The sequence below is a fragment of the Pseudomonas sp. PF05 genome (assembly GCF_056521845.1).
In genome coordinates this window covers 1-86824 of record NZ_JBWLPW010000022.1, presented here as the reverse complement: position 1 = coordinate 86824, position 86824 = coordinate 1, and the positions used below count along the sequence as shown (strand labels likewise).

Sequence of the window (86824 nt, the reverse complement as noted above, 5' to 3'; positions counted from 1 at the left end):
TCGAACAGGTCCATCAGGTCTTCGTCAGGGAAAACCGTGTTGCCCACCACGTTGATGTGCTGGATGGCCGCCACGGTGCCTTCGTTGATGTTGACCTTCAGGCCGACGCGGTTGCGCGGCTGCGGCACCACTTCGGTGTCGACGGTGGCCGAGTAGCGGCCCTGGGCAACGTACTGGCGTTGCAGTTCGTTACGCACACCCTCGAGGGTGGCGCGCTGGAAGATCTCGCCTTCGGCCAGGCCGGATTGCTTGAGGCCCTTCATCAGGTCTTCGGTGGAGATCGCCTTGTTGCCTTCGATCTCGATACTGGCGACCGACGGGCGCTCGACCACGGTGATGACCAGGACATTGCCGTCACGGCCCAGTTGGATATCTTGAAAGAAGCCGGTCTTGAACAGCGCACGCGTGGATTCCACCAGGCGCCGATCATCCGCCTGCTCGCCGACGTTCAACGGCAAGGCACCAAAGACGCTACCCGCGGAGACCCGCTGGAGGCCATTGACGCGAATATCAGAGATAGTGAAGGACTCGGCGTGAACTTCGGCGATCATCAATACGGTGAGAACCGCAGTTAGCAGCAGACGTTTCATGAAGTCCTTTCTTATTCCAACTGGCAATAAACAAACTGCCGCAAAATGCGGCAGATTCGCAATTCAGCGAAGCGTTACAGACGACCCAGATCGTTGACGAGGGCAAGCAACATGACCCCGACCACCAAGCTGATACCGATCTGTATCCCCCAACCCTGCACCCGATCCGACAAGGGACGACCACGCGCCCACTCGATCAGATAAAACAGCAGATGCCCCCCATCCAGTACCGGGATGGGCAGCAAATTCAGAACCCCCAGGCTAATGCTCAGATAAGCAAGGAAATTCAGGAAATCAGCGACGCCCGACTGGGCAGAAGCGCCCGCCACTTTAGCAATGGTTATCGGTCCACTCAAGTTTTTTACCGAGAGCTCGCCGAACAACATTTTCTTGAGCGAGTCCAGCGTCAGGACACTCATGGTCCAGGTACGACGCGCACCCTCGCCAATCGCCGCCACGGGGCCGAAACTGACCTCGCGAATCATTTCCGGCGGCCAGTCCACTGCCTTGACGCCCGCCCCCAGGTAACCGGTCGGCGCCTTGCTCTCGCCACGGGCGGCCAGGGTCACCGGGACATCGATTGGAGCACCGTCGCGCTCGACGCGCAGCACAATCTTGCTATCGGGACGTACGCGAACTGAATCGACCACCTGTTGCCAGTCACCGACCGGCTGGCCGTCGAGTGCCAGCAACCGATCGCCGGTCTTCAGGCCGGCAGCCTGGGCCGGGCCTTTCGGATCGAGCTCGGCAAGTATTGGCGGCATCGCCGGACGCCATGGCCGGATCCCCAGGGACCGGATCGGATCCGGCTCGTCGGCGCCCTTGAGCCAGTTGTCCAAGGCCAGTTCGCGAGGTGAATCCACCGTGGAGCCCTGCTCGCGCACCATCAATTGCAACGAGCCGCTCTCACCCAGGCGACGCACCAGTTGCAGATTGACCGCCGCCCAGCCCGTCGTCGGCTCTCCATCGATCGCCACGATTTCCTGCCCGGCACCCAGCCCGGCACGGGCGGCAATGCTACCCGATTCCACCGCACCGATGACCGGACGCACCTGCTCGCTGCCCAGCATCGCCAGGCCCCAGAAAAACACCATGGCCAGCAGGAAGTTGGCGATTGGCCCCGCCGCGACGATGGCGATACGCTGACGGACGGTCTTGCGATTGAAGGATTGATCGAGCTGATCGGCCGGGACTTCGCCTTCGCGCTCGTCGAGCATCTTGACGTAGCCGCCCAGCGGGATGGCCGCTACGACGAACTCGGTGCCTTTCTTGTCGTGCCAGCGCAGCAATGGCATGCCAAAGCCCACGGAAAAACGCAGGACCTTGACGCCACAGCGACGCGCGACCCAGAAATGACCGAATTCGTGAAATGTGACCAACACCCCCAAGGCAACCAGGGTGCCGACAATCATATAGAGCGCGCTCATCTGTTTTCTCCGCAATCCTGTCCAGGGCAACCCTGGCTAACGTATCGCAGCTTCAACGCCCGTGGCGCTGCAGCCATTGGCCCGCCAACTCACGAGCCCTGGCATCGGCCGTAAACACCGTATCGAGGTCATTGACCGAAACCACGGCCTCGAGATTCAAGACTTCCTCGATGATACTCGCGATCTCGAGGTAACGGACACGTCCATCGAGAAACGCTGCAACCGCCACTTCGTTGGCGGCGTTAAGCATGGCCGGGGCACTGTTGCCCGCCTCGGCCGCCTGGCGCGCCAGGCGCAGGCAGGGGAAGCGCTGCTCATCGGGCGCCTGGAAATCCAGGCGAGCGATGGCGAACAGGTCCAGCGGCGCAACGCCCGAATCGATGCGCTCCGGCCAGGCCAGGGCATTGGCGATCGGCGTGCGCATGTCCGGATTGCCCAACTGGGCCAGCACCGAACCGTCGACGTAGTCCACCAGGGAGTGAATCACGCTCTGGGGATGAATCACCACCTCGACCTGGGATGGCTTGGCATCGAACAGCCAGCAGGCCTCGATCAGCTCCAACCCCTTGTTCATCATGCTGGCCGAATCCACGGAAATCTTGCGCCCCATGGACCAGTTCGGGTGCGCACAGGCCTGCTCGGGTGAAACATGCACCAATTCTTCCAGCGGTGTCTGCCGGAACGGACCACCGGAGGCTGTCAGCAAAATCCGCCGAACCCCTACCGCGCCGAGGCCTCGGGAAAAATCCTGCGGCATGCATTGAAAAATCGCATTGTGCTCGCTGTCGATGGGCAGCAACACCGAGCCACTTTTACGCACAGCCTGCATGAAGAGCGCGCCGGACATCACCAGCGCTTCTTTGTTGGCCAGCAGGATCTTCTTGCCGGCCTCCACCGCCGCCAGCGTCGGACGCAAGCCTGCCGCACCGACAATTGCCGCCATCACGGCGTCGACCTCAGGGTCGGACGCCACTTGGCAGAGCCCCTCCTCCCCCACCAGCACACGGGTTTGCAGGCCAGCGGCGCGCAGATCGTCCTGCAATGCCCGCGCCGCATCGGCCTCAGGCACCACGGCAAACCTCGGCGTGTGGCGTATGCACAATGCCAGCAATTCACTCAAGCGCGTGAAGCCACTGAGGGCGAACACCTGGTACCGCTCCGGGTGCCGGCCGATGACATCGAGCGTACTCAGGCCGATCGAACCGGTCGCGCCAAGGACTGTAATCTGCTGGGGGCGACTCACGATGCCGCCACCCACAACAGCACGGCAAAGACTGGAATCGCGGCGGTAAGGCTGTCGATGCGATCGAGCACGCCACCGTGACCGGGCAGCAGGTTACTGCTGTCCTTGATCCCCGATTGACGCTTGAACATGCTTTCGGTCAGGTCGCCGACCACGGACACAAATACGATCAGGGCTGCACCAATAAGGCCCATCAACAGCTGCGCGACGGTCCAGTCCCGCACGAAGCCGACCACAGTGGTGATCACCAGGCTCAAGGCCAGGCCACCATAGACCCCTTCCCAGCTCTTGCCCGGGCTGACCTTCGGCGCCAGCTTGCGCTTGCCGAAGGCCTTGCCGGAAAAATAGGCGCCGACGTCGGCGCCCCAGACCAGCACCATCACGGCCATGATCTGCCAGTTGCCCAGCGGGCCTTGCTTGATCCAGATCAGCCCCTGCCAGGCCGGCAGCAGGATCAACAGGCCGATCACCAGCTTGGTCGCCGCGTTGGCCCAATGATGGGTAGTCTGCGGATAGGTCAGGACCAGGAAGGTCGCTGTCGCCCACCACAGCACCGCGGCACCCAGCACCCAAGGCGCGAGGCCGGGTACCACGTACATGATCAACAGCATGGCCGCCACGGCCGCTGCGTAGGCCACCCGCGCCGACTGCGCAGGAAAACCCGCCAGCCGCGCCCACTCCCACGCCCCCAAGGTCACGACCAGCCCAATGAACAGCGCAAAACTGGCGCCTTCGAGCAGGAAGAAACCACCCAGGGCGATGGGCAACAGGATCAAGGCGGTGATGATTCGTTGTTTAAGCATTAAACCCGGGCTCCAGCTTCGATCTGCTCGCTCGTTTTACCGAAGCGACGCTGACGGGAAGCGAAATCGGCCAGTGCGGTGCGCATGGCTTCGTGTTTGAAGTCCGGCCAGAACAGGTCGGAGAAGTACAACTCGGCATAAGCCAACTGCCAGAGCAGGAAGTTGCTGATGCGATGTTCGCCACCGGTACGGATGCACAGGTCCGGCAACGGCAGGTCGCCGGTCGCCAGGCAGGTCTGCAGCAGTTCCGGCGTGATGTCTTCCGGGCGCAAATGACCGGCCTGGACTTCTCGCGCTAGCCGCTGGGCAGCCTGGGCGATGTCCCACTGGCCGCCATAGTTGGCGGCGATCTGCAGGACAAACCGATCGGCGCCCGTCGTCGCGGCCTCGGCCTCGCGCATCGCAGCCTGCAACTCAGGATGGAAACGCGAGCGATCACCGATGATCCGCAGGCTGATCCTGTTTTCGTTGAGGCGCTTGGCCTCGCGACGCAGGGCCTTGAGGAACAAGTCCATCAAGGCGCTGACTTCATCGGCCGGACGCTGCCAGTTCTCGCTGGAGAAGGCGAACAGGGTCAGCACTTCGACCCCGGCCTCGGCGCACACCTCGATAACCGCACGAACCGCATCAACCCCCGCCTTGTGCCCGGCGACGCCAGGCATAAAGCGTTTCTTGGCCCAGCGGTTGTTGCCGTCCATGATGATCGCCACGTGGCGCGGCACCGCGAACGGCACAGCCTGCTTGGTCTTTTCCATGAAAACGAGACCCTTATACGGCCATCAGGTCTTTTTCTTTCTGCGCCAGATTCGCGTCGATCTGTGCCACGTACTTCTTGGTCAGCTCGTCGATCTCGCCAGTGGCACGACGCTCTTCGTCTTCGCTGATTTCCTTTTCCTTGACCAAGTCCTTGAGCTGGCTGTTGGCATCGCGACGGATGTTGCGCACGGCAACACGGGCGTCTTCAGCCACATCACGGGCCTGCTTGGTGAAGCCCTTGCGGGTTTCCTCGGTCAGGGCCGGCATGGAGATCAGCAGCAGCTCCCCCAGGTTGGTCGGGTTCAGGTTCAGACCGGCACTGCCGATAGCCTTGTCGACCGCGGCCAGCATGTTGCGCTCGAAGGCCACGACCTGCAGGGTACGCGCGTCCTTGACGGTGATGTTGGCCACTTGCTTGATCGGGGTATCGGAGCCGTAGTACGGCACCATCACACCTTCGAGGATGCTTGGGTGCGCCTGGCCGGTACGGATGCGACCGAAGTTGTGCGCCAGCGATTCCACGGATTTCTGCATGCGCTGTTCGGCGTCTTTCTTGATTTCGTTGATCATTGTTGAACTTCCTCGATCAGTGTTCCTTCGGCGCCGCCATGGACGATATTGAGCAGGGCACCGGGCTTGTTCATGTTAAAGACGCGCAGCGGCATCTTGTGGTCGCGGCACAGGCAGATAGCCGTCAGGTCCATGACACCCAGCTTGCGATCCAGCACTTCATCGTAGGTCAGATGATCGAACTTCTCGGCATGCGGGTCCTTGAACGGGTCAGCGGTATACACGCCATCGACCTTGGTTGCCTTGAGCACGACATCGGCATCGATCTCGATCGCTCGCAGGCAGGCGGCCGAATCCGTGGTGAAGAACGGATTACCGGTACCGGCGGCAAAAATCACAACTTCCTTGGAATTGAGGTGGCGCATGGCTTTGCGGCGGTCGTAGTGATCGGTTACGCCAACCATGGAAATGGCCGACATCACGATGGCCGAGATATTGGCACGCTCCAGCGCGTCACGCATAGCCAGGGCGTTCATCACAGTGGCCAGCATGCCCATGTGGTCGCCCGTGACCCGATCCATGCCGGCCGCGCTCAGCGCTGCGCCGCGGAACAGGTTGCCGCCGCCTATGACCAGGCCGACCTGAACGCCGATCCCGACCAACTGGCCGACTTCCAGGGCCATTCGATCCAGCACTTTCGGATCGATCCCGAACTCTTCCGAGCCCATCAGGGCCTCGCCGCTAAGCTTGAGTAGAATGCGTTTATAGCGAGCCTGATAACCACTGCCCTGCTGAGCCATTGCGAATCTCTCCTGCGGCGTATTTGTCAAAAAATTCTCTGCAGCTGTTTGCAGCCTGCGTTCACTCTAGCTTGACGCTGACACAGCGTCATCGGAACACGGCTTTGTAAGCCAGTTCCGACAGGAAACCAATATAAATCGGCATCCCCATCCAAAAAGAGGCTGCGCGCGTTAAGCGGGCAGCCTCTTCTGGGCGACAGTCGTGAAACCGTCTTATTGCTTGCTGGCAGCAGCTACCTGGGCAGCAACTTCTTCAGCGAAGTTGTCGACCGGCTTCTCGATACCTTCGCCCACTTTGAAGTAGGTGAAAGAAACGATTTCAGCACCGGCTTTCTTCGCCAGGTCGCCAACTTTGACTTCCGGGTTCTTGACGAAAGCCTGCTCAACCAGGCTGGCTTCGGCCAGGAACTTGGCGATACGGCCGCTGACCATTTTTTCTGCGATTTCAGCAGGCTTGCCTTTGAGCTTCTCTTCGTTCAACTGCAGGAAGACGCCCTTCTCGCGCTCGATCGCTTCAGCCGAAACGTCCGAAGGCAGCAGGAACTCAGGGTTGGTTGCAGCCACGTGCATGGCGATGTCTTTCGCCAGGTCGGTATCGCCGCCCTTCAGGACAACCGCAACACCGATCTTGTTGCCGTGCAGGTAAGTACCGACCACGTCGCCTTCAACGCGAACCAGACGGCGGATGTTGACGTTCTCGCCGGTCTTGCCAACCAGGACCAGGCGCGCTTCTTCCTGAGCTTCGATCAGCGGAGCTGCGTCGGTCAGTTTGTCAGCGAAGGCTTTGTCGACGCTGGCAGCGACGAATGCCTTGAAGTCATCCTGCAGAGCCAGGAAGTCGGTCTGGGAGTTAACTTCCAGCAGGACGGCAGCCTTGCCGTCGTCCTTGATGGCGATGGCGCCTTCAGCGGCGACGTTGCCCGCTTTCTTGGCAGCCTTGATGGCGCCCGAAGCACGCATGTCATCAATGGCTTTTTCGATGTCGCCGCCAGCCTTGGTCAAGGCTTTCTTGCAGTCCATCATGCCTTCGCCGGTACGCTCGCGCAGTTCTTTGACCAACGCTGCAGTAATCTCTGCCATTTCAAAATCCTCTTGGATAGGTTTTCAACCATTCCACCCGATCGAACGGGCGATCAATTCTTCCTGGAAAACCACTGCTTATAGGCCGCGGCAGGTTACAAACAAATCACTGCGCTGGCGGCAAATGGTTTTCGAGGTGGCAAAAAGGGGGCCAAGCCCCCTTTTTGCTTACTGAGTCAACGCCAGGGCGTCAATTACTCAGCGGCTGCTGCCGGAGCTTCTTCAGCGAAGACTTCGGTGCCGCCATTCACGTTGTTGCGACCACGGATAACAGCGTCAGCCATCGACCCCATGTACAGCTGGATGGCGCGGATGGCGTCATCGTTGCCTGGGATGATGTAGTCAACGCCTTCCGGGCTGCTGTTGGTATCGACAACGCCGATGACCGGGATACCCAGCTTGTTGGCTTCGGTGATCGCGATGCGCTCGTGGTCAACGTCGATCACGAACAGTGCGTCAGGCAGACCGCCCATGTCCTTGATACCGCCCAGGGAGCGGTCCAGCTTCTCAAGATCGCGAGTGCGCATCAGCGCTTCTTTCTTGGTCAGCTTGGCGAAAGTACCGTCTTCGGACTGGACTTCAAGGTCACGCAGACGCTTGATGGAAGCGCGAATGGTCTTGAAGTTGGTCAGCATGCCGCCCAACCAGCGGTGATCGACGTACGGCGAACCGCAACGTGCTGCTTCTTCAGCAACGATCTTGCCAGCGGAACGCTTGGTGCCGACGAACAGAATCTTGTTTTTGCCCTGGGCCAGGCGTTCTACGAAGGTCAGTGCTTCGTTGAACATCGGCAGGGTTTTTTCAAGGTTGATGATGTGGATCTTGTTACGCGCGCCGAAAATGTACTTGCCCATTTTCGGGTTCCAGTAACGGGTCTGGTGACCGAAGTGCACACCGGCCTTCAGCATATCGCGCATATTGACTTGGGACATGATAGTTCCTTGATAAGTCGGGTTTGGCCTCCACGTATCCCAATGACCAACCAGCGGCTATATAGCCAAAGGCACCCAGGTCATCGTGTCGACACGTGTGTGGATTTAAGCTTACGGGGTCATCCCCGGAAAGCGGCGCATTTTATACCACAGCAAGGGCGAAAACGGAACACGGATTCTGAAATCCTCTGTGGCGAGGGGGTTTAGCGAAACGTCGCACCGCCCGCTGGACTTTGTAGGAGCTGGCGAAGCCTGCGATCTTTTGATCTTTTGATCTTTCGCTTGAGACTCAAGTGCCTGGGGAAAGATCGCAGCCTCGTTGCACTCGACAGCTCCTACACAGCTCCTACACAGCTCTTACGGGGATCTACGGGCGCGTGCCAGCGGGGTTCCCCTCGCCACAGAGTTCGGGCCGGGGAGCTCTTTGTGCCGATCGTCTGTTAGAATCGGCTCTTTACAGGGCCACGTGAATCATCATCCGCCGCCCATTTCGCTTTGAACAGCGCCGTCGGGCGCAGAGAGAGCCTGTATGACCGTTACCCTCAAGACCCCCGAGGACATCGCCAAAATGCGTGTCGCCGGCAAACTCGCCGCCGATGTGCTGGAGATGATCGCCGACTACGTCAAGCCTGGCGTGACCACCGAAGAGCTGGACCGCATCTGCCACGACTACATCGTCAACGAGCAGAAGGCCATCCCGGCCCCGCTCAACTACAAAGGCTTCCCGAAGTCGATCTGCACCTCGATCAACCACGTGGTCTGCCACGGTATCCCCAACGAAAAACCGTTGAAGGATGGCGACACCCTGAACATCGACGTCACCGTCATCAAGGACGGCTTTCACGGCGACACCAGCCGCATGTTCCATGTCGGCAACGTACCGGAGTGGGCCCAGCGCCTGTCCAAGGTCACCCAGGAATGCATGTACATGGCCATCGAACTGGTGAAGCCCGGCTGCCGCCTGGGAGACATCGGCGAGGTGATCCAGAAGCACGCGCAAAAGAACGGCTTCTCGGTGGTGCGTGAGTTCTGCGGCCATGGCATCGGCAAGGTGTTCCACGAAGAACCGCAGATCCTGCACTACGGTCGTGCCGGCACGGGCATGGAGCTGCAGGCGGGCATGACCTTCACCATCGAGCCGATGATCAACCAGGGCCGCGCCGACACCAAGGTGCTGGGCGACGGCTGGACTGCCATCACCAAGGATCGCAAGCTGTCGGCCCAGTGGGAACATACCTTGCTGGTCACCGAGACCGGATACGAGATCTTCACCCTGCGCAGCGATGACACCATCCCTCGCGTTTCCGCCTGATCCGAACCCAGCCTATAGCTATAGATAGAAAGGAAAGCCATTCAATGCCGCAGGTGGATCCCGAACTCTTCGACCGCGGCCAGTTCCAGGCTGAACTGGCCTTGAAGGCAAGCCCCATCTCGGCGTTCAAGAAGGCGATCCGCCAGGCCCACGAAGTGCTCGACCAGCGTTTTCGCAATGGCCGGGACATTCGGCGGCTGATCGAGGACCGTGCCTGGTTCGTCGATAACATCCTGCAAAAGGCCTGGGAGCAGTTCGACTGGAGCGAAGATGCCGACATCGCCCTGGTGGCGGTGGGCGGTTATGGGCGCGGCGAGCTGCACCCCTACTCCGACATCGACCTGTTGATCCTGCTGGACAGCGCCGATCACGAGGTTTTTCGCGACTCCATCGAGCGGTTCCTGACGCTGTTGTGGGACATTGGCCTGGAAGTCGGCCAGAGCGTGCGCTCGGTGCAGGAATGCGCCGACGAGGCCCGCGCCGACCTGACGGTGATCACCAACATGATGGAAAGCCGTACCATCGCCGGCCCCGAGCACCTGCGCCAGCGCATGCTCGATGTCACCAGCACAGAGCACATGTGGCCCAGCAAGGACTTTTTCCTGGCCAAGCGCGCCGAGCAGAAGGCCCGCCACCACAAGTACAACGACACCGAATACAACCTGGAGCCCAACGTCAAGGGCTCGCCCGGCGGGCTGCGGGACATCCAGACGATCCTCTGGGTCGCCCGGCGCCAGTACGGCACGCTGAACCTGCGCGCCCTGGCCGGCGAAGGTTTCCTGGTGGAAAGCGAAAACGCCTTGCTGGCCTCGTCCCAGGAATTCCTGTGGAAGGTCCGCTACGCCCTGCACATGCTGGCCGGGCGCGCCGAGGACCGCCTGCTGTTCGATCACCAGCGCTCCATTGCGAGCCTGTTGGGTTTCGAGGGCCAGGACGCCAAGCAATCCATCGAAAACTTCATGCAGCAGTACTACCGCGTGGTGATGAGCATCGCCCAGCTCAGCGAACTGATCATCCAGCACTTCGAGGAAGTCATCCTCGCCCCCGAAGACGAAGAACCGCCGCAGCCGATCAACTCTCGTTTCCAACTGCACGATGGCTACATCGAGGCGCGCAACGCCAATGTGTTCCGCCGCACGCCCTTCGCCATGCTGGAAATCTTCGTACTCATGGCCCAGCAGCCGGAAATCAAGGGTGTACGTGCCGATACCATTCGCCTGCTGCGGGAAAACCGTCACCTGATCGATGACGATTTCCGCCACGACATCCGCAACACCAGCCTGTTCATCGAGTTGTTCAAGTGCAAGATCGGCGTGCACCGCAACCTGCGGCGCATGAACCGCTACGGGATCCTCGGGCGCTATCTGCCGGAGTTCGGTTTCATCGTCGGGCAAATGCAGCACGACCTGTTCCACATCTATACGGTCGATGCCCACACCCTGAACCTGATCAAGCACCTGCGTAAGCTCCAGTACACCCAGGTGTCGGAGAAATTCCCGCTGGCCAGCAAGCTCATGGGCAAGTTGCCCAAGCCTGAACTGATCTACATGGCCGGGCTGTATCACGACATCGGCAAGGGCCGCCAGGGCGACCACTCCGAGATCGGCGCGGTGGATGCCGAGGCATTCTGCCAGCGCCATCAACTGCCCCTGTGGGACAGCCGGCTGATCGTCTGGCTGGTGCAGAACCACCTAGTCATGTCCACCACCGCCCAGCGCAAGGACTTGTCCGACCCGCAGGTGATCCACGACTTCGCCCAGATCGTCGGCGATGAAACGCGCCTGGATTACCTCTACGTGCTGACCGTGGCCGACATCAACGCGACCAACCCGACCCTGTGGAACTCCTGGCGCGCCAGCCTGTTGCGCCAGCTCTACACCGAGACCAAGCGCGCCTTGCGCCGTGGCCTGGAAAACCCGGTGGACCGCGAAGAGCAGATCCGTCGCACTCAAAGTGCCGCCCTGGACATCCTGGTGCGCGGTGGTACCGACCCGGACGACGTCGAGCAGCTCTGGTCGCAATTGGGCGATGACTATTTCCTACGGCACACCGCCGGCGACGTGGCCTGGCACAGCGATGCGATCCTGCAGCAACCGGCCGATGGCGGGCCGTTGGTGCTGATCAAGGAAACCACCCAGCGCGAGTTCGAGGGTGGCACGCAGATCTTCATCTACGCCCCGGACCAGCACGACTTCTTCGCCGTGACCGTGGCAGCGATGGACCAGCTCAACCTCAACATCCATGACGCACGGGTCATTACCTCCAGCAGCCAGTTCACCCTCGACACCTACATCGTGCTCGACACCGATGGCGACTCGATTGGCGACAACCCGGCGCGGGTCAAGCAGATTCGCGACGGCCTGACCGAAGCCCTGCGCAACCCGGCGGACTACCCGACCATCATCCAGCGCCGGGTGCCGCGCCAGCTCAAGCATTTCGCCTTCGCGCCCCAGGTGACGATCCACAACGACGCCCAGCGCCAGGTCACCGTACTGGAACTCAGCGCCCCGGACCGCCCGGGCCTGCTGGCGCGGATCGGTCATATCTTCCTGGAGTTCGACCTGTCGCTGCAAAACGCCAAGATCGCCACCCTCGGCGAACGGGTGGAAGACGTCTTCTTCATCACCGACGCGCATAACCAGCCGCTGTCCGATCCGCAGCTGTGCAGCCGCCTGCAGGAAGCGATCGTGCAGCACTTGAGCGTCAACCAGGAACCCGATGCTCACCTGACACGTATCAGCATCTGAACGAACAATCCCCCTCTGTGGGAGCGAGCTTGCTCGCGATAGCGACGGAACATCCAGCATTGATGTTGCCTGACTCACCGCCATCGCGAGCAAGCTCGGCTCCCACAAGGACCGCGCCCACATTGACGAGGCCCTCGATGAACAACGCTCTGAACCAGCTCCAGCCCTACCCGTTCGAAAAGCTCCGCGCCTTGCTTGGCAGCGTCACACCCAACCCGGACAAACGCCCGATCGCCCTGTCCATCGGCGAACCCAAGCATCGCTCGCCCAGCTTCGTGGCTGAAGCCCTGGCCAGCAATCTGGAAAAGATGGCGGTGTACCCGACCACTCTCGGCATTCCGGAGTTGCGTGAAGCCATTACCGGCTGGTGCGAGCGCCGTTTCAACGTGCCGAACGGCTGGTTGGACCCAGCGCGCCATGTGCTGCCGGTCAATGGCACCCGCGAAGCCCTGTTCGCCTTCACCCAGACGGTGGTCAACCGTGGCGACGACGCCCTGGTGGTCAGCCCGAACCCGTTCTATCAGATCTACGAAGGCGCGGCGTTCCTGGCCGGGGCCAAGCCGCACTACCTGCCGTGCCTGGACGCGAACGGCTTCAACCCGGATTTCGATGCCGTCTCGCCGGACATCTGGAAACGCTGCCAGATCCTGTTCCTGTGCTCCCCTGGCAACCCGACCGGCGCACTGATCCCGGTGGACGTGCTGAAGAAACTCATCGCGCTGGCTGACGAATATGACTTCGTCATCGCCGCCGACGAGTGCTACAGCGAACTGTACTTCGACGAACAAACCCCGCCGCCGGGGCTGCTCAGCGCCTGCGTCGAACTCGGTCGCAAGGATTTCAAGCGCTGCGTAGTGTTCCACAGCCTGTCCAAACGCTCCAACCTGCCCGGCCTGCGCTCCGGTTTCGTCGCTGGCGACGCGGACATCCTCAAGGGTTTCCTGCTGTACCGCACCTACCACGGCTGCGCGATGCCGGTTCAGACCCAACTGGCGAGCATCGCGGCGTGGAACGACGAAGTGCACGTACGCGCCAACCGCGCGTTGTACCGGGAGAAATTCGACGCGGTGCTGGAGATCCTCAGCCCGGTGCTGGATGTACAGCGCCCCGATGGCAGCTTCTACCTGTGGCCGAACGTAGCGGGCGATGACGCGGCGTTCTGCCGGGACCTGTTCGAACAGGAACACGTGACGGTCGTCCCAGGCTCGTACCTGTCCCGCGATGTGGATGGCGTCAACCCGGGCGCCGGGCGCGTGCGCATGGCCCTGGTTGCGCCATTGGCCGAATGCGTGGAAGCGGCGGAGCGGATTCGCGCGTTCATCCAGCGTCGGGGTTAATTGGCTGTATCGCGCTGAAGCGGACCGCTGTTGTGGCGAGGGAGCTTGCTCCCGCTGGGCTGCGCAGCGGCCCCAAAGCAGTCAACTCAATCTGCCTGACGTATCGCGTTGTCCGGTTTCAGGGCCGCTTCGCGCCCTGCGGGGATAAATCCCCTCGCCACAGGTTCAGTGCTTCACAGGTATTTGTGTATTTGCCTTTCGATTTATCGCGAGCAAGCTTTGCTCCCACAGTGGATTTGTGTGGCTCACAAAACCTGTGATCGACACCAGATCTTGTGGGAGCAAAGCTTGCTCGCGATGAGGCCAGCACTTATTACCTCACACCCGAAGCTCTACCCGATCCAGGCACTTGTTCGCCAACAACATCCCCAACTCAATCATCTGGGCCACTCCCAACGCTACATGTCGTCGCGAGCCGTCCTGATCGAAGGCAAGGTCGTTGAGCATTGCATTGGCCGAAGCCAGGGTTTCACTGAGGTTGGCCAGCAACACTTCGGTGTCGATACCGTCAGCCACAGTGAATAACTGCACTGAGGGCTTGGGTTTTGACTTGCTGTCGTCAGGTTTGAGGTATTGATCCAGCACACGGTCAGCGGCTTCTTGTAGCTTTTCGGGTGCGTAATCGCCGTAGGGGAAAGTGGAGGCAGGTTTTGGTGGATTTTGGGGTTCTTTAATCATCGAATTGCTTGCTCCCTAGAGCTGAAGATGTAAACCCTGCACTTGGATTGTGCAGAAGCCCGTGCTCCTAGAGATGTTCGGATTCTCACGTCCGGTCGCTGAATTGGCAGCGACACCCAGAGGCTAGAGCCCTCGCTTCCGACGGACAACCTTAAAAACTTGTCGGAAACTTCGGTGCGTCTGACAGACCACGATCTGTCTACTCAGACAAGAAAAGACATAAAACATACCGCGAACGCCAAACCATTGATTTCGCTTACTTTGTACACCGACATATCTCATTCAACCCTGTTACGAGGGTTCAAGCTGGCTTGAATTCGCTATCGCCGGTAGCCATAATCGACCCTGTCACCAGCGAAAGCTGGCAGGAGTCTGGGTCCCTCTCGGGGTTGACCCAGCGGCGCAGAAAGGGCGAAGCAAGCTCAACTGCGTGTCGATTGAAGCCGCCTTCGGGCGGCTTTGCTTTTTTATGAGGATAAGGAATGCCTCTTTATTACCATCCCAAGCAAGGCGATGTTCTTCTTTGTGACTTCACGCGGGGCTTTGTTGCGCCTGAAATGCTGAAGATCCGCAAGGTGGTGGTGATCTCCCCTACTGCCACACACAGTCGCAAGCTCTGTACCGTGGTGCCGATTTCCTCCACAACGCCACAGACTCAGCAGGACTGGCACCACCTGCTCCGCACCAATCCCCTCCAGTCCGATGGCTACAAAGAACTGTGGGTAAAGTGCGACATGATCTATACCGTGAGTTTTGAACGTCTGGACAAGCTGCACAGAAAGACTCGATCCAAGGGTCGAGAGTACTTCGTTCCTCGCCTGGGCTCTGAAGACATGCAAGGCGTGATCGCCGGTGTGAAGGCCTACCTTCCGCTCTGACCCTGCCGTTATTTACCCAACCCCAAATTAGCCTCCGCCAAATCCAACTCCCCCAGCACCTCACGCAACACGTCATCGCCAATCTGGTGATGGCGGCTGAGGCGATACAACTCCAACCGCTGCGCCCGGTAGGCCTTCAAGCGCAGCCGGCGTTCCAACAGGTCCATCTCGAACGCCAGCGCCTGGGCTTCGGCGGAGTCGTTGAACACCTCCAACTGATGGCGATACTCAGACATCAGCCGCGCCTTGACCTCGGTCGCCAGTGCCGCCTGGGCCGCATCCGGCGTACTGGTCGTTTCAGCCGGCTCCTCCACTTCCAGCGCATGAATCGCCGCTTCAGCGGTTTTGCGCCAGGCATCACGCACTTCGGTACGACGTTTGTCGTCGGGGCTCCTCTCGATGCCCCGCAGCAGCAATGGCAAGGCGATGCAGGCCGCTATCAACGACAACAGAATCACCCCAGCAGCAATGAAGATCAGCAGATCTCGCTCGGGAAACGGCTCGCCTGCGGCCAACAACAATGGCACCGACAGTACGCCCGCCAGTGTTACCGCCCCGCGCACGCCGCCAAAGGTGAGCAGCCAGCAGGAGCGCGCGTCCGGCACCAAGGTCAACTCGCCCTTGCCGCGCCAGCGCCGCAGCAGCCCGGACAAGCGCCAGATGCTTTGCACCCAGACAAACCGCAGCACCAGCAACACCAGGAAAATCGCCACCAAATCCAGGCAACGGTAGAGCAACGTCGGCCACAGCGTGGCTTCGTGGCTGGTCACCGCCTTGATGATGTCCGGCAATTGCAGGCCCAGCAGCAGGAAGATCAAGCCGTTGAAGGCGAATTCCAACAGCGACCAGACACTGCGATTGAGCAGCCGCGTGCCGGTCTGGCGCGGCAGCAGGTCAAGCCAGCTCTGCATCATCCCCGCCGCCACCGCCGAGAGAATGCCCGAGGCGCCCAAGCGTTCGGCCAACACATAGGCCGCGAACGGCAGCAGCAACATGAACACCACGTGGGTGGCCGGATCGTCCCAGCCCCGGGCAATCATCCAGGCCCGCAGACGCCCCACCAGCCAACTCAAGCCCACGCCCACCAACAGGCCGCCAACCGCCACCAGGACGAAGGTCAGGCTGGCATTCGCCAGGGAAAACACGCCGGTGATCGCCGCTGCCAAGGCGAACTTGAAGGTCACCAGACCCGACGCATCATTCATCAGCGCCTCGCCCTGGAGCATGTGCATCAACGGCGCCGGCAGGCGGTCACGGGCTATCGCCGACACCGCCACCGCGTCGGTCGGCGACAACACTGCTGCCAAGGCGAAAGCCACAGCCAGTGGGATGCTCGGCAAGAGCCAGTGAATGAAATAGCCGGCGCCCACCACCGTGAACAACACCAAACCCACCGCCAGCGTCAGGATCGGTCCGCGCAGGCGCCACAATTCGCGCTTGGGCATGCGCCAGCCATCGGAGAACAGCAAAGGTGGCAAGAAGAGAAACAGGAACAACTCGGGATTGAGCACCACATGCAGGCCCAGGGACGGCCAGGCCAGCAAGGCACCGGCGCCGATCTGCACCAGGGGCAACGGCAGCGGGATCAACCGCCCGATCAGGCGCGAAACGCCCACCAGCATCAACAGGATCAGGACGGTATAGGCGCTTTGCATGACGGTTTTCCAACTACAGCGATACACATCCGGCAACAGCTTGCCGTTGAAGTGCCATATTAGCCGCTTAGCATGGGTCTGGCCGTTGTACCAATGTCGCAGTCCGCCCTGTGGAATGAGCCTGTGGGAACTTAGCTTGCTCGCAATGAACGATGGCGCAGTCTTGCAGTTGAACCGTGTCGCCTGTATCGCGAGCAAGCTAAGCTCCCACAGGCTCGCCCACGGGTTTGGAGGCATGCCGATCTGGGCCGCCGCGAAACCGTCCGGTCATGGCATAATCCTTCACCTTTTACTTTCAGCACCTGCAAAGGGGGCAGTTCCTTGACCGATTCAAGCAAAACGTTGCACCTTTTCGGCATCAAAGCCTGCGATACGATGAAAAAAGCGCGTACCTGGCTCGATGATCACGCTGTGCACTACGACTTTCACGATTACAAAACTGCCGGCATCGACCGTGAGCACCTGACCCAATGGTGCAACGAGCATGGCTGGCAAGTGGTGTTGAACCGTGCGGGTACGACCTTTCGCAAACTCGACGACGAACGCAAAGCCGATCTCGACCAGACGAAAGCCATCGAACTGATGCTCGCCCAACCCTCGATGATCAAGCGCCCGGTGCTCGATCTCGGTGACCGAACCCTGATTGGCTTCAAGCCAGATATTTATGCGGCAGCGATCAAGTAATCCTGCCCAGTCCATTTTGTAGAGGTAATTCCATGTCCACTACCCTGTTCAGCCTGGCCTTTGGTGTCGGCACTCAAAACCGTGAAGGCGCCTGGCTGGAAGTGTTCTACGCCCAACCGCTGCTCAAGCCGTCGGCTGAGATCGTTGCTGCCATCGCGCCGATTCTCGGCTACAGCGAGGGCAACCAGGCCATCACCTTCACCACCGCCCAGGCTTCGCAACTGGCAGACGCACTCCGTGGCGTCGATAGCGCCCAAGCCGCGCTGCTGACCCGCCTGGCCGAAAGCCACAAGCCGCTGGTCGCCACGCTGCTGGCCGAAGACGCCCAACTGAGCTCCACCCCTGAGGCTTACCTCAAGCTGCACCTGCTGTCCCATCGCCTGGTCAAGCCCCACGGCCTGAACCTGGCCGGCATCTTCCCCCTGCTGCCGAACGTGGCCTGGACCAGCCAGGGCGCGATCGACCTGGCCGAACTGGCCGAGCACCAGCTCGAAGCCCGCCTGCGTGGCGAGCTGCTGGAAGTGTTCTCGGTGGACAAGTTCCCGAAAATGACCGACTACGTGGTCCCGGCCGGTGTGCGTATCGCCGATGCCGCGCGGATCCGCCTGGGCGCCTATGTGGGCGAAGGCACCACCGTGATGCACGAAGGTTTCGTCAACTTCAACGCCGGCACCGAAGGCCCAGGCATGATCGAAGGCCGTGTCTCGGCGGGCGTATTCGTCGGCAAGGGTTCGGACCTGGGCGGCGGTTGCTCGACCATGGGCACCCTGTCGGGCGGCGGCAACATCGTGATCAAGGTCGGCGAAGGCTGCCTGATCGGCGCCAACGCCGGCATCGGTATCCCGCTGGGCGACCGCAACACCGTGGAGTCGGGCCTGTACGTGACCGCCGGTACCAAAGTGAAGCTGCTGGACGAAAACAACCAACTGGTCAAAGTGGTCAAGGCCCGCGACCTGGCCGGCCAGCCCGACCTGTTGTTCCGTCGCAATTCCGAGACCGGCGCGGTGGAATGCAAGACGCATAAGTCGGCCATCGAGCTGAACGAAGCACTGCACGCTCACAACTAAGCTTCACACCATCACCTGTGGGAGCGCCCTTGCTCCCACAGGGTCCGGCGTCATTCCAGCAGGGCCCGAAAGCATGTTGATTCCCTCCCCCTGGCGCACCGACTTCCCGGCCATCGCCGCCCTGCAACGGCAAGGCCAGACCTACCTGGACAGCGCCGCCACCACGCAAAAACCCCAAGCACTGCTGGACGCCCTGGCGCATTACTACGCCAATGGCGCGGCCAACGTACACCGTGCGCAGCATTTGCCGGGGGCCCATGCCACCCAGGCGTTCGAGGACAGCCGCCTCAAGGTCTCGCAATGGCTCAATGCCGGAAACTGCGGGCAAGTCGTCTTCACCCACGGCGCCACTTCGGCGCTGAACCTACTGGCCTATGGGCTGGAACATTTATTCAACCCGGGCGACGAGATCGTCATCAGCGCCCTGGAACACCACGCCAACCTGCTGCCGTGGCAGCAACTGGCCGAGCGTCGTTCGTTGACACTGGTGGTGTTGCCGCTGGATGTCGACGGGGTGATCGATTCTGGCGCAGCCGCTGAACTGATCGGCCCGCGTACGCGCTTGCTGGCGGTGAGCCAGTTATCCAATGTGCTGGGGGCCTGGCAGCCGGTGCCGGCGCTGCTGGCGCTGGCCAAGGCCCAAGGCGCGTTGACGGTGATCGACGGCGCCCAAGGCGTGGTCCATGGTCGCCATGACGTGGAGGCGCTGGGCTGCGACTTTTATGTATTTTCCAGCCACAAACTCTACGGCCCCGACGGGCTGGGCGTGCTGTTTGGCCGTACCGAGGCCCTTGGCAACCTGCGTCATTGGCAGTTCGGCGGCGAAATGGTGCAACAGGCCGATTACCACAGCGCCACCTTCCGCCCGGCGCCGCTGGGCTTCGAAGCCGGCACGCCGCCGATTGCCAGCGTGATCGGCCTGGGGGCAACCCTGGATTACCTGTCCGACCTCGATCCGCAGGCGATCATCGACCACGAGGCGGCGCTGCACGACTACCTGCTCCATGGCCTGCGGGCCCGCAACGGCGTGCACCTGGTGGGCAACCCGCGCCTGGCCTTGGTCAGCTTCGTGGTCGAAGGCATCCACAACGCCGACCTGGCCCACCTGCTGACCGAGCAAGGCATCGCCGTGCGCGCCGGGCATCACTGCGCGATGCCGTTGTTCAAGCATTTGCAGCTGTCCGGGGCGATCCGGGTGTCGCTGGCGCTGTACAACGACTCCGCCGACATCGAACGCTTCTTCGAAGCCCTGGACCAGGCCCTGGAGATGCTGCGATGAACCTGCCCGCCGAGGCCGCCGCAGCGCTGCAGATTTTCCAGGACGCGTCAGGTTGGGAGCAACGCGCCCGACTGCTGATGCAATGGGGCGAGCGCCTACCGCCGCTGAGCGACGAGGACAAGTGCGAGGCCAATCTGGTCCACGGTTGTGAAAGTCAGGTGTGGCTGGTGGGACAGTTGCACGATGGGCACTGGCAGTTTTGCGCCAGCAGCGATGCGCGGTTGATCCGTGGGCTGGTGGCGTTGTTGTTGGCGCGGGTCAATGGGCTGTCCGCCGTTGAGCTACAACAGGTGGACTTGCCGGACTGGTTCAATCAGTTGGGATTGTCGCGGCAGTTGTCGCCGTCGCGTAGCAATGGGTTGAGTGCGGTGCTACAGCGGATGCGCGAATTGACGCAGTAACCGTGGCGAGGGAGCTTGCTCCCGCTGGACTTCGCCCGCAGGAGCTGTGTAGGAGCTGTCGAGTGCAACGAGGCTGCGATCTTTTCCCCTGACACTTGAATCTCAAGCCAAAGATCAAAATCAAAAGATCGCAGCCTTCGGCAGCTCCTACAGAGCCCAGCGCGAGCAAGCGCCCTCACCACAAGAGCGGTCACTGTCCGGGCTTGACCCTGTCTGCCGGCCGCCGCACACCCGCCACGATCTTATCCACAGCCTTGGTCGCCGCGACCATGCCGAACGTCGCCGTCACCATCATCACCGCGCCGAACCCACCGGCGCAGTCGAGCTTGACGCCGTCGCCGACAAAACTCTTCTGCAAGCAAATGCTGCCGTCCGGTTTCGGATAGCGCAGTTGTTCGGTGGAGAACACGCAAGGCACGCTGTAGTGGCGGGTCACGGTGCGGGAAAAACCGTAGTCGCGGCGCAAGGTGGAGCGCACCTTGGAGGCCAGTGGGTCGTTGAACGTGCGGTTCAAGTCGCAGACCTGGATCAGCGTCGGGTCGATCTGCCCGCCTGCGCCGCCGGTGGTGATGATCTGGATCTTGCGGCGCTTGCACCAGGCGATCAGCGCAGCCTTGGCGTTTACGCTGTCAATGCAGTCGATCACGCAGTCGATGTTCGGCGTGATGTATTCGGCCATGGTGTCGCGGGTGACGAAGTCGGCCACCGCGTGCACGGTGCAGTCGGGGTTGATCCCACGCAGCCGCTCGGCCATCACCTCGACCTTGGGTTTGCCGACGGTGCTGTCCAGGGCGTGCAACTGACGGTTGGCGTTGCTGACGCAAACATCGTCCAGGTCGAACAACGAGATTTCGCCCACGCCGCAACGGGCGATGGCTTCCGCCGCCCAGGAACCGACACCACCGACGCCGACAATCGCCACATGGGCCGCCCGCAGGCGCTCCAGGCCGTCGATGCCATACAAACGGGCGATGCTGGCAAACCGTGGATCTTCTGTACTCATGACCATTACCCCAAAAACCGGCGCGCATTATAGGGCTTTGCCGTGGCAATTCGAGCCGTTCGCGAATTGAATCCCACCAAATCCTCCTTGTGGGAGCGAGCCTGCTCGCGATAGCGATGCCTCAGTCAACATTGATGCGGCAGATACGACGCCATCGCGAGCAGGCTCGCTCCCACAGGTTTTGTGTTCCACCTGTCCCGCACCAGGGGCCCATGATGGTCGTTTTGCTATAAGATAACCGCCATTTTGCGCGAGCCAGCCCGCGCCTGCACAAGCCTTGCGTTCACACTATATTCCCGGAGCTTTCATGACGGCCCACGCCGACCTCTCGCCGACCCTGCAACTCGCCTGCGACCTGATCCGCCGTCCGTCCGTGACGCCAGTGGATGCCGATTGCCAGAAACTGATGATGCAGCGCCTGGGCAACGCAGGCTTTACGCTCGAGCCGATGCGCATCGAGGATGTGGATAACTTCTGGGCCAGCCATGGCAAGCATGACGGTCCGGTGCTGTGCTTCGCCGGGCACACCGATGTGGTGCCGACCGGTCCGGTGCAGGCCTGGCAGCTCGACCCGTTCGATGCGGTCATCGATGAACAGGGCATGCTCTGCGGCCGTGGCGCGGCGGACATGAAAGGCAGCCTGGCGGCGATGGTCGTGGCGGCCGAACGGTTCGTTGCCGACTACCCGGACCACAAGGGCTCGCTGACCTTCCTGATCACCAGCGATGAAGAAGGCCCGGCCCACCACGGCACCAAAGCCGTGGTCGAACGCCTCAAGGCCCGCCAGGAACGACTGGACTGGTGCATCGTCGGCGAGCCGTCGAGCACCACCTTGGTGGGCGATGTGGTCAAGAATGGCCGGCGCGGTTCCCTCGGCGCGAAGTTGACCGTGCGCGGCAAGCAAGGCCACGTGGCTTATCCACACCTGGCGAAGAACCCGATCCACCTGGCTGCCCCGGCGTTGGCCGAATTGGCCGCCGAGCATTGGGACCACGGCAATGACTTCTTCCCGCCGACCAGTTTCCAGATCTCCAACCTCAACGCCGGCACCGGCGCGACCAATGTGATTCCGGGTGACCTGGTGGCGGTGTTCAACTTCCGCTTCTCCACCGAATCCACCGTCGAAGGCCTGCAACAGCGCGTCGCCGACATTCTCGACAAGCATCAACTGGACTGGCACATCGACTGGGCGCTGTCCGGCCTGCCGTTCCTCACCGAACCAGGCGCGCTGCTCGACGCGGTCTCATCGAGCATCAAGGACGTCACCGGGCGCGAAACCCAGGCGTCCACCAGCGGCGGCACGTCCGACGGTCGCTTCATCGCCACCATGGGTACGCAAGTGGTGGAACTGGGGCCGGTCAACGCGACCATCCACCAGGTCAACGAACGCGTGCTGGCGGCCGATCTCGATGTGCTGACCGAGATCTACTACAAGACGCTGATCAGGTTGCTCGCCTGATGCTCGCCTGCCCGATCTGCAGTGAACCGCTGAACGCGGTTGACAACGGTGTGGTGTGCCCGGCCGGCCACCGCTTCGACCGCGCGCGGCAGGGTTACCTGAACCTGTTGCCGGTGCAGCACAAGAACAGCCGCGACCCCGGTGACAACCAGGCAATGGTCGAAGCCCGGCGCGACTTCCTCAACGCCGGGCATTACGCCCCGGTCGCCCGGCGCCTGGCGGAACTGGCTGCCGAACGCACGCCCGGGCGCTGGCTGGACATCGGCTGTGGCGAGGGTTACTACACCGCGCAGATCGCCGAGGCGTTGCCCAACGCTGATGGTTATGCCCTGGACATTTCCCGCGAGGCCGTCAAGCGCGCCTGCAAACGCAACCCGCAGCTGACCTGGTTGATCGCCAGCATGGCCCGGGTGCCGTTGGCGGACGGCTGCTGCCAGTTCCTGGCCAGCGTGTTCAGCCCGCTGGACTGGCAGGAGGCCAAGCGCTTGCTCAGCCCCGGCGGCGGCCTGATGAAAGTCGGCCCCACCGCCGGCCACCTGATGGAGTTGCGCGAGCGCCTGTACGACGAAGTGCGTGAATACACCGACGACAAACACCTGGCCCTGGTGCCGGCGGGCATGGTGCTGGATCACAGCGAAACCCTCGAATTCAAGCTGACCCTGGACAGTGGCCAGGACCGCGCCAACCTGCTGGCCATGACGCCCCACGGCTGGCGCGCCAGTGCCGAACGCCGTGCCAGGGTGATCGAGCAGGCCGAGCCGTTCCAGGTCACGGTGTCGATGCGCTACGATTATTTCGTTCTTCAATAACCTTTTGATTCCGGCCCCGGGCAACCGCTCGGGGCCCGTTAAATCCGCGAATGGATTTTTCAAGACCGCAGCGAGGACATCCATGCGCCAACCCGATATCGAGATTTACCTCAAAGACGCCGACGTCGACCACAAGGCCATCGCCGCCTGGCTTGGCCAGGCCCTGGGCCCGTGCAGCGACTGGGTCCAGAAAGGCCAGACCTACAAGTGCAAGGCCGGCAGCATCCCCGTGACCTGGCTGCCCAAGGCCGTGGGCAAATGGAACAGCCTGTACCTGGAAAGCGACCAGACCCCGTGGGAAGACGACATCGCGTGCGCCCGCGCGGCCTTCGCTGCACTGAACGTCGAAGTGCGCTGCGCGCCTGGTTCATGGGTGGAGGAGGAAGGCGAAGAATCGGCGGACCGCTGGATTCGCATCAGTGCCGATGGGGAAGAAGAGATAACCTGGAAGACGGCGTGAGGCCAGTCTCAAGAGCAGCCTAGGTCCAAATGTGGGAGCACTGTGGGAGCAAAGCTTGCTCGCGATGGCTGAAGTACATTCAACATTGCTGCAAGCTGGCCTGGCGCTATCGCGAGCAAGCTTTGCTCCCACAGGGATCTACCACGGCTTCAAGAGTGGGGTTACAACCCCACCACATCCTCAGCCTGCAAGCCCTTCTGCCCTTCCACGACCGCGTACTCGACCTGCTGGCCTTCGGTCAGTGAACGGTGGCCTTCGCCGCGGATGGCGCGGTAATGCACGAACACATCCGCCCCGCCTTCACGCTGGATGAAGCCGTAGCCCTTCGCGTCGTTGAACCACTTCACACTGCCGGTTTCCCGTACTGCCATGATGCTCACTCCCATTTTTTTTTTGAGTCGGCTTTTCCCGCCCAACCACAAAAGGCAAAGCCGTACGAACTTTAGCCACCATCCGGCTCTCCACAAGGGAGGCCGCGGCAGTCACTGGCCGAGTATATGACACCCGAGAAAACTCTCAACTGACTTTACTTCGGCGCTTTTTTGCCGATTTTCGGCGAATCCGGCACACTGGCGCCCGCTCTATTCCATTCACTCATGCAGAAGCCGTATGACCCGCTCCCCGTTCCGCCGTCTTGTGTTTGGCACCCTGCGCCGACTGTTGTACCTCTGGGTTCGCTCCGAGACGATCAACCAGTCGTCCTTCACCCTCAACCTCGACCGCAGTCGTCCGGTGTTCTACGTCCTGCAAGATCCTTCACTTACTGACCTGGCGGTGCTCGACACCGAATGCACCAAGGCCGGCCTGCCTCGTCCGGTGCTGCCGGTCTCGGTGGGCAACCTTTTGGAGCCGGCGGCGTTTTTCTACCTGACGCCAGCGCCGGACTGGCTCGGCCGCCAGGACAAGCGCGGTGCGCCGCCGACCCTGACGCGACTGGTCGACGCCCTGACCCACGATGCCGCCGAAGACGCCCAGATCATTCCGGTCAGCGTGTTCTGGGGGCAGTCGCCCGACAGCGAATCCAGCCCCTGGAAGCTGTTGTTCGCCGACAGTTGGGCCGTCACCGGGCGCCTGCGCCGCCTGTTGAGCATCATGATCCTGGGGCGCAAGACCCGCGTGCAATTCTCCGCGCCGATCCACCTGCGCGAGCTGATCGAACACGACAAGGGCCACGAACGCACCGTGCGCATGGCCCAGCGGATCCTGCGGGTGCACTTCCGCAATTTGAAAGCAGCGGTCATCGGCCCCGACATCTCCCACCGACGCAACCTGGTCAAGGGCCTGTTGAACCAGCCGCTGGTCAAACAGGCGATTGCCGACGAGGCCGAGCGGGAAAAAATCTCCCCGGAAAAAGCCAAGGCCCAGGCCCTGCGCTACGGCAACGAGATTGCCTCGGACTACACCTACACCGCGATCCGTTTCCTGGAAGTGGTGCTGAGCTGGTTCTGGAACAAGATCTACGACGGCATCAAGGTCAACCATATCGAAGGCGTGCAGAACGTCGCCCAGGGCCACGAAGTCATCTACGTGCCGTGCCACCGCAGCCACATCGACTACCTGCTGCTGTCGTACCTGCTGTTTCGCAACGGCCTGACGCCACCGCACATCGCTGCCGGCATCAACCTCAACATGCCGGTGATCGGCGGGCTGCTGCGCCGTGGCGGGGCGTTCTTCATGCGTCGCACCTTCAAGGGCAACCCGCTCTACACCGCCGTGTTCAACGAATACCTGCATACGCTGTTCACCAAAGGTTTTCCGGTGGAGTACTTCGTCGAAGGCGGACGTTCGCGCACCGGGCGCATGCTGCAACCCAAGACCGGCATGCTCGCCATCACCCTGCGCAGCTTCCTGCGCTCGTCGCGCATGCCCATCGTGTTCGTGCCGGTCTACATCGGTTATGAGCGGGTACTGGAAGGCCGCACCTACTTGGGCGAATTGCGCGGGGCCAGCAAGAAAAAAGAATCGATCTTCGACATCTTCAAAGTCATCGGCGCCCTCAAGCAACGCTTCGGCCAGGTGGCGGTGAATTTCGGCGAACCGATCAAACTGGCGGAATTCCTCGACGGCGAACAGCCAGGCTGGCGCCAACAGGAACTGGGCCCGCAATTCAAACCGGCCTGGCTCAACGCGACCACCCACCGCCTCGGCGAACGCGTGGCCCGTCACCTGAACGAAGCCGCGGCGATCAACCCGGTCAACCTCGTCGCCCTGGCGCTGCTGTCCACCAGCCGCCTGGCCCTGGACGACCGCGCCATGGCCCGGGTGCTCGACCTGTACCTGGCGTTGTTGCGCAAAGTCCCGTACTCGCCCCACACCACGCTGCCCGAAGGCGATGGTCGAGCGCTGATCGAACATGTGAAAGGCATGGACCTGCTGTCGGAACAGAGCGATGCCCTGGGCAAGATTCTGTACCTGGATGAGCAGAACGCGGTACTGATGACCTACTACCGCAACAACGTCCTGCACATCTTCGCCCTGCCGGCGTTGCTGGCGAGCTTCTTCCAGAGCAGCTCGCGCATGAGCCGCGAGCAGATCCTGCGCTACACCCATGCGCTGTACCCGTACCTGCAATCGGAGCTGTTCATTCGCTGGTCGCTGGAAGAGTTGGACGGGGTAGTCGACCAGTGGCTCGAAGCATTCGTCGAACAGGGCCTGCTGCGTTTCGAAAATGACCTGTACCTGCGTCCGGCGCCGAGTTCGCGGCATTTCGTGCTGCTGACCTTGCTGTCAAAAAGCATCGCCCAGACCTTGCAGCGCTTCTACATGACCGTTTCGCTGCTGCTCAACAGCGGCCAGAACACCATCAGCGCCGAAGAACTGGAAGACCTCTGCACCGTCATGGCCCAACGCCTGTCGATCCTGCATGGCCTGAATGCGCCGGAGTTCTTCGACAAAAGCCTGTTCCGCCACTTCATCCAGACCATGCTCGACCTCGACGTACTGCGCCGCGACGAGGCTGGCAAACTCAGCTACCACGAGCTGCTGGGCGAACTGGCCGAAGGCGCGGCCAAGCGGGTGCTGCCGGCGGAAATTCGCCTGTCGATCCGCCAGGTGGCGCTGCATCGCAGTGAAGATGCCGCGGAAGTCGCCATCAGCCCCGACAGTTGAAGGTTGTCGATCACTCACCGAGAAGCATGGAACGCTTGCGGTGAGTTGATGGGACAGTCGACCAGCTTACTCTGACGCTGCGCAGCGGCTAAGGCGGCGTCAAACCAAGAAAAGACCTACAGAGAAACTTGGGCCAGCCCTCTAGGATGAGCCCACGTCAATGTCGACGTATTGAAAAGGAATTCATTCATGAAACACGCAATCAACGTAACACTGCGTCTGCCAGATGATTATCAAGTTCCACAAACAGGCGCAGGTGATTATGCAATTTCCATCGAAAAAACTACCGGCCTGCCAGGCTCCTATCCTGGCATCAGCTCCAACGTACTTCCGGTGGGATCACCCCTGGTCTTTTCCTTCCACATCGTTCCCGATTTCGACCCGGCTGTCGCAGGGGACGAGTTTTCGGTGAAGATGCAAATCAACCATGAAGGCACTGACCTTCTAGCAGATAACGAACACGCCTTCATTTGGAATGGAGGCGATCAAGATGTAGACATTGATCTGAACCTCGCGCCATCGTCGGCCATTGAAACTGATCATCTGATCGCACCCAACGTCTGAGTCGTTACGTTTCGGCTGGATTTTTGGTGCCGAATCCTCCAGATTCTCTTTGGCGCCAGCGTGTTGCTGGCGTCAAAGGAAAGGTACTTCCACATGAAAAAATTTCTTCTGCTTGCATTCACTTCACTGCTGGCCGCGTGCCAATCATCAACGCCACCCGCCGCCTCCGTCGCGAGCCTCGATGGCGAAGTCTTCTATCTGCAACGCATCGCCCTGCCGCCCAACGCTACCTTGAGCGTGAGCCTGCAAGACGTTTCCCTGGCCGACGCCCCTGCCGTGGTACTCGATCAACAGAGCGGCCCGGTCAAAGGCCAGGTCCCGCTGCCGTTCCACCTCAGTTATGATCCGGCCCAGGTCAAGCCCGGCCATCGTTATGCCGTGAGCGCCCGCATCGAAGTGGACGGCCAGTTGATGTTCATCACCACTGAACAACACGCCGTGCAACTCGATGGCAAGGATCCGCAGCCGTTGAAGATCCGCGTCAACGCCGCACGCTGATTGCTTTTTCAAACTTTCTTCAAGGACCCCATCATGCTTCGCTCAACCCTCCGTTTCACCGGCCTGTGCGCAGGCCTGCTGATCTGTGCCAATGCCATGGCCCTGTCCTTGGGCGACCTGTCGCAAAAGGATGCCACGGGCGGTCTCAAGGACGCCTTGATCCAAGGTGCGCAGGTGGCGGTCAAGCAACTGGGCACACCCGGCGGCTTCAGCAACAACCCGGATGTGAAGATCGAACTGCCAGGCAAGCTCGGCAAAGTCGCCAGCAAGATGAAAGCCTTCGGCATGGGTGAGCAGGTCGAACAACTGGAAACCAGCATGAACCAGGCCGCCGAAGCCGCGGTGGTCCAGGCCCAGCCGATCCTGGTCAACGCCGTGAAGAACATGAGCGTGAGTGATGCCAAGGGGATCTTGAGCGGCGGCAACGACTCGGCCACGCAATACCTGAACAAGAGCAGCCGCGAGCAGATCCGCGCCAAGTTCCTGCCCATCGTCAAGCAAGCCACCGACAAGGTCGGCCTGGCGCAGAAATACAACGCTTTCGCCGGCCAGGCCGCGACCTTTGGCGTGCTGGACGCCAAGAGCGCCAACATCGAAAACTACGTGACCGAGCAGGCGCTGGATGGGTTGTTCGAGATGATCGGCAAGCAGGAAGCCACCATTCGCCAGAACCCGGCGGCTGCGGCGACCAGTTTGGCGAAGAAGGTTTTCGGCACTCTCTAGCCCCAATCCAAAACAACTGTGCGAGCTTGCTCGCGATGGCGGTATTGGCTTCAACATCTTCGTTGACTGTTACACCGCTATCGCGAGCAAGCTCGCTCCCACATTGGATCTGTTCTGGTCTCTGAACGGCTCAGGTCTTCTTGACCCTGAACCACGCCGCATACAACGCAGGCAGGAACAACAGTGTCAACGCCGTCGCCACGATCAAGCCGCCCATGATCGCCACGGCCATCGGTCCGAAGAACAGGCTGCGCGACAGCGGGATCATCGCCAGCACCGCCGCCAGTGCAGTGAGCACAATCGGACGGAAGCGGCGTACCGTCGCTTCGATGATCGCCTGCCACGGGGCCAGCCCCGCCTTGATGTCCTGTTCGATCTGGTCCACCAGGATCACCGAGTTGCGCATGATCATCCCCGACAGCGCGATCGTGCCGAGCATGGCGACGAAACCAAACGGCTGGCGGAACACCAGCAAGAACAGGGTGACACCGATCAACCCCAGCGGCGCGGTGAGAAACACCATGACCGTGCGTGAGAAACTGCGCAGTTGCAGCATCAGCAGCGTCAACACCACGACGATGAACAACGGCACACCGGCATTCACCGATTTCTGGCCGCGAGCCGAATCCTCCACCGTACCACCCACCTCCAGCAGGTAACCGTCCGGCAGTTGCGCACGAATGGGCTCCAGGGTCGGGAAGATCTGCTGCACCAGGGTCGCCGGTTGCTCCTTGCCATAGATATCGGCCCGTACGGTCACGCTCGGCAGGCGGTTGCGGTGCCAGATCACGCCCTCTTCGAAGCCGTATTCCAGGGTTGCGATCTGCGACAGGGCAACGCTCCTGCCATTGTCGGTCGGCACCGCCAGGCTCGGCAGCAACGACAACTCGGTGCGCTCATGCACCGTGCCGCGCAGCAGGATTTCGATCAGTTCGTTGTCTTCCCGATACTGGCTGACGCTGGAGCCCGTGAGGGAGCTGCGCAGGAAACTCGCCAGGTTGGCGGTGCTCACGCCCAGGGCTCGAGCACGGTCCTGGTCGACGTTCAGGTACACCACCTTGCTCGGCTCTTCCCAGTCCAGGTGCACATTGGTCACGTAGGGATTTTCGCGAACTTTCGCCGCCACTTTGCGCGCCAGGGCGCGGACCTCTTCGATGTGCTCGCCCGTGACGCGGAACTGCACCGGGTAGCCGACCGGCGGGCCGTTTTCCAGGCGGGTGACCCGCGACCGCAGGGTTGGGAACTGTTCGTTCAGGGTCGCGATCAACCAACTGCGCAAAGGCTCGCGGTCTTCGATGGTCTTGGCCAGCACCACGAACTGGGCGAAGCTGGACGCCGGCAATTGTTGATCCAGCGGCAAGTAGAACCGCGGTGAGCCGGTGCCAACGTAGGCCACGTAATTGTCGATGCCGGCGTGATCCTTGAGCAGCGCTTCAAGGCGCTTGACCTGCTCGGCGGTGTTGCTCAGGGAGGCGCCTTCCTGCAGCTTCAGGTCGACCATCAGTTCCAGCCGCCCCGATGCCGGGAAGAACTGCTGCGGCACGAAACGGAACAACACCACCGAGCCGACGAACAACAGCACGGTCAGGATGATGACGGTTTTGCGGCGACGCACGCACCACTCCACCATCCGCCGGACACGCTGATAAAACGGCGTGCCGTAAGGATCGGTCTGGCCGTCGGCCGTGCCATGTTTGGCCGCGTGAATTTTCGCCAGGTCCGGCAGGAGCTTTTCCCCCAGGTACGGCACAAACACCACGGCAGCCACCCAGGACGCCAGCAACGCCAGGGTCACGACCTGGAAAATCGAACGGGTGTATTCGCCGGTGCCCGATTGCGCGGTGGCGATCGGCAGGAAGCCGGCCGCGGTGATCAACGTACCGGTGAGCATCGGGAACGCCGTGCTGGTCCACGCAAAACTGGCGGCCTTGATCCGGTCGAAGCCCTGCTCCATCTTGATCGCCATCATCTCCACCGCGATGATCGCGTCGTCCACCAGCAACCCCAGCGCCAATACCAGCGCGCCGAGGGAAATCTTGTGCAGGCCGATGCCCAGGTAGTACATCGCGGCGAAGGTCATCGCCAACACCAGCGGGATCGCCAGGGCCACCACCATCCCGGTGCGCAGCCCCAAGGAAAAGAAGCTCACCAGCAACACAATCGTCAGCGCTTCCACCAGCACCTGGACGAACTCACCCACTCCGGTCTTCACCGCCGCCGGCTGGTCCGACACCTTGCGCAATTGCATGCCGGCCGGGAGCGTGTTCTGGATACGGGCAAACTCGATCTCAAGGGCCTTGCCCAGCACCAGGATGTCTCCGCCGTCCTTCATCGCCACAGCCAGGCCGATGGCGTCTTCGCCCATGAAACGCATGCGTGGCGCCGGTGGATCGTTGAAACCACGGCGCACATCCGCCACATCACTGATACGGAACGTACGATCGGCGACCCGGATCGGGAAGTTGCGGATCTCGTCCACGCTCTGGAAATTACCGGACACCCGTAGCTGCACCCGCTCGCTGCCGGTTTCGAAGAAGCCGGCGGTCGATACCGCGTTCTGCTCCTCAAGGGCCTGCTGGACCGCCGCCAAGGGCAAGCCGAGAGTCGCCAGCTTCACGTTGGACAGCTCGATCCAGATCTTCTCGTCTTGTAAACCGAGCAGTTCGACCTTGCCCACGTCCTTGACCCGTTGCAGCTGGATCTGGATGCGGTCGGCGTAGTCCTTGAGCACCGCGTAGTCGAAGCCGTCACCGGTCAGCGCATAAATATTGCCGAAGGTGGTGCCGAATTCATCGTTGAAAAATGGCCCTTGAATACCCGGCGGCAAAGTGTGGCGGATGTCACTGATCTTCTTGCGGATCTGGTACCACAGCTCGGGGATCTGCACCGAATGCAGGGAGTCGCGGGCCACGAAGGTCACCTGGGACTCGCCCGGACGGGAGAACGAGACGATTCTTTCGTAATCGCCGGTTTCCATCAGCTTTTTTTCGATGCGTTCAGTGACCTGTCGCGAGACTTCCTCGGCCGTGGCGCCCGGCCAGTTGGTGCGGATGACCATGGCCTTGAAGGTGAACGGCGGGTCCTCACTCTGGCCAAGCTTGGTGTAGGAAAGTGCGCCGACGATGGCCAGCAACAGCATCAGGAACAGTACGATCTGGCGGTTGCGCAGCGCCCATTCGGAAAGATTGAAACCCATCGGGGATTACTCCTTGGCCGTCAGGTTGACCACGCGGTTGGAGCGATCCACCGGCCGCACTTGCTGGCCGTCGAGGAGCACATGCACGCCGGCCGCCACCACCCAGTCATCGGGGCTGAGGCCTTCGAGCACCGGAACGGTCTTTTCACCGAAGGCGCCGACCCGCACCGGGACTTTTTTCAGGGTGTTGTTGGCGTTGACCACCCAGACGTACGTCGCACCGTTTTCAGCCGTCAGGGCCGACAAGGGCACCGACAGCGGCACCTTTTCGGCGGTCTGGATAAACACCCGGGCGCTCTGGCCCAGTTCGGCCGGCACGCTGCCGGCGGTGAAGGCCACACGGGCGGCAAAGGTGCGGGACTTGGGGTCGGCGGCCGGCGACAGTTCGCGAATGCGTCCACTGAAACGCTGGCCAGGCTGGCTCCACAGTTCGACCGAAACCGGCTGGCCAATCTTGAACCGGCCAAAACCTTGTTCCGGCAGGCTGATCAGCACTTCACGCTCGCCGTCGGTGGCCAGGGTGAAGACGGTCTGCCCGGCTGACACCACCTGCCCGACTTCCACCGATCGCCGGGCAACCACGCCATCCTGGGGCGCACGCAGCACCGAATAGCTGGCCTGGTTGTTGGCGACATCGAACTCGGCCTTGATCTGCTTGAGTCGCGCGGCGCCGGAGCGGTAAAGGTTCTCGGCGTTGTCGTATTGGGAGCGGCTGACCATCTGCCGTTCCATCAAGGTCTTGTAGCGGTCACGCTCGGCGCGTACCAGGTTCAGGTTGGCCTCGGCGGCGGCGACCTGGGCACGGGTCGCTTCCAGTTGCAGGCGCACATCTTCGGGATCGAGTTCGGCCAAGGGTTGATTGGCCTTGACCCGCTGCCCCTCTTCGACCAGTCGTCGGCTCACCTTGCCGCCAATGCGAAAGGCCAGGTCAGGTTCGAACCGTGCTCGCACTTCACCGGGATAACTGTCCATCGCCTGGGCTGAAGGCCGTGGTTTGACCACCATGGCGGGGCGCACGGCGGCGGGCACCGGCTCGTCATGACCGCACGCAGACAATAAAAAAGCCAGGGTGACTGGCACGGCGAGGGGCAAGGCATAGCGGAACATGGCGAGTGACCTTTCGCTAATGGTGCTTGGAATAATTATACTGGCGAGTATGTTATTAATAGCAAACTCACCAGTCCAGTATTAAAGCGAAGAAATGTCGAACAATCCTCCAATCCCCTCCGGCCCCGGCCGTCCCAAGGACTTGGCCAAGCGCCAGGCCATTCTCGACGCGGCGAAGCGCCTGTTCGTGAGCATGGGTTATGCCAGTACCAGCATGGACGCCGTCGCTACCGAGGCTGGGGTCTCCAAGCTGACGGTCTACAGCCACTTCAACGACAAGGAGACGCTGTTCTCCGCGGCGGTGATCGCCAAATGCGAAGAGCAGGTGCCGCCGCTGTTTTTCGAATGGCCGGAGGGCGTTGCGATCGAGCACGTGCTGCTGAACATCGCCCGTGGTTTTCACCAACTCATCAGCAGCGAGGAATCGGTGAACCTGCATCGGGTGATCATGGCCCTGGGCAGTCAGGATCCGAAGCTCTCGTCGATTTTCTTCGAAGCCGGCCCGCAGCGGATGCTCTCAGGCATGGAACGCCTGCTGACCAAGGTCAACCAGAGCGGTGCCCTGAGCATCGACAAACCGCGCAACGCCGCCGAGCATTTCTTCTGCCTGATCAAGGGCGCGGCGAACTTCCGCCTGTTGTACGGCTGCGGCGCGCCACTGGAACCTCAAGCGGCCGAGGCCCATGTGCAGGAAGTGGTGGGGTTGTTCGTGCGGGCTTATCGGCCTTAGGCCTGCCAAAGTTTTTTCTGACTGGGGTGGGCCTGTGGGAGCAAAGGTTTCGCTGACTGAGGTGGACCTGTGGGAGCAAAGCTTGCTCGCGATGGCGGCGGCGCGATCTCTCAGAAGACCGCGTCATCGTTCGTCGCGAGCAAGCTTTGCTCCCACAGATCATTCTTCTGCGACAGAACACCTTTTCCCACAGATCAGGGCTTGAGCGCTTTCTTGGGGTAGATATCGTAGCGACTGGATTTGCCGTCGAGCCCATGGCTCGGCTTCGGCCCTTCGATACACGGTGCCTTGCGCGGGCGCTTGACCACCACTCGGTGAGTCGCCAGGGCCAGGGCGGCGGCGAGCAGCGCCGGGGCGTCCGGGTCATCGCCCACCAGGGGGCGGAACAGGCGCATTTCCTTCTTCACCAGGGCGGTTTTCTCCCGATGGGGAAACATCGGGTCGAGGTAGATCACCTGGGGTGGCTCGCCTTCCCAGCCGCGCATCACCTCGATGGAGTTGCCCTTGAGCAAACGCATGCGCGCCACGATCGGCGCCACCTCGAAGTCCTGCGCCGCGCGAGCCAGGCCATCCTCCAGCAGAGCCCCAATCAGCGGTTGACGCTCGATCAGGCTCATTTCGCAGCCCAGGCTGGCCAACACAAACGCATCCTTGCCCAACCCGGCCGTGGCATCCAGCACCCGCGGACGCACACCTTGGGCAATGCCGACCGCCTTGGCGATCATCTGGCCGCTGCCACCGCCGTACAAGCGCCGATGGGCCGCGCCGCCCTCGACGAAGTCCACCCGCACCGGTCCTGGCGCGTCCGGGCCCAGTTGCTGCAACTGCAACCCCTGCTCGCCGACCTGCAAGGCAAACTCGCCATCGTCCACTTGCAAAGGCAGGCCAAGCCGCTCGGCCCAGTGCTCGGCCTGCGGTTGGAAGGCCGGGGCCAGGGCCTCGACATGGATGCGGCAGGCCGCAGGTTGCTCACTCATGGAAAACACGCCCAAAAAATTAAGGATCGGCAAAAACGGCCGATAACAACGGTGAACGGCATTTTGCCAGAGCTGAGCGTCGACCGAGAAAAATGTCAGACATTCAATCCACATCGATAGGCGTTATCTCCCCTTACGGCGATTACAGCCTGCGTAACACCCAAGCACTGAGCGGCGTCAGTCACCTGTGGCAGGATTTTTTTGCCCGGGCCCTGGCCGATCAACTGGGTGATAACGCACCGGCACCTGGCAGCTACCAGCCAGTGGCCCTCGATGAAGCGGTTGAACCGACCCTCGGCGCCGAGTTGCTGGAGCACATCGTCAGCCAGCGCACCTGCGAAGTGACCGAAACACCGGTCAAGCCGCCTGAACCGTTGTTCCTGCCGATCGCCGAATTCGAACTCGACCTGCTGGACAAGCCCTTCCCGCCCTTCCCAGCCGAAGAAATCGCTGCCCAGCAAAAACAGCAGACCTTCGAAAGCAACTGGGTTCGCCCGCTCGTCCTCACCGCCGGCCAACCGCTGCCGGAGCCCGGCCCGGCACCGCAACCGCGCCCATTGCACCTGCCGATCGCCGAGTTCGAACTCGATTTGCTGGACAAGCCGTTCCCGCCCTTCCCGGAAGAGGAACTGGTGGCGCAGCAGAAACAACTGGATTTCGACGTCCGCTGGGCACGTCCGATCGTGCTGCAGAACCTGCGTATCGCCGCCTGACCCTCTCCGGACCTTAGCGACAGATCCACCAAGGCCCCACGTCCAGATGAAAATGGTTGCGGTGCGCTGCGTTGTAGTCCGGGCTCAAGACCACACTGAACATGTCACAGGAACCGTCGCGCACCTGGCGCAGGAACTGCGCGTCGGCATTGTCCTTGGGCCAGTCCTTGAGCACGCTGACCGTGCGCCCATCGGCCAGGCGAAATCCGGCGATGTCCAGCGCACTGGCAGTGGCGTGCTGACTGCGCGACCCGCTCTCACGACCGTACATGTTGCGACAGGCAAAACTGCCGAGGTGATCGACCCGCGTCACTTTCTGCCCGTAGACCGCCGCTGCCGCCGGCTGCAACGCATGACGCTCGAACAGCGCGAAGGCCACGGCCAGCGGGCAACTGGCGAGGAAACTGCTGCTCAGCGCCACTTCACCGCCCTGCACCCTCAGCACATTGGTCAGCGGGCACGTCGAATTGACACCGCTGTCCGCCTGGCGCGCGGTGCGCAGGCCCGAGGTGGCGAGGGCCTGGTCGCACAGCTGCGGGTCGTTGCGCAGGGCCATGAGCTTGAAGCGGGTCAGCAGGTTGGGCGCACGGTTGACGTCCAGGGGCGCCCAGGGATTCCATTGGGGCGGCAACGCCACCCAGCCACGCCATACCCCCAGCACTGCGACGCCAACGAGCAGTGCCACGACGGCAAGAACTTTCAAAAACCGCACGACGTTGCCTCGGGCATCAACCCTTGAATAATTGGTTGGCCTGCTTGAACGGCATTGAGCGGCGCGTGAAGGTGAACGTGCCCTGCTGCTGGATTTCTTCGGCGGCGCGGAAGAACTCGCCAAGCGCGGCCAGGGCCAACGCCGATCCGACGCTGATGCGCTTGACGCCCAACTCGCTCAACTGCGCGACGGTCAGGTCCAGCGCCCCGGACATCAGCACGTTCACCGGTTTCGGCGCCACGGCCCGCACCACCGCAAGCACTTGCTCGGCGCTGCTCAGCCCCGGGGCGTACAACACGTCGGCACCTGCGTCTGCGAAAGCCTTCAAGCGGCGGATGGTGTCGTCCAGGTCCGGATTGCCGTGCAGGAAGTTCTCCGCCCGGGCCGTCAGCAGGAAGGGATACGGCAGGCTACGCACCGCGTCGGCGGCCGCCTTGACCCGCGCCACGGCATGGTCGAAGCAATAGATGGGGCTGTCTTCACGCCCCGTGGCGTCCTCGATCGAACCACCCACCGCACCGGCCTGCGCCGCACGGAGCAGGTTACGCGCGCACTCGTCGGGGGCGTCGGCAAAACCGTTTTCCAGGTCCACGGCCACGGGCAGGTCGGTGGCCGCCACAATCGCCCGCACATTGGCCAGTGTGTCCTCCAGGCCCAGCGCGCCATCGGGCCGGCCCAAGGAAAAAGCGTGGCCGGCACTGGTGGTCGCCAGGGCTTCAAAGCCGAGGCTGGCCAGCATCTTGGCCGAACCGGCATCCCACGGGTTGGGAATGACAAAAGCCCCTTCACGTTCGTGCAAGGCCTTGAACGCCTGGGCTCGACGAATTTGCGCATCCATGTAGTTCGCTCCTGAGCAGAGAGGGAGTGGGCCTCAGAGCAAACCCAGTTGCTCGGCGGCGGGCTCTCTATATAGCTCAGGCAGGGCCGGCAAGCCAGGCAAACGACTCATCAGGCGAGTGTGGAAACGTTGCGCGAGTTTGGCCGCCAGCAGGTTGTCGGCGGTGTGCAGGAAGATATAGGGCGTGCGCCCCTCTTCGATCCAGCCGGCGATTTTCTCCACCCATGGCGTCAGGAACGGCTCGTTGGCTTCCAGTACCGGGTGACCGATGAAGCGCACTTGCGGACATTGAGTGAACGCCGCAGGCCGGGGTGGCACGCGGGGCTTTTTTGATTGCGCGTGAAGCACGGCAGGATCAAGCGAGGTGCAACTGAACAGCGCCCGAGGATCGAGGCAGATACGTTCGACGCCGCGATCGAGCAACAGGCGATTGAGGCGCCTTTCAGCGTCGCCCTTGGCAAAGAACTCATCGTGACGAACCTCCACGGCCAAGGGGCGCTGCAAGGCGTCGATGAACCCCGCCAGCTCCGGCAACCGATTCGGGGTGAAGGCCTTGGACAGTTGCAGCCAGTACGGCGCGACACGCCCGCCCAGGGGGCTGAGCAATTGCAGGAAGGTTTCGGTGGCCGTCAGGCGCTCGCGCAAGTCGCCATTGTGACTGATGTCACCGGGAAACTTGGCGGTGAAGCGAAAGTGCTCGGGCATGATTTCGGCCCAGCGCTGGACCGTGGCCGCAGAGGGGCTGGCATAGAAGGTCGTATTGCCTTCCACGGCATTGAAGACTTGGGAATAGAGCTTCAGGAAGTCGGTGCTTTTGGCGTCCTGGGGATAAAGGTAATCGCGCCAGGCGTTTTCGCTCCAGGAGGGGCAGCCCAGGTAATAAGGCAAGACCATCAGATGTAGAGATCGAGTCCCAGCACTTCCATATCCCAATCGACGAAACCGGCGGTGCTCAGGTAGCTCGCCAGGGCCGTGGCGACACTGCGGCTCATCGCACGGTGGTAAAGCATGTCTTGCTGACGGGCAGGGAGATTGCTCAGGCGTTGCGCGGAGGCTTTGGCGGCACGGGCAGCCAATTGCTCTTCAGACGGAAATTCCAGGTCGCCATCGATGTCATCGAAGGACTCTTGCTCAGCGATTTTGCCTGGACGAGGCTTGCGCTTGATGGGATAGGACTGGGATGAAACGCCGTCTATACGCATAACAGAATGCTCGGTATCAATGATGGCAATTTAGCGGCACTTTCGCAGCCGCGCAAATGCGCAAGTGATAACTAGAGCACATAAAGTAAAAAAGGTTTAAAAACGGGCCGAAAAAGTGACGACTGGCAATGTCGGGGGTGACTTTTGGGTGGGGGAATGGCTTTGTGCTGTGATTTTGTGGCGAGGGGATTTATCCCCGCTGGGTGTAGGAGCTGGCGAAGCCTGCGATCTTTTGATCTTTGACTTTTTCACTTGGGATTCAAGTGTCGCTGGAAAGATCGCAGCCTTCGGCAGCTCCTACAACGGTGCCCGCTTGAGAATGACGTGATGTTTTTCAGCGCTCGGACTTGGGCGTGGCGACCTTGTCCCGCAAGTACACCGGCTGGGCATCATCGGCTGGAATGGCTTCACCACGGGCCCAGGCGAAGCGTGCCAGGGCCAGCAGGTCTTCGGCGTGAGGCAGCAGGGTGGCGTCCTGGCCGCTCAGGCTGACAGCGATGCGCTCGCCGTAACCCCAACCGGTGCCGGCACCGAACCAATCGCCACTGGCGTCACTTGGCAATGCCGCCGCTTCGGGCGGCAACACCGCTTCAGCACCGACCAGGCGCATCTCGCCGTCGGTTTCGCGATAGCAGCCCCAATACACCTCGTCCATGCGCGCATCGATGGCCGCTGCGACTTGGCGGGCGCCCTGTTCGCGCAAGGCGCGCTGGGCCAGCACCGCCAGGTTCGACACCGGCAACACCGGCCGCTCCAGGGCAAAGGCCAGCCCTTGTACGACGCCGATGGCGATGCGCACCCCCGTAAAAGCCCCCGGCCCACGGCCAAAGGCAATCGCGTCCACTGCCTGCAAGGTCGTCCCGGCATCGCTCAGCAGTTTCTGGATCATCGGCAAGAGTTTCTGCGCATGCAGGCGCGGGATCACCTCGTAATGGCTCGTGACCTTGCCGTCGTGCAGCAAGGCAACGGAGCAAGCTTCAGTCGCGGTGTCCAGGGCCAGCAAGGTGCTCATCGATGTGTCCGTAGATCAGGTGGAAAAAAAGTGCGCCAGTATAAACAACTACGGCCCGCAAGCGGGCCGTAGATGATGCAACTGATCAGACTTTTCAGCTCAAGGCTGCAAGCACCTTGGCAGTGATCGCTTCAACCGAGCCGACGCCTTCGATATGGCTGTACTTCGGCTTGCCATTGGCCGCCGACAGCTTCTGGTAGAAATCCACCAGCGGCTTGGTCTGGGAATGGTAGACCGACAGGCGATGACGCACGGTTTCTTCGGTGTCGTCCTTGCGTTGCACCAGGTCTTCACCCGTCACGTCGTCCTTGCCTTCGGTTTTCGGAGGATTGTAGACGGTATGGTAAACGCGACCGGAAGGCTCATGAACGCGTCGACCGGCAATGCGTTGGACGATTTCCTCGTCCTCGACGGCAATTTCAACGACCGCATCCAGCTCGACACCCGCAGTCACCAAGGCTTCGGCCTGGGGAATGGTGCGTGGGAAGCCGTCGAACAGGAAGCCATTGGCGCAGTCGGCTTGAGCGATACGATCCTTGACCAGGGCGATGATCAGGTCATCCGACACCAGGCCGCCGGCATCCATGATGCTCTTGGCCTTGATGCCCAGCTCGGTGCCCGCCTTGACTGCGGCACGCAGCATGTCGCCAGTGGAAATTTGCGGGATACCGAATTTTTCGGTGATGAACTTTGCCTGAGTACCTTTACCGGCCCCGGGAGCTCCCAGCAGAATGACGCGCATCGATGTGCTCCTCAATTTTTTTATGTAAAACGCTCGGATTCGCCTCGTGGGGCCAATCTTCGAAAAACAGGATCGTGACCGCCCAAACGGCCAAAGGCTGATCAAGATACACAGCAGGCCCGACCCACACAAGCCGCCGAAAGTCGGAGGAACCCGCGCCCGATACGACCTTCGGAGGGGGTGGCGAGCGTCGCAACCGGGCAACGAACTGTCGCCTGGTCGACCTGTTTGCTCCCCCGACGGACAACGCCCGGGAACGCCGGGCGAGCCGTTTCGGTGCGCAGCCTGACTTTAGCCGGTATTGCGCAAACCGGCGGCAATCCCCGCCACAGACACCAGCAACGCCTGTTCCACGGGGCTGCCCTGGGCCACATCCTGCTGCCGCGAGCGCGCCAACAGTTCGGCCTGCAACAAGTGCAGCGGGTCGAGATAAGTGTTGCGCAGGCGAATGAATTCCAGCGTGGCTGGGCTATGTGCCAGTAGTTGCGACTGACCGGTCAAGCCAAGGACCACCGAGCAAGCCTGCGACAATAGGTCGCGTAAATGCGCACCCAAAGGCAGCAGTTCAGGCTCCACCAAGCGCTCGTCATAGGAGCGGGCAATATCGGCGTCGGCCTTGGCCAGCACCATCTCCAGCATATCGATGCGGGTCCGGAAGAACGGCCATTGCTCACGCATCTGTCCCAGCAACTCTCCTTCGCCACGCTCCAGGGCCTTGCTCAGTGCGGTTTCCCAGCCGAGCCAGGCCGGCAGCATCAGGCGGGTCTGGGTCCAGCCGAAGATCCATGGGATCGCCCGCAGGCTTTCGATGCCGCCGGCCCGACGCTTGGCCGGCCGGCTGCCCAGGGGCAGGCGCCCCAATTCCTGTTCGGGGGTGGACTGGCGAAAGTACTCGACGAATTGCGGGTTTTCCCGCACCACGGCGCGGTAGGCCCTGACGCCATCGGCCGCCAGTTCGTCCATCAGGTGTCGCCACTGCGGCGTGGGCGGCGGCGGTGGCAGCAGCGTCGCTTCAAGCACTGCGGCGAGATAAAGGTTGAGGTTCTGTTCGGCGATGTCCGGCAGGCCGAATTTGAAACGAATCATTTCGCCTTGCTCTGTGGTGCGGAAACGCCCGGCCACCGAACCTGGCGGCTGGGACAGGATCGCCGCGTGCGCCGGACCACCACCACGGCCCACGGTGCCGCCGCGACCGTGGAACAACAGCAATTCGACTTGCTGCTCGCGGCAGATGTCCACCAGCCGTTCCTGGGCCCGATACTGCGCCCAGGCCGCCGCCGTGGTCCCGGCGTCCTTGGCCGAATCGGAATAGCCGATCATCACTTCCTGGGGACCTTGCAACCGCGAGCGATAACCGGGCAACAGCAACAGCCGCTCGATCACCGGCCCGGCGTTGTCCAGGTCGGCCAGGGTCTCGAACAGCGGCACCACGCGCATCGGTCGCAACACGCCAGCGTCCTTCAATAACAGCTGCACGGCGAGGACATCGGACGCCGCCCCGGCCATGGAGATGACGTAGGAACCCAGGGACGCCGCCGGTGCCGCGGCCACTTCCCGGCACGTCGCCAACACCTCCGCCGTGTCGGCCGACGGTTTGAAATGGGCCGGCAGCAGCGGACGCCGGTTGCTCAGTTCCGCCAGCAAGAAGCTGATGCGTTGCTCCTCGTTCCAGTCTTCGTAGCGACCCAGGCCCAGGTAGTCGGTTATCTCCGTCATGGCGGCGGTATGGCGCGTCGAGTCCTGGCGTACATCGAGGCGCACCAGGAACAGGCCGAAGGTCACCGCCCGGCGCAGGCAATCGAGCAGCGGCCCGTCGGCAATCACGCCCATGCCGCACTCATGCAGGGAGTGATAGCACAGCTCCAAGGGGTCCAGCAGCTCGCGGTTGTGCTGCAACACCTCGGCGCTTGGCGGCGTGGCGGCGCTCAGGGAGGCGTGGGCCCAGTTGCGGGTGGCGCGCAAGCGTTCGCGCAGTTGCTTGAGCACGGCGCGATAAGGTTCGGCGCTCTCGCCGGCCTGGGCACGCAAAGCCTCGCTGGCGTGTTGCATCGACAGCTCGGCGGCCAGTTGATCGATGTCGCGCAGGTACAGGTCCGCCGCCATCCACCGCGCGAGCAACAGCACCTCGCGGGTCACGGTGGCGGTAACATTCGGGTTGCCGTCACGGTCGCCGCCCATCCACGAGGCAAAACGGATTGGCGCCGCCTCCAGCGGCAGGCGCAAGCCGGTGGCGGCATGCAGGGCCTGGTCGGCCTTGCGCAGGTAATTGGGAATGGCCTGCCACAACGAGTGCTCGATCACCGCAAAACCCCACTTGGCCTCGTCCACTGGGGTCGGCCGGGTGCGGCGGATTTCTTCGGTGTGCCAGGCTTCGGCGATCAACCGTTGCAGGCGTTCGTGAATCTGTGCGCGCTCGGCGCGGGTCAGGTCGCGGTGATCCTGGGCGGCCAGTTGCGCGGCGATGGCGTCGTATTTCTGGATCAGGGTACGGCGAGCCACTTCCGTGGGGTGAGCGGTGAGGACCAGTTCGATCTCCAACCGCCCCAATTGCCGGGCCAGGGACTCGGCGCCATGGCCCTCGGCCCGCAGCCGGGCGAGCAGCTCGGGCAATACCCGCGCCTCGAAGGGTTCCGGCTCCGACTCTTCGCGGCGGTGGATAAGTTGGTATTGCTCGGCGATGTTGGCCAGGTTGAGGAACTGGTTGAACGCCCGCGCCACTGGCAGCAGTTCGTCCTCGCTCAATTGATTGAGGCTGGCGCTGAGTTCGGCGTCCACGGAGCCGCGTCGGTCAGCCTTGGCGCCCTTGCGGATCTGCTCGATCTTGTCGAGAAACGTGTCCCCGTATTGTTCGCGGATGGTGTTGCCCAATAGCTCACCGAGCAGGTGAACGTCTTCGCGCAAGCGTGCATCGATATCGGTCATCAGCATTTCTCCAGCAAAAAAGTCCGGACAGCTCTTGGATTAGAGAGTGCCGATGCCCACCGTTTCTGACAAGCGACGAAGGGACTTTAAACCTTGTGGGACAAAGCTAGTCTCATGATTAAGCCACACAACGGCTTGTCACTCACCGCGCCTGCCACGAGCAGGCTTATTGAGGTCATCATGAAAATTCGTGAGCTTGCCCAGCATTGGGAAGAAAACGCCAAGGGCCGTCTGACCCAGACTGGCTACACGATTCATCTGGACGTGGAAGCCGCCGCCCGGCTGGCAGCGATCTGCGACATGTACCCCAAGCGCCATCCCGAGGAGCTGCTGGGCGAACTGATCGGGGCGGCACTGGAGGAGCTGGAAGCAAGCTTCCCCTACATCAAGGGCACGCAAGTCGTCGCCACCGATGAAGAAGGCGACCCGCTTTATGAAGACGTAGGCCCGACCCCGCGATTTCTCGCGTTGTCCCGTCGGCATCTGCACGAACTTTCCTCGCAGAACGATAAATCCAAGCACTGACTCCTGTAGGAGCTGACGAGCGAAGCGAGGCTGCGATCTTTCCCCTGACGCTTGAGTCCCAAGCGAAAGATCAAAAGATCAAAAGATCGCAGCCTTCGGCAGCTCCTACACGCGCGCCCGCCACAAAAAACACACGCTCCCTACACCGGGAATACCGCTGCGCGCCTTGAAAGTTCAGCTTTTCTACCACTGACCGATCAGTCAGCAATTCTTTTGGCGAATGGCCATCTTCGCTGAACTTTTGAAAAACGCCTCGGGTCACACCGAGTAACCATACTGGAACGGTCGTTTAAATAACCGCGCCTTGGCGCTAGCGCCAAATCAGACGTCACGGCCTCGGTTCCAGCATGGATTTGTAGTTTTTTCAGGAGTTTTCCAATGGAGTTGAAGCCTATGAATACCTGCACTGCCAAACCCTCATCCACTGGCCTGCGCGGCTTGAAGTTGGCTGCCCTGGCGATCGGTAGCAGCTTCATTCTCGCCGGTTGCGCCGGTAATCCACCTTCGGAGCAGTACGCGGTGACCGAATCGGCGGTCAACAGCGCTGTCAGCGCCGGCGGTACCGAATTCGCTGCTGTGGAAATGAAGTCGGCCCAGGACAAGCTCAAGCAGGCCGAAATCGCCATGCATGACAAGAACTACGAAGAAGCCAAGCGACTGGCCGAACAGGCCGAGTGGGATGCCCGCGTCGCCGAGCGCAAGGCCCAGGCCGCCAAGGCCGAACAAGCACTCAAGGATTCTCAGAAAGGGGTTCAGGAACTGCGTCAGGAAGGCATGAAGAAGGTTCAGTAAGCCGTTCACGCCACGACGTACTTCTCATTGATAAAAGGACGACAGACTATGATGCACAAACACTTGATGATGCCCGCCCTGCTCGCTGCCTGCGTAGCCCTGGCCGCTTGCTCCCACGATCCAAACGCGAACCTGGAACAGGCGCGGACCAACTACAACGGCCTGCAGGCTGACCCGGCGGCGACCAAAGTGGCTGCATTGGAAACCAAGGATGCCGCCGACTTCCTGGCCAAGGCTGACAAGGCCTATATGGACAAGGAAGACGAAGCCAAGGTCGACCAGTTGGCTTACCTGACCAACCAACGCGTTGAAGTGGCCAAGCAGACCATCGCCCTGCGCAAGGCCGAGGCCGAGCTGAAAAATGCCGGTGACGAACGTGCTCGTGCCTTGCTCGAGGCGCGCAACGCACAGATCAAGCAGCTGCAGGACAGCCTCAACGCCAAGCAGACCGAACGCGGTACGCTGGTGACCTTTGGCGACGTGCTGTTCGCCACCAACAAGTCCGACCTGCGCGCCAGCGGCATGACCAATGTGGGCAAACTGGCGCAGTTCCTCCAGGAAAACCCGGACCGCAAGGTGATCATCGAAGGCTACACCGACAGCACCGGCTCAGACTCCTACAACCAGTCGCTCTCCGAACGCCGTGCCAGCTCGGTGCGCACCGCCCTGGTGAAAATGGGCGTGGACCCGGCCCGCATCGTGACCCAAGGCTACGGCAAGGAATTCCCGGTGGCCGATAACAACAGCGTCTCGGGCCGTGCCATGAACCGTCGCGTGGAAGTGACCATTTCCAACGACAACCAGCCAGTGGCCCCGCGTTCGACCATGAGCGCCAATTGATCGGCTGAGTGCAACTGAAAAAGCCCCGCCTGATTTCGTCAGGCGGGGCTTTTTATTGCCAAAGAGGTTTGGCTGTACACAATCCCTGTGGGAGCGAGATTGCTCCCACAGCGGAGTTGTGGTGTCGCTAAGGAGATTACGGCTGAAGCTTCTGCGGCGTGTCCTGGCCCATGCAGCGCACCGCGCGTTTCTTTTCGTTGATCAGCACGCCGGTCAGGCCTTTCTGCTCGGTGTCGAACAGCACCAGTACGCCGTCGATGCATTGGGCGACCTGGGGGGCCGGTTCCAGGGAAACCTTGTAGTCCTCGCCGGGCACGGTCTTGAGCATGGTGAATTGGTTGAGCAGCAACGCGTCCTCAGGCTTGGCGAAGTGCAGGTAGCCGTAATACCAGAGCACCCCGACGGTGCCGAGGATGCTGCAGATACCGGTGATGATCAGGGGGATGGCGTTACGTTCTTCGCTCATTGCGGACTCTCTGGTGATTCAACGGGTGATTTAGGGTAATTCGGGACCTCGCCCAGGCGGCGCAGGCCGTCAAAATGCTGGGGGTCTTCGAGGTAGCGCAGCATCACGGTGCGCCAGGTTGGGTCGGCGAACGTCTGCACATGTCCGCCACGGGTCAGTTGCAAGACCCGGGGCGGCGGCGCAGCTTGATACAGCCGGATGCCGTTGGAAAGGGGCACGATGGGGTCGTCCAGGCTGTGGTAGATCAATTTCGGCACGCCATTCAATTGCGCCACGGAACTGATCGCGCTGTCACCGTCCGGTACCAACCAGGACAACGGCACCTGGAACGGCCAGGTCAGCCAGGACGTACTCAGGGCAAAACGGCCGACGTCGCGGTAACTGGCGGGCACACCATCGAGCACCAGGGCCTTGAGCTGCCGTTGGCGCTGCGGGTGCTCGACCAGGTAATGCACCGCCAGCGCGCCGCCCAGGCTCTGGCCGAGCAGCACCAGCGGCTTGCCCTGCACCTCGGGCGCCTGGTCGAGCCATTGGAACGCCGCATCGATGTCCTGATAGATCGCCGGCAGGCTCGGCTCGCCTTCGGACAGGCCATAACCCCGGTAGTCGACCATCAACACCTGGTAACCCTGCTCCGGCAACCACCAGCTCCCGCCCAGGTGCCAGGCCAGGTTGCCGCCGTTGCCGTGCAAATGCAGCACCGTGCCCTTGACCTGCACACCCGGTTTGACGGGTAGCCACCAGCCGTGGAGCTTGAGACCGTCGGCGGTGGTCAGGGTGACGTCGCGGTATTCGAGCCTGGCTCGCTCCGGGGTGAACGGCAGGCCGTGCTCGGGGTAGAACAACAGGGAACTGCAACCGCTCAGGGCCAGCAACAGGCAAATGATGCCGAGGGTTCGCATCCGGTGAAACCTCGCAAGTCAGAAGTAAACGCAGTCCCCCTGTGCGAGCGAGCTTGCTCGCGATAGCGGCGGGTCAGTCACAGCCGTACTGACTGTGCTGACGCTATCGCGAGCAAGCTCGCTCCCACAGGGATTAGTGGTGCGATTAAAGAATATTGGAATAATCCGCTTCGATCCGGTCCAGGCTCAGGTGGTTCAGGAAGTTGGAGAAACACATCCAGGCCGACAGGGCGTTCATGTCGCGGAACTGCTCGGGCAAGTACTTGGGCGGTACGACCAGGCCTTCGTCCACCAGTTGCCGCAACGTGCGCATGTCCTCGAGGGTGGTCTTGCCGCAGAACAGCAGCGGCACCTGTTCCAGCTTGCCCTTGCGCACGGCCAACTGAATGTAGTTGTAAACCATGATGAAGCCCTTGAGGTAGGACAAGTCTTTGGTGAATGGCAGACCCGTCGGCACCGACCCACGAAAAACCCGACTGGCGTTGCCGTAGCTCTCGGCCATTTCAAAGCCCTGCTCGCGGAAGAACTCGAAGATCTGCAGGAAATCGGCCCCCTCCTCCACCATGTGAATGGCTCGGGTACGGTTGGTCAGTTTGCGCAAGCGACTGGGGTAGGACGCAAAGGTAATGATTTCCATCAGGATCGCCAGGCCTTCCTGGGTCACCGTGGACGAGGGCGGGCCCTTGGACAGGAAGGTGCAGATCGGCTGGTTGAGGCCGTTGAGCGTGGTGCCGACGTGCACCAGGCCTTCGTGGACCTCCAAGGCTCGCACGTCACGCTCGTTGAACATCGCATCGGCGCGGATCTTGATGTAGTCCGCACCCGCCGCCGCGTCGGCCACGATACCATCGGACTCGAACACCCGGATGGTTTCCTCGGCTTCGCCGAACACTCGGTTGAGGCGGTGTTGCAGCAGGCTGACGGCCTCCTTGGCGACCAGCGTCTTGGGCTCGTCCTTGAGGTCGCCACGGCCATCGATGTTGTTCAGGTAATCGGAGAGCATCAGGCCCAGGTCGGCCAGGGTCGGGTCGCCGGCGTGGAAGGCATCGGAGGCGGCGCCATAGAGCTCCTGGGAGATCAGCCCGAAATCCTCGGTGCCACGCGCCTCGAGCATACGCACCACCATGCGGTATTCCTTGCACATGCGGCGCATGATCTGGCCAACCGGGTTGAACTGCCCAAGCTGGCGGGTGATGTCACGCTCGATGTTCTGGAACTCCAGCTTCACCTTGCTCGAATCGAAGGACAGTGGCCGGTTGAGGTAATAGTCGCGATCCACCGCGGGCATTTCCTTGCCCTTGGCCTTGAGAAACCCCTTGCGGATGCTCTCGTCCCACTTCACCGCGTCAAGGATGCGAATCGGCGTTTGCGCCAGCACAATGCGATCGGACAAGGTGCGTATCGTCTGCTGGTAATCGTCCACCCGGAACTCCTGTGAAAAAACGTCCGCTTGTTGCTGTTATTGGGATTTGACCAGCCGTTGGTAGCGCACGGCCTCCGAGAACACATCGGAATTGGCCGGGTCGTCGAGGTAGCGGAAAACCTTGTCCATGTCGCTGTCCACCAGCACCCCGTCACCTTCCTCGCTCTGGTTCGGTTGGCCGCTGAGAATCTGTTGGCCGATGGCCTGGCTGATCTGATCCAGGTCCAGGTTGTAGACCACCAGCTCTTGCTTGTCGGTCAACTCGAAACCGGCGATCAAATAGTGGCCGCCAAACCGCGCCGGCACCTTGGCCGACACGTACCAGCGGCTGCCATGACGGGAAACAGTCAGCGGGATGGCTTCGCGCTCATGGGGCCTGGCCCTGAAGTAGCTGATGGCCTGGTAGCGGTGCTTGCCGACCTTCGTCAGCTCCAGGTTCAACGGTTCGCCCCAGGCATTGGTGCTGGTCCAGTGACCGAGCAGGCCCTTAGGCGCGGCTTCGCTGTCAGGCAACGGCGTCTTGAACGACACCAGGCAGCCACTGAGCAGCAGCAACGACACGGCCAGTACAACGGCACGCCAGGCTTTCATTTGAACTCCCTATGGCACGGCGCCTCGTCCCTACATATGGGAGCAGGTGTGTGTGGGAGCAAAGCTTGCTCCCACATAGCCTACTCCCATAAGGGGTTACACCGACGCCAGTACCAAGTGCATGTAGCGAGTCAGGATGCCGAGCATATCTTCATCGGCTACCGGCTCGGCGCCATTGAGCAAGCCCTGATATTCCATCCGTCCGATAATCGCCGTCAACACTTTGGCATCCTGTTGCGGCTCGCGGGAGCCCAATACCTGGAAAAACTGACAGGTGCCGTGCAGCAAAATCTGCTGGTGGGAACGTACCAACACCGCCAGGCGCGGGTTGAGCAGCGCTTCCTGGCGAAAGGCCTGCTCGGCCATCAGGTATTCGCGGCGACTGTCCAACTGGTGCTGCACGTAGTCGGCGGTCATCCGGGCAATGTCGTCCGCCAGTTGCGAGCGCGATTGGGCGCTGCCGTCACCGTAAGCGACCATTTCCCGCAGCAGGCCTTCGTTGCTGGCCCACAGCTTGGCCATGAACGCCGCGCTGCGTTCCACATACTGGGCGAAGGTATCGGTGAGCAAGTCATCGATGTCCTTGAAATAATACGTGGTGGCCGACAGCGGCACGCCGGCTTCGGCAGCCACGGCGCGATGGCGTACCGCTCGCACGCCATCGCGCACCACAATGCGCATGGCCGCGTCGAGAATCTCCTGGCGACGCTGCTCACTGCCCTGTCGGCTGGCCTTGCGGCCCTGGTACTGAACACTTTCAGCGACAGCCGTGGCGACGCCCGCTGCACCTTCTGAAGCCATTGCACGATTCACGACAGGTCTTCCCTCTTGTTCTCAAAAGTAACCAATTGATACGTTTGTACCAGACAGGCAATAAAAAGCCGCCCTTCCAGGCGGCTTTTTAGTTGAAACACTTACGCTTGAGGCCGCATGTGCGGGAAAAGAATCACGTCCCGGATCGACGGTGAGTTGGTCAGCAACATCACCAGGCGATCGATGCCGATGCCTTCGCCAGCGGTCGGCGGCATGCCGTACTCCAGGGCTCGCACGAAGTCGGCATCGTAGTGCATGGCTTCGTCGTCGCCGGCGTCCTTGTCAGCCACCTGGGCCATGAAACGCTCGGCCTGGTCTTCTGCATCGTTGAGCTCGGAGTAGGCGTTGGCGATTTCACGGCCACCGATGAACAGCTCGAAACGGTCGGTCACGCTTGGGTTCTCGTCGTTGCGACGGGCCAGCGGCGACACTTCGAACGGGTACTGGGTGATGAAGTGCGGCTGTTCCAGCTTGTGCTCGACCAGCTCTTCGAAAATCATCACTTGCAGCTTGCCCAGGCCTTCGAAGCCGAGCACCTTGGCACCGGCCTTCTTGGCGATGGCGCGGGCCTTCTCGATGTCGTTCAGGTCATCGGCCGTCAGTTCAGGGTTGTACTTGAGGATCGAGTCGAACACCGACAGGCGCACGAACGGCTCGCCGAAGTGGAACACCTTGTCGCCGTACGGCACGTCGGTAGTCCCGAGAACAAGCTGCGCCAGTTCGCGGAACAGTTCCTCGGTCAGGTCCATGTTGTCTTCGTAGTCGGCGTAGGCCTGGTAGAACTCGAGCATGGTGAACTCGGGGTTGTGCCGAGTCGAAACGCCTTCGTTACGGAAGTTGCGGTTGATCTCGAACACTTTTTCAAACCCACCCACAACAAGCCGCTTGAGGTACAGTTCCGGCGCAATGCGCAAGAACATTTCCATGTCCAGGGCGTTGTGGTGGGTTTCGAACGGCTTGGCCGCCGCACCGCCGGGGATGGTCTGCAGCATCGGCGTCTCGACTTCCAGGAAGTCACGCTTCATCAGGAAGCTGCGGATGTGGGCGATGACTTGCGAGCGCACGCGGAACGTCTGGCGCACGTCTTCGTTGACGATCAGGTCGACGTAGCGCTGGCGATAGCGTTGCTCGGTGTCGGTCAGGCCGTGGTGCTTGTCCGGCAGCGGGCGCAGGGACTTGGTCAGCAGGCGCACGCTGGTCATCTCGACATACAGGTCGCCCTTGCCGGAACGGGCCAGGGTGCCTTCGGCGGCAATGATGTCGCCCAGGTCCCAGGTCTTGACGGCGGCCAGGGTTTCTTCCGGCAGGGTCTTGCGGTTGACGTAGACCTGGATACGCCCGGTCATGTCCTGGATCACCATGAACGAACCACGATCGAGCATGATACGACCGGCCACCTTGACTGGAATCGCTGCCTCGGCCAGCTCTTCCTTGGTCTTGTCCGCATACTGCTTCTGCAAGACGTCGCAGTAGGCGTCGCGGCGGAAGTCGTTGGGGAAGGCCTGGCCCTTGGCGCGCTCGGCAGCAAGCTTTTCCTTGCGCAGGGCGATCAGGGAGTTTTCTTCCTGTTGCAGGGCTTGCGGGTCGAGTTCTAGGTCGCTCATGTCTTTAAGGATTCCATCACAGGTTCGTTGCCCCCGGCCCCGGGCCGGAGTTTGCGGGCCAGTCGCGCTCCTTGGCGCAAGCGTGGCCGGCCCGCCGCATGGGTGTCGCGTTACAGCCCTTGTTTGAGGCTGGCGATCAGGTATTCATCGATATCGCCATCGAGCACCTTGTCGCAATCGCTGCGTTCGATGCTGGTCCGCAGATCCTTGATCCGCGAGGCGTCGAGCACGTACGAACGGATCTGGTGACCCCAGCCGATATCCGACTTGGTGTCTTCCAGTGCCTGGGACGCCGCGTTGCGCTTCTGCACTTCCTGCTCGTACAGGCGGGCCCGGAGCATCTTCATCGCGGTGTCTTTGTTGGCGTGCTGGGAGCGCTCGTTCTGGCAACTGACCACGGTGTTGGTCGGTACGTGGGTAATCCGTACGGCCGAGTCGGTGGTGTTGACGTGCTGGCCACCGGCCCCGGAGGAACGGTAGGTGTCGATGCGCAAGTCCGCCGGGTTGATCTCGATCTCGATGTTGTCATCGATTTCCGGCGAGACGAACACGGCCGAGAACGAGGTGTGGCGGCGGTTGCCGGAGTCGAACGGGCTCTTGCGCACCAGGCGGTGCACGCCGATTTCGGTCCGCAGCCAGCCGAAGGCGTATTCGCCCTTGATGTGCACGGTGGCGCCCTTGATCCCGGCGACTTCACCGGCCGACAGTTCCATGATGGTGGCGTCGAAACCGCGTTTGTCGGCCCAGCGCAGGTACATGCGCAGCAGGATGTTGGCCCAGTCCTGGGCCTCGGTGCCGCCGGAACCGGCCTGGATGTCCAGGTAGGCGTTGTTCATGTCCATCTCGCCGCTGAACATGCGACGGAATTCCAGCTTGGCGAGGTTCTCGTCCAGGCGTGTCAGCTCGGCGACAACATCGCCGACCGCGCCTTCATCGTTTTCCTCGACAGCCATGTCCAGCAGGTCGCGGCAATCGGCCAGGCCGCTGGACAACTCGTCCAGGGTCTCGACGATCTGCGCCAGCGCAGAACGCTCGCGGCCCAGCTCCTGGGCGTACGAAGGGTTGTTCCAGACATTCGGATCTTCAAGCTCGCGATTGACTTCGGTCAGACGCTCATGCTTTTGATCGTAGTCAAAGATACCCCCGAATAGTTTCGGAGCGCTCGGACAGGTCCTTGATGGTGTTAAGGATCGGGTTGATTTCCATGGCGGGCAGCACTCGTTGGCGAACTTTTGAAAGCCGGCGAGTATAACGTAATCAAGCGCCAGCGGCAGCCCGCCTGGCGGCTTTAGGAACACCAATTCCTTATATGCCAGCTCGCGCTGGCCCTGTAGGAGCTGGCGAAGCCTGCGATCTTTTGATCTTGATCTTTCGCTCAGGGCTCAATTGTCTGGGGAAAGATCGCAGCCTCGTTGCACTCGACAGCTCCTACGCAGCTCCTACGCAGCGCCTACGCAGTTCCTAGATAGCGCCTACAGACACAGTCCGGCGGAAGCAAGCGCCCTGTCCAGGGCCTATTCAACACCCACCCGATTACGCCCATTGTGCTTGGCCATGTACAACCCCTTGTCCGCCGCCGAGATCAGTTGCCGGCTGTCGCTACCCTGCTGGGGGGTGAAGGTCGAGACGCCGATGCTGACGGTCAGGTTCCCGCCACTGTCAGGCATGGTGTGGGGGATTTTCAGGGCGACGACGCCCTGGCGCAGTTTCTCGGCCATCAGCCGGGCACCGCCCGGCGAGGTACCGGGCAGGACCAGGGCGAACTCCTCGCCGCCGTAGCGGGCCGGCAAATCGGACGGACGACTGCACGCCTCGCGGATCGCCGTGGCGACCTTGCGCAGGGCTTCGTCGCCCTCCAGGTGGCCGAAGTTGTCGTTGTAGGCCTTGAAGTAGTCCACATCGATCATCAGCAGCGACAGTTGACTCTGGTCGCGCATCGCCCTGCGCCATTCCAGCTCCAGGTACTCGTCGAAATGCCGGCGATTGGACAGGCCGGTCAGGCCATCGGAGTTCATCAAGCGTTGCAGCACCAGGTTGGTGTCGAGCAGTTGCTGCTGGCTGACCCGCAGTGCCCGATAGGCCGCGTCGCGCTGCAACAGCATCATGTAGGAGCGCGAGTGATAGCGGATGCGCGCCACCAGTTCGATGTTGTCCGGCAACTTGACCAGGTAGTCGTTGGCCCCGGCGGCGAACGCCGCGCTCTTGACCAGCGGGTCCTCCTTGGTGGACAGGACAATGATCGGGATATCGCGGGTGGCGGGATGGTTACGGTACTCGCGCACCAGGCTCAGGCCATCCAGGCCGGGCATCACCAAATCCTGGAGAATGACTGTCGGCTTGATGCGAACAGCCTGGGCGATGGCCTGGTGAGGATCGGAGCAGAAGTGGAAGTCGATGTTGTCTTCGTTCGACAGCCCGCGCCGCACCGCCTCGCCGATCATCGCCTGGTCGTCGATGAGCAAGACCATGGCGGCGTTCTCATCGCGCTTGAAATCGTCGAGTTGCAGATCATTCATGGTGACTTACCTGAGTACGGCCTGGGGTAACGCTGGCGGGGTTGTTCATGGGGTAAAAAGCTCCAACAGCCGTGGCGCGATAGCGTCCAGGGCGAGAATATGGGCGGCCGCGTCGATGGCGGCCGCCGCTTTGGGCATCCCGTACACCGCACTGCTGCGCTGGTCCTGGGCAATGGTCACATAGCCCTGTTGGCGCATGAGTTTAAGCCCTTGTGCACCATCGCGGCCCATGCCGGTGAGCAATACGCCCACCGCGTCGCCGCTCCAGTACTGGGCGACACTTTCAAAAAACACGTCGATGGAGGGCCGGTAGATCTCGTTCACTGGCTCGGCGGTGTAGGCCAGGGTGCCGTCTTTCAACAAACGCAGATGATGGTTGGTCCCGGCCAGCAACACCGTGCCGCTTTGCGGCGTCTCGCCGGCCCGGGCCAGGCGCACCGTGTGGCCCGAGACACTGCCCAGCCACTGGGCCATGCCGGCGGCGAACACCTCGTCCACATGTTGGACCAGCACGATGGCCGGGGTAAAGTTGCGCGGCAGCGCCTTGAGCAGCACCTCCAGCGCCGCCGGCCCGCCCGCCGACGACCCGATGGCCACCAGGCTCTTGGGCGACACCGCCGCACGCTGCGCCGCCGGTGCCGGTCGTTCACGCTTGTTGCGCTCACCAATCAGCCAGCCGATGTTGGTGATCTTGCGCAGCAGCGGCGCCGCCGCATCTGCCGGGTTACCGACGCCCAAGGCCGGGGTATCGACCACATCCAGCGCGCCATGGCCCATGGCCTCGAACACCCGGTGGACGTTCTGCTGGCTGTCACCGGTGACGATCACGATAGCGCAGGGGCTGCCGGCCATGATCCGCCGAGTGGCCTCCACGCCGTCCATGACCGGCATGAGCAAGTCCATGAGGATCAGGTCGGGGGTGTATTCGGCACAACGCTGCACCGCCTCGGCCCCGTTGGCGGCCACCCAGACCAGTTGATGCGCTGGCTCGAACGCCAGGGCACGGCGCAGCGCTTCGACTGCCAGGGGCATGTCATTGACGATGGCGATCTTCAAGCGCGCGCCCCTCCGATCAATTCGACCACGGCATCGAGCAAGGCGTCGTCGTGGAAACTCGCCTTGGCCAGATAATAGTCGGCGCCGGCGTCCAGGCCACGGCGGCGATCCTCTTCGCGGTCCTTGTAGGACACCACCATCACCGGCAGCGATTGCAAGCGGTTGTCGCGCCGCAACAGCGACACCAACTCGATGCCGTCCATGCGCGGCATGTCGATGTCGGTGATCAGCAGGTCGAAATCCTCCGACCGCAGGGCGTTCCAGCCGTCCATCCCGTCCACGGCTACTGCCACGTCGTAGCCGCGATTGAGCAACAACTTGCGTTGCAGCTCCCGCACGGTCAGGGAATCGTCCACCACCAGGATCCGCTTGCGCGGGGCCTGGGCCTGGTTCTGCCGGGCGATACGCTCCAAGCGTCCGGTATCGAGCAACTTGTCCACCGAACGCAGCAGGTCTTCGACATCGACAATCAACACCACTGAGCCATCGTCGAGCAAGGCCCCGGCAGAAATGTCCTGGACCTTGCCCAGGCGTTCGTCCAGGGGCAGCACCACCAGGGTCCGCTCGCCAATGAAGCGCTCCACCGCCACGCCGTAGATCGTCTCGCGCTCGCGGATCACCACGACCTTGAGGGTCTGGCTACTGCCTTGCGGCGCCGGGCGATTGAGCAATTGGCTGGCGGCCACCAGCCCGATATGCCGGCCTTCGTGCCAGAAATGCTGGCGGCCTTCGACCTGGACGATGTCCTCCGGCGCCAGGTCGCACATGCGTTCAATGTGGGCCAGGGGAAAGGCGTAGGCTTCATCGCCGACTTCCACCACCAGGCTGCGCACCACCGACAGCGTCAGCGGCACCTCAAGATGGAAACGACTGCCCTGGCCCGCCGTCTGCTCCAGCACCACCGCGCCGCGCAGTTGCCGGACCATGTGCTGGACCGCGTCCAGGCCGACGCCGCGTCCGGACACTTCGGTGACCTTGTCGCGCAGGCTGAAACCGGGCAGGAACAGGAAGGTCAGCAGCTCCTCTTCGCTCAGGCTGGCGGCGGTTTGCTCAGGGGAAAGGCCGCGCTCGACGATGCTGCGGCGCACCCGTTCCAGGTCCACCCCGGCGCCGTCGTCCGCCAGCTCCAACACCAGCAGACCGGCCTGATGGGAAGCCCGCAGGCGGATCAGGCCTTCGGCGGGCTTGCCGGCCAGTACTCGTTGCTCCGGGGGCTCGATGCCATGGTCCACGGCGTTGCGCAGCAAATGGGTCAACGGCGCTTCGAGCTGTTCCAGCACATCGCGGTCGACCTGGGTTTTCTCGCCTTCAATCTCCAGGCGCACCTGTTTGCCCAGGCTGCGACCCAGGTCACGGACCATTCGCGCCTGGCCCGAAAGCACATCGGCGAACGGCCGCATGCGGCAGGCCAGCGCCGTGTCGTACAGCACCTGCGCCCGCTGACTGGCCTGCCAGGCGAATTCATCCAGCTCGGCGGTTTTCTGCGCCAGCAATTGCTGGGTTTCGGCGAGCAAGCGCCGAGCATCGCCAAGGGCTTCCTGGGCTTGCAGGCTCAGGGCGTGGTCCTTGAGGTGCACATTCAGTTCTTCAAGGGCGCGCAGGCCGGTGCTTTGCTGGCGCTTGAGCCGTTGTAGCGTCGCCAGCCAGGGCTTGAGGCGCTGGGTCTCCACCAGGGACTTGCTCGACAGATCAAGCAAGCTGTTGAGGCGTTCGGCCGTGACCCGCAAGACCCGCTCGCCGCCTTCGGTGACCCGTTTGCGCTTGGGGGCCGGCTCCGCTGCCGCGGCCGGTTGCACTTGCGGCAGCTCGACGCGTAGCGGCTCGATCGGCGTCTCGATGCTCGGCAACACCGCTGCCGGAGCCTGTGGCGCGTTGGGATCAAGCAGCCGCCCCATCAACGCCACATAGGCGTCGATGTCCGGGGCACCGACGCTATTGCCGGGGGTGGCGATGCGCGTCAGCAGGTCTGTGCCTTGCAGCAAGGCATCGATGTGCTCGGCGCCCAGCACCAGGCGCCGCGCCTGGGCGCTGACCAGGCAATCTTCCATCACGTGAGCCACGCTGACGCCAGCGTCCACCCCGACAATGCGCGCCGCGCCCTTGAGCGAATGCGCCGCGCGCATGCACGATTCCAGATAATCGGCCTGGGTCGGATCGCGCTCCAGGGCCAGCAAACCGGCGCTCAGCACCTGGACCTGGGCTTCGGCTTCCAGGCTGAACAGCTCCAGCAACGAGGCGTCGCGCATCTGATCTGGGGTCATGACAGGCTCCGAGCCACGGCGGACAGCAACTGTTCTTCATCCAGCCAGCGCAGGCTGCGGCCCTTAAAGGGCAGAACGCCACGAGTATATTTGCCCGCCGATTGCGAAGCACTCGCCAGGATGCGCTCATCGATGGCATGGATGCCGTCCACTTCATCCACCGGCACCACCACCGGCCCGCCCTTGGCCGCGACAATCAACATGCGCGGCATGACCCGTGCGCCGGAAACCGCCGCCACGCCGGGCTCTAGGTCCAACAGCTCCACCAGCGACAGACAGGCCACCAGCGCCCCGCGTACATTCGCCACGCCCAGCAAGGCCCGTGAGCGCTGGTGGGGCAAGGAATGGATCGGCTGCAACGGCGCCACTTCCACCAGGCTGCGCGTCGTCAGGCCCAGCCATTCCTCGCCGAGGCGGAACATCAGCAGCGAGCGCGTGACCACCTCGGTGTCTGCGGGGGCCAGGGACAGATCCCGCTGATCCTGGGGCAAGGCATAACGGTCGAGCAGCCGGGTGGCGGCCGCCGAATACACCGAGCAATTGCGGCAGTGGATATGCTCGACCAACAACGGACAGGATTTGTCGCCATGCACCCCGATGCGATTCCAGCAGTCGTCGATTGCCTGGGCATCGTCATGGGTAACGGTGTAAGAAGCCGAACCGCTCATCGTTTGTGCTCACTGTCTGCTGCGCGCCCGCTACGGGCGGCGCGTTCCTGCAATCGACGGGCTCCGGCCGCGTCTCCCTGGGAAGCCAGCAGCGCCGCCAGATGCACCAGGGCCTCGGCGTGTTGCGGTTCAAGATAAAGCGCCTTGCGATAAAAACCCTGGGCCTCAAGCGCGCTGCCAGCCATGTCGCTGAGCAGGCCCAACCAATAGAACACCTGGGCGTTTGGCGCGTGGCTGCGCAAGTAGGCTTCGCAAGCCACGCGGGCCTCGGCGCTTTTGCCACCGTTGGCCAGGGCGGCGATATTGGCCAGCAAGGTCGTGGCGTCGCTGCTTTTGGGCTCGACAATCGGCGTCACGTTCGCCGCAAACGGCCGCGGCCGAATCAGCGGCGGGACAACGCGAGGCGCAGGTTGACGAACCGGCAGCGGGGTCGGCATCAAGGCCGGCAGCGGTTGGGGCTCGGCAGCCCCCAGGCGGCTGAAGGCGAACGATTGGGCGATCCCGATCGAGCGCATGCCCAGCCGCCCCAACAAGCTGCCCTCGGCGGGACCGATAAACAGCACACCGTCCTGATGGGTCAGGCGCTTGAGCACCTCGAACACCTGCTGCTGGGTCGGCTGATCGAAATAGATCAACAGGTTGCGACAGAACACAAAGTCGTAAGGAGCCTCGTTTACCAGCAAGGCCGGATCCAGCAGGTTGCCCACCTGCAAGCGCACCTGCTCGCGCACCCGCTCGCTGAGGCGGTAGCCTTCGGCTTCGGCGTCGAAGTGCCGCTCGCGAAAACCCAACTCTGCGCCACGGAAGGAATTCCTGCCGTAGCGCGCCTCCTTGGCCCGCGCCACCGACAGCGGGCTGACGTCCAGGCCGTCCACCTTGAACTGATGTGGCCCCAGGCCTGCGTCGAGCAAGGCCATGGCAATGGAATAAGGTTCTTCGCCGGTGGAACACGGCAAGCTGAGGATGCGCAGCGCGCGCAGGTGCTTGATCTCGGCCAGGCGCTTGACGGCCAGCCTGGCGAGGGTCGCGAAGGATTCGGGGTAGCGGAAGAACCAGGTCTCCGGAACGATCACCGCTTCGATCAGCGCCTGCTGCTCCGGGGACGAATGCTGCAGGCCCTGCCAATATTCATCGGCGGTTCGCCCGGGCACGGCACCGATGCGCTGGCGCACGGCCCGCTCGATGATCGCGGTGCCGACGGAGGTCACATCCAGGCCGATGCGCTCCTTGAGGAAATCGAAAAAACGCTGGTCGTTATTCATGGCGTTGTCTCGAGGTCGTCGAGGTTCAGCGGCGGCGCAGGAAACAGCAGCGCCCGAACGGATTCATCGAGCAGGTCATTGACCCGCACCCATTGCAGTAACCCCTGGGCATCTTCGCGCACCGGGCCGAGGTACGGCGCCTGCCGGTTGTCCAGCCCATAGGGTTTGAAATCGGCCGGGTCACAGCGCACGGTGTCGGTCGCCTGTTCCAGGATCAGGCCCAGCACCTGTCCCGTTTGTTGCGTGTCGCCCTGATAGCGCACCAGCACCAGTCGCGTACTGGTCCGGGCCTTGGCGCTGTGGCCAAAGGTCAGGGCGCACAGGTCGATCACCGGCACTACCGTGCCACGCCAGGCAAACACCCCCGCCACCCAGGACGGCGCCTGGGCGATCGGCTTGAGGGGCAGGCGCGGCAGCACTTCCACCACATCGATGGCCTGCAGGGCGTAGCGTTCGTGGCCGATGCAGAACACCAGGAACAACATCTGGCGGGCCGTCGGCGCGGTGCCACGCCGGGTCTCGAGTTCGCCCATCAGACTTTGAAACGCGAGACGCCGCTGCGCAGCCCTACGGCTACCTGGCTCAGTTCGTCGATGGCGGAACTGGCCTGGCGCAGGGACTCCACCGTCTGGCTGCTGGCATCGCCCAGTTGCACCAGGGCGTGGTTGATCTGCTCGGCACCGGTGGCCTGGGCCTGCATGCCTTCGTTGACCATCAACACCCGCGGCGCCAGGGCCTGGACCTGATGAATGATCTGCGACAGTTGCTCACCGACCTGCTGCACCTCGGCCATGCCCCGGCGCACCTCTTCGGAGAACTTGTCCATGCCCATCACCCCGGCCGACACCGCGGACTGGATCTCGCGCACCATCTGCTCGATGTCATAGGTCGCCACGGCAGTCTGGTCAGCCAGGCGTCGTACTTCAGTGGCAACCACGGCAAACCCGCGACCGTACTCGCCAGCCTTTTCGGCCTCGATGGCCGCGTTGAGGGACAACAGGTTGGTCTGGTCGGCCACTTTGACGATGGTCACCACCACCTGGTTGATGTTGCCGGCCTTCTCGTTGAGGATCGCCAGCTTGGCGTTCACCAGGTCGGCGGCGCCCATCACCGAATGCATGGTTTCCTCCATGCGCGCCAGGCCTTGCTGGCCGGAGCCGGCGGCCACCGAGGCCTGGTCGGCGGCGCTGGACACTTCGGTCATGGTGCGCACCAGGTCTCGGGAGGTGGCGGCGATTTCCCGGGATGTCGCGCCGATCTCGGTGGTGGTGGCGGCAGTTTCGGTGGCCGTGGCCTGTTGCTGGCGCGAGGTGGCGGCGATCTCGGTCACCGAAGTGGTGACCTGCACCGAAGAGCGTTGGGCCTGGGACACCAGTGAGGTCAGCTCGGCCATCATGTCGTTGAAGCCGGTTTCCACGGCGCCGAATTCGTCTTTGCGCGCCAGGTTCAAGCGCCCGCTCAGGTCGCCGCTGCGCATGATCTCGAGGATTTCGACGATGCGGTTCATCGGCCCCATGATCGCCCGCATCAGCAACAGGCCACAGAGTGCGGCGACGATCAGCGCGACCAGTAACGACAGGCCCATGGCGACCTTGGCTGCCGTCACCGCATCACCAATGGTCTGGGTGGCGTTTTCCGCCAGCTCGCGATTGCGCTCGATGATGTGATCCAAATGCCCACGGCCGCCGATCCATGCTGGCGTCAGCTCTTTGTCCAAGGCCTGCCGCGCACCTTCGTAATCCTTGCGCTGGTACAAGTCCAGGACCTTGGCCATGGCCTGGTTGAACGCCAGGTGATTGGCCTCGAATTCGTCGAAAGAGGCTTGGTCGGCCGGGTTCTGGATCAGTTTTTGATAGTTCTGTATTTCTTCGCGCAGGTGCCGCTCGAAGCCCTGGTAACGGGCCTTGTCTTCGGCGGTGACTTCCCGGTTGCCCGAAAGACCGACGATCTGTTGGGTCAAGACGTAGCTGTCGACCCAGCCACCGCGAATCATGGAGCTGTAATACACCCCTGGCACCGCATCGACCCGGACGTTTTCTTCACTGTCCTGGATCTTCAACAACCGTGAATAGGAGACAACCACCATCAACAGCATGATGGCGATGATCACTGCAAAACTCGCCAGGATGCGTTGGCGCAATGTCCAATTCTTCACAGTCAAACCTCGGGGCACTTGAAAATGCTGGGGAGTATAGCCGAGGGCGGCGTCGGGCCTGTATGGCGGTATGAGGGGATTTTGACGAAGGCGAGGCTTGTAGTTTTCTCAAGATGAGCAATGCCTCTGTGGGAGCGAGCTTGCTCGCGATAGCGGGGCGTCAGGCAACGAAGCTATAACTGACTGGGCCCCATCGCGAGCAAGCTCGCTCCCACAGGGATAGGTTGGGAGTGTTCTATACAGTCGCCTGGCGCACCTGCTTTTCCAGTTCAGCCTTCAGCCCCGGCTCAAGCTTGAGTTGGCGCGCCAGTTCATCGAGGTAGGACTTCTCCATGAAGTTTTCCTCGTCCACCAGCATCACGCTGGCGATGTACATTTCCGCCGCCATTTCCGGGGTGCTGGCGGCGCGGGCGACGTCGGTGGGGTCCAGGGGCTTGTTGAGTTCGGCGTGCAGCCAGTGTTGCAGTTCCTGGTCGTTGTCGAGCTTGGTGAACTCGCCTTCGATCAGCTGCCGCTCGCGCTCGTCCACATGGCCGTCGGCCTTGGCCGCCGCCACCAGCGCCTTGAGGATCGCCTGGCTATGCTGCTCGACCTGAGCCGGGGGCACGCGGTCGAGGGTCTGCGGTTCGGTTTTCGGCGCGCTGCCCTGCTGGGCCTGCCAGTTGCCGTAGGCCTTGTAGGCGATCACGCCCAAGGCCGCGAGGCCACCATAGGCCAGGGCCTTGCCCCCGAAGCTGCGGGCTTTCTTGTTGCCCAGCAACAGGCCCATGGCCCCGGCGGCCAGCGCTCCGCCGCCCGCGCCGGAAAGCATCCCGCCCAGGTTGCCGGAGCCGCCGAGCAACCCGCCCAGGCCGCCGGACGACTTGCCCTGGGAGCCAGCCTTGTTCTGCAACATTTGCTGGCCGGACTTGAGAAGCTGATCGAGCAATCCACGGGTGTTCATTTGTTGCCTCCACCTATTGGGTCAACTTGAGGCCACCAGCCTAGATCGAAAGTGCCCCGGCGCCTCGGGCGAGATTGCTTCCAGATGTTGCCTGACGTTTTCAGCGAAGCGCTCACCTGCCCTTCTAAAAAAACGATATACACTCAAGCACATCGATAAAACCGCCCATCGGGTATTCGACCATGATGACCCTGCGTCAGATCCGCCATTTCATCGCCGTGGCCGAAACCGGCTCCATCTCTGCCGCTGCGCAAACGGCATTCATTTCCCAGTCCACCTTGACCCTGGCCATCCAGCAACTGGAGCAGGAAATCGGCGTCAGCCTGTTCAACCGCCACGCCAAGGGCATGACCCTGACACACCAGGGGCATCAATTCCTGCGCCAGGCCCACCTGATCCTGGCCACCGTCGACAACGCCAAGCGCAGCCTGCAACAGAGCACAGACCAGATCGCCGGCCAAGTCACCATTGGCGTCACCAGCCTGGTCGCAGGGTATTACCTGGCGGACCTGCTGACCCGTTTCCAGCGCGCCTATCCCAACGTGGACATCCGCGTAATGGAGGACGAGCGGCCGTACATCGAGCATTTGCTGGTCAGCGGCGAAATCGACGTCGGGGTGTTGATCCTGTCCAACCTGGAAGACCGTCACGCCTTGCAGACCGAAGTCCTGACGCATTCGCCACACCGTTTGTGGCTGCCGGCGCAGCACCCGCTGCTGGAACACGACAGCATCAGCCTGGCCGACGTGGCCCGCGAGCCGCTGATTCAGCTGAACGTCGATGAAATGGACCGCAACGCCCAACGCTTGTGGCGCGGTGCCGGCCTGCAACCGAGGATCACCCTGCGTACTGCCTCGACCGAAGCGGTGCGCAGCCTGGTGGCGGCAGGTTTGGGGGTGTCGATCCAACCGGACATGACGTACCGCCCATGGTCGCTGGAAGGCGACATCATCGAAGCGCGACCGATTGCCGACCTCAACCAGACCCTCGACGTCGGCCTGGCTTGGCGCCGGGGCACGGCGCGCCCGGCGTCGGTCGACCCGTTCCTGGCCGTCGCCCGGGAACAGCCCCATGGCGGGCGCAGGCTATCTATTTAATCGAACGCAGCCTTGAGTATTTCGAATTTGTTGTCCTCGGATCCGAGCACTAATCTGACTGCACCACTCTCTTGCTGTGGGTTCTTTTTTTAACTGGCAGTAGTCATCACCCTTAAAAGAGAAGGCGAACATGGCTGGTACGCAAGCCCCGTTGTGCACCGCGTTGCTGATCGACGGGGAACTGGTTCCCGGCGAAGGCATTGTCGAGCCGATCCTCAACCCGGCCAGCGGCGAAGTGCTGGCTCACATCGCCGAGGCCAGTGCCGAGCAGGTCGAAGCCGCGATCCTCGCCGCCCATCAGGCCTTCGACGGCTGGTCGCGCACCACGCCGCAACAACGCTCGAACCTGCTGCTGGACATCGCCAGCGCCATCGAAAAGAACGCCGATGAGCTGGCGCGCCTCGAATCCTTGAACTGCGGCAAGCCGCTGCACCTGGCGCGCCAGGATGACCTCAGCGCCACGGTGGATGTATTCCGTTTCTTCGCCGGCGCGGTGCGCTGCCAGACCGGCCAGCTCAGTGGCGAATACCTGCCCGGCTACACCAGCATGGTGCGTCGCGACCCGATCGGCGTGGTGGCGTCCATTGCGCCGTGGAACTACCCGATCATGATGGCCGCCTGGAAAATCGCCCCGGCCCTGGCCGCCGGCAATACGCTGGTGTTCAAGCCGTCGGAACACACACCGCTGTCGATCCTGGCCTTGGCGCCGACGCTGGCCCAGCTCCTGCCACGGGGCGTGATCAACATCCTCTGCGGAGGCGGCGAAGGTGTGGGCAGCCATCTGGTCAGCCATCCCAAAGTGCGCATGGTCTCGCTGACCGGCGATATCGTCACGGGGCAGAAGATCCTCCAGGCTGCGGCCAAAACCCTCAAGCGCACGCACCTGGAGCTGGGTGGCAAGGCGCCCGTAATCGTGTGCAACGACGCCGACATCCAGGCCGTGGTCGAAGGCGTGCGCACCTACGGTTATTACAACGCGGGGCAGGATTGCACCGCGGCCTGCCGGATCTACGCCCAGGACGGGATCCACGACCGCCTGGTGGCCGAACTCGGCGCGGCGGTCAGCAGCCTGCGCTTTGCCGGCAAGCGCGACGCCGACAATGAGATCGGCCCGCTGATCAGCACTCGCCAGCGCGACCGGGTCGCCAGTTTCGTCGAGCGCGCCCTCGGCCAGCCACACATCGAACGCATTACCGGCGCAGCGGTGCATTCCGGCGCCGGTTTCTACTACCAGCCCACGCTGCTGGCCGGCTGCAAGCAAAGCGATGAAATCGTCCAGCGCGAAGTGTTCGGCCCGGTCGTCACCGTGACCCGCTTCGACGAACTCAGCCAGGCGGTGGACTGGGCCAACGATTCCGAATACGGCCTGGCGTCCTCGGTATGGACCCAGAACCTGGACAAGGCCATGCAAGTGGCGGCGCGGCTGCAATACGGCTGCACCTGGATCAACAGTCATTTCATGCTGGTCAGCGAAATGCCCCACGGCGGCCTGAAACGTTCGGGCTATGGGAAGGACCTGTCCAGCGATTCGCTACAGGACTACAGCGTGGTGCGCCACATCATGGCTCGCCACGGCCAGCATCTGTAGATAACAGCACTACTCTAATAACAGGCCATCCATGGCGCTTCACCCTGTTCGAACCCTGCCCCGACCATAATTAAAGCAAGAGGGATTTCCATGTACGCGCACAAGACCGTATTGCTCAGTGCAATGACCACGGCGCTGCTGACCAGCGTCAGCCTCCAGGCCGCCGAACCGCTCAAGGCCGTCGGCGCCGGTGAGGGCCAACTGGATATCGTCGCCTGGCCGGGTTACATCGAACGCGGCGAAAGCGACAAGGCCTACGATTGGGTCACGGGTTTCGAGAAGGAAACCGGTTGCAAGGTCAATGTGAAAACCGCCGCGACGTCCGACGAAATGGTCAGCCTGATGGCCAAGGGTGGCTACGACCTGGTCACCGCCTCGGGCGACGCCTCGCTACGGCTGATTGCCGGCAAGCGCGTACAGCCGATCAACACCGCGCTGATCCCCAACTGGAAAAGCCTCGACCCGCGTCTCAAGGATGCACCATGGTACGTGGTCAACCAGCAGACCTACGGCACCCCGTACCAGTGGGGCCCGAACGTGCTGATGTACAACACCGAGGTGTTCAAGCAGGCGCCTACCAGTTGGAGCGTGCTGTTCAGCGCCCAGAACCTGCCCGACGGCAAGCCGAACAAAGGCCGCGTGCAAGCCTACGATGGCCCGATCTACATCGCCGACGCGGCGCTGTACCTCAAGACCGCCAAGCCTGAGCTGGGCATCAAGGACCCCTACCAACTCGACGAAGCCCAGTACAAGGCCGTGCTGGAATTGCTGCGGGCCCAGCAACCGCTGATCCACCGCTACTGGCACGACACCACCGTGCAGATGAGCGACTTCAAGAACGAAGGCGTGGTGGCCTCCGGCGCCTGGCCGTATCAGGTCAACGGGTTGATGAACGAGAAGCAACCGATCGCCTCGACCATTCCAAAAGAAGGCGCCACCGGCTGGGCCGACACCACGATGTTGCACGCCGAAGCCAAGCACCCCAACTGCGCCTACAAGTGGATGGACTGGTCGCTGCAACCGAAAGTCCAGGGTGACGTCGCCGCGTGGTTCGGCTCGTTGCCGGCGGTACCGGCGGCGTGCAAGGCCAGCGAACTGCTGGGCGCCGAGGGCTGCAAGACCAACGGTTTCGATCAGTTCGACAAGATCGCCTTCTGGAAAACCCCACAGGCCGAGGGCGGCAAGTTCGTGCCGTACAGCCGCTGGACCCAGGACTACATTGCGATCATGGGCGGGCGTTAAGGCCAATCAGCCGGCATGAACACAGCAGATGAAAATCTGCTCTTGTGGCGAGGGGATTTATCCCCGCTGGGCTGCGAAGCAGCCCCAAAACAGGCGACTCAATCTGCCTGATAGTCAGAGTCTTCAGTTTGGGGGCGCTTCGCGCCCCAGCGGGGATAAATCCCCTCGCCACAGTTTGGTGCCCCACCCACCCACCCTCCATCCAATAGAAGTCGCGCTTTTTGGAGCCCCGCACCATGACGCTTGCAGTCCAATTCATCCAGGTATCCCGTCAGTTCGGCGATGTGAAGGCCGTTGACCGGGTTTGCATCGACATTCAGGACGGCGAGTTCTTTTCCATGCTGGGCCCGTCCGGCTCGGGCAAGACCACCTGCCTGCGGCTGATCGCCGGGTTCGAGCAACCCAGTGCCGGCTCGATCCGCATCCACGGCGAAGAGGCCACCGGGCTTGCGCCGTACCAGCGGGACGTCAACACAGTGTTCCAGGATTACGCCCTCTTCCCCCATATGAACGTGCGCGACAACGTGGCCTACGGCCTGAAAGTCAAAGGTGTCGCCAAGTCCGAGCGCATCCAGCGCGCCGACGAAGCGCTGGAGATGGTCGCCCTGGGCGGCTACGGCGAACGCAAGCCGGTGCAGCTCTCCGGCGGCCAGCGCCAACGCGTGGCCCTGGCCCGAGCGCTGGTCAATCGTCCACGGGTATTGCTGCTCGATGAACCCCTGGGCGCCCTCGACCTGAAGCTGCGCGAACAGATGCAGGGCGAATTGAAAAAGCTGCAACGCCAGCTAGGCATTACCTTCATTTTCGTCACCCACGACCAGACCGAAGCACTGTCGATGTCCGACCGCGTGGCCGTGTTCAACAAGGGCCGTATCGAACAAGTCGACACCCCACGCAACTTGTACATGAAACCGGCGACCACCTTCGTCGCCGAATTCGTCGGCACCTCCAACGTGATTCGTGGCGAGCTGGCCCGAGAACTGAGCGGTCATCCACAACCGTTCTCGATCCGCCCGGAACATGTGCGTTTCGCCGAGGGCCCGTTGGCCAGTGGTGAGATCGAAGTCCACGGCCTGCTGCACGACATCCAGTACCAGGGCAGCGCCACGCGCTACGAGTTGAAACTTGCCAACGGCCAGACCCTGAACCTCAGCCAGGCCAACACCCAGTGGCTCGACGACACGGCCCAGCACCAGACCGGCCAGCACCTGAGCGTACGCTGGGCGCGGGAGGCGATGGTCGCACTGCACGACACCGTCAGTGGCGAGGTGTGAGATGAGCAGCTTGGCCATCACTCCAAAGCCCACGTCCGGCTCACCGTTGCGACGGTTTTCCAACCTGCTGTACCGACGGCCCAACCTGTACCTGTCGATGTTGCTGGTGCCGCCGCTGATCTGGTTCGGCGCGATCTACCTGGGCTCGCTGCTGACCTTGCTGTGGCAGGGTTTCTATACCTTCGACGACTTCACCATGACGGTCACGCCGGACCTGACCCTGACGAATTTCGCGGCGCTGTTCCAACCCTCCAATTTCGACATCATTTTGCGCACCCTGAGCATGGCGATAGCGGTGTCCATCGCCAGCGCCATCGTCGCGTTCCCGATCGCCTACTACATGGCGCGCTACACTCGCGGCAAGACCAAGGCGTTCTTCTACATCGCGGTGATGCTGCCGATGTGGGCCAGCTATATCGTCAAGGCCTATGCGTGGACGCTGCTGCTGGCCAAGGGTGGCGTGGCGCAGTGGTTCGTCCAGCACCTGGGCCTGGGGCCGGTGTTGCAGTTCGTGCTGGGGATCCCGGGCGTAGGCGGCAGTACCTTGTCCACCTCTCACCTGGGGCGTTTTCTGGTATTCGTCTACATCTGGCTGCCGTTCATGATCCTGCCGATCCAGGCGTCCCTGGAGCGTCTGCCGCCGTCGCTGCTGCAAGCCTCGGCCGACCTGGGCGCCAGGCCACACCAGACGTTCATGCAGGTGATCCTGCCGCTGTCGATCCCGGGCATTGCCGCCGGTTCGATCTTCACTTTCTCACTGACCCTGGGGGATTTCATCGTGCCGCAACTGGTGGGCCCGCCGGGCTACTTCGTCGGCAGCATGGTCTACGCCCAGCAAGGCGCCATCGGCAACATGCCCATGGCCGCGGCGTTCACCCTGGTGCCCATCGTGCTGATCGCCCTCTACTTATCCATCGTCAAGCGACTGGGAGCATTCGATGCACTCTGACTCTCAAGACCGGGCCTCGTGGGGCTTGCGGATCGCGGCGTGGGGCGGGCTGGTGTTCCTGCATTTCCCGATCCTGATCATCTTCCTCTACGCCTTCAATACCGAGGACGCAGCGTTCAGCTTTCCGCCCAAGGGCCTGACCCTGAAGTGGTTCAGCATCGCTTTCTCGCGCCCGGATGTGCTGGAGGCGATCAAGCTGTCGTTGCAGGTCGCGGCCATCGCCACGCTGATCGCCATGGTGCTCGGCACCCTGGCCTCGGCGGCGCTGTACCGGCGCGATTTCTTCGGCAAACAGGGCATTTCGCTGATGCTGATCCTGCCGATTGCCTTGCCGGGCATCATCACCGGCATTGCGCTGCTGGCGACCTTCAAGACCCTGGGTATAGAGCCGGGCATGTTCACCATCGTCGTCGGCCATGCCACGTTTTGCGTGGTGATCGTCTACAACAACGTCATCGCCCGCCTGCGCCGCACCTCCCACAGCCTGATCGAGGCGTCGATGGACCTGGGCGCCGACGGCTGGCAGACCTTTCGCTACATCATCTTGCCTAACCTGGGGTCGGCACTGCTGGCCGGCGGGATGCTGGCCTTCGCGCTGTCGTTCGACGAAATCATCGTCACCACCTTCACCGCCGGCCACGAACGCACCTTGCCACTGTGGCTGCTCAACCAACTCAGCCGCCCGCGCGATGTGCCGGTGACCAACGTGGTGGCAATGCTGGTGATGATGGTCACGATGTTGCCGATATTGGGCGCGTATTACCTGACCCGCGGTGGTGAGAGCGTGGCCGGGAGCGGCGGGAAGTAAGCCCTTTTCCCACAGAGTTTTTTGTGGGATCGGTTCCAGCAGACACAGAACTGTTTCGATGAGGACAATGCTATGCAAACCAAACTGCTGATCAACGGCCACCTGGTGAACGGCGAAGGCCCTGGCCAGGCTGTGTTCAACCCGGCGCTGGGCCGGGTGCTGGTGGAGATCAATGAAGCCAGCGAGGCCCAGGTCGATGCCGCCGTGCGCGCCGCCGACGCGGCCTTCGAGTCCTGGTCGCAAGTACCGCCCAAGGACCGTTCCCTGTTGCTGCTCAAGCTGGCCGACGCCATCGAAGCCCACGGCGAAGAACTGGCAAAACTGGAGTCGGACAACTGCGGCAAGCCCTTGAGCGCCGCGCTGAATGACGAGATCCCGGCGATTGCCGACGTGTTCCGCTTCTTTGCCGGCGCCAGCCGCTGCATGAGTGGTTCGGCGGGCGGCGAATACCTGCCGGGACACACCTCGATGATCCGCCGCGACCCGGTGGGCGTCATCGCCTCCATCGCGCCGTGGAACTACCCGCTGATGATGGTCGCCTGGAAAATCGCCCCGGCCCTGGCCGCCGGTAATACCGTGGTGCTCAAGCCGTCAGAGCAGACCCCACTGACCGCGTTGCGCCTGGCAGAGCTGGCGTCGGAGATTTTCCCGGCCGGCGTGCTCAACGTGATCTTCGGGCGTGGGCAAACCGTCGGCAACCCGCTGGTCACTCACCCGAAAGTGCGCATGGTGTCGCTGACCGGCTCCATCGCCACCGGCTCGAACATCATTTCCAGCACCGCCGACAGCGTCAAGCGCATGCACATGGAACTGGGCGGCAAGGCCCCGGTGATCATTTTCGACGACGCCGACATTGACGCGGCCGTGGAAGGCATCCGCACCTTCGGTTTCTACAACGCCGGCCAGGACTGCACCGCCGCCTGCCGCATCTATGCCCAGCAAGGCATCTACGAGCAGTTTGTCGAGAAGCTCGGCGCTGCGGTGAGCAGCATCATGTATGGCCTGCAAACGGCGCCAGACACCGAGATGGGCCCGCTGATCACCGCCCAGCACCGCGACCGCGTGGCCGGATTCGTCGAACGGGCCATCGCCCAGCCGCATATCCGCCTGATCACCGGTGGCAAGGCGGTGGAGGGCAACGGGTTCTTCTTCGAACCGACAGTATTGGCCGACGCCCAGCAGGACGACGAAATCGTCCGTCGGGAAGTCTTCGGCCCGGTGGTGTCCGTCACGCCCTTCGTCGACGAAGCACAAGTGCTGGCCTGGGCCAACGATTCGGACTACGGCCTGGCCTCATCGGTGTGGACCGCCGACATCGGCCGCGCCCATCGCCTGTCGGCACGCCTGCAATACGGCTGCACCTGGGTGAACACCCACTTCATGCTCGTCAGCGAAATGCCCCATGGCGGTCAGAAACGTTCCGGCTACGGCAAGGACATGTCCATGTATGGGCTGGAGGATTACACGGTGGTGCGGCATGTGATGTTCAAGCATTGAGCCAATGCCAATTGCGATTACACCACGACCAAGGGGACGATATTGGTCGTGGTGAAGCGCACCTCACGATGGCACCACCAACTGCACCGAAGGAAAATAATTTCGGTAGCGCTTCGGGTCACGTGTAAGCAAAGGAAGACGCTTGACAGCCGCATGGGCACCGATGAAAAAATCGGCAAGCACATTATTTTTGCCACCGCCTACCTTTCGATAACGCACAAAAGCCTTCCCTGCCAAAAACAACGCCGGACGAGGTACCTCCTGCATTAGCAGCCCCATCTCTTCGACAACCTCATCCAACGCTTCGAAGGTAGAAAATGTCTGGGACAGTTCAGCATAAATAACTGGATTGATTACCAAATTGTGAATTTTGGATTGGGCACGCATCTGCTCGATGGACCAATCAGCCCAAACCGGATCATCCTCCAGCACATCGATCAACACGTTGGTATCGACCAATATCATCAGTCTTCACCACGCAACAGGGCCATAAGATCGTCTGTGCGCCATTTGATATCCGCCCTGCCACGGACAGCTTCAAAACGATCACTAATGGCAGCCTCGGCTGTTCCAGATTTACCTGCATGCAGCACTACCTCGCCCTGTGCATTGATGCTGAACTCTACCGCACAGCCAGGAATCAAGTGCAGCGCGTCGCGGATGGGTTTGGGAATGGTGACTTGTCCTTTACTGGTCATCGTCGTCGGCATTGTATTCTCCTCGAAGTATTACTTTGCATAGAAAAGTAATACTTCGCGCCCAGGCCTGCAACCGCCGCTGACGGTAGGCCGATGTGCTTGGCCTCGTTTGAAAACTCCCACTCGCTGGTAGGAAAACTGAGAGGCCATTTAAAGACTGCAGGGTCTCTGGTCAAAACCGCGAAACACTGCGCATCGCATCCACCAGGTAGCGCATGGCGATGCGGTCGTTTTCCGACAATTCCCGATAGCGCTCCACCAGCCTTAACTCTTCCAGGCTGAGCCGACGTGTTTTGCGCGGGTTGGTCAGGCCTGGAAAGATCCCCAGCATTTCGGCAATGCCCTGTATTTTTGTCATGAACTGTCCTTCTTTACGTCGAGGTTTGACCTGATAGCACCGTCTGGATCCGGGTTAGATCGTCTTCACGCTAAAGAATAGGGAGGATTCAAAGCGTGGAAAGGGGGAATTAGAGTAATTAGTCAAAAAAAGTCGAAATCGACATAAAAAAAGAAATAACTGTAAGAAAGTTTGACCAAGCCACGCTTTCTTTTCTCTCGAAGCCCGCATTTCCCCTATGATTTTTCGCCTCGGTGAACCGATCCAGCTCTCAGGCATCTGTTCTAACGTTCGTCGCGTTTGGCCAAAGGCATGTCCGAACTCCCTTATCAGTCTCTGTTGCCAGGATCGGCTCGGGATTGTTTCGAGAAAGGTTGTATTTATGCACCGCAGGAATCTGCTCAAGGCCTCCATGGCCTTCGCCGCCTACACCGGGCTGTCGGCCTCCGGGCTCATGGCCGCACGCGCCTGGGCCGGCGATCAGACTGCCGACGGCCAAGCCCGTCCCTTCGATTTCAACGGCTTGAAGGATCAGGCCCGACAGCTGGCCAAGAGCCGCTACGTCGACACCAAGCAGGTGCTGCCAGAAACCCTGGCCCTGATGTCGCCGCTGCAGTTCAACGCCATCCAGTACGACGCCAACCACTCCCTGTGGAATGACTTGGACGGGCGGCAACTGGACGCGCAGTTCTTCCACGTCGGCATGGGCTTCAAGCAGCCGGTGCGCATGTACAGCGTCGATCCGAAGACGCGTATGGCCCGTGAGGTGCACTTTCGCCCGGAACTGTTCAACTATGAGAAAACCACGGTCAACACCGCGCAACTGAAGGGTGACCTGGGCTTCGCCGGCTTTCGCGTCTTCAAGGCACCGGAGCTGGACCGGCACGACATCGTTTCGTTTCTGGGGGCCAGCTACTTCCGCGCCGTGGACGCCAGCGGCCAGTACGGGCTGTCGGCCCGCGGCCTGGCCATCGACACCTATGCGAAGAAGCGTGAGGAGTTCCCGGACTTCACCAAGTTCTGGTTCGAAACCCCGGAAAAGAACAGCACCCGGTTCGTGGTCTACGCCCTGCTCGACTCACCCAGCGCCACCGGTGCCTATCGGTTTGATATCGATTGCCAACCGACCCGGGTGGTGATGGAGATCGACGCGCACATCAATGCCCGAACAGCCATCGAGCAACTGGGGATCGCGCCGATGACCAGCATGTTCAGCTGTGGCACCGTCGAACGGCGCATGTGCGACACCATTCACCCGCAAATCCACGACTCCGACCGGCTGGCCATGTGGCGCGGCAACGGCGAGTGGGTGTGCCGTCCGCTGAACAACCCTGCCACCCTGCAATTCAACGCCTTCGCCGACAAGGACCCCAAAGGCTTCGGCCTGGTGCAGACCGACCACGACTTTGCCAGCTACCAGGACACCGTGGACTGGTACAGCAAGCGCCCAAGCCTGTGGGTCGAGCCGACGACGGCCTGGGGCGAAGGCTCGGTCGACTTGCTGGAGATTCCTACCACTGGCGAAACCCTGGACAACATTGTTGCGTTCTGGACACCGAAAAAACCGGTGGCCGCCGGTGACTCTCTGAACTATGGCTACAAACTCTACTGGAGCGCGCTGCCGCCGGTGAGCACGGACCTGGCCCGCGTCGACGCGACCCGCTCAGGCATGGGCGGCTTCATCGAAGGCTGGACTCCGGGCGAGCATTACCCGACCGTCTGGGCCCGTCGCTTTGCCGTGGACTTCAGCGGCGGCGGCCTCGACCAACTGCCGCCGGGCACCGGCATCGAACCGGTGGTGACCTGCTCCCATGGTGAAGTGAAGGACTTCAACGTGCTGGTGATAGATGCAATCAAGGGCTACCGCATCACCTTCGACTGGTACCCGACCGACGACAGTGTGGAACCGGTGCAAATGCGCCTGTTCATTCGCACCAAGGACCGCACCTTGAGCGAGACCTGGTTATACCAGTACTTCCCGCCGGCGCCGGATAAGCGCAAGTATCCCTGAGCCTGGCAGCGTCAGGAATGACGCCTTCGCGAGCAAGCCCGCTCCCACAGTAGCTTTGTGTTGTTCACACAGACCCTGTGGGAGCGAGCTTGCTCGCGAAGACGGCAGTACAAACACCCACGACTCCAGATAAGCAAAAAGCCCCGGCCAATGACGACCGGGGCTTTTTGTTTTACCAAGCACTCAATCGCGCAAATCCGACTCATGAATCGGCTGGTCCCGATGCGTGGCCCGCTGGTACTGCGCCGGCCACGTGGCCTTGCGGCCGCCCAGGTCATCATCGGCATGCAGGGCCCAGTACGGATCGCGCAACAATTCGCGGGCCAGGAAGATGATGTCGGCCTGGCAGGTGCGCAGGATGTGTTCGGCCTGGGCCGGTTCGGTGATCATGCCGACTGTACCGGTGGCGATTTCCGACTCCTTGCGCACCCGCTCGGCAAAGCGTGTCTGGTAACCCGGGCCGGTGGGAATTTCCGCATTGGCTGCGGTGCCGCCCGATGAGACATCGATCAAGTCCACCCCCAGGGCCCTGAATCGCCGCGCCAGTTCCACGGTTTCATCCGGGTTCCAACCGTCCTCGACCCAATCGGTGGCAGAGACACGAACGAATACCGGCAACTCTTCAGGCCATACGGCCCGGATCGCCTCGGTGACTTGCAGCACCAGGCGGATGCGGTTCTCGAACGAGCCGCCGTATTGATCACGTCGCTGATTGCTCAAGGGCGACAGGAATTGATGCAGCAGATAACCATGGGCCGCGTGGACCTCGACCACTTTGAAGCCGGCCGTGAGCGCGCGCTTGGCCGAATCCACGAAGGCCTGGATCACGCCGGCGATTTGCCCTTCATCCAATTGCACCGGCTGGGTGTGTTGCGGATCGAAGGCAATCGGTGACGGGCCGACTGGAACCCAGCCGCCATCCGCCGGTTTTACGCTGCCATGCTTGCCCAGCCAGGGTCGCCAGGTGCTGGCCTTGCGTCCGGCATGGGCCAGTTGTATGCCTGGCACGGCCCCTTGGGCGGTGATGAAACGGGTGATGCGTTGCAAGGGTTCGATCTGTTCATCATTCCACAGCCCCAAATCCTGGGCAGTGATACGACCTTCGGCGGTGACGGCGGTGGCTTCGGTGAACACCAGGCCGGCACCGCCCACGGCACGGCTGCCCAAATGCACCAGGTGCCAATCGTTGGCCAGGCCATCGGTGCTCGAATACTGGCACATTGGCGATACCGCGATGCGATTGGGCAGGGTCAATTGGCGAAGGGTATAGGGTTCCAGCAGCAGACTCATGGGGCACCTCTCGAATCAGTGGGCAGGCTCCAGGGTTCTGTTTGAAAAGTCGACGAGTGACAAAAGGTACAACACCCGCCCCCGCGGGCAAAAAATTCGACAAGACGTCACAAGGGCTATCAAGCAGTGCTTAGAGCCTAGTCGACAACCCGCAAGGACGGAGGGTTCAGAAGTTAAAAACCGACGGTGTGGCCAGATTGCTCTCGATCGGGCCTGCGACTTTGTGGCGAGGGGATTTATCCCCGCTCGGCTGCGAAGCAGCCGTGAACCCGCCCAACGCCGTTTGGCTGAATAAATGCGGTGCTGGGATATTTTGGGGCTGCTGCGCAGCCCAGCGGGGATAAATCCCCTCGCCACAAGGATTCATCATTTGATCGATAGCATTTGTGCCTACCGCGGCTCGATATGGGCAATCATCAATTGCACCGTTTCCTGGCCGCGGAACTCGTTGAGGTCGAGTTTGTAGGCCAGTTCCACCCAGCGCACCGTAGGGTTGGGCCAGATCTCGCGGTCGATGCCAAAGGCGATGCCATCGAGTTTCACCGAGCCGCATTCGCTCTTGAGGATGACCTTCAGGTGCCGTTCGCCCACCACGCGCTGTTCGACCAATTGGAACACGCCATGGAACATCGGCTCGGGAAAATGCTGGCCCCAAGGACCGGCGTGGCGCAGTGCCCGGGCCAGTTCCAGGTGGAACTCCTCCACCGCCAGGGTGCCGTCCGACAACAGCCGGCCGGTCAGGTCTTCTTCGCGCAACTGCCGGCGCACCTCCGCATCGAACGCTTCGGCAAACAACGGAAAATTCGCCTCCTGCAGCGTCAGCCCCGCCGCCATGGCGTGACCGCCGTACTTGCTGATCAGGGTAGGATGCTGCGCCGCCACCACGCTCAGCGCATCGCGAATGTGAAAGCCCGGCACCGAGCGACCCGAGCCCTTGAGCAAGCCGTCCCCAGCATCGGCAAAGGCAATGGTCGGACGGAAATAGCGTTCTTTCATCCGCGAGGCGAGGATGCCGATGACCCCTTGGTGCCACTGCGGATCGAACAGGCACAAACCGAATGGCATCGACTCCACCGGCAGGTCCTTGAGTTGGGCCAGGGCTTCGCGCTGCATGCCCTGCTCAATGGACTTGCGATCCTGGTTCATGCCGTCCAGTTGCGCCGCCATCTCCCGTGCCAGGGCCGGGTCGTCGGTGAGCAGGCATTCGATGCCCAGGCTCATGTCATCCAGGCGCCCCGCCGCATTCAGACGCGGCCCGAGGATAAAGCCGAGGTCGGTGGAGGTAATCCGTGAAGCATCGCGCTTGGCCACTTCCAGGATGGCCTTGATGCCGGGCCGGGCGCGTCCGGCGCGAATCCGCTCCAGGCCCTGGTGCACAAGGATCCGGTTATTCGCGTCCAGCGGCACCACGTCGGCCACGCTGCCCAAGGCCACCAGGTCGAGCAATTCACCGATGTTCGGCTGGGGTGTACTGGCATACCACCCCAAGCTGCGCAGACGCGCCCGCAGCGCCATCAGCACATAAAAAATGACGCCGACACCGGCCAGGGCCTTGCTCGGAAACTCGCAGCCCGGCTGGTTCGGATTGACGATGGCATCGGCCGCCGGCAGTTCGAGGCCGGGCAAGTGGTGGTCGGTGACCAGCACCTTGAGCCCCGCCGCTTTCGCCGCCGCCACACCTTCCACGCTCGAAATACCGTTATCCACGGTGATCAGCAACTGTGGTTCGCGGGCCAGGGCGACTTCGACGATTTCCGGCGTCAGCCCGTAGCCATACTCGAAACGATTGGGCACCAGGTAATCGACATGGGCCGCACCGAGCAGGCGCAACCCCAGCATGCCCACGGTGCTGGCGGTCGCGCCATCGGCATCGAAGTCGCCCACGATCAGGATGCGCTGGCGTTGCTCCAGCGCCGTCACCAGCAGATCCACCGCGGCGTCGATCCCCTTGAGCTGCTGGAAGGGAATCAAGCGCGCCAGGCTCTTGTCCAGTTCAGCCTCGGACTGCACGCCACGCGCTGCGTAGAGGCGGGTCAACAGGGGCGGCAGGTCACCGAGAAATGGCAGGGTGGCGGGCAGTTGGCGGGGTTCTATACGCATGGGGGGACGAAAACTTCTCTTTAATGGTGAAAATCCGGGTGGCGAGGGAGCTTGCTCCCGCTTGGGTTGCACTGTAGGAGCTGCCGAAGGCTGCGATCTTTTGATCTTTTGATCTTTTGATCTTTTGATCTTTTGATCTTTTGATCTTTCGCTTGAGACTCAAGCGTCAGGGGAAAGATCGCAGCCTCGTTGCACTCGACAGCTCCTACACAGCTCCTACACAGCTCCTACAGGGCCCGGCGGGCTCAACCACGCTCGCCCAGCAACCATTGCAGCTGGACTTCATGCTGGCCACGGTCGTCGGTCACGAAAATCGTGCCCTCGCTGATCATCACGTCCCACTTGATCACCCGGGGCATGTCTTGGGCCAGGGTTTCGAGCACGTCCTGGGGCACGGCGGCGATGTTGACGTTTTTCAGGTTCTTGACCGCCGGGATCACCTTGTTTTCCCAGACCCGCAGGCTGCCGTAGGCCAGCAGGCTGGTGCGCTCGGTCCGGCGCGAGCACCAGGTCAGGCGATCGGCATCCGGCTGGCCGACTTCGATCCAGTGCAGCACACGGTCATCCAGGCTTTTTTCCCATAGTGCAGGCTCGTCGACGTCTGACAGACCACGACCAAACGCCAGCAGCTCGTTGTACCAGAACGCGTAGGCCAGCAGGCGCACGGTCATGCGCTCTTCGGTTTCCGAAGGGTGGCGGGCGATGGTCTGCTTCACATTCTCGTACACATTGCGGTCGAGGTCGGTGAGGTTCAGTTCAAACTTATAGGTCGTGGACGGCTGGGCCATGAACGGGCTTCTTGATACGAGGAAAGGCGGCAAGTCTAACCGATGACGCGGGCAATCCACGAATTGCCGACCATCAACCTGCGGCGACTGACCTTGGCCTATGATAAAACGCTCTATTCGTTCTGCCTTTGTCCTACAGGATCTGTCATGTCGCTTACTGCCAAACCCCTTGCCGGCGTCAAAGTCATCGAACTCGGCACCTTGATCGCCGGGCCCTTCGCCTCACGCATCTGCGGCGAATTCGGTGCCGAGGTCATCAAGGTCGAATCGCCCGACGGCGGTGACCCCCTGCGCAAGTGGCGCAAGCTGTACGAAGGCACCTCGCTGTGGTGGTTCGTCCAGGCACGCAACAAGAAGTCCCTGACCTTGAACCTCAAGCACCCTGAAGGACTGACGATCCTGAAAAAACTGATTGGCGAAGCCGATATCCTGATCGAGAATTTTCGCCCCGGCGTACTGGAAAAGCTCGGCCTGGGCTGGGATATCCTGCACGCACTGAACCCGAAACTGGTGATGGTGCGACTTTCCGGCTTCGGCCAGACCGGGCCGATGAAAGATCAGCCAGGGTTTGGCGCCGTGGGCGAGTCCATGGGCGGGCTGCGATACATCACCGGGTTCGAGGACCGTCCGCCGGTGCGCACCGGGATTTCCATCGGCGACTCCATCGCCGCCCTCTGGGGCGTGATTGGCGCATTGATGGCCCTGCGTCACCGCGAGATCAATGGCGGAACCGGGCAAGTGGTGGATGTGGCCTTGTACGAGGCGATTTTCGCCATGATGGAAAGCATGGTGCCGGAGTTCGACGTGTTCGGGTTCATCCGCGAGCGCACCGGCAACATCATGCCCGGCATCACCCCCTCGTCCATCCACACCAGCGCTGACGGCAAACACGTGCAGATTGGTGCCAACGGCGACGCGATCTTCAAGCGCTTCATGCAGATCATCGGCCGTGACGACTTGGCCAATGACCCGCAACTGGCCAGCAACGATGGCCGTGACAGCCGCCGCGACGAGCTGTACGGCGTCATCGATCGCTGGGTCAACTCGCTGCCGCTCGATAGCGTTATCGACCAATTGAACCAGGCCGGAGTGCCGGCCAGTCGGATCTTCAGCGCTGAGGATATGTTCAGCGATCCGCAATTCCTGGCCCGAGAAATGTTCCTGCAGGCCAAGCTGCCGGACGGCAAGGCGTTCAAGATGCCAGGGATCGTGCCGAAACTCTCCGACACCCCGGGCACATCCGAATGGGTCGGGCCGGCGCTGGGTGAACACAACGCACAAGTGCTCGGCGAGCTTGGCTACGATGCGCAACAGATCGCCAAGCTGCGCGCCGACGGGGTCATTTGACGCGCCACAGGGGCAGTCACTGAAGATCAAACTGTGGGAGCGGGAGAACCAGGCCGGCTGTAAGGCCGCCTCGCGAGCAAGCTTTGCTCCCACAACGGCGCCAGCGCCTGACAGAACGCGCTAAAAACGTAAAAGCCAGGCAAAAAGAAACCCCGAGAAGTGGGGAGACAACTCGGGGTTAAACGTGACCCTTCAAGGTCCGTACAACAAGCGACAAGCACCGGAGCACAATGCTCGCTCTTGTTGGTAAAGAATCTGACTCACCAAAGTGTAGGAAGGTTCCCACAAAACCCCAGTCAATTCGCCGCGACCATGACCTTGTCGCGCGCCAGATTGCGCAGCGCCGCAATCACACAGGGCTCCAGGCGGCCCTCGGCAATCAGCACATCGCGATGCAGACCATCGACCACATCCGTCAACTGACGCTTGTCGGTCAATTGGGCCCGATTGAACACTCGCTCGACCATGATGGCCCCGGAGGCATTCTTCAGCGTCACCAGGCATTCGCCCTTGGCGCCGGAGGGAGTCAGCGTGACTTGATACGGGCTCAAAGCCTCACCCAGCAATAGGCTGATACTTTCCATTCGCTCACCCTTCAATAGTCCGAAAACAACTGCATGTTCACAGTAAGTGACCGTGGGCAGCAGCAGAAAGTTCGTCAGCGCACCGAACCGGCACGCCTTCAACCTGTTCAACCGAGCATGCGCGCCCAATATGACAGGCAAACAACAGCCTGCTCTTGAAGCCTTTGGCGTGGTGACGGTCGGCGTCAGGCCATCAACTTGTCGCAACGCCCGGCATCGGTCCAGCCTCCCAGAATGCCGCGCAACTGCCCGTCGGCCCCATAGAAGGGCACCGACCAATGATAGATTTCCCGCAATCCGCTGCTGAACATCAATTGTCGGTCGACGAACCGAGACTGGCCGGTGCGCAATTGCTCCATCACCTCCCCATGGAGCAACTCGGCGGTGGCCGGCGGGAATGCCGCCGAATCCGTCAACCGCGTGCCCCGCAGCTTTTCGAAGCGGGTCGCAACCTGGTCTTCGAAGCTTTTGTTGCACATGATCAGGCGCCCTTCCAGGTCCCGGATGAAAATCGGGTCGGGAATGGCATCCATCAAGGCCCGTTGGAGCATCAGTTGGTCCTTGAGGATCGCCTCGGCCTTGAGGCGCTGGTCGATCTGTATCTGCAGGCGACGGTTCCACAGCAGGGACAGGAGGCCGAAACCCACGACCACGGTCACGCACCAGTACCCCCAGCGGGACACCCGCTCCCAGATCGATGGCGCCTGGAGGGGAGTGGTGCCGGCCATCCATTTGGAACGCAGCGCGCGCATGTCCTCGGCCGGGAAGGCTTCCAGGGCTTTATTCAAGATACTCAGCAGCACGCTCAGGTCTTGGCGTACCGCCAGGTAGTCGGGTTCCCACTTGCCCTCAAGGCCCCTGCCTACCTGCAATTGTCCCGCCGGATAAAGGTGCACCCCGGTTTCATTTTCGATGGTGGCATAGGCTTCCCGGCTCTCGACCAACGCCCGCGCCTCGCCATAGGTCTTGGTCGTGTGCAATTTGATGGCCGGGTAGTCGCGCCTGATCTCCGCCTCCAATGCATGCCGCGCCGGCAACGCCAGGACCTTGCCTTCCAACTGTTCCAGCGAATGGAGGATCGACTCTCCATCACGGCCAACAAATACCCAGCCCGAGCCACCAAATGCATGGCTGAAACTCAGGAAATCCTTGCGTTCATCATTCATCGCCAAGAGGGTCGTCATGTCGGCTTCGCTGTTCTCCAGCATCGTCAGCAACTCGCCGGGGGAGAACGATTCGCGATGCACGAACTCAAGGCCCGTCATTTGCGCAATGCGCTGGAGAATGTCGTGGTTCAGGCCGTTCCACTGCCCCAATTCATTCTTGAACAGGTACAACGGAAACTGCATCGTGGCCACGATGACTCGAGGGTTCTCCTTGATCCACTTCAGTTCCTGCGCATCCAGCACCACCCGTACGCCAGGATTGAACGGCGGCGTTTCGAAAGCCGCCAACTGCGCCGCACTGCCCCCCTGCGCCCAGTACATCAGGGCCAGCCCCATGACCCAGCCCAGGGCTGGCTTGCCTTTGATAAAAAACGACATCTGCATTTCCTTCGAGATGACTCGCCCGTCCCTCCAAGGGCGAAAACCCGACCAGTTTGGCATGCAGAAACAAGAAAGCCCGTCAGGAGACGGGCTTCAAAATGTGACAGGTCTACGCGGTCAGAGCGGCTTGCCGCGGTTGCCATGCTGACTGACAAAGGCCTGCACGGCTTTCAAGTCGTTGGGCAACACGGTGCAACGCTCATCTCGCTCAAACAAATCAGAAAGATGCGCAGGCAGTTCGAGCGCTTTTCCTACACCGGCTTTCTCCACGGCTTCCGGGAACTTGACCGGGTGTGCCGTGCCCAGGATCACCATCGGGATATCCAGGCTGCGACGGCACTCGCGAGCGGCCCTGACGCCGATGGCCGTGTGCGGATCGAGCAACTCACCGCTCTGCTCGAACACCTCGGCGATGGTTTCGCAAGTCTGCTCATCGTCCACGGCCAGTGAGTCGAACAACTTGCGGGCTTCGGTCCAGCGCTCGGGCTCGACGCTGAAACCGCCGCCCTGGCGGAAGCTGTCCATCAGCCCGGCGATCGCCGCGCCATTGCGACCGTGCAGGTCGAACAGCAGGCGTTCGAAGTTCGACGACACCATGATGTCCATCGAAGGCGACAGCGTGGCGTGCAGGGTTTCCTTGACGTACTGGTTGCCGCTCATGAAGCGGTGCAGGATGTCGTTGCGGTTGGTGGCGACGATCAATTGATTGATCGGCAGGCCCATGTTGCGCGCCAGGTAGCCGGCGAAGATATCGCCGAAGTTACCGGTCGGCACCGAGAACGATACGGAGCGGGCCGGGCCGCCCAATTGCAGGGCCGCGTGGAAGTAATACACGATCTGGGCCATGATCCGCGCCCAGTTGATCGAGTTCACCGCCACCAGCCGCGTGCCCTTGAGGAAGCTCTGGTCGGCAAAACTGGCCTTGACCATTTCCTGGCAGTCATCGAAGTTGCCTTCGATGGCGATGTTGTGGATGTTATCGCCGAAAATCGTCGTCATCTGCCGACGCTGCACTTCCGAAACCCGGTTGTGCGGGTGCAGGATGAAAATGTCGACGTTCTCGCAGTGCTTGCAGCCTTCGATGGCCGCCGAACCGGTGTCGCCAGAGGTAGCACCGACGATCACCACGCGCTCGCCACGCTTTTGCAGCACGTAGTCCAGCAGGCGACCGAGCAATTGCAGGGCGAAGTCCTTGAACGCCAGGGTGGGGCCGTGGAACAGCTCCATGACCCATTCGTTACCGTTGAGCTGACGCAGCGGTGCGATGGCGTTGTGGGAAAAGACGCCATAGGTCTCTTCCAGGATTTTCTTGAAATCGGCGTCCGGGATGCTGCCGGTGACGAACGGGCGCATGACCCGGAACGCCAGCTCGTGATACGGCAGGCCAGCCCAGGAAGCGATTTCTTCCTGGGTGAAGCGCGGCAGGTTTTCCGGCACATAGAGACCGCCGTCCGTGGCCAGGCCGGCCAGGAGGACATCTTCGAAATTCAGGGCCGGTGCCTGGCCGCGGGTACTGATATAGCGCATGGGGCAAACCTTCGGTTTGGGCTTCAAGCGTTGAAGCTGCAAGCGACACATTCAAAGGCCAGTTTGCCTTCGTTCGCAGCCTGCAACTTACCGCTTGCCGCTAAATTAATTCAAATGTTCGACGCGGATACGGACCACCGGGCCAACGACACCCTGGAGCGCTTCCAGCGCCGCAATCGCGTCGTTGATGCGCTGTTCGACCACACGATGGGTCAGCAGGATCATCGGCACCAGGCCGTCGTGTTCCTCGACTTCCTTCTGCATGATCGACTCGATGTTGATGCCGCGTTCCGAGAGGATACTCGCCACTTGGGCCAGCACACCCGGATGGTCCTTGGCCTGGATGCGCAGGTAGTAGGCGCTTTCGCAGGCCTCGATCGGAAGAATCGGGTGAGCCGACAGCGAGTCTGGCTGGAAGGCCAGGTGCGGCACACGGTTTTCCGGGTCCGAGGTCATGGCGCGAACCACGTCCACCAGGTCGGCAATCACCGAAGAGGCCGTCGGTTCCATGCCCGCACCGGCGCCGTAGAACAGCGTCGAGCCGGAGGCGTCGCCGTTGACCATCACCGCGTTCATCACGCCGTTGACGTTGGCGATCAGGCGGTCGGCCGGGATCAAGGTCGGGTGCACGCGCAGCTCGATGCCGTTGGCGGTGCTGCGCGCCACGCCCAGGTGCTTGATGCGATAGCCCAAGGCTTCGGCGTAGTTCACATCAGCGGTGGTCAGCTTGGTGATGCCTTCGGTGTAGGCCTTGTCGAACTGCAACGGAATGCCGAACGCAATGGAGGCCAGGATCGTCAGCTTGTGCGCTGCGTCGATGCCTTCCACGTCGAACGTCGGATCAGCCTCTGCGTAACCCAGGGCCTGGGCTTCGGCGAGCACGTCTTCGAAGGTGCGACCCTTCTCGCGCATCTCGGTGAGGATGAAGTTGCCGGTGCCGTTGATGATCCCCGCGACCCAGTTGATGCGGTTGGCCGACAGGCCCTCGCGGATCGCCTTGATCACCGGGATACCACCGGCCACGGCGGCTTCGAACGCCACGATCACGCCCTTCTCGCGGGCCTTGGCGAAAATCTCATTACCGTGAACAGCGATAAGCGCCTTGTTCGCGGTGACCACATGCTTGCCATTCTCGATGGCCTTGAGTACCAGCTCACGGGCAACGGTGTAGCCGCCGACCAGCTCTATGACGATGTCGATCTCAGGGTTCGTGGCCACTTCGAAGACATCGTTGGTAATCGCAATACCGGTCGTCTGGAACTGAGGCTTTGGCGTGCGCGTGGCAATTTGTGCCACTTCGATCCCACGCCCGGCACGACGAGCAATTTCCTCGGCGTTGCGCTGAAGTACGTTGAAGGTGCCGCCACCGACGGTACCTAACCCACAGATGCCTACTTTGACCGGATTCACTCTTGACTCCCCATGAAACGGCCGACGCAAGGTCGGCCGTGAAATACAGCCGCGCAGCAACGCGACTTTGTGTTTAACGGCCCGACGAAGGTTTTCGCCGAGCCGTGATCTTCAGAAGCGGATCGCCCGTGATCATTTCGCGCCCAGGGCCAGTTTGGCGACTTGTGGCGCCGGCTGGTAGCCCGGAATCACCTGGCCGTCAGCCAAAACGATGGCCGGCGTGCCGTTCACACCAATGGACTGGCCAAGGGCGAACTGCTTGGAAACCGGGTTCTCGCACTTGGCGGCCTTGATTTCCTTGCCATCGACCATCTTGTCCATGGCCGCTTTCTTGTCCTTGGAGCACCAGACCGCCTGCAACTGCTCGTCGCCCGGCGAGCCAAGGCCCTGGCGCGGGAAGGCAACATAGCGCACTTCGATGCCGCGCTTGTTCAGCTCCGGCACTTCGGCGTGCAGCTTGTGGCAGTACGGGCAGGTGGTGTCGGTGAACACGGTGATGTGGGACTTGGTTTCGCCAATCGCCGGATAAACCACGGTTTCAGCGACTGGAATACCGTTGATCAACTTGGAAATGCCCTGGCGCTCGGTCAGCTCGGTGAGATTGACCGGCTTGCCGTCCTTGAGCTCGAACAGGTTGCCCTGGACGATGTACTGACCGTCGGCGCTGGCGTAAAGCACGCGGCTGCCCTTGAGCTTGACCTCATACAGGCCGGCCATGGGACTGGCCGAGATGGTTTCGATCGGCACTTCGAGCTGAAGGTTTTCCAGACTCTTGCGGATAGCCTTGTCGGCCGCGTCGTCGGCGATGGCAAAGGTACTGGCCAGCGCGATGGCGGCGGCGGTGAACATCTGGATCAAACGCATGGGGACTCCTGAGGCGAACAAATGAGACGGGAAACGCCGACCCGCAGATTCGGGTTCCAACCGCCCACTGTGCAAACCGGCAAAGCCTACCACATAAGGCCCGCGTGACCGAATGCCGGTGATACAAGGCATTGGTAGATGCTCTTCTGAATGTGGGGCCCTGCAGCACACTGCAGGTCGATTCCTCTTATAACGTAGGAATTATCTAATTGAGTATTCCTTGAAGATTCCTGCTGTCGAGCTGGCATAGCATCCCTTTGATACCGGATAGATAAGGAGACTCTGGATGCAGGAAAAAGATCTGCCGACTGCAATCATGCAGAGCACTTTTGAACTCAAGCACCAGGACATTGATTTGGGGCCCCACACGCGTATCGCATTCGACATCAACAGTTCGCTGACGAGTTGCCCCGCAGTGATGCTGTTGCCAATGCCTGCCGGTAGCATCACCGCTCGCCATTACGAAGTATTCAAGGCTCCCCACCCCAACACCAGTATCCCTGACACGACTATCGAAAATCTGTGGAAATGCACCCAAGAGCATTATGGCCTGACGGTCGCAGCCGCTCTCACGGGAGCTGCCGGAATACCTATTGAGAAAATATCGGTAGGTGCCTGGGTTCATGTCGGTTCAAGTAAAACGACCAATTTAACAAGCTACATTGGATGGAAATTTTTCCCACGACCCCTGATCAGGCAACCTACGGCCGCCAGAATGGCAAAAGCAACCTTCGGCACCGTGCGCGTTTTTGGCATTATTGGTCGCGGCATCCCATTTGTCGCAGCCGGCCTGGCTGTCTTCGACCTGGCCAGTATCGGCCTGTGCGCCTATGAGGCAAAAAATGGAAAGTAACCGGGCAGCCCTTACCGAGAAAGTTATTCAGCTATTCGTCGAAATAGTCGGCTTTATCGACCCTGACCAGGTGACGGAGCAAACCGATTTCATTCATGACTTCGAGATCATCGATGATGATCTAGCTTGCTTCGTCATGCAGGTGGAATGGCAATTTGAACTGGGCTCCTCACAAAAAGATTGGGACTCCATTACAACAATAAGGCAGATTGTTGACCTCATCCTTCGTCAATCCAGGTAGCCCAATAATCACCCTGTAATTTCAACCTCGCGGGTGATGCTTGGCATGCAGGTCCTGCAACCGCGCCCGGGCGACGTGGGTGTAGATCTGGGTGGTGGACAGGTCGCTGTGGCCGAGCAGCATCTGCACCACCCGCAGGTCGGCGCCGTGGTTGAGCAGGTGCGTGGCGAAGGCATGGCGCAAGGTGTGGGGCGAGAGGGATTTGTTGATTCCGGCCACCTTGGCCTGGTGCTTGATGCGGTGCCAAAAGGTCTGGCGGGTCATCTGCTCGCCGCGCAGGCTGGGGAACAGCACGTCGCTGGGGCGCCCGCCCAGCAGTTCATGACGGGCATCGCGCATGTAGCGCTCGACCCAGACGATCGCTTCCTCACCCATCGGCACCAGGCGCTCCTTGCTGCCTTTACCCATCACCCGCAACACGCCCTGGCGCAGGTTGACCTGCTCCAGCGTCAAGCTGATCAACTCGGTGACACGCAGGCCACAGGCGTACAACACCTCCAACATCGCCCGGTCACGCTGACCGATGGCTTCGCTGAGGTCGGGTGCAGCCAGCAGCGCCTCAACATCGGCTTCCGACAGGGACTTGGGCAATGGCCGCCCCAATTGCGGCATTTCCACGCGCAAGGTCGGGTCCACCGCGATCAGCTTTTCCCGAAGCAAATAGCGATAGAACCCACGCAAACCAGAGAGAAACCGCGCGGTCGAGCGCGGTTTGTAGTTCTGCTCCAGGCGCCACGCCAAATGATCGAGGATCAGCTCCCGACCGGCATTGATCAGTTCCAGGTGGTTTTCCTGCAACCAACCGTTGAACAGCGCCAGGTCACTGCGATAGGCATCGCGGGTGTTATCGGACAAGCCCTTCTCCAGCCACAAGGCGTCGAGAAACTGGTCTATCAGCGGATGATCGATGGCTGGCATAAGAACTCTTGAAGGATGCGGGCACACACGGCATCTAAATGGCAAATGAAGCTATGCAGGGTGCTCAAAGCGCAAATCGCAGG

The 86824-nt window shown here is 61.7% G+C and carries 81 protein-coding genes; 31 read left to right on the top strand and 50 right to left on the bottom strand.

Features of this window, described 5'->3' with window-relative positions; all coding sequences use genetic code 11:
• The 9 genes from AC09SL_RS26575 to rpsB form a co-directional block, all read right to left on the bottom strand.
• Window positions 1-590: POTRA domain-containing protein (locus AC09SL_RS26575; RefSeq protein WP_479571963.1), on the bottom strand; the 590-nt coding region annotated here is incomplete at its 3' end.
• Between the two features lie 74 nt (window positions 591-664).
• Window positions 665-2017, bottom strand: a complete 1353-nt coding sequence (rseP, locus tag AC09SL_RS26570) for an RIP metalloprotease RseP (RefSeq protein ID WP_064107097.1) — start codon at window positions 2015-2017, stop codon at window positions 665-667.
• Between the two features lie 52 nt (window positions 2018-2069).
• A complete protein-coding gene (gene ispC, locus AC09SL_RS26565) occupies window positions 2070-3260 on the bottom strand; it encodes a 1-deoxy-D-xylulose-5-phosphate reductoisomerase (protein ID WP_058543423.1) in 1191 nt (396 codons plus the stop codon).
• Entirely contained in the window at window positions 3257-4063 is an 807-nt protein-coding gene (locus tag AC09SL_RS26560) for a phosphatidate cytidylyltransferase (protein WP_058543416.1), read from the bottom strand. The genes ispC and AC09SL_RS26560 overlap by 4 nt, the downstream gene beginning before the upstream one ends.
• Window positions 4063-4818: a polyprenyl diphosphate synthase gene (uppS, locus tag AC09SL_RS26555; RefSeq protein WP_058543417.1), complete on the bottom strand. Its 756-nt coding sequence runs from the start codon at window positions 4816-4818 to the stop codon at window positions 4063-4065. The genes AC09SL_RS26560 and uppS overlap by 1 nt, the downstream gene beginning before the upstream one ends.
• Before the next feature lie 13 nt (window positions 4819-4831).
• On the bottom strand, window positions 4832-5389 hold the full coding sequence (gene frr / locus AC09SL_RS26550) for a ribosome recycling factor (RefSeq protein WP_058543418.1): 558 nt from the start codon (window positions 5387-5389) through the stop codon (window positions 4832-4834).
• A complete protein-coding gene (pyrH, locus tag AC09SL_RS26545) occupies window positions 5386-6129 on the bottom strand; it encodes a UMP kinase (protein WP_003198235.1) in 744 nt (247 codons plus the stop codon). The genes frr and pyrH overlap by 4 nt, the downstream gene beginning before the upstream one ends.
• 213 nt (window positions 6130-6342) lie before the next feature.
• On the bottom strand, window positions 6343-7209 hold the full coding sequence (gene tsf / locus AC09SL_RS26540) for a translation elongation factor Ts (protein ID WP_058543419.1): 867 nt from the start codon (window positions 7207-7209) through the stop codon (window positions 6343-6345).
• Window positions 7210-7403: 194 nt separating this feature from the next.
• Window positions 7404-8141, bottom strand: coding sequence for a 30S ribosomal protein S2 (gene rpsB, locus AC09SL_RS26535; protein WP_003198231.1), 738 nt, complete (start codon window positions 8139-8141; stop codon window positions 7404-7406).
• Between the two features lie 529 nt (window positions 8142-8670).
• Here rpsB and map point away from each other — a divergent pair.
• From map to dapC, 3 genes are all read left to right on the top strand, one after another.
• Window positions 8671-9453, top strand: coding sequence for a type I methionyl aminopeptidase (map, locus tag AC09SL_RS26530; protein WP_003198229.1), 783 nt, complete (start codon window positions 8671-8673; stop codon window positions 9451-9453).
• 44 nt (window positions 9454-9497) lie between these two features.
• The gene (locus tag AC09SL_RS26525; RefSeq protein ID WP_058543420.1) at window positions 9498-12200 is read left to right on the top strand and encodes a [protein-PII] uridylyltransferase; all 2703 of its coding nucleotides are present in this window, start codon (window positions 9498-9500) and stop codon (window positions 12198-12200) included.
• Window positions 12201-12337: 137 nt separating this feature from the next.
• The gene (dapC, locus tag AC09SL_RS26520; RefSeq protein WP_003198225.1) at window positions 12338-13537 is read left to right on the top strand and encodes a succinyldiaminopimelate transaminase; all 1200 of its coding nucleotides are present in this window, start codon (window positions 12338-12340) and stop codon (window positions 13535-13537) included.
• Between the two features lie 318 nt (window positions 13538-13855).
• On the opposite strand, the gene AC09SL_RS26515 is transcribed toward dapC, so the two are convergent.
• Window positions 13856-14215, bottom strand: coding sequence for a DUF6124 family protein (locus AC09SL_RS26515; protein ID WP_058543421.1), 360 nt, complete (start codon window positions 14213-14215; stop codon window positions 13856-13858).
• Window positions 14216-14697: 482 nt separating this feature from the next.
• Here AC09SL_RS26515 and AC09SL_RS26510 point away from each other — a divergent pair, with 482 nt between their 5' ends.
• Window positions 14698-15093: a type II toxin-antitoxin system PemK/MazF family toxin gene (locus AC09SL_RS26510; RefSeq protein WP_058543422.1), complete on the top strand. Its 396-nt coding sequence runs from the start codon at window positions 14698-14700 to the stop codon at window positions 15091-15093.
• An 8-nt stretch (window positions 15094-15101) separates the two neighbouring features.
• Here AC09SL_RS26510 and AC09SL_RS26505 read toward each other — a convergent pair whose 3' ends face one another.
• Window positions 15102-16748 (bottom strand): Na+/H+ antiporter, encoded by a 1647-nt coding sequence (locus AC09SL_RS26505; RefSeq protein ID WP_175360381.1) that lies wholly within the window; start codon window positions 16746-16748, stop codon window positions 15102-15104.
• A 321-nt stretch (window positions 16749-17069) separates the two neighbouring features.
• Between AC09SL_RS26505 and AC09SL_RS26500 the strand changes: the two genes are divergently transcribed.
• From AC09SL_RS26500 to AC09SL_RS26485, 4 genes are all read left to right on the top strand, one after another.
• Window positions 17070-17432 (top strand): ArsC family reductase, encoded by a 363-nt coding sequence (locus tag AC09SL_RS26500; RefSeq protein ID WP_058543193.1) that lies wholly within the window; start codon window positions 17070-17072, stop codon window positions 17430-17432.
• A 32-nt stretch (window positions 17433-17464) separates the two neighbouring features.
• Window positions 17465-18499 (top strand): 2,3,4,5-tetrahydropyridine-2,6-dicarboxylate N-succinyltransferase, encoded by a 1035-nt coding sequence (dapD, locus tag AC09SL_RS26495; RefSeq protein ID WP_058543194.1) that lies wholly within the window; start codon window positions 17465-17467, stop codon window positions 18497-18499.
• A 73-nt stretch (window positions 18500-18572) separates the two neighbouring features.
• A complete protein-coding gene (locus tag AC09SL_RS26490; RefSeq protein WP_058543195.1) occupies window positions 18573-19778 on the top strand; it encodes an aminotransferase class V-fold PLP-dependent enzyme in 1206 nt (401 codons plus the stop codon).
• Entirely contained in the window at window positions 19775-20179 is a 405-nt protein-coding gene (locus AC09SL_RS26485) for a SufE family protein (protein ID WP_058543196.1), read from the top strand. The genes AC09SL_RS26490 and AC09SL_RS26485 overlap by 4 nt, the downstream gene beginning before the upstream one ends.
• A gap of 190 nt (window positions 20180-20369) precedes the next feature.
• Here the strand turns inward: AC09SL_RS26485 and tcdA are convergent, their stop codons facing one another.
• Complete coding sequence (gene tcdA / locus AC09SL_RS26480) at window positions 20370-21188, bottom strand: tRNA cyclic N6-threonylcarbamoyladenosine(37) synthase TcdA (protein ID WP_058543197.1); 819 nt, start codon at window positions 21186-21188, stop codon at window positions 20370-20372.
• Between the two features lie 301 nt (window positions 21189-21489).
• Between tcdA and dapE the strand changes: the two genes are divergently transcribed.
• From dapE to AC09SL_RS26465, 3 genes are all read left to right on the top strand, one after another.
• Entirely contained in the window at window positions 21490-22641 is a 1152-nt protein-coding gene (dapE, locus tag AC09SL_RS26475; RefSeq protein WP_058543198.1) for a succinyl-diaminopimelate desuccinylase, read from the top strand.
• The gene (locus AC09SL_RS26470; protein WP_058543199.1) at window positions 22641-23450 is read left to right on the top strand and encodes a putative RNA methyltransferase; all 810 of its coding nucleotides are present in this window, start codon (window positions 22641-22643) and stop codon (window positions 23448-23450) included. The genes dapE and AC09SL_RS26470 overlap by 1 nt, the downstream gene beginning before the upstream one ends.
• An 82-nt stretch (window positions 23451-23532) precedes the next feature.
• Complete coding sequence (locus tag AC09SL_RS26465; RefSeq protein ID WP_053182357.1) at window positions 23533-23910, top strand: hypothetical protein; 378 nt, start codon at window positions 23533-23535, stop codon at window positions 23908-23910.
• A 161-nt stretch (window positions 23911-24071) separates the two neighbouring features.
• On the opposite strand, the gene AC09SL_RS26460 is transcribed toward AC09SL_RS26465, so the two are convergent.
• A complete protein-coding gene (locus AC09SL_RS26460; RefSeq protein WP_058543200.1) occupies window positions 24072-24281 on the bottom strand; it encodes a cold shock domain-containing protein in 210 nt (69 codons plus the stop codon).
• Between the two features lie 238 nt (window positions 24282-24519).
• Here AC09SL_RS26460 and plsB point away from each other — a divergent pair, with 238 nt between their 5' ends.
• The 4 genes from plsB to AC09SL_RS26440 all read left to right on the top strand — a co-directional run bounded on the left by plsB (window position 24520) and on the right by AC09SL_RS26440 (window position 28803).
• Window positions 24520-27018: a glycerol-3-phosphate 1-O-acyltransferase PlsB gene (plsB, locus tag AC09SL_RS26455; RefSeq protein WP_058543201.1), complete on the top strand. Its 2499-nt coding sequence runs from the start codon at window positions 24520-24522 to the stop codon at window positions 27016-27018.
• Between the two features lie 189 nt (window positions 27019-27207).
• On the top strand, window positions 27208-27582 hold the full coding sequence (locus AC09SL_RS26450; RefSeq protein WP_058543202.1) for a hypothetical protein: 375 nt from the start codon (window positions 27208-27210) through the stop codon (window positions 27580-27582).
• A 93-nt stretch (window positions 27583-27675) separates the two neighbouring features.
• Entirely contained in the window at window positions 27676-28080 is a 405-nt protein-coding gene (locus tag AC09SL_RS26445; RefSeq protein WP_058543203.1) for a YbaY family lipoprotein, read from the top strand.
• A 33-nt stretch (window positions 28081-28113) separates the two neighbouring features.
• On the top strand, window positions 28114-28803 hold the full coding sequence (locus tag AC09SL_RS26440) for a DUF4197 domain-containing protein (protein WP_058543204.1): 690 nt from the start codon (window positions 28114-28116) through the stop codon (window positions 28801-28803).
• A gap of 130 nt (window positions 28804-28933) precedes the next feature.
• Here the strand turns inward: AC09SL_RS26440 and AC09SL_RS26435 are convergent, their stop codons facing one another.
• The gene (locus AC09SL_RS26435) at window positions 28934-31999 is read right to left on the bottom strand and encodes an efflux RND transporter permease subunit (protein WP_064107099.1); all 3066 of its coding nucleotides are present in this window, start codon (window positions 31997-31999) and stop codon (window positions 28934-28936) included.
• A 6-nt stretch (window positions 32000-32005) separates the two neighbouring features.
• A complete protein-coding gene (locus tag AC09SL_RS26430) occupies window positions 32006-33106 on the bottom strand; it encodes an efflux RND transporter periplasmic adaptor subunit (RefSeq protein ID WP_058545969.1) in 1101 nt (366 codons plus the stop codon).
• A 94-nt stretch (window positions 33107-33200) separates the two neighbouring features.
• Here AC09SL_RS26430 and AC09SL_RS26425 point away from each other — a divergent pair, with 94 nt between their 5' ends.
• Window positions 33201-33836 (top strand): TetR/AcrR family transcriptional regulator, encoded by a 636-nt coding sequence (locus AC09SL_RS26425; RefSeq protein ID WP_058545970.1) that lies wholly within the window; start codon window positions 33201-33203, stop codon window positions 33834-33836.
• Window positions 33837-34030: 194 nt separating this feature from the next.
• On the opposite strand, the gene AC09SL_RS26420 is transcribed toward AC09SL_RS26425, so the two are convergent.
• Window positions 34031-34813, bottom strand: a complete 783-nt coding sequence (locus AC09SL_RS26420) for a class I SAM-dependent methyltransferase (protein WP_058545971.1) — start codon at window positions 34811-34813, stop codon at window positions 34031-34033.
• A gap of 92 nt (window positions 34814-34905) precedes the next feature.
• Here AC09SL_RS26420 and AC09SL_RS26415 point away from each other — a divergent pair, with 92 nt between their 5' ends.
• On the top strand, window positions 34906-35526 hold the full coding sequence (locus tag AC09SL_RS26415; RefSeq protein WP_058545972.1) for a hypothetical protein: 621 nt from the start codon (window positions 34906-34908) through the stop codon (window positions 35524-35526).
• A 13-nt stretch (window positions 35527-35539) separates the two neighbouring features.
• Here AC09SL_RS26415 and AC09SL_RS26410 read toward each other — a convergent pair whose 3' ends face one another.
• From AC09SL_RS26410 to ppc, 7 genes are all read right to left on the bottom strand, one after another.
• The gene (locus tag AC09SL_RS26410) at window positions 35540-36238 is read right to left on the bottom strand and encodes an extensin-like domain-containing protein (protein ID WP_058545973.1); all 699 of its coding nucleotides are present in this window, start codon (window positions 36236-36238) and stop codon (window positions 35540-35542) included.
• Between the two features lie 16 nt (window positions 36239-36254).
• Window positions 36255-37076, bottom strand: coding sequence for an isocitrate lyase/PEP mutase family protein (locus AC09SL_RS26405; RefSeq protein WP_058545974.1), 822 nt, complete (start codon window positions 37074-37076; stop codon window positions 36255-36257).
• Between the two features lie 33 nt (window positions 37077-37109).
• Window positions 37110-37970, bottom strand: coding sequence for a DUF72 domain-containing protein (locus AC09SL_RS26400; protein WP_058545975.1), 861 nt, complete (start codon window positions 37968-37970; stop codon window positions 37110-37112).
• Window positions 37970-38278 carry a hypothetical protein gene (locus AC09SL_RS26395; RefSeq protein WP_058545976.1) on the bottom strand — a complete coding sequence of 103 codons (309 nt, stop codon included), beginning with the start codon at window positions 38276-38278 and terminating at the stop codon, window positions 37970-37972. Before AC09SL_RS26395 ends, AC09SL_RS26400 begins: the two co-directional genes overlap by 1 nt.
• A gap of 334 nt (window positions 38279-38612) precedes the next feature.
• Complete coding sequence (gene tsaB / locus AC09SL_RS26390; protein ID WP_058545977.1) at window positions 38613-39290, bottom strand: tRNA (adenosine(37)-N6)-threonylcarbamoyltransferase complex dimerization subunit type 1 TsaB; 678 nt, start codon at window positions 39288-39290, stop codon at window positions 38613-38615.
• Window positions 39291-39384: 94 nt separating this feature from the next.
• Window positions 39385-40032 (bottom strand): adenylate kinase, encoded by a 648-nt coding sequence (gene adk / locus AC09SL_RS26385; protein WP_058545978.1) that lies wholly within the window; start codon window positions 40030-40032, stop codon window positions 39385-39387.
• A 291-nt stretch (window positions 40033-40323) separates the two neighbouring features.
• Complete coding sequence (gene ppc / locus AC09SL_RS26380) at window positions 40324-42954, bottom strand: phosphoenolpyruvate carboxylase (RefSeq protein ID WP_058545989.1); 2631 nt, start codon at window positions 42952-42954, stop codon at window positions 40324-40326.
• Window positions 42955-43134: 180 nt separating this feature from the next.
• Between ppc and AC09SL_RS26375 the strand changes: the two genes are divergently transcribed.
• From AC09SL_RS26375 to lptF, 3 genes are all read left to right on the top strand, one after another.
• Window positions 43135-43479: a hypothetical protein gene (locus tag AC09SL_RS26375; RefSeq protein ID WP_058545979.1), complete on the top strand. Its 345-nt coding sequence runs from the start codon at window positions 43135-43137 to the stop codon at window positions 43477-43479.
• 378 nt (window positions 43480-43857) lie between these two features.
• Entirely contained in the window at window positions 43858-44271 is a 414-nt protein-coding gene (locus tag AC09SL_RS26370; RefSeq protein ID WP_058545980.1) for a DUF4398 domain-containing protein, read from the top strand.
• A gap of 51 nt (window positions 44272-44322) precedes the next feature.
• Window positions 44323-45111, top strand: a complete 789-nt coding sequence (gene lptF, locus AC09SL_RS26365; RefSeq protein WP_058545990.1) for a lipotoxin F family OmpA-related lipoprotein LptF — start codon at window positions 44323-44325, stop codon at window positions 45109-45111.
• A 136-nt stretch (window positions 45112-45247) separates the two neighbouring features.
• Here the strand turns inward: lptF and AC09SL_RS26360 are convergent, their stop codons facing one another.
• From AC09SL_RS26360 to AC09SL_RS26290, 15 genes are all read right to left on the bottom strand, one after another.
• Window positions 45248-45577: a PA3694 family proteiin gene (locus tag AC09SL_RS26360; protein WP_058545981.1), complete on the bottom strand. Its 330-nt coding sequence runs from the start codon at window positions 45575-45577 to the stop codon at window positions 45248-45250.
• Window positions 45574-46479, bottom strand: a complete 906-nt coding sequence (locus AC09SL_RS26355) for an alpha/beta hydrolase (protein WP_058545982.1) — start codon at window positions 46477-46479, stop codon at window positions 45574-45576. Before AC09SL_RS26355 ends, AC09SL_RS26360 begins: the two co-directional genes overlap by 4 nt.
• 145 nt (window positions 46480-46624) lie before the next feature.
• Entirely contained in the window at window positions 46625-47902 is a 1278-nt protein-coding gene (locus AC09SL_RS26350) for a flavohemoglobin expression-modulating QEGLA motif protein (protein WP_058545983.1), read from the bottom strand.
• A 36-nt stretch (window positions 47903-47938) separates the two neighbouring features.
• Window positions 47939-48493, bottom strand: a complete 555-nt coding sequence (locus AC09SL_RS26345; protein WP_058545984.1) for a hypothetical protein — start codon at window positions 48491-48493, stop codon at window positions 47939-47941.
• A 96-nt stretch (window positions 48494-48589) separates the two neighbouring features.
• A complete protein-coding gene (locus tag AC09SL_RS26340) occupies window positions 48590-49306 on the bottom strand; it encodes a TetR/AcrR family transcriptional regulator (RefSeq protein WP_058545985.1) in 717 nt (238 codons plus the stop codon).
• 101 nt (window positions 49307-49407) lie between these two features.
• Window positions 49408-50910 carry a lysine--tRNA ligase gene (lysS, locus tag AC09SL_RS26335; protein ID WP_057448378.1) on the bottom strand — a complete coding sequence of 501 codons (1503 nt, stop codon included), beginning with the start codon at window positions 50908-50910 and terminating at the stop codon, window positions 49408-49410.
• A 110-nt stretch (window positions 50911-51020) separates the two neighbouring features.
• A protein-coding gene (gene prfB / locus AC09SL_RS26330; RefSeq protein WP_095963568.1) for a peptide chain release factor 2 occupies window positions 51021-52116 on the bottom strand; the annotation gives its coding sequence in 2 pieces (ribosomal slippage) (window positions 51021-52043 and window positions 52045-52116; 1095 coding nt in all).
• Between the two features lie 308 nt (window positions 52117-52424).
• The gene (locus AC09SL_RS26325; protein WP_058545986.1) at window positions 52425-53426 is read right to left on the bottom strand and encodes a diguanylate cyclase domain-containing protein; all 1002 of its coding nucleotides are present in this window, start codon (window positions 53424-53426) and stop codon (window positions 52425-52427) included.
• 45 nt (window positions 53427-53471) lie between these two features.
• Window positions 53472-54482, bottom strand: coding sequence for a chemotaxis response regulator protein-glutamate methylesterase (cheB, locus tag AC09SL_RS26320; protein WP_058545987.1), 1011 nt, complete (start codon window positions 54480-54482; stop codon window positions 53472-53474).
• Complete coding sequence (locus AC09SL_RS26315; protein ID WP_058545988.1) at window positions 54479-56743, bottom strand: hybrid sensor histidine kinase/response regulator; 2265 nt, start codon at window positions 56741-56743, stop codon at window positions 54479-54481. The genes cheB and AC09SL_RS26315 overlap by 4 nt, the downstream gene beginning before the upstream one ends.
• A complete protein-coding gene (locus AC09SL_RS26310) occupies window positions 56740-57411 on the bottom strand; it encodes a chemotaxis protein CheW (RefSeq protein WP_064107100.1) in 672 nt (223 codons plus the stop codon). The genes AC09SL_RS26315 and AC09SL_RS26310 overlap by 4 nt, the downstream gene beginning before the upstream one ends.
• The gene (locus tag AC09SL_RS26305) at window positions 57408-58673 is read right to left on the bottom strand and encodes a CheR family methyltransferase (RefSeq protein ID WP_064107101.1); all 1266 of its coding nucleotides are present in this window, start codon (window positions 58671-58673) and stop codon (window positions 57408-57410) included. The genes AC09SL_RS26310 and AC09SL_RS26305 overlap by 4 nt, the downstream gene beginning before the upstream one ends.
• Window positions 58670-59206: a chemotaxis protein CheW gene (locus tag AC09SL_RS26300; protein ID WP_058542951.1), complete on the bottom strand. Its 537-nt coding sequence runs from the start codon at window positions 59204-59206 to the stop codon at window positions 58670-58672. The genes AC09SL_RS26305 and AC09SL_RS26300 overlap by 4 nt, the downstream gene beginning before the upstream one ends.
• A complete protein-coding gene (locus AC09SL_RS26295; protein WP_254704440.1) occupies window positions 59206-60768 on the bottom strand; it encodes a methyl-accepting chemotaxis protein in 1563 nt (520 codons plus the stop codon). Before AC09SL_RS26295 ends, AC09SL_RS26300 begins: the two co-directional genes overlap by 1 nt.
• Window positions 60769-61063: 295 nt before the next feature.
• A complete protein-coding gene (locus AC09SL_RS26290; RefSeq protein WP_058542949.1) occupies window positions 61064-61771 on the bottom strand; it encodes a tellurite resistance TerB family protein in 708 nt (235 codons plus the stop codon).
• A 182-nt stretch (window positions 61772-61953) separates the two neighbouring features.
• Here AC09SL_RS26290 and AC09SL_RS26285 point away from each other — a divergent pair, with 182 nt between their 5' ends.
• The 7 genes from AC09SL_RS26285 (at window position 61954) to AC09SL_RS26255 (ending at window position 70226) form a co-directional block, all read left to right on the top strand.
• Window positions 61954-62868 (top strand): LysR family transcriptional regulator, encoded by a 915-nt coding sequence (locus tag AC09SL_RS26285; RefSeq protein ID WP_058542948.1) that lies wholly within the window; start codon window positions 61954-61956, stop codon window positions 62866-62868.
• A gap of 130 nt (window positions 62869-62998) precedes the next feature.
• Window positions 62999-64456 carry a gamma-aminobutyraldehyde dehydrogenase gene (locus AC09SL_RS26280; protein WP_058542947.1) on the top strand — a complete coding sequence of 486 codons (1458 nt, stop codon included), beginning with the start codon at window positions 62999-63001 and terminating at the stop codon, window positions 64454-64456.
• Window positions 64457-64546: 90 nt separating this feature from the next.
• Window positions 64547-65698, top strand: coding sequence for a putative ABC transporter substrate-binding protein YdcS (gene ydcS, locus AC09SL_RS26275; RefSeq protein ID WP_058542946.1), 1152 nt, complete (start codon window positions 64547-64549; stop codon window positions 65696-65698).
• Between the two features lie 236 nt (window positions 65699-65934).
• Window positions 65935-66972, top strand: a complete 1038-nt coding sequence (locus AC09SL_RS26270; RefSeq protein ID WP_058545469.1) for an ABC transporter ATP-binding protein — start codon at window positions 65935-65937, stop codon at window positions 66970-66972.
• 1 nt (window position 66973) lies between these two features.
• Window positions 66974-67921, top strand: coding sequence for an ABC transporter permease (locus tag AC09SL_RS26265; RefSeq protein ID WP_058545468.1), 948 nt, complete (start codon window positions 66974-66976; stop codon window positions 67919-67921).
• Entirely contained in the window at window positions 67911-68729 is an 819-nt protein-coding gene (locus AC09SL_RS26260; protein WP_058545467.1) for an ABC transporter permease, read from the top strand. Before AC09SL_RS26265 ends, AC09SL_RS26260 begins: the two co-directional genes overlap by 11 nt.
• A gap of 72 nt (window positions 68730-68801) precedes the next feature.
• The gene (locus AC09SL_RS26255; protein ID WP_058545466.1) at window positions 68802-70226 is read left to right on the top strand and encodes a gamma-aminobutyraldehyde dehydrogenase; all 1425 of its coding nucleotides are present in this window, start codon (window positions 68802-68804) and stop codon (window positions 70224-70226) included.
• A 63-nt stretch (window positions 70227-70289) separates the two neighbouring features.
• On the opposite strand, the gene AC09SL_RS26250 is transcribed toward AC09SL_RS26255, so the two are convergent.
• From AC09SL_RS26250 to AC09SL_RS26240, 3 genes are all read right to left on the bottom strand, one after another.
• Entirely contained in the window at window positions 70290-70691 is a 402-nt protein-coding gene (locus AC09SL_RS26250) for a type II toxin-antitoxin system VapC family toxin (RefSeq protein ID WP_058545465.1), read from the bottom strand.
• Window positions 70691-70936: an AbrB/MazE/SpoVT family DNA-binding domain-containing protein gene (locus AC09SL_RS26245; RefSeq protein ID WP_058545464.1), complete on the bottom strand. Its 246-nt coding sequence runs from the start codon at window positions 70934-70936 to the stop codon at window positions 70691-70693. The genes AC09SL_RS26250 and AC09SL_RS26245 overlap by 1 nt, the downstream gene beginning before the upstream one ends.
• 160 nt (window positions 70937-71096) lie before the next feature.
• The gene (locus AC09SL_RS26240; protein WP_058545463.1) at window positions 71097-71282 is read right to left on the bottom strand and encodes a hypothetical protein; all 186 of its coding nucleotides are present in this window, start codon (window positions 71280-71282) and stop codon (window positions 71097-71099) included.
• A 361-nt stretch (window positions 71283-71643) separates the two neighbouring features.
• Here AC09SL_RS26240 and AC09SL_RS26235 point away from each other — a divergent pair, with 361 nt between their 5' ends.
• Window positions 71644-73272, top strand: coding sequence for a glucan biosynthesis protein D (locus tag AC09SL_RS26235; protein WP_058545462.1), 1629 nt, complete (start codon window positions 71644-71646; stop codon window positions 73270-73272).
• A 183-nt stretch (window positions 73273-73455) separates the two neighbouring features.
• On the opposite strand, the gene AC09SL_RS26230 is transcribed toward AC09SL_RS26235, so the two are convergent.
• The 3 genes from AC09SL_RS26230 to AC09SL_RS26220 all read right to left on the bottom strand — a co-directional run bounded on the left by AC09SL_RS26230 (window position 73456) and on the right by AC09SL_RS26220 (window position 77450).
• Complete coding sequence (locus tag AC09SL_RS26230; protein WP_058544711.1) at window positions 73456-74562, bottom strand: NADH:flavin oxidoreductase/NADH oxidase; 1107 nt, start codon at window positions 74560-74562, stop codon at window positions 73456-73458.
• A gap of 390 nt (window positions 74563-74952) precedes the next feature.
• Window positions 74953-76662: a single-stranded-DNA-specific exonuclease RecJ gene (gene recJ, locus AC09SL_RS26225; protein ID WP_058544710.1), complete on the bottom strand. Its 1710-nt coding sequence runs from the start codon at window positions 76660-76662 to the stop codon at window positions 74953-74955.
• Window positions 76663-76907: 245 nt separating this feature from the next.
• Window positions 76908-77450 (bottom strand): YaeQ family protein, encoded by a 543-nt coding sequence (locus AC09SL_RS26220; protein WP_058544709.1) that lies wholly within the window; start codon window positions 77448-77450, stop codon window positions 76908-76910.
• Window positions 77451-77597: 147 nt separating this feature from the next.
• Between AC09SL_RS26220 and AC09SL_RS26215 the strand changes: the two genes are divergently transcribed.
• Entirely contained in the window at window positions 77598-78797 is a 1200-nt protein-coding gene (locus AC09SL_RS26215) for a CaiB/BaiF CoA transferase family protein (protein WP_058544708.1), read from the top strand.
• A gap of 296 nt (window positions 78798-79093) precedes the next feature.
• Here AC09SL_RS26215 and AC09SL_RS26210 read toward each other — a convergent pair whose 3' ends face one another.
• The 5 genes from AC09SL_RS26210 to AC09SL_RS26190 form a co-directional block, all read right to left on the bottom strand.
• Window positions 79094-79381: a DUF3509 domain-containing protein gene (locus tag AC09SL_RS26210; protein WP_058544707.1), complete on the bottom strand. Its 288-nt coding sequence runs from the start codon at window positions 79379-79381 to the stop codon at window positions 79094-79096.
• Between the two features lie 185 nt (window positions 79382-79566).
• Complete coding sequence (locus AC09SL_RS26205; protein WP_058544706.1) at window positions 79567-80925, bottom strand: transporter substrate-binding domain-containing protein; 1359 nt, start codon at window positions 80923-80925, stop codon at window positions 79567-79569.
• Between the two features lie 120 nt (window positions 80926-81045).
• Complete coding sequence (gene thrC / locus AC09SL_RS26200; protein ID WP_013692359.1) at window positions 81046-82455, bottom strand: threonine synthase; 1410 nt, start codon at window positions 82453-82455, stop codon at window positions 81046-81048.
• Window positions 82456-82560: 105 nt separating this feature from the next.
• Entirely contained in the window at window positions 82561-83865 is a 1305-nt protein-coding gene (locus AC09SL_RS26195) for a homoserine dehydrogenase (RefSeq protein ID WP_058544705.1), read from the bottom strand.
• Between the two features lie 132 nt (window positions 83866-83997).
• The gene (locus AC09SL_RS26190; RefSeq protein ID WP_058544704.1) at window positions 83998-84729 is read right to left on the bottom strand and encodes a DsbC family protein; all 732 of its coding nucleotides are present in this window, start codon (window positions 84727-84729) and stop codon (window positions 83998-84000) included.
• A gap of 286 nt (window positions 84730-85015) precedes the next feature.
• Here AC09SL_RS26190 and AC09SL_RS26185 point away from each other — a divergent pair, with 286 nt between their 5' ends.
• Entirely contained in the window at window positions 85016-85582 is a 567-nt protein-coding gene (locus tag AC09SL_RS26185) for a hypothetical protein (protein ID WP_058544703.1), read from the top strand.
• A complete protein-coding gene (locus AC09SL_RS26180; protein ID WP_045155148.1) occupies window positions 85572-85823 on the top strand; it encodes an acyl carrier protein in 252 nt (83 codons plus the stop codon). The genes AC09SL_RS26185 and AC09SL_RS26180 overlap by 11 nt, the downstream gene beginning before the upstream one ends.
• A 21-nt stretch (window positions 85824-85844) precedes the next feature.
• Here the strand turns inward: AC09SL_RS26180 and xerD are convergent, their stop codons facing one another.
• Entirely contained in the window at window positions 85845-86741 is an 897-nt protein-coding gene (gene xerD, locus AC09SL_RS26175; protein WP_003198093.1) for a site-specific tyrosine recombinase XerD, read from the bottom strand.
• Between the last annotated feature and the right edge of the window lie 83 nt (window positions 86742-86824).

Coding starts and splice junctions, on each gene's coding strand:
- AC09SL_RS26265 (WP_058545468.1), top strand. CDS start 66,974: ATGAGCAGCTTGGCCATCACTCCAAAGCCCACGTCCGGCTCACCGTTG.
- AC09SL_RS26295 (WP_254704440.1), bottom strand. CDS start 60,768: ATGCTGTTGATGGTGGTTGTCTCCTATTCACGGTTGTTGAAGATCCAG.
- uppS (WP_058543417.1), bottom strand. CDS start 4,818: ATGGAAAAGACCAAGCAGGCTGTGCCGTTCGCGGTGCCGCGCCACGTG.
- AC09SL_RS26430 (WP_058545969.1), bottom strand. CDS start 33,106: ATGTTCCGCTATGCCTTGCCCCTCGCCGTGCCAGTCACCCTGGCTTTT.
- AC09SL_RS26460 (WP_058543200.1), bottom strand. CDS start 24,281: ATGGCAGTACGGGAAACCGGCAGTGTGAAGTGGTTCAACGACGCGAAG.
- AC09SL_RS26560 (WP_058543416.1), bottom strand. CDS start 4,063: ATGCTTAAACAACGAATCATCACCGCCTTGATCCTGTTGCCCATCGCC.
- AC09SL_RS26400 (WP_058545975.1), bottom strand. CDS start 37,970: ATGGTCTTGCCTTATTACCTGGGCTGCCCCTCCTGGAGCGAAAACGCC.
- AC09SL_RS26375 (WP_058545979.1), top strand. CDS start 43,135: ATGAAAATTCGTGAGCTTGCCCAGCATTGGGAAGAAAACGCCAAGGGC.
- AC09SL_RS26240 (WP_058545463.1), bottom strand. CDS start 71,282: ATGACAAAAATACAGGGCATTGCCGAAATGCTGGGGATCTTTCCAGGC.
- AC09SL_RS26230 (WP_058544711.1), bottom strand. CDS start 74,562: ATGAGTCTGCTGCTGGAACCCTATACCCTTCGCCAATTGACCCTGCCC.
- ydcS (WP_058542946.1), top strand. CDS start 64,547: ATGTACGCGCACAAGACCGTATTGCTCAGTGCAATGACCACGGCGCTG.
- frr (WP_058543418.1), bottom strand. CDS start 5,389: ATGATCAACGAAATCAAGAAAGACGCCGAACAGCGCATGCAGAAATCC.
- AC09SL_RS26370 (WP_058545980.1), top strand. CDS start 43,858: ATGGAGTTGAAGCCTATGAATACCTGCACTGCCAAACCCTCATCCACT.
- AC09SL_RS26260 (WP_058545467.1), top strand. CDS start 67,911: ATGCACTCTGACTCTCAAGACCGGGCCTCGTGGGGCTTGCGGATCGCG.
- AC09SL_RS26505 (WP_175360381.1), bottom strand. CDS start 16,748: ATGCAAAGCGCCTATACCGTCCTGATCCTGTTGATGCTGGTGGGCGTT.
- AC09SL_RS26315 (WP_058545988.1), bottom strand. CDS start 56,743: ATGACCCCAGATCAGATGCGCGACGCCTCGTTGCTGGAGCTGTTCAGC.
- AC09SL_RS26285 (WP_058542948.1), top strand. CDS start 61,954: ATGATGACCCTGCGTCAGATCCGCCATTTCATCGCCGTGGCCGAAACC.
- pyrH (WP_003198235.1), bottom strand. CDS start 6,129: ATGGCTCAGCAGGGCAGTGGTTATCAGGCTCGCTATAAACGCATTCTA.
- AC09SL_RS26450 (WP_058543202.1), top strand. CDS start 27,208: ATGAAACACGCAATCAACGTAACACTGCGTCTGCCAGATGATTATCAA.
- AC09SL_RS26220 (WP_058544709.1), bottom strand. CDS start 77,450: ATGGCCCAGCCGTCCACGACCTATAAGTTTGAACTGAACCTCACCGAC.
- tsf (WP_058543419.1), bottom strand. CDS start 7,209: ATGGCAGAGATTACTGCAGCGTTGGTCAAAGAACTGCGCGAGCGTACC.
- lysS (WP_057448378.1), bottom strand. CDS start 50,910: ATGAGCGACCTAGAACTCGACCCGCAAGCCCTGCAACAGGAAGAAAAC.
- AC09SL_RS26270 (WP_058545469.1), top strand. CDS start 65,935: ATGACGCTTGCAGTCCAATTCATCCAGGTATCCCGTCAGTTCGGCGAT.
- map (WP_003198229.1), top strand. CDS start 8,671: ATGACCGTTACCCTCAAGACCCCCGAGGACATCGCCAAAATGCGTGTC.
- AC09SL_RS26395 (WP_058545976.1), bottom strand. CDS start 38,278: ATGCGTATAGACGGCGTTTCATCCCAGTCCTATCCCATCAAGCGCAAG.
- AC09SL_RS26255 (WP_058545466.1), top strand. CDS start 68,802: ATGCAAACCAAACTGCTGATCAACGGCCACCTGGTGAACGGCGAAGGC.
- AC09SL_RS26205 (WP_058544706.1), bottom strand. CDS start 80,925: ATGTCGTTTTTTATCAAAGGCAAGCCAGCCCTGGGCTGGGTCATGGGG.
- AC09SL_RS26280 (WP_058542947.1), top strand. CDS start 62,999: ATGGCTGGTACGCAAGCCCCGTTGTGCACCGCGTTGCTGATCGACGGG.
- xerD (WP_003198093.1), bottom strand. CDS start 86,741: ATGCCAGCCATCGATCATCCGCTGATAGACCAGTTTCTCGACGCCTTG.
- recJ (WP_058544710.1), bottom strand. CDS start 76,662: ATGCGTATAGAACCCCGCCAACTGCCCGCCACCCTGCCATTTCTCGGT.
- AC09SL_RS26440 (WP_058543204.1), top strand. CDS start 28,114: ATGCTTCGCTCAACCCTCCGTTTCACCGGCCTGTGCGCAGGCCTGCTG.
- adk (WP_058545978.1), bottom strand. CDS start 40,032: ATGCGCGTCATTCTGCTGGGAGCTCCCGGGGCCGGTAAAGGTACTCAG.
- rpsB (WP_003198231.1), bottom strand. CDS start 8,141: ATGTCCCAAGTCAATATGCGCGATATGCTGAAGGCCGGTGTGCACTTC.
- AC09SL_RS26525 (WP_058543420.1), top strand. CDS start 9,498: ATGCCGCAGGTGGATCCCGAACTCTTCGACCGCGGCCAGTTCCAGGCT.
- AC09SL_RS26445 (WP_058543203.1), top strand. CDS start 27,676: ATGAAAAAATTTCTTCTGCTTGCATTCACTTCACTGCTGGCCGCGTGC.
- AC09SL_RS26180 (WP_045155148.1), top strand. CDS start 85,572: ATGGAAAGTAACCGGGCAGCCCTTACCGAGAAAGTTATTCAGCTATTC.
- dapD (WP_058543194.1), top strand. CDS start 17,465: ATGTCCACTACCCTGTTCAGCCTGGCCTTTGGTGTCGGCACTCAAAAC.
- AC09SL_RS26360 (WP_058545981.1), bottom strand. CDS start 45,577: ATGAGCGAAGAACGTAACGCCATCCCCCTGATCATCACCGGTATCTGC.
- AC09SL_RS26290 (WP_058542949.1), bottom strand. CDS start 61,771: ATGAACACCCGTGGATTGCTCGATCAGCTTCTCAAGTCCGGCCAGCAA.
- thrC (WP_013692359.1), bottom strand. CDS start 82,455: ATGCGCTATATCAGTACCCGCGGCCAGGCACCGGCCCTGAATTTCGAA.
- lptF (WP_058545990.1), top strand. CDS start 44,323: ATGCACAAACACTTGATGATGCCCGCCCTGCTCGCTGCCTGCGTAGCC.
- AC09SL_RS26190 (WP_058544704.1), bottom strand. CDS start 84,729: ATGCGTTTGATCCAGATGTTCACCGCCGCCGCCATCGCGCTGGCCAGT.
- AC09SL_RS26310 (WP_064107100.1), bottom strand. CDS start 57,411: ATGAGCGGTTCGGCTTCTTACACCGTTACCCATGACGATGCCCAGGCA.
- AC09SL_RS26425 (WP_058545970.1), top strand. CDS start 33,201: ATGTCGAACAATCCTCCAATCCCCTCCGGCCCCGGCCGTCCCAAGGAC.
- AC09SL_RS26490 (WP_058543195.1), top strand. CDS start 18,573: ATGTTGATTCCCTCCCCCTGGCGCACCGACTTCCCGGCCATCGCCGCC.
- AC09SL_RS26215 (WP_058544708.1), top strand. CDS start 77,598: ATGTCGCTTACTGCCAAACCCCTTGCCGGCGTCAAAGTCATCGAACTC.
- AC09SL_RS26515 (WP_058543421.1), bottom strand. CDS start 14,215: ATGATTAAAGAACCCCAAAATCCACCAAAACCTGCCTCCACTTTCCCC.
- AC09SL_RS26420 (WP_058545971.1), bottom strand. CDS start 34,813: ATGAGTGAGCAACCTGCGGCCTGCCGCATCCATGTCGAGGCCCTGGCC.
- AC09SL_RS26465 (WP_053182357.1), top strand. CDS start 23,533: ATGCGCCAACCCGATATCGAGATTTACCTCAAAGACGCCGACGTCGAC.
- AC09SL_RS26250 (WP_058545465.1), bottom strand. CDS start 70,691: ATGATATTGGTCGATACCAACGTGTTGATCGATGTGCTGGAGGATGAT.
- AC09SL_RS26185 (WP_058544703.1), top strand. CDS start 85,016: ATGCAGGAAAAAGATCTGCCGACTGCAATCATGCAGAGCACTTTTGAA.
- AC09SL_RS26325 (WP_058545986.1), bottom strand. CDS start 53,426: ATGAATGATCTGCAACTCGACGATTTCAAGCGCGATGAGAACGCCGCC.
- AC09SL_RS26405 (WP_058545974.1), bottom strand. CDS start 37,076: ATGGATGCGCAAATTCGTCGAGCCCAGGCGTTCAAGGCCTTGCACGAA.
- AC09SL_RS26510 (WP_058543422.1), top strand. CDS start 14,698: ATGCCTCTTTATTACCATCCCAAGCAAGGCGATGTTCTTCTTTGTGAC.
- dapC (WP_003198225.1), top strand. CDS start 12,338: ATGAACAACGCTCTGAACCAGCTCCAGCCCTACCCGTTCGAAAAGCTC.
- AC09SL_RS26470 (WP_058543199.1), top strand. CDS start 22,641: ATGCTCGCCTGCCCGATCTGCAGTGAACCGCTGAACGCGGTTGACAAC.
- AC09SL_RS26300 (WP_058542951.1), bottom strand. CDS start 59,206: ATGGGCGAACTCGAGACCCGGCGTGGCACCGCGCCGACGGCCCGCCAG.
- AC09SL_RS26345 (WP_058545984.1), bottom strand. CDS start 48,493: ATGAAAGCCTGGCGTGCCGTTGTACTGGCCGTGTCGTTGCTGCTGCTC.
- ppc (WP_058545989.1), bottom strand. CDS start 42,954: ATGACCGATATCGATGCACGCTTGCGCGAAGACGTTCACCTGCTCGGT.
- AC09SL_RS26435 (WP_064107099.1), bottom strand. CDS start 31,999: ATGGGTTTCAATCTTTCCGAATGGGCGCTGCGCAACCGCCAGATCGTA.
- AC09SL_RS26305 (WP_064107101.1), bottom strand. CDS start 58,673: ATGAATAACGACCAGCGTTTTTTCGATTTCCTCAAGGAGCGCATCGGC.
- dapE (WP_058543198.1), top strand. CDS start 21,490: ATGACGGCCCACGCCGACCTCTCGCCGACCCTGCAACTCGCCTGCGAC.
- AC09SL_RS26235 (WP_058545462.1), top strand. CDS start 71,644: ATGCACCGCAGGAATCTGCTCAAGGCCTCCATGGCCTTCGCCGCCTAC.
- AC09SL_RS26355 (WP_058545982.1), bottom strand. CDS start 46,479: ATGCGAACCCTCGGCATCATTTGCCTGTTGCTGGCCCTGAGCGGTTGC.
- rseP (WP_064107097.1), bottom strand. CDS start 2,017: ATGAGCGCGCTCTATATGATTGTCGGCACCCTGGTTGCCTTGGGGGTG.
- plsB (WP_058543201.1), top strand. CDS start 24,520: ATGACCCGCTCCCCGTTCCGCCGTCTTGTGTTTGGCACCCTGCGCCGA.
- AC09SL_RS26245 (WP_058545464.1), bottom strand. CDS start 70,936: ATGCCGACGACGATGACCAGTAAAGGACAAGTCACCATTCCCAAACCC.
- AC09SL_RS26210 (WP_058544707.1), bottom strand. CDS start 79,381: ATGGAAAGTATCAGCCTATTGCTGGGTGAGGCTTTGAGCCCGTATCAA.
- tsaB (WP_058545977.1), bottom strand. CDS start 39,290: ATGAGCACCTTGCTGGCCCTGGACACCGCGACTGAAGCTTGCTCCGTT.
- AC09SL_RS26415 (WP_058545972.1), top strand. CDS start 34,906: ATGTCAGACATTCAATCCACATCGATAGGCGTTATCTCCCCTTACGGC.
- AC09SL_RS26485 (WP_058543196.1), top strand. CDS start 19,775: ATGAACCTGCCCGCCGAGGCCGCCGCAGCGCTGCAGATTTTCCAGGAC.
- tcdA (WP_058543197.1), bottom strand. CDS start 21,188: ATGGTCATGAGTACAGAAGATCCACGGTTTGCCAGCATCGCCCGTTTG.